Source organism: Parasphingorhabdus sp. (assembly GCF_041748495.1).
GTDB lineage: Bacteria > Pseudomonadota > Alphaproteobacteria > Sphingomonadales > Sphingomonadaceae > Parasphingorhabdus.
This window is the reverse complement of record NZ_JBGTDD010000096.1, coordinates 1-99,466: the sequence shown is the minus strand read 5'-3', so window position 1 is coordinate 99,466 and position 99,466 is coordinate 1. Positions and strand designations below refer to the sequence as shown.

Below are 99,466 nucleotides of genomic sequence, written 5' to 3'. Positions count from 1 at the left end.
ATATAGAAAGCTTCCCGGCTGATATTATCAGCGCGCGCGCCTTTGCCCCGCTGGATCGGCTCATCGCACTTTCGCACCGCTTTTCCACAGAAAAGACGGTTTGGCTCTTACCAAAGGGTAAAAATGCGGTAAGGGAGTTGAAGGGCCTGTCGCCAAAACGGCAAAAAATGTTTCACGTGGAACATAGTTTGACCGATCCGGACGCCGGTATATTGGTGGGAAAGGGCTAGAAACCAGTTTTTTAAGGCAGAACTGACAATGGTTCGTATCGCAATAGCCAATCAGAAAGGCGGTGTGGGTAAAACCACCACTGCGATCAATATGGCTACCGCGCTGGCTGCCAGCGGCTGGAAGGTGCTGCTGATCGATCTGGATCCGCAAGGCAATGCCTCCACAGGCCTGGGATTGTCGCAGGGCGATCGGGTCAATAGCAGCTATGATCTTCTGATCAACGATGTGCCGCTCGCCGAATGCATCAACCAGACGAAGGTCCCGGGGCTGGAGATTGTTCCCGCCACCGTCGATCTGTCCGGTGCCGAAGTCGAACTGGTCGAATTTGAAGAGCGGACTCACCGCCTCAAGAAAGCCCTGGATTCCGCGGACAACGGTCGATGGGACATCATGCTGATCGATTGCCCGCCATCGCTCGGCCTGCTCACCTTGAACGCAATGGTCGCGGTCGAATCGTTGCTGGTACCGCTACAATGCGAATTTTTCGCACTCGAGGGCCTCAGCCAGTTGCTGCAAACCGTCGAACGAATTCGTGCCCGCTTTAATCGCCAGCTTTCGGTGATGGGCGTGGTCCTGACCATGTATGATCGCCGCAACAAGCTGACCGAACAGGTATCCGATGATGTCCGGGCCTGTCTCGGCGAGGTGGTCTTTGATACCGTGATCCCCCGCAACGTCCGTCTCTCCGAAGCGCCGAGCCATGGGCTTCCCGCGCTGATCTATGATTATCGCTGCAGCGGATCGGTCGCCTATATTGATCTCGCCCGCGAGCTGATCGGGCGCTTGCCCGATCGAAAGGTGGCTGCGTGATGTCTGACGATCAAGCCTTGAATGACAAGAGCAAAAACGCGCCAAAACGCGCAACCGGGCTGGGCAGGGGGCTGAACAGTCTTTTCGGAGACATTCAGAGAGAAGAGCCGATCAATAGCGGTGAAGTCGCCGACGCTACAGCGTCATCGACGGCCATTGATGGTCTGCGCTCGATCGCAATATCGGATATAAGGCCCAATCCCGATCAGCCGCGGCAGACATTTGATTCCGATGCACTGGATGAACTGGCGGACAGCATGCGGCAACGCGGCGTGATCCAGCCGATCGTGGTGCGCCCGCATGGCAAGAATTTCCAGATCGTCGCTGGTGAACGTCGCTGGAGAGCCGCCCAGCGCGCGCGCCTGCACCAAATTCCGGCGGTCGTCCGCAACCTCAATGATCAAGAGACGCTGGAAATCGCAATTGTCGAAAATGTCCAGCGCAAGGACCTCAACGTCATTGAGGAGGCGGAGGCTTATGCCAGGCTGAGTCAGGATTTCGGCCACAGCCAGTCGCGGCTTGCCGAGATTATCGGAAAGTCACGCAGCCATATTGCCAATCTCATGCGCTTGCTGGAATTGCCGGACAGCGTGAAGGCGCTGGTTGTCGATGAGAAATTGACCATGGGCCACGCCCGTGCGCTGATCAACGCGCCCCATGCCGCAGAACTGGCGCAGCAAATTGCCAAGCAGGGATTGTCTGTGCGGGACGTCGAGCGGATGGTCCGCAAATCGCTGGCAGGCGACAAGCCCGCTTCGGCAAAGAAGCGGGCGACCCTGTCGGAGGCCGATGCCGATATTCAGGCACTCGAAACCCATCTGGGGGATTTGCTGGGGCTGAAGGTGATAATCCAGTCGCATGGGCAGGGTGGCAACATGACGATCGAATATGCCAATCTCGATCAGCTTGACCTGATTTGCCAGCGGCTTACCGGCGAGCATATTTAACAATATCGACATCCTATCGGGTTGTAACCACCAGATCGCGCTGCGGCTCCCTAGCCGTGATTGTCAAACTATCGCGGATTATATCGTTGTTTATTAATAGGATAAACAATTAACAGCGAATTAACCATGAGTTTCAGCAAAGGCTTATTCTTTCCCGAGGATAAGGGCCGCTGAATGTTGATGCAGGCGATAGCTGACCAGTGGGTTTGGTCTCTACACCGCATGTGTCCTTTCAATAACGTAATGAAATATAGGGACCAGTAACTATGTCAAAACTTATCAAGGCCGCTTTGGCTTCTTCCGTGCTCGTGGCTTCCGTCATGAGTGCAAATGCGGCGCATGCTGCAACCGCATCTGCCGACGCACGCGCGAATATTCTGCAGCAGGTAACCGTCGCATCCGACGGCAGTGATCTTGACTTCGGTACGATCGTAACCGGCGCCGCTGCCTCGACCGTATCGGTCAGCGCAGGCGGCCGTGCCTGCGGTGCCGGACTCGTCTGTTCGGGTGCCTATTCAGCAGCGGGGTTTGATGTATCCGGTACGGCGGGTGAAACCGTTAGTGTAGCGTCGGATCCCACTGTTACGCTGAACAGCGGATCGAACAGCATGACCGCGAATATCGTTTCGAGCGTTTCCACGATGACCTTGACCGGCGGCGTGGGCTCTTTCAACGTCGGCGGCTTGCTCAACGTCGGTGCCAATCAGGCTGATGGTGCCTATACCGGTACGTTCAACGTGACCGTCAACTACAACTAGACACCGGACTGCCGGCCCCCGGGCCGTCGATCGGGTCGGAACGAGAGCCCGCTTGCGACCGCAGTCGCGAGCGGGTTTTCCATGTCCGGACGGTTCCAGTTTGCCGAGTGCGCAATGGCATAAATCACCCATGGTTAGCGCTTTGGTAACCCTCTTTGTTCATAAGAGGGGCGGGGAACAGGCGCTCAAGACACGCCTATCCGTACGACCAGCAAAGACGGAGAATATCATGACCGACCAGGGTTACAGAATATTGAAGACATGGGGCATCGGATTGACCGCCCTTGCATCAGCGATGACATGGGCAAGCATGCCGGCAAAGGCCGCAGGCGATCTTTTGGTTGCACCGACGCGTGTCGTGCTCGACGGCGAGCGCGGCACCGAAGTGATATTGAATAATATCGGATCGGAAACCGCAACCTACCGGATTTCGCTGGAGTTGCGCCGGATGACAGCCGACGGCCGCCTCGAAGAAGTCAGCGAAGATCAGGCCAATGAAATAGAACAAGCGGCCCAGGCGATGATCCGTTATGCGCCCCGCCGCGTCGTTCTACCCCCCAATCAGCCGCAGGCCATTCGACTGGGCGTTCGCGCGCCTGAAGGTCTGGCCGACGGTGAATATCGGGTGCATCTGCTGTTCCGCGCCATTCCCCAAGCCCGTTCCGTGACCGACGAAACAGTACCGGATGGCGGTTTCACCATCGCGCTCACGCCTATCTATGGCGTCACCATACCGATCATCGTTCGCTACGGAAATTTGCAGGCGACGGCAGCCATCGCCAATGGCCGGATGGAGAAGGATGTCGATGGCCAGGCCTTTGCCTTCGACCTTAGCCGGTCGGGCGATCGGTCCACCTATGGCGAGATCCGGATCACGAAACCAGGTGTCAGCGAGCCGGTCATGATTGCCCGCGGCATCGCCGTCTATCCGGAAGTGACCAAGCGGACCGTCACCTTGCCGGTGCCACCGGAAATTGCCGCCCAACTCAGCGGCCCGATTTCGGTGGCATATTATGAATCGGCAAATGATGGCGGCGCGCTAATCGCGCAGTCCGACATGGTAATAAGATAAATACTATCTATCAATGACTTATACTGGCTTCACACCGCCAACGAGTCATGATGCTAGTCATGGGACAACGCCATAATATCATCAACCAGGGCTTCGCGGCACTGGCCAGAACCGCCGGGATCATTGCGATCCTGGCGGCTTCGCTGTTTGTGGCAGGTCCGGTGCATGCGGACAGCAACTGGTCTGCCAGTGATGATGATGCTCTGTTGTTTGATCTGCGGTCTGGCAATTATCGGCTTGGCAATGGTGTCCGAGGCTATCAGACCGACAATGGTGTCTGCGTGGATCTCGCCGATATCATTATCGCCATGGATATTCCCCTTCGTCTCGATAAAAAGTCGCGCCGCGCAACTGGCTGGATCTTTTCCGAAAGCCAGACGCTGACGATCGACCGCGACAATGATATGGTACAAAAGGTGAACGACAGAAGGAAACTGCTGTCCGGGCAGATTCATGACGTGCCGGAAGGCTGGTGTGTCAATGTGAACAGCCTGTCGGACTGGTTTGACATCAATTTCACCCCTGATCTTTCCAATGCCTTGCTGACGATCAAATCCGACAGCCAGCTGCCGTTTGAGCGTGCACTGGCGCGCAAGGAACAGGCCGCCAAAATCCGGCCCCGCAAGAGTTTCGATCTGTCCGCTCTTCCCCAATCAACCGAGCCATATAAATTCTGGCGAACGCCGTCGGTGGATGCGGTGATATCGGCCGGAGGCCTGAGAGACAAAAGATCGGGGCAACAATTTGACCTGCGCTACGAGCTTTACGCTTCCGGCGAAGTCGGCAAGGCCAGCTTTGATGCCCGGCTTTCCTCGGACAGCAGCGGTGTGCCGGAAAATCTGCGGGTTCGGGCCTATCGCACCGATCCCAAAGGTGCATTGCTCGGACCACTGAAGGCAACCCATTTCGCACTCGGCGATGTATCGACATTCTCCACCCCACTGGTGTCCCAGTCTGTGGCTGGTCGCGGCGCATTGGTGACCAATCGTCCGGTCGACCGGCCTGACAATTTCGACCGTACCAGTTTCCGGGGAGAATTGCCGAATGGCTGGGACGCCGAACTCTATCGCAACGGCCAGTTGCTGGCCTTTGCCGAGAATCGCACCGACGGTCGCTATGAATTTATCGATGTGCCGCTGCTCTACGGCCAGAATCGCTTCGAAGTTGTGCTCTATGGGCCACAGGGCCAGGTCCGTCGCGAGACAAAGGTCATTCCGGTGGGTCTGGATTCCATTCCCCCCCGAAAAACCTATTATTGGGCCGGGATTCACGAAGCCGGCGAGGATCTTATCCAGCTTGGCGAGGCTTTGCCGCTACGTCAGGCCGGTTGGCGGGGAGGCTTCGGGCTGGAGCGCGGGCTCAACGCCAAAACTTCGGTTGCAGCCTCGCTGTTCAGCCTGAAGATCGAGGGTCAGCGCTTTGACTATCTGGAAGGATCGGTCCGCCGAGCGGTCGGGCCGGCTTTGCTGGAATTGTCGGCTGCGTCGGACCTTGGCCGCGGCATGGCGTTTCGCGGGCAGTTGCTGGGCCAGCTTGGTAACAGCTATATCACCGCTGAATCGGTCTGGGCACAAGGCGGCTTTATCTCCGACCGTATCGAGAAAAATGTCAAATCCCGGCACAGTCTGGCCGTGGACCATAGTTTCCAGATCGGCAGCAAAGCTGTGCCCGTGCATATTGACGCCCAATATGAAACGCGTTCCGACGGACGTGACAATCTCGATATAACTGGCCGAATGTCCCTCAATCTGGCCCGGCTGTCGCTGACCGGGGAGTTGAACTGGGAAAAGAGCTTCAGCGATTTCGGACCCGATCCGTCCGCCCGTCTCAGCGCCCGGCTGCTCGCCAATGGCCGGATCGGGAAGGTCCGGCTGCGCGGAGAAGCGGTCTACCGTCTGGCTCCGGAAAAGCGCTTTGAACGGGTCAATTTTACCGGCGAATGGCGGGCTGGGGAGCGGTCGGACTGGCGCGCGGAGCTTGGCTATGATGCCGGGCTGGACCGGGGACGCGCCGGCATCGGTATCATTCGTCGCTTTGAACGTTTCTCGCTCAGCGCCAGCGCCGAAGCCGCTACTGATGGATCGATAGCGGCCGGACTCAATCTTGCATTCAGCCTCGGTCCCGATCCGCGCAGCGGCAAATTCCGCTTCTCGAACAGCAAGCTGGCCAATAACGGACAAGCGCTGGCCATCGTGTTTCATGATACAAACCGGGACGGGATCCGCCAGCCGGGTGAAGCACTGGCGGAGAATGTCGAGCTGACCGGCGGGCAGACGGTTGCCTTGACTGCCACCGATGTCAATGGCCGCGCGGTCATCGACAATCTGCAGCCGTTCCGACCGGTTCTGATCGGCATTGACAGCAGTAGCCTGCCCAATCCCTATGTCCAGCCCGCCTCACCCGGTGTCGTGATCACCCCGCGTCCCGGCGTTGCAATGACGGTCGAGTTACCGCTGGTCAGTGCCGGCGAAGTCGAGGGTACCCTGATCCGCAGCGGCGGCGGCACGATCGCCGGCGTCGGTCTGGAACTCCTTGATCTCGAAGGCCGTGTGATACGTGAGACCCAGACCGAGTTTGACGGGTTCTTCCTGTTCGATGGTGTGCCGTACGACCAATATACCCTGCGCATCGCCAGCTTGTCGGCGCAGGCGATCCAGGCGCCGGCGATGCTTGCGGCGCGTATAGTGGTAGATGAAGACAATCAGGTGGCCCGGCTGGGGGCAGTGGCGGTTGGCAGTCTCGGCCATATGGCGCATGTTGCGCGATCAAATGAGGAAATCAGTCCTTGAAGGGGAAGACTGCGGTTCTTGTAACGTCTGCATTTTCTGTTACTGATCCTGCTTTCGTGTCGATCAGGAACAACCCATGCAAGTCATCGCCAATGGTATCAATATCGAAGCCGAAGATCACGGTAAAGCTGAAGATCCTGCCATATTGCTGGTCATGGGCTATACTGCCCAGCTGATCTACTGGCCGATGGATTTTGTTCATGGTCTGGTCGACAGGGGGTTTCGGGTCATCACCTTTGACAATCGCGATGTCGGACTATCCTATAAATTTGATGGTGTGCGAGGGCCCAACCCGATCCGGCAGCTGATTGCCAAGCGATTTTTCCCGCGGCGCCAGATGGCTCCTTATAATCTGAGCGACATGGCAAAAGATGCGATCGGTGTGCTCGATGCCTTCAAAATTGAACGTGCGCATATTGTCGGCGCGTCGATGGGCGGCATGATCGGGCAGCTGATGGCGGCGGACCATGACGATCGGGTGCTGTCTTTTACCCCGATCATGTCCTCGACCAACGGCCCGGGCCTTCCCGGCGCCAAGGCCGAAGTGCGCAAGGTGCTGATGCAGACGGCGCGAGCGAAAGCGCGGACTCCGGACGAGGCACTGGAACTGGGGCTGGCCTTTTCGTCGCTGATCGCATCGGAGGAAGGCCGCAGCCGTTCCGAAGAACGCAGGGCGATGATGAAACTGGCGCAGGAGCGTGCCTTTTATCCGCCCGGACCGAAGCGCCAGATGGCAGCGATTATCGATACCGGCAATTTGCGGCCGGTGGCCAACCGGATTGCCGTGCCGACCATGGTCATTCACGGCGCTGATGACCCGCTTATTCCGTTCGCTTGCGGTCAGGATATTGCGGCCAATGTCAAAAATGCCCGTTTCGAACTGGTCCAGGGCATGGGCCATGATCTGCCGCCGAGCAAATTGCCGGAAATGGTTGATCTGATCGCAGGCCATTGCCGAGCGGTCTGACGGGTCATTCAGGGACTGGCAGGCAGTAAGTGATCGTGCCGCCAGACATCCGGATTTCGCTCGGTTGTGCCGCCATCATGTCGCCATCGACCTGAAAGGCAGCCAGGCGCGATGGTTCGGTTTCTGCCGTTATCACGAGACTGTGCGCGGGCAGGGACTGGACAAAATCAAGCCGCGCCGGATCGCGGCCCAGTGCGACGGCGGCCTAAAAGCGGAAGAAATCCCGACGCCGCGCCTGGCCGAGCGAGATGATATGGAACAGCTCTGATGCCATCGTAGCGGCCGGAGCCAGCGTCCAGTTACCGGCATAATGACGGGCCTTGATCACGTAGAAGGCAGCGCTGGTTAGCTGCGTACGGGTTCCGTCGGGGCCATCCACCAGCAGGGAAAAGCGCAGTTGGGGCCAGTCAGCGAGCAGCTGCACCAGCGACCAGGCATAGGCGACCCCACCGATGCGCTTCTTTAGCGCCGGACTATGGCGGGCGACTGCCTGGCCATCCGGGCCGGCGCTGATGCATGCGACAAAGGGCATATTGTCGCTGCTGACCAGCGGCGCCTGTAGCCGGGCTTTGTCCCCGGCAAGAAAACCCGCCATGATCTCGCGAGCGAATTTTTCGGGATCGGAAGAATAGCCGAGTTCTCTCGCTACCAGATTGACGGTGCCGGCAGGGAAGACGCACAGCGGTTTGGTCAGGCCTGATTTGGCCATTGATGCGACGACTAGCCGCAGGGCCCCATCTCCGCCAGACACACAGACCAGATCGCATTCCGGAAATATTTCGAAACGGCCGCTTTGCTCGGTCCGGCCCAGCCGCACCTGCGCTCCGCACGCCTGAAACGCATGGGAGAGAACATCGAGACGAAATTCGTCATGGGTGCCGGAGGCGGGATTGTGGATGAGCTCGACCAGCATCGACCTTCCATGGCCGGGTGGAGGGCGGTCCGTCAATCGTTGATCGGCAAGCAAATTATCAAGCGCCCCGAAGGGCCGCTACCCGCCCGCAGCCCTATGCTGGCACCTGCAGACGCTGCAATGCGATCTCTTTCGCGGCCTTGTAACCCGCCTTGCCATTGGCGGCGCGCGGAACCTCATCGACCAGGACAAAAGCACGGGGAGCCTTGTAATCGGCCAGTCTGGTGCGGACATGTGCGGCCAGCGCCGCTTCGTCAAACCGGGCCCCGTCGGCCATTGACAATATCGCCGTCACCTTCTGGCCAAAGCGTTCGTCGGGCAGGCCGATAACCAGACAGTCGTAGACCGACTCATGCGTCTTCAACGCTTCCTCAACTTCCTCGGGGAAGATTTTCTCGCCGCCGCTGTTGATGCAGGCAGAGCCGCGTCCCAGCAGGGTGATCGAGCCATCCGCCTCGACTGTCGCAAAGTCGCCGGGAATCGAATAGCGGACGCCGTCGAAGGTTCTGAAGGTTTCTGCGCTCTTGGCTTCGTCCTTGTAATAGCCGAGTGGCACCATCCCGCCGTTGCAGATCAGGCCCATTTCTCCCGAACCCGGTGTTACGGGTTTGCCTTCTTCGGTCAGGACTTTGGTTGTCGGGTTCATATCGAACTTGGCGGTCTGATCGGTATCGACATTTTCCGCGGTGGTGATCGAAACGCCCATGCTGCCTTCGGTCGAACCCATGCTGTCGACAATCGCCATATGCGGCAAGTGGGTGAGCAGCCCCCGCTTGACCTCGGCCGACCACATCACGCCCGAAGACCCCATCATCGCCAACGATGACAGATCAAAGGCTTGTCCTGCCGCCTTGGCATCATCAAGCGCTGCCAGCATTGGCTTGGCAAAGACGTCGCCGACAATGGTGATATCGGTAACCTTCTCGTCCTGGGCCAACTGCCACAGCGCGGCGGGGTCGAAATGACTGTTGTCGGACAGGATCACGCAGCCGCCCAGACTGTGTGGAATCATTGCGCCAATCCACATGCCGGTGCCGTGCATCAGCGGGCAGGCGGGTATCGCGCGCGAAACCGCACCGGCGGCATGCAGCTGCTGGACCAGTGGGCCGAAGTCGGAGGCATCAGATGGCGGTGTCATCATGCGCATCTCGAAACCTTTGGCGAGCAACGCGCTGGCAAAGGTCTGGTGATCATACATCACGCCCTTGGGCATGCCGGTGGTGCCGCCGGTATAGAGCATGTACAGATCGTCATTTGACCGTTCGATCACCGGCATCGGCTCTGCCTCTTGCAGTGCCTCTTCATAAGAGACCGCACCGTCGAGATGCTCGCCCGATCCGTCGTCGATTTCGAGGAACAGTTTGACCTGTTCGAGCTGGTCGCGGATCGCTGCGACGCGCGGGGCGAATTGCGCCTGGTATACCAGAGCCTCGCTGTCGCTGTTGTTGATCACATGGGTCAGCTCCGCTTCCAGATAGCGGTAGTTGACATTGACCGGGCAGATGCGCGCCTTGAACGCCCCGAACTGGGTCTCCAGATATTCTGCCGCATTATAGGAATAGATCGAGAGTTTCGCGCCGGCCTCGAGACCATGGTCGGACAGCACCTGGGCGACCCGGGCAGCGCGATTTTCATATTCGGCCCAGCTATAGCGCTTGTCACCATCGATGATCGCCGGTTTGTCCGGAATCGATTCTGCAATATTCTCCCAGATATCGGCCATTTGCCAGGTCATACGAATCTCTCCCGATTATTTTTTGGGAGAATAATCACATCGCAAGTTTACGCAACCACTGGTAGATGCCCGGACTCAATCGACGCTGTCTATGGTTGGGTGACAGCGGCCAGTTCCGCGCGGATTTCCGCGCTATGTTCACCCAGTGCCGGACTGGGGCCGCAGGGTGAAAGCTTGCTGCCACCGAATCGCGCTGGCGGCGTGACATGCTGCACCTGGCCGAGCAGCGGATGATCGCATATTTCAAATATTTCCATTGCCAGCACCTGCTGATGGGTAGGCAAATCCGCGAGTGACAGACAGGCAGCGGCCGGCACATCCTGTTCGGCGAGGCCGGCGACCATCTCGGCACTGGTCAGCCGGGGTTCTTCGCTGGCGATGATCGACGCCAATTCTGCCATATGGATGCTGCGATTGGCCATGCCCTTATATTTTTCCACGCTCTTCAGATCGGCGCGGCCGACCATATCGAATACCGTCTCCCAATGGGCGTCGGTCATCGCGGCATATGCAATGGCACCGTCGGTTGTTCGCAGCGGCAGCTGGTAATAGTCGGCGAAAGGGGCACCATGGGCGACATCCTCATCTTGAAACGTAATGTGCATGCCGCCGTCCGGCCAGAGCAAGGCGATACAGCTTTCGAGCATCGACAGGTCAATATGCTGGCCGCTGCCCGTGCGTTCGCGGGCGAACAGGGCAGCGGTAATCGCCTGCGCTGCGGTATAGGCGGTGACCTTGTCGCAGATCAGGGTTTTGACATAGGCAAAGCCTGCGGGATGACCCTGCAAGGTCATGAATCCCGCCATGGCCTGCATCACATGGTCATAGGCGGGGCGGTTCGCCAGCGGCCCTTCATGCCCAAAACCGGTGATCGCGCAATAGATCAGCTCCGGCTTTTCGTCACGCAGCGAATCGCTGCCCAGCCCCAGCCGGTCCATCACCCCCGGCCGATAATTGTGGATCACCACATCGGCCTGCAGGCAAAGCTGACGGGCTTCTGCGACATCTTCTACAGATTTGAGATCGAGCGTGATCGACCGCTTGGCGCGGTTGCAATTGTGGAACAGACCGGAAATACCCGCTTTCTGGCTACCCAGCCAGCGCATCGGATCACCGATTCCGGGCGGCTCGACCTTGATCACATCGGCGCCCTGCTGCGCGAACATCATCGTCGCCAGCGAAGCCGTGATCATGGTGGAAAATTCGACGACCTTGATCCCGGCCAGGGGCTGCGTTGTTGCTGTCATGCGATCCTCAATCCTGACTCCGTTCAAGCAGAGCCCGATCAGCATATGGCGCTAATCAACGCTGGACAAGCTCAGGATGGATAGGAGAGTGTCATTCGTCCAGATTGGCTGACAGGCGTTCAAAGGCGGTAAGGAAATCTTCCTTGAAGCCCTGCACCACCTGCCCCGCGGTCATCTGTTCGTTCATCAGCCCAACGCCTTGGCCGACCCAATAAGTGGCAAGATCCTTGGCACCCTGATTGTCACCCTGGCTGAGCTTGTCGATCATCCGCAGCGGCGGCTCCGCCACCAGCGACTGCAGCGGCATCGGCAGCGGTGTCGGCGCATTGTCGGCTTCCCATGCGTCGGTCCAGGGCGAGCGCAGCTGCCGCGACGGTTTGCCGGTGCGGGACCGGGCCCGGACCGTGTCACGCGATGTCGCTGCGAGCATCTTCTCCTTCACCACCGGATTGGTTTCCGCCTCGACCGTGGTCAGCCAGACCGACCCGCACCAGACGCCGCTAGCGCCCATGGCCATGGCTGCTGCCATTTGCGCACCGGTGGCGATGCCGCCGGCAGCAAGCACCGGGGTTTCATCGTCGATTGCGGCCAGCGCATTGCAGACTTCCGGGATCAGCACCATGGTCGATATCTCGCCTGTATGACCGCCCGCTTCACCGCCGACCGCGATGATGATATCAACCCCGGCGGCCACCTGGGTCATCGCATGTTCTTTCGTGCCAATCAGCGCCGCGACCGGAACATCGTGCTTCTTGCCAAGGTCGAGCATCACTTGCGGTGGAATGCCGAGGGCATTGGCGACCAGCCCGATCGGGTGCCGGAAGGCGACTTCCAGAATTGCCGCCGCGGTGCCGCCGCGCAGATTGTCGGTAAAGGCGACCTGCTCCCGGCGGATCGCATCAATATCTTCGGCGATACGCCCGGCATCGACGCCGTGGCGTTGCAGGATCGCATCGGTAAAACGTTTCATTTCTTCCGGGATCATCGCGAGCACGGCGTTCTGATCCAGCTGCTCTCCTTTTCCTTCAACCTTGTTCGGGACGATGATGTCCAGGCCATAAGGCTTGCCATCGACATGGGCGTCGATCCAGCTGAGCTCTTCCTCCAGCATTTCCGGCGAACAATTGACGCCGCCGAACACGCCCATGCCTCCGGCCCGCGAGACAGCCGCCACGACATCGCGGCAATGGGAGAAAGCGAGAAGCGGAAATTCGATACCGAGCAGGTCGCAGATTCTATTGTTCATTGGTTTGTTTCCGTTCGTGCTGAGCCTGTCGAAGCATGTTTGCGCATGACCTGCCCTTCATCGGATCAGGGCAAACGGCAGGGGTCATGCTTCTTCGTTTTCCTCATCCGCGACAATCTCCAGGATCAGATCATCCGCCGCAATCTGCTTGCCCGCGGTCGCCGCGACAGTCTCCACCGTTCCGTCAATCTCGGCAAGAATTTCATGCTGCATCTTCATCGCCTCGAGCACCGCCAGCTTGTCGCCCTTGGCAACCCGGGCACCGGTCTCGACCAATATCTCGAGCAGCAGGCCGTGCATCGGCGCGACCACGGTGCCGCCGCCGCCAGCCTCTTCCATCGCGCTGAGGCCGGTCAGGTCAGTGACAGTCAGCGACCGGCTGGGCAGCGCGAGATAGAGGGTGCGGTGATCGTCAAAATAAATGGCTTCGACGGTGCGTCCGTCCACTCGCAATTTCGCGCGGTCAGCGGTCAGGCCCATCAAGAAAATATCGACTTCGTCGTCACCCGACATGACTCGATACTGCCCTGGGCGATCAACGTGGACATGGATGGTCTGGCCATCCTCGCCATCGTCATATTGCACCACGGTCTCCAGCGCACCGGTGTTTGACCAGTCGAGCATTTCCGGATTGACGTTAAGCGCCAGCCTGTGCGCTGCCTGTTGTCGCAACTTGTGATGGATGACCGCAGCGATTGCGTAGGAGGAAAAATCATGGGCTCCGAGATCGACACCATCTTCACCATAATTTTCGGCGATAAACGCAGTCGTCGCTTCGCCCTGCACAAAATCGGGCCGGTCGAGCGCATCGATCAGGAAGTCGCGATTGGTTTTCGGGCCGAACAGGGCGGTTTCCGACAAGGCCTTGATCATCCGCCGCCGGGCTTCGTCGCGGGTGGCCCCATGGGTGATGATCTTTGCGACCATCGAATCGTAAAAGGGCGAAACCTCGCCGCCGCTTTCAATCCCGCTATCGACCCGCGACAGGCCGGACGGTTTCCACAAATGGACCGGGCCGGTACTGGGCAGGAAATCATCCGCCGGATCCTCGGCATAAAGCCGGACCTCCATCGCATGGCCGGTGAGGGTGATGTCTTCTTGTTCGAGGCCCAACAAGTCGCCTGACGCAACTTTCAGCTGCAGCGCGACCAGATCGAGACCGGTGACTTCCTCGGTCACGGGATGCTCGACCTGCAGCCGGGTGTTCATTTCAAGAAAATAGAAGGCACCCGACTGGTCGAGCAGAAATTCGACGGTACCCGCACCGACATAGTCAACCGCTCTGGCGGCCTCCACCGCCGCCGCGCCCATCTGCTCGCGCAGTTCTGGCGTCATGACCGGACAGGGGGCTTCCTCGATCACCTTCTGGTGCCGGCGCTGCACCGAGCAATCGCGTTCGCCGAGATGGATGGTGTTGCCATGGCTGTCGGCAAAAACCTGGATCTCGACATGGCGCGGCTTGATGATCGCCTTCTCGAGGATCAACTCGCCATTGCCAAAGGCATTTTCGGCTTCGGAGCGGGCCAGCTTGATCGCATTGGCTACTTCGGCGAGATCATGGACCAGCCGCATCCCGCGGCCACCCCCACCGGCCGCCGCCTTGACCATCAGCGGTACGCCGATTTTCTCCGCTTCGCTGATGAGCACGTTATCCGCCTGATCATCACCCTGATAACCCGGCACACAGGGCACACCGGCTGCAATCATCGCGCGTTTGGAGCGCGCCTTGTCACCCATCACGTCGATCGCCTTTTCCGGCGGGCCGACAAAGATGATGTCGGCATCGGCGCAAGCTTTGGAAAAGGCCGCATTTTCCGAAAGGAAACCATAGCCGGGATGAATCGCGTCGGCACCCGTATCCTTGGCTGCCTGAATGATCTTGTCGACCAGCAGATAGGATTCATTCACCGGCGCCGGCCCGATCGGCACCGCGTCGTCCGCCATCTGGACATGTGGGGCATTGGCATCGGCATCGGAATAGACCGCGACCGTACGCATGCCCTGCGCCTTGGCGGTGCGCATCACCCGGCAGGCAATTTCACCGCGATTGGCAACCAGGAGCGTGTTGATTCTTGTCATAAATAATCCTCGTCATGCTGAACTTGTTTCAGCATCTCGTGAGATGATGAAGGCGAAAGATCCTGAAAAAGGCTCAGGATGACGATGATGGGATAATGCTGGCTGTTCATTCCGGCTTCACCACCCAGGATGGTTTGCGCTTTTCGAAAAAGCTGGCGACTCCCTCTTTGGCTTCGTCACTGACCATCCGGTCGGCAAAATTCTCGGCGGCCAGACGGATCACCTCGTCGCGCGGCTTGCCGGTGATCTGGCCAAGCAGTTCCTTGGTCGCGGCCACCGCCCCAGGCGCCGCACCGAGCACCTGCTTGCGGATCTGCATCTCGATCGCCTCAAGGCCGGCGACATCACCGGCAAGGAAATCGGCAAAGCCCAGCGCATGTGCCTCGGTGCCGTCGAACCTCGCGGCGGTCAGCATCAACCGGCGACCGGTGGCATAGCCGAGCTTCTGGATCACGAACGGCGATATCTGCGCCGGTGTCACACCAATGGCGGTTTCCGTCATCGCGAAGCGTGCTCCGCTTTCGCAGATGACAACGTCGGCGCAGCAAGCCAGCCCAAAGCCGCCTGCCATGGCCGCGCCCTCGATCAGCACGATCACCACTTGTGGAGCGCTGTTCACCAGATCGAAAATTTCCGCCGCACCGCTCGACATCTTGATGATCGCCGCACGGTCGCCGCTCTGCTGGAAATTCTCCTTGAAATTCTTCAGGTCCGCTCCGGCGCAGAAAATGCCGCCGCGTCCGCGCAGGGTGATACCGCGCACGCTTCGGTCGTCGCGTACGCTCTTCAGGACGGCCGCCAGCTCTGCGACCAGCGCATCGCTCAGCGCGTTGCGATTGTCCGGCTGGTTGAGCCAGATGGTGAGCCAGCCCTGTTGGAGTTCCAGTTCGAGTGTTTCGGTTTTGGGAAGATCGGTCATAGCTTGTATCCCTGCGAAGGCAGGGATCCATCTCCTGCCCTAATCTCTTGACGCGCTGGTAGAGTTCCCTCCCAGTCCTCTGTGCTTGACGGATGTTTCCGAGATGGGCCCCCGCCTTCGCGGGGGAACATGTAAAAATTAAAAACTCCAATCATATCCGCGCGACCCCGAAGGCGTTGGGATGCAATGTGCGGTTTTGCGCCTCGAAAATTGTTTCCAGAGCGAATCCAAGAACCTTGCGGCTGTCACGGGGATCGATGACGCCATTGTCGAGCACCCGGCCGGAGGTGAAGAAGGCGCTTTCCTGCGCTTCGAAAATCGCCTTGATGCGCTGTTCCTGCCTTGAGATCGCTTCCTCGTCGGGTTCCTCGCCCTTGCGCTTCGCCTGCACCCGGGCGACATGGCTCATCGTGTTGGCCGCCGATGCCCCGGCCATCACGCCGGTCTTGGCGTTGGGCCAGCTGAACAGAAAATCGGGTTCGAAGGCGGTGCCGCTCATCCCGTAGTTCCCTGCGCCAAAGCTGGCACCGATGTAGAGCGATAGTTTCGGCACCCGGACATTGGAGACAGCCTGGATCATCTTGCTGCCCAGCTTGATCATGCCCTTATGCTCGGACTCGGTGCCGACGATATAGCCGGTGGTGTTGTTGAGGAATATGATCGGCAGTTGCGACTGGTCGCAAAGCTGGAAAAAATGGGTAGCCTTTGCTGCTGCTTCGGGATCAAAGGGACCGTTGTTACCGATGATACCCACCGCATGGCCCATGATACTGGCCTGCATACAGACTGTGCCGGGACCATAGCGAGACTTGAATTCCTCAAAATCAGATCCATCGACGATCCGCGCGGCAACTTCGCGAACATCATATGGCGTGGTATAGTCGACCGGAACGACGCCAGCGATTTCGTCGATATCATAAACCGGCTCTTCATAATCGTTGCGCCGGATCGGCCTGCTATTCTTGTTCCAGTCCAGACGTCCCATCGTCTCACGGGCAATGGCAATGCCATGGGCATCGTCATCGGCGAGATATTCGACACTTCCGGTGGTCGATGCGTGCATCTCGGTACCGCCGAGTTCGCGGTCGTCAGCGACCTCGCCGGTTGCCGCATGGACCAGCGCCGCTCCGCCCAGCGCGGCCATGCCATTGTTGCGCACGCCGATGACATAGTCCGACATGCCGGGCATATAGGCCCCGCCGGCGGTGGACGGCCCGTGCAGCACCACCATCGTGGGAATGCCGGCCGCGCTCAGCCAGGCAAGATTGCGGAACAGCATGCCGCCATGGGCCCAAAGCTCGACCTTATATTCCATGAGATTCGCGCCGGCGCTTTCGACCAGATGGATGAACGGCAGCTTGAATTCCTGCGCCATCTTCTGGGCACCCTTGCTGGCATCCCAGCCGCCCGCCGTCGCCGCACCGGCGCGGATGCCGCTGTCATCAACCCAGATCATGCAGCGCACGCCTTTGACGAAGCCGATGCCAAGAATCACGCTGCCGCCGGGAATGCTGGTTTCCGGATCGCTATTTTCGAGCAGATAATTGGCCATATTGTAGAGTTGTAGCCATGGCATGCCGGGGTCGAGCAGCCGCTTCAGCCGTTCATGTGGTGTCAGCTGGCCGCGCTTTTCAAAGGTTGGCCGCCGTTTTTCCGATGCCGCGACGGCGCGCTTTTCCAGATTGCGCAGATGATCGATCAGCGCCAGCATATCCTTGCGATTCTGGGCAAAGCTGTCCGATCCGGTGACGATCTTCGATTTAAACTGGGGCATGGATGCAGCGCCTCTTTCCGATTTGACCGAGTCAATCATTCGCTATTTGACACGGCGAGTCCACGAAGGCTAATTGAATAGCATTCGATATTTTCGAGTCAAGCTCGCAAAAGGACAGAATAGTGGCTTCAAAAGCGATCCAGTCGGAAACCCAGCGCGCCAAGCTGGAGCGTAAGGAACGGGCGATATTGGATGCGGCCCGGACAATCTTTGTGGATCATGGTTTTGACGGCGCTCGGATGCAGGAAATTGCCCGCAGTGCCGGGATCGGGGAGGGCACGATCTACAGCTATTATGATTCAAAGGCGGAGTTGATGCTGGCGGTGCTGCAGCAATTCTGGGACGGGCTGACGCTGGAAGCGGAAGGCGTGATGGCGTCAGTGCAAGCCACGGATTTCTTTGGCCGACTGGAAGCGCTGGCCCAATATCATCTCAACACGGTGATCGTGAATGCGGACTTCATCAACCTGACCTTCGCCCTGCGCCGCAACAACAGCGAAGTCAGCGTCTCGCGTGATCATCTGCGCCATTATGTGGCGGTGTTCGACCAGCTGTTTCTGCGCGGACAGGATCGCGGCGAATTGCGCGCTGACGCGGTCCTCTGGCAGGCCCGGGACATATTTTACGGTAGCCTCGAATATAGCGCCCGCTCCATCGAGATGACGATGGCGGCGGATCGCAGTACCCGCGCCCAGCAGCCGGTGGTAGATGGGATGGTTGCGCTGTTTCGCTCTCATTATGGCGTGGGAGGCATTGGGGCGACAACCGATAAGGCGGATCTGGCCAGTCTGGAGTCTAGGCTTGATCACTTGTCTGCGCAAATTGGCTCTCTCAGCGATCGCCTGCCCGGTTCATAGAAAGAGCCCCCGCAGGGGCTCTTTCTAATTGGAATTTTTGCTCAAGCTGCCTCGTAAAAGCTCTCGCCTGCATCCGCTTTTGCACGGAACGACATTGGCGGCTTGAACCGCTCGCCATATTTCTGCGCCAGATTGTCGGCGATCCGGACAAAATTGTCGACGCCCATCGTGTCGATATGGCTCATTGGACCGCCGGTCCAGGGCGCAAATCCCCAACCGAAGATCGCGCCGAGATCGGCAGATTGCGGATCGGACACGACACCTTCGTCATAGCATTGGGCGGTGGCGATCAGCTGGATGAACATCAGTCGCTGCTTGACCTCTTCCACATCCGGCTGTTCTTCGGCCAGCGGGAAATGATCGGCCAGGCCGGGCCAAAGCTTTTTTGATCCGTCGTCGGCATATTCGTAGAAACCGCCGCCGAAGCGCCGGCCGCGCCGGTCGATCTGGTTGACCATGATGTCCATCAGCTCTTCGGTGCCGCTCGGAACATAGGCATCGCCCATGTCTTCCTTGGTTGACGTCATGATATCATGGCCCAGCTGCAGCGTGGTTTCGTCGACCACGGCCAGCGGCCCAATCGGCATGCCCATCGCGATTGCAGCATTCTCGATCAGGGCGGGCTTAACGCCCTCGGCGACCATCAGCATCGCTTCATTGGCATAAGGCGGGAATACGCGGTTGGTGTAGAAGCCGCGCACATCCTTGACGACGATCGGGGTCTTGCGGATCTTGGCATTATAATCCAGCGCCACGGCCAGGGCCTTGTCACCGGTTTCGGCACCGGGGATGATCTCGAGCAACGGCATTTTCTCGACCGGAGAGAAGAAATGCATCCCGATAAACTGGTCAGGACGCTCGCTATTTTTGGCAAGACCGGTAATCGGCAGGGTCGAGGTGTTGGAGGCAAAGACAACATCCTTGCCGATGACCGCTTCGGTCTTTCTGATCACATCGGCTTTGACATCGGGTCGTTCAAAGACGGCCTCGATGATCAGGTCGACATCCTTCAGATCGTCATAATTATCGGTCGGGGTGATTCGCGCCATGAAGGCCTCGGCTTTCTCCTTGGTCATCTTGCCGCGCGAGACATTTTTGTCGACAATCTTCTGGCTGTAGGCGACGGCTTTTTGTGCCTCTTCCATGTTGCGATCGAGCACGATGACATTCATCCCGCCCTTGGCGGTTACATGGGTGATGCCGGAGCCCATCAGGCCGGCACCAAGCACGCCAACCGTCTTGATATCGGATTTCGGTACGCCTTCCGGACGCGCAGCGCCTTTTTCAGCCGCCTGCTTGTTGATGAACAGGGTGCGGATCATGTTCTTGGCTTGCGGGCCGGACAGCAGCTTGGTAAAATATTTGCTCTCGACGCGCAAGGCAGTGTCGATCGGCAGCATCGAGCCTTCATAGAGGCAGGACAAGATCGCCTTGACCGCTTCATAATTGCCCTTGCTCTGTTTCAGTGCAATGGCCGAAGAACCGAGATAGAGCGGCACCGCGCGGGGATCCATTGATCCGGCGCCACCGGGGAATTTATAGCCTTTCTTGTCCCACGGCGCGGACGCCTTGGGATTGGCCTTGACCCACTCCTTCGCCTTGGCAATGACATCGTCGGCCGGGACGACTTCATCGATAATCTTCTGCGCAAGCGCGGCCTGCGGATTCATCGGCTGGCCCATCATGATCGCTATGCCAGCTGCCTGCAGGCCAGCGAGACGGGGCAGTCGCTGGGTGCCGCCACCGCCGGGCAACAAGCCAACCTGCACTTCCGGCACACCAAGCTGGATCTTCGGATCATCGGCGCAGACGCGATAATGGCAGGCCAGCGCCAGTTCAAGACCGCCGCCGAGTGCGAGGCCGTTCAACGCACAGGCGACCGGTTTGGCGTGAGCGGTGCCCTTGAGCAGGTCCTTGGCGCTATGGCCGCCGGTTTCCATGCGGCGCAGCATGCCGTTCAATTCCCATGCGCTTTCAAACGCCTCGGCCGTGCTGTCCGCTTTTGATGCGCCGAGCATGTTGAGATCAGCTCCAGCAAGGAAGCCGGATGGCTTGCCCGATGTAATCACAGCGCCCTTCATGTCGTCATTGCTGATCAAATCCTCGGTGAAAGTCTTGAAATCGGCGATCAGTGCCTGGTTCCAGACGTTCATCGACTGGCCGGGAAGATCGATGGTGACCAGCGCAATGCCGTCGCTGTCCAGATCGACGGTGAATGTTTCGTAGCTCATATTCTTTCCTTTCCTGTTCTCCTGCGAAGGCAGGAGTCCATCTCCGACTTGTTGTGCATGGCACGATCGGGAGATGGGCCCCTGCCTGCGCAGGGGCGCTGCAATCCGTTTCCTAGTTCACCCGCTCGATGATCGTGGCGATACCCATGCCGCCGCCGATGCACAAAGTGGTCAAAGCCGTCGACTTGCCGGTACGCTCGAGTTCGTCGAGCACCGTGCCGAGGATCATCGCCCCGGTGGCGCCCAGCGGATGCCCCATGGCAATCGCGCCGCCATTGACGTTCATGACGCTGTGGTCGACGTTCATTGCATCCATGAAGCGCAGCACCACGGCGGCAAAGGCCTCGTTCAATTCCCACAGATCGATGTCCTGCGCGGTCATGCCGGCGCGGTCCAGTGCCTTCTGCGCGGCAAATTCGGGTCCGGTCAGCATGATCGTTGGCTCGGAACCGATGGCGGCCATCGAGATGATACGCGCCCGCGGTTTCAGGTCATATTTCGCTGCAGCTCCCGCATTGCCGACGAGCACCGCGGCCGAGCCATCGACGATGCCCGAACTGTTGCCCGCATGATGGACATGGTTGATCTTCTCGATCTCGGGATGCTTGAGGATCGCGACGTCGTTGAAGCCGGGCATCTGCTCGCCCATCATCTTGAACGCGGGGCCGAGCGCGCCGAGCGATTGCATATTGGTTTCAGGGCGCATCAGTTCGTCCCGATCCAGCACGACTTCTCCAATCACGTCGCGGATTGGCAGGATCGACTTGGCAAACCGCTTTTCGTCCCAGGCCTTGGCGGCGCGCTTCTGGCTTTCCACGGCATAGGCATCGACATCATCGCGGCTATAGCCATATTTGGTGGCGATCAGATCGGCAGAAATGCCCTGCGGCACGAAATATTCCTGAAAGACGAGGCTCGGGTCGGCCATGCCGCCAAGCCCATCGCTGCCCATCGGAATGCGGGACATGGATTCGATGCCGCCACCGACGGCGAGATCGGTTTCGCCGGAGCAGACCTTGCCCGCTGCGATGTTCACCGCTTCCAGTCCGGAACCGCAGAAACGGTTGACCTGGATCGCTGAGGTCGTGTCGGCATAGCCCGCCTTGAGCGCCGCCATGCGGCTGATCACCGCGCCTTGCTCACCTACTGGAGAGACACAGCCAAAGGCGATGTCCTCGACTTCATGACCGTCCAGGTCATTGCGATCATTGATCGATGCCAGCACCTGCGCGGCGAGGTCGAGAGCGGTGATTTCGTGCAGGGCGCCGTCACTGCGGCCCTTGCCGCGGGGCGACCTTACTGCATCATAGATAAAGGCTTCGGTCATTCGGGTTTCCTCTCATTGGAAGAGTTGGAAGGATATCACCTGATGCTAATGTTGCAGCGCAGCACAGTCAAGCAGTTTACGTAAACGTCAACCAAGCCAAGAGGCGACTCGCCCCCTTGGCTAGCTCTTTTCTGCTATAAACTAATCGAGGATCGATTGATATTTCTGGCTGAAAACATCGCGGCCGACGATATAGCGCATGATCTCGCTCGATCCGGCATAGATCCGGCTCATCCGCGCATCGGTGAAGATCCGGCTGATTTCATATTCCTTCATATAGCCGGCGCCGCCGTGCAGCTGCAGACCGAGATCGGCCATTTCCCACTCGATTTCGCTGCCCAGCATCTTGCCCTTGGCGGCGATATTGGCGTTGAGTCCACCCTGATTGTGGATATCGACACAATGATCGACATAGACCTGCAGCATGTCGATTTTTGCATCCATTTCAGCCATTTTGAACTGGGTATTCTGCATATCCGCCAGTTTCTTGCCAAAAACATCCCGATCCATGACAAATTCACGAGTGACGTCAAACGCTCGCCGTGCCGAAGCGGCATAGCCGACCATGGCGATCAGGCGTTCCTCGGCGAGGCCTTCCATCAGATGGATGAAGCCCTTGCCCGGGGTGCCCAGCGTATTTTCCTTTGGTATCTTGACGTCATTGAAGAATAGTTCCGCCGTATCCTGTGCGTGCAGGCCGATTTTCTCCAGATTCTGGCCGCGTTCAAAGCCCGCCATGCCGCGCTCGACGATCAGCAGGACCATCGCATGCTTGTCATCGACACCCTCAATCTTGGCGGCGACGATCACGACATCGGCGTTGATGCCGTTGGAGATATAGGTCTTTGACCCGTTGAGCAGCCAGTGGTCGCCCATGTCCTTTGCCATGGTTTTCATGCCGGACAGGTCACTGCCGGCGCCGGGCTCGGTCATCGCAACCGCCAGAATGGTCTCGCCGCTCACGCATTTCGGCAGGAAGCGTTCGCGCTGTTCCTCATTGCCGATATTCTTGAAATAGGGTCCGACCAGACGGCTGTGCAGAGTGTTATACCATTCGCCGCAGCCGGCCCGTGCGGTTTCCTCGATGATGATCTGCTCGTAGCGGAAATCATTGTCGCCCATGCCGCCATATTTTTCGTCCGGCCAGATCATCAGAAAGCCCTGGTCGCCCGCTTTCTTGAATATTTCCCGGTCGACAATTCCGGCATCGCGAAATTCATCCATTCGCGGGGCGACCTCGTCGGCGAGAAAGCGGCGATAGGCATCACGGAACATATGCTGTTCTTCGGTAAATTTGCGCATGGAATATCCTTTGGTCTGATAGGGGAGACAGGCGCGCAGCCCGCCCGCCGATTGCCTGAGGTCTTAATACGCCAGATTTAATCGGTCAATTAAGAAACAAGTCCGTTGCAATTGCCGGGGAACCCTCGGTATGGCTTTGTCGTGGAAAAAACAAAAAAACCGTTCATCCTTGGTCTTGGCGGCACGACCAGCCCCCTGTCCTCGACCGAAGTCGCCCTGGCGATTGCGCTGGAAGCCGCCGCCGCCGCCGGTGCGGAAACCGAATTGTTCGGATCGGACCGGCTGATGGCGCTGCCGCATTATCGTTCGGATCCGGCCGGACTCAACCAGACCGGCAAGGACCTGGTGGCGCTGGTGCGCCGCGCCGACGGCCTGCTTCTTTCCAGTCCCGGCTATCACGGCACTGTCTCTGGCCTGGTCAAGAACGCGATTGATTATATCGAGGAAACATCGACGGACGATCGCATCTATCTGGACGGCCTGCCAATCGGGCTTATCGTCACTGCCCATGGCTGGCAAGCGGTCGGCAGCACGCTGGCGGCGTTGCGCTCGATCGTCCATTCCCTGCGCGGCTGGCCGACCCCGCTGGGCGTTGGTATCAATGCGTCGGGCGGAATATTCCGCGATGGCGGCTGTGCGGACCCAGGGGTGAACGAGCAGCTGAAGCTGGTGGCACAACAAGTCATGTTGCGCGCCGAAGGCCGCTGAAGCGATTTTGCGGTAATTGCCGTCAGAATTCCAAGCCTCCCGGCTTTTTCCTTAAAGTCCCATCAGTCCGCGGGCTGCCTTGCCGATAACCCTATTGATGCGCTCGGGGTGGTTGGCACGGCGCGCATTATGAAAGACGGCGGCGCTTTTCAGCACCGCCGTCTTTCCTGGTTGTTTTCCTTCGATCAGAATTCGTAGCGAACGCCAAACTGAATGCGCCACAAAGAGGCGGACAGATTCTGGAAATTCGTATCGTCGGGCGAGAAGCCTTTCATCACATAACGACCCTGGCCATCCACACCGCCGGTGATCAGCGGCGTGGTGTAATTGCGCGACCGGAACAGATTGGCGCCGCTGTCGATCAGGTTCAGGACATTGTTGAAATCGGCAAAGACCTGGATCTTGTCTTCGACACCGAACAGGCGTCCCGGTCCAGGCAGTTCCTGCGAGAGTCGCATATCAAGATCAAAGAACCAGTCATTGCGGCAGGAATTGCGCGGGACCGACTGTCCGCGAAATTTCGAGAGGCATTTGTCGTTGCTGATATAATTGTCGAGACCTGTCGCCGCTGCTGCCGCGGTCTGGACGACATTGCCGGCGACAACATTGTCGACATAGACCACATTCGGATCGGTAAGTCCGGTGGGAACGTAGAGCAATGCATTGTCATTGCCCGACGATGAGTCGTTGAACACGGCTCCGTTGTCGAACGTGACGCTGTACGGACGACCTGACCGCGCGACGAAGACAAAGCCCAACTGGGTGGCGAGGTCCGGAATCAACTCCTCGCGAAAATTCATCGCCCAGGTAACATTGTGGCGTGATTCATATTCCGAGGTCGCTACTGCCGAATTCTGCCGGTCAAAGGCCGCAGTAATGTCATAGCCCGAAGTTGCCGTTGAGCTGGCATTGAAACGGTTGTTTTTCGCATTGGTATAAGCATAACCGAGATTGAAGCTGACGCCGCCATTGTCGGTAAAGACACCGCTGCTCCACTGCTTCGCCAGCCGGATCGAAGCAACATGGCTGTTGAAAGACGCGCCATTGGTCAGCTGGATTTCGTCATCACGGCTGGTTGCGAAACATTGGCTGGTGACATTATTAAATGTCGGCGACGTACCTCCGGTTCCGACCAGAGTCGCGTTGCAACCGGTAGCATTGGGATCGATAGCGGCATAGATGGGTCGCCCATCAACCGTGAAACCGTTGATGCCCTTTCTAAAGTCGACGACTTGCGACAGATCGACAAAATCGGCCGAGTTGCGGAAGCGGCTGAAGATATAGTCAAAGTTCAGCTTCCAGTCGTCGAAGAAACCGCCGTTGCCGGTGCCGAACGTCGTCGACACGCCAAAATTTGCCCGCAAAACCGTTGGTGTCTTGAAATTCGGATCGGTCGACTGGGCATCGCCGAGTCCTCGAGCGGCCGTACCAATACCGGCATTGACCGCACAGACTGGCGGTGTCGGAGCCGACCCATCGGTTGGTACCGCAAGCTGGGTTCCGGCAGGAATGCAATTTGCGCTTCCGGTCCGTCCCTGACCAACGCCAAAGCCGTTGTTCTGGAACGCGTTGGACAGCCATACGGTTGGATCGCCGCCGGTGAAGATACCGACGCCGGCGCGGACCTGGGTATCACTGAAGATACCGCTGTTGAGCAGATCATAAGTAGCGGCAAAACGGGGCATCAATACCGGATCCACCTTGCTGAACGCATTGGCATTGGTGAAGCCATAGCGGGCCAGGAAGACCGGGTTGGCTGCTGGCGCATCACCATCGAGCCAGTCCACCCGGACGCCGCCCACCAGGGTCAGCTGATCGGTTGCCCGCCATTCATCCTGTGCATAGATGGAGAATAATCCGCGTTCCCAATTGGCTGCCGCATCGTTGACGTCGCCGGAGAACGAGTAGTTGCCGTAAAAACCCGCTGCGGCATTGTTGGTCAGGCAGTTGCCGATATCGCCACCCTGAATCTGGGCGGCGGTCGGGAAGGTGTTGGAACCGCAAGCCAGCAGGCCGGCCTGCAGATCGGCTACATTGGCAAATGTATAGGTACCGGTGGCATTCTGGACGAACAGGTTGAACACTTTGGTGTGATTGAGTTCGGCGCCCAGGGTCAGATTGTGATCACCAGCTTCCAGATCGGCCTTGACCTTGAACTGGTTGATTTCGGTCTTCAGGTCATTGGCTGCACGGGAAAAACCGGGGCCGAAGACCAGCGAACCGCTCTCGCCATTGTCCGGATTGGTCACGCCGACGACGATCCGCGGAATCGGATTGCCGGTTTGCGCTTCACCGCCACCAACCGGGTCCTGAAGATCCTGCACTTCCGAGCGCGAAGCCCGGATCTCGGTCGAGAAACGATCGGTCCAGTTGGAGTAGAGGCGGGCCGAATAATAATTGGATTCGGTACCGGAGTTATAGAAGGTGTTGTTGCCGGAATAGGAGCGGCTCGATGTGCTGACATCGTCCGAACTGACCTTGGTTTCGTCGAGACGCTGATAGGTCGCTTCAAAGCGGTGCTGATCGTTGATGACCCAGTCGAGGCGGCCGAAGAAGCGGCGGTTGGATTCAGGAAGACTGCGGGTGATACCACCCGAATCAATACCATAATTCTGGCGGACGATATCGGAAACCGTGTTGAACTGCGCTTCTGTGATAAACGGCAGCTCGGTTCCGAAACCCGAACCGATCGGCCCGGTCACTTGTGATGATCCCAATTTGGCTTCTTCATAGCCGAAAGAGAAGAACAGGTGATTCGGGATGATCGGACCGGACAGGGTCACGCCGTAACGCTTTTCGTTGAACGGATCGATCGCAAGTTCGGTGTCGGCGAACTTGTCGCCTTGCAGGCCGCTGTCGGAATAAGTGAAAAAGGCGCTGCCATGGAACTGGTTCTGGCCAGCCTTGGTCACGACGTTGATGGCGCAGCCGGTAAAGGCGCTATATTCGACATCATAAGGCGCGAATTCCACCGACGTTTCCGCAATGACGTCGAAAGGCAGGGGAAGCGAGTTGCGCGATGCAAAGGGCGTTCCGTTCAAGCCGTAGACATCCGACTGGATGATACCGTCGACCGAGAAGGAGTTCGAGCGGTCATTGCCGCCGAGGCAGCTGACCCGATCATTGGAGCCGGAGCGGTCCAGACTGACGCGGGGATCGATACGGATGAAGTCGCGAATGTCGCGGGTGATGGTAGGGAAAGTTTCCAGCTCTGCAGCACCGAACGACTGTCCGGGGCCGATCGCCAGTTGCGAAATCGCAACCCGTGCGCCGGTCACGACAATGACATTCTCCATTTCGCCGCTGGAGAGGGTGAAGCCGAGCGTTGTATTGCCTTGCAGGTTGATGCTGACATTTTCCAATGTCTGGCCTTCATATCCTGGCGCGGTTGCCGTGACGGTATAGGGGCCGCCCGTGGTCAGGCTTTCCGCCCGGAACTGGCCGGATGCACCGGCGGTGAGGGACCGCTGGGCGCCGGTCCGCGTATCGGTCACGACAATCGTGGCGCCGGGCAGAGGATTGCCGGAATCGTCGCTGACCGTCCCGCCGATACCCGAAGTGATCTGCTGTGCAGCCGCTGGTGTAGCGATCAGGCCTGCCGTCGAGAGGCTGACAACGCTGGCAGCCAGAAGATATTTTATTTTCATGATTTGCATTCCCCGTTCATGAACCACATTGAGATAAAATTGATATGAGTTGATCGTCTGTGACTGGTTGACAGCGAGACCAAAGCAAGCCGTCTCTAGGCCGCTTAAGTGACAGTTTTGTCTCAAAAGAAACCACTGTTGCTGCAGCGCAGCATTATATTTTCCAGCAGCAAATTTTGAGCGAAATTTTTTCGGCGGGGAAGCATTTCTCAACGCGGATTCGCTTGAATCAAGCTGTTGTTTTATCACAGAACATGCGGGACCATTCGGTCCGGATCCGGTTGTCGATGGCTGGTCCGCACTGTGGCGAATTTATCACCCTGTCAGCACCAAATTAAAAGTTCTTCCTCAGGCGGCATTGAATCGGCCAGGGCGGGTTGCCGAATTGTTCGGGCAGCCATGCCAGGGCCGGCTCGCGCGCTCCGCAGTCGAGTCGCCGGGGAAAGCGCCTGTCCGAACAGGAAATCCTGTTGCAAAGCCGGGACATTGTGGCGGTACCGGGGTCAGGATGTCCGGAGCTGGTCCGCCCCGACGACGACGCTTGTCTGAGCGCCCATGATATCCATCAGCACCCAGACGCGGCGGTCGGGCGCGATCTTCACCACCTCGGCCACGAAATTGGCAAATGGCCCCTTGGTCAGGGTCACATGATCTCCCGGCTGCAATATTGGGGATGGCATGAGCTTGCCACTGGCATCACAGCCCGCCATCAACTGCGTCACAAGATCGGGCGGCACGGCCGCAGGCTCCTGGCCAAAGCTTACCAGCCGCGTGATGCCGTAGGTTGACCTGACCATCCGCCAGAGTCCGTGGGTGACATCGAAAGCCACGAAGATATAGCCGGGAAACAGTGGCCGGCGGGTGGTGATGAACTTGCCGTTCTGCTGGCGTGTTTGCTCCTCCAGCGGCAGAAAGGTTTCAAAACCCTGCCGCTTGAGATTCTTGTCGGCGATATCGGCGCAGTTCGGTTTCAACTGCGCCAGAAACCAACTGACCCCGGAATCGTGGGATGCCATTTCCAACCTCCTGACAATGCGCGATTCGTCTATCGCTCAAGCTCGACCAGATGCAAGCGGGGTTTTGCAGAGCCGATAGGATGTTGCGATGGCTATTGATCGAACTGGTTGTTGCAAAGACAGTATGTCGATCGCATATCCGCGGATTAACACCATCCCTGAATGATTGCAGATCGGATGGAGGCAGGGGCTCAGGTGAAGCGCTGACGGACCGCAGTTCCAACTTGTACCAGCGAGATCGTTCAGTTATGAATGATCTCGGGTGCACCGGCCAATTTGCAGAGTCTGGCGCGCTGTCATGAATGTTCACCTGCACCATCTACAAGGCACCCGGTGGGTCGCTTTGTGCGGTAGCCTGCAGAAAATCAGCCGGATTATATGACCAGCAAACGCAGCAAACTTCAGGAAGACACGCATTTTCGTGTTCTTCGCCTTCTCGAGGACAATCCTGAAATGTCGCAGCGGGATCTGGCTGAGGCTGTCGGGGTCAGCGTTGGCGGCATGCATTATGTGCTCAGCGCCCTGATCGAGAAAGGTCTGGTCAAGCTCGGGAATTTCACCGCCGCGGAAGACAAACGCCGCTATGCCTACAAGCTCACGCTGAAGGGGATTGCCGAGAAGGCAGCCATGACGCGGCAGTTCCTGAAAAGAAAAATGGCCGAGCACGATGCTCTCAAGGCCGAAATAGACAGCCTGACCGCTGAACTTCAGGAAACCCAGCTGGCCAAGACCCGCGACGGTCTGAAAGGCGAATAACCGGACATGATGACGGTGAGACAGATACATTTGATGACGGACCATTGCGGGCCAGCTATCGGACAGTGGCGGGACCGGAATGCCGGCGGCAATGGCGCTGTGGCTGATGGCTGCGAGCGGCAGGCCGTATATGAACAATGGACAAAAAGGACTATTGAACAATGAAGATTGCGATGATCGGCACGGGCTATGTGGGGCTTGTCTCGGGGGTGTGTTTTTCGGATTTCGGCCATGAGGTGATCTGCGTCGACAAGCTGCCGGAAAAAATCGCCCAGCTCGAACGGGGCGAGGTTCCGATCTATGAGCCCGGGCTGGATGCGGTCATGGAGCGGAATGTGGCGTCGGGCCGGCTGAGTTTCACGACCGATCTTGCCGCGGCAGTCGATGGCGCGGATGCCGTGTTCATCGCTGTCGGGACGCCGACCCGGCGCGGCGATGGCCATGCAGACCTGACCTATGTCATGGCCGCTGCCGAGGATATCGCGCAGGCGCTGACCGGCTATGCCGTGGTGGTGACCAAGTCAACGGTACCGGTGGGCACCAATCGCAAGGTCGAGGCGGTTATTCGCGCGGCCAATCCGCAGGCCGATTTTGACGTGGCTTCCAACCCCGAATTCCTGCGCGAAGGGGCGGCGATCGAGGATTTCATGAAGCCCGACCGCGTCGTCGTCGGCGTTGAAAGCGATCGCGCCCAGGCGGTCATGGGTGACATCTACCGCCCGCTATTCCTGCGGGAGTTTCCGATCGTCTATACCGATCTGGAATCGGCCGAGATGATCAAATATGCCGCCAACGCCTTCCTCGCCACGAAGATCAGCTTCATCAACGAAATTGCCGCGCTGTGCGAGCGCGTCGGTGCCGATGTCAAGTCGGTCGCCAAGGGCATCGGGCTGGATGGCCGGATCGGCAACAAGTTCCTGCACGCCGGGCCGGGCTATGGCGGCTCCTGCTTTCCCAAGGACACCAGCGCGCTGGCCCGGATCGGCCAGGAACACGGGGCTCCGCAACGGATTACCGAGACGGTGATCGCGGTCAATGACGCCATCAAGCGGCGGATGATCGACAAGATTCTCGACCTGTGCGGCGGATCAGCCAATGGCAAGACGATCGCGATATTCGGGGTCACATTCAAGCCCGAAACGGACGATATGCGCGATGCACCGTCGCTGACGATCGTGCCGGCGCTGGTCGGCGGCGGGGCGCAGGTCCGGGTCTGCGATCCCCAGGGATTGCGCGAGGGCAAGGCGCTGTTGCCGGGCGTGGCCTGGGCGGATGATGCCTATGCGGCGGCGAAGGGGGCGGATCTCGTCGTAATATTGACCGAGTGGAACGAGTTTCGCGCGCTCGATCTCGCCCGCCTGGCCGACGGCATGGCGTCCCCGGTGATGGCCGATCTGCGCAATGTCTATGACCGGGAGTCGGCTGTGGCGGCCGGCTTTACCGAATATGCAGGCGTGGGACGTTGAGAACAGCCTTCATCACCGGCACCGGCGGGTTCATCGGCTTTCACCTCGCCGAGCTGCTGTTGCAGGAGGGCTGGACGGTCGCCGGGTTCGACGGCATGACCGATTATTATGACGTCCGTCTGAAGGAACGCCGGATCGAGTTGCTGCGGCAGCACCCGAAATTCACCTTCACCCAGGCCATGCTGGAAGACAATGAGGCCGTGCAGTCGGCAGTTGCCGATGCCGCGCCCGATATCATTGTCCATCTCGCGGCGCAGGCGGGGGTTCGCTATAGTCTCGAAAACCCGCGCGCCTATATCGACGCCAATATTGTCGGCACCTTCAACGTGATGGAGGCGGCGCGCGCCGTGTCGGTCCAGCATCTGCTGATGGCCTCGACCAGCTCGGTCTATGGCGCCAACACCGAAATGCCCTTTGCCGAAACGCAGAAGGCCGACACGCCGCTGACCATCTATGCGGCAACGAAGAAGGCGAATGAGGCGATGGGCCATTCCTATGCCCATATCTATGGCCTGCCGACGACGATGTTCCGCTTCTTCACCGTCTACGGTCCGTGGGGGCGGCCCGACATGGCGCTGTTCAAATTCACCAAGGGGATCTTGGAAGGCACACCGATCGACATCTACAATAATGGCGAGATGTGGCGCGACTTCACCTATGTCACAGATCTCGTGCGCGGGATCCGGCTGCTCATCGACGCGGTGCCGGGCGGGCCGGAAACCGCGGCAGAAAATGACAATCTGTCGCCCGCGGCACCGTTCCGGGTGGTCAATATCGGCAATTCCGACAAGGTGCGCCTGATGGACTTCGTCGAGGCGATCGAGGACGAACTGGGCAAGAAGGCGATCCGCAACTACATGCCGATGCAGACCGGTGACGTGCCCGCCACCTGGGCCGATGCCGAGCTGCTGCAACAGCTGACTGGCTACCGCCCGCAAACGCCGTTTCGGGAGGGTGTGGGGCGGTTTGTGCGCTGGTATCGCGAATATTACGGAGACTGAGCATGCACATGCAGCCGCTCTATACGGGAACGCCCTATCATGGCTCAGGGGTTGACGAGACGCTGTTTGCCAACGGACTGTGCCTGCCGTCGGGAAGTGACATGAGCGACGATCAGCAGGATGAGGTTATCGAGCGGACGCTGGGCCTTTTGGAAACGGCCAACTAGGCTCAAGCTGCCAGGCTAGATCAGGCTGGTGATGGACCGGAACAGGTCGTCAAATGCCGCGTCACATCGCTGCGATTTCACCACGATATCGGCATGGACTTTGGAGGGCTCGACATGCAGATCATGCATCGGCCCGACCTGGTTGGCGAATTGAGCCTGTACCGATTCCGGGGTGCGTCCGCGTTCGCGGACATCGCGCGTTAGTCTTCTGGCAAAGCGCGTCTCCGAATCACATTCGACGAAGATGCTGAGATCGAGAAGCGCGCGCAGCGGCTGATGTTGCAGTATCAATATGCCATCGATCAGGATCAGCGGCCGCGGTTCGGTGCGCTCGGTTGCGGCTTTAGGCATATGGGTGGGGAAATCATAGAGCGGCCGCTCGATCGCCAGTCCGGCCTTGAGCTGCGCCAGTTGGGCACAGAGCTGGTCGAAATCAACCGCATCGGGATGGTCGAAATTCGGGCCGCCCTTGCCTTCCGGCGCATCGCCGAGTCCGAAAAAATAATCATCCTGCGGCAGGATCACGCATTGGCCGGGGCCAAGCCGTTGAAAAACCCTGCGGGTCAATGTGGTTTTGCCGGAACAGCTGCCGCCGCTGATGCCGACCGCCCTCGGGGTCATATGAGACCGATCTCGCGCAGGCGCTGCTGCAGATAGTCATGCGCGCTGATCGGTTCCGGATAAAGGTCCGGATGGGTGTCATCGACACAATCTGGCAATGTCTCGATCCTGTAATCAGGTCGGAAGTGCAGGAAAAACGGCATGGAATAACGCGAAAATCCCCGCCGCTCCGGTGCCGGATTGACCACCCGGTGGGTTGTCGACGGCAGGCGGTCGTTGGTCAGCCGCTGCAGCATGTCGCCGATGTTCACTGCCAGCTCCCCGGCTTTCGGGGTTACGGCGCGCCAGTGGCCTTGCCGGTCGAGCAGTTCCAGACCGGCCTCCTCGGCACCGATCAGCAGGGTGATCGTGTTGATATCCTCATGCGCGCCGGCGCGTACCGCTGGCGATTCCTCCGGCACCGGCGGATAGTGGATCAGCCGCATCACCGAATTGCCGTCGCGCACCGTGTCGACGAAGAAATCGGGTGCTAGCTCGAGATAGCGAACGATCGCTTCGAGAATCCGGGCTCCGGCCTTGTCGAAAGCGGCGAACATCTCGAGATAGGTATCGCGGAAGCCGTCCAGTTCGCGCGGCCAGACATTGGGCAGCATGAACGGCTCGAAGGGGTGACCGGCGGGCAATTCGCGGCCGATATGCCAGAATTCCTTGAGATCGTGGATATCGGAATCCTTGGCGCTTTCCGTGCCGAAGGGGGTGTAGCCGCGGGCGCCGCCACCACCGGCGATATGATAGGCCCGCTTCACCTCTTCGGGCAGCGCGAAAAAGGCGCGAGACGTGGCGTCGGCGCGCGCGATCAGTTCGTCCGGGATGCCATGATCGGCAACCACGGCAAAACCCCAGTCGGAAAAACTGCGGCCGATCCGTTCGGCAAAGGCATCGGCGTCTTCATCCGCCATGGCGAGCGATACGGCGGCAAGCGTGTCTTGGGTCTGGGTCATGGTGTCAGGATGCGTCCTCGTGCGTTTTTGTCAATCGGCTTCGGTCAGCCCAGCGACAGCAATATGCCGGCCAGCGCTGCGCTCATCAGATTGGCGAGCGACCCTGCAGCCAGAGCGCGCAGGCCCAGCCGGGCAATCACCGGGCGCTGGTTGGGCGCCAGGCCGCCGGTTACCGCAAGCTGGATGGCGATGCTGCTGAAATTGGCGAAGCCGCAGAGGGCGAAGATGACGATCGCGTTGGTCAGCGGTGAAATGCCCTCCTGCATCTGGCCCAGTTCGATGAAGGCGACAAATTCGTTGAGTACGACCTTGGTGCCGAACAGGCCGCCGGCACCGAGGGCTTCGTCCCAGGGCACGCCGAGCAAATACATGATCGGGGCAAAAATATAGCCGATTACCTGCTGAAAGCTGAGCTCGGGATAGCCGAACCAGCCACCTACCCCGCCGAGCAGGCCGTTGGCCAGCGCGACCAGCGCAACAAAGGCCAGCACCATCGCGCCGACCGCCACCGCCAGCTTGACGCCGGTTTGCGCGCCCATTGCTGCCGCCATGATGATATTGGCCGGTTTCTCGTCTTCATATTCGACCGCGACCAGCAGTTCTTCGGGGGCCGGATCTTCCGGATTGTCCGGCATGATGATCTTGGCCATCAGGATGCCGCCCGGTGCCGACATGAAAGCGGCGGCGAGCAGATAGTCGATGCGGATGCCCATCGCGGCATAGGCGGCCAAGATCGTGCCCGCCACCCCGGCCATGCCGACGCTCATCACGGTAAACAGCTGCGACTGGGTCAGGCTGGCAAGATAGGGGCGGATGACCAGCGGCGATTCGGACTGGCCGACAAAGATATTGGCGGCGGCGCACAAGGATTCCACTTTCGAAATACCGGTGATCTTCTGGATCGCTCCGCCCACCCATTTGATGATGAACTGCATGACGCCCAGATAATAGAGGATCGAGATCAACGCTGAAAAGAAGATGATCACCGGCAGCGCGGCGATGGCAAAACTGTTGCCACCGATCGTCGGATCGGCGAGCGGTCCGAAAATGAAATTGGTGCCGGCGGAAGCATAGCCGAGAAGGTTGGACACGCCGAACGCCATCGCTTCGATGATGCGTTTCCCGGCCGGAACATAGAGCACGATGACGGCAATCCCGGCCTGCAGGGCAAAGGCGGCACCGACCACCCGCAGCCGGATATTGCGCCGTCCGGTCGACAGAGCCAGCGCGATCACCAGGATCAACGCCATGCCGGCAAGGCTTGTGAAGATCGCTATCATGCAATTTTTCCGATCAAATAGGGGGGCCGCAACCGGCTCACCAGGTGAAGCTGCCGGCTTCGGTATTGCAGGCAGCCGCGAGGCGGTCGAGACAGTCGGGGATATTGTCGGATATGATCAGATGCTTGCGCCGTTCCGGAGAGACAAAGCCCTGTTCGGCCATCGTGTCGAGAAAGGCGATGAGCGAGTCCCAGTAGCCGCCGATGTTCAATATCGCGAAGGGCTTGTTATGATAGCCTAGCGCGTTCCAGCTCCAGGCTTCGAACAATTCGTCCATCGTGCCGACCCCGCCCGGCAAGGCGACAAAGGCATCGGTCAGGTCGGTCATCTTCGCTTTGCGCTCGTGCATGGTCTGGACGATGTGGAGCTCGGTCACTCCCTGGTGCGCGACTTCGAGATCTTTCAGCATTTCCGGGATGACGCCATGGACCCGGCCGCCCTCGGCGAGCACGGTGTCGGCGATAATCCCCATCAGGCCAAGGCGGCCGCCGCCATAGACGAGCTCGATCCGGCGTGCTGCCATGGCCTTGCCCAGCAATATCGTCGATGCGGCATAAGCCGGGTCGTGCCCGTTGTTCGCGCCGCAATAAACTGCCAGTCGATGCAAATTGTCCCCCGATCGTGCGACCGGGAGGGCCGCGATCCGTTGCTGTTGTAATGGTTTTCCCTATAGAAAAAATGCGCCATGTGACTATTTCTTTTTTTTCGTCGCCGACCCCGCTAGGCAACCGCGATGACAGAAACCGTAAAAACCAATCTCATACCCCGATCCCTGTTCATATTCGCCGTGCTTTACGGCGGGATGACCTGCATTGCCGGGATTCTGGGAGCAAAGCAGGTCGCGATCGGACCCCTTGCCGTGGAATCCGGTATTTTTCCCTTTTTGCTGCTGGTGGTATTATCGAGTGCGGTTGCCGAATTACACGGTCGGGATGTCGCGAACCGGTTGGTTCGATTCGGCTTTGTCCCCCTGATCACCGCGATCATCCTGATTCAGATCGTGCTGGCGCTGCCGACCGATCCCGGCATGTACGAACCGGCAAAGGAAGCTTTTCCGATCATATTGTCGCAAGGCGCGCGGCTGATGTTTGCCGGGATTATCGCTTATGGCGTATCGCAATTTCTCAACGTCTATATCTTCTCCCGCCTGGCGAGCATGAAGGGAGCGATGCTGGCGCTGCGTGCCGCCATCGCCAGTGCCCTGTCACAAATTGTCGATACGGTCATCTTCATCACCATCGCCTTCTACGGCGAGCGCCCGATTGGCCACTTGCTGCTGGGGCAAGGGTCGGCCAAGGTTGTCCTGTCCTTCCTGCTGGTGCCATTTCTGATCATTTTTTTCGTCAAGCTGGGCCAGAGGCTGGACCGGGAATGAGGCCTGCAATGGCTAGTTGATCTGATCATATAGAATATTGGCGGCGGCGAGGTCTTTCTGGCTGTCAATATCCAATAGCAGCTGATCGGAACCCGCCACCAAATGCGCTTCGGCCAGCAATCCCCGGGCACCGGAATCGCCGTTCAATGTCGTCAGCTGTTCAAGCATTGCTGAAGAGAAGATAGCTGGCGGCATGGCTTGCCCGTGCCGGGAGGAGGCCACGATGCGGCCCGATTGCTGGAAGGTGGTGATCAGCCTGCCCAGATGATCACGCGTGACGAAGGGCATGTCCGCCAGCATGATGCACAGCGCGCGGGCTCCGGCCCGGAGGGCGTGAGCGGCGGCCAGCCGGACGGACGTTGCCTGGCCCAGCGCGGCATCCTCATTTCTGATGATCTGGTAGCCCAGTCGCCTCCAATCGGCTGCGCAGCCATGCTGCGGAGACCCGATCACCAGCTTGCCGACGAAAGCCATGTCCGCGGCGGTCCCGGCTGCGTGCAGGCCGAGCATCCTGTCTCCCAGCAAAGCCGTCAGCTTGTCCTGATCACCGAATCTGCTGGATTGTCCAGCTGCCAGCAACGCCAGCATGATCCCGGCAGGTTGGCTCAATTGGCCATGCTGCTTTCAAGATAGGCGATCACGGCCGCTCGCTTTGCTGCATCCTCGATGGCACCGCTAACCATCGTCGTGCCCGGAACCTTAGCGGTTGGATTGGCGATATAGCCATCGAGTTCCGCCGTGGTCCAGATAATGCCGGATGCCTGAAGGGCGTCCGAATAGCTGAATCCGGAAACCTCTGCCGCTGGTTTTCCGAAAATGCCGAAAAGATTGGGACCGGCGCCATTGGGGGCATCCTGTTCAACAGCATGACAGGCGGAGCAATTGGCAAAGACCGCCTTTCCTTCAGCGACGAGGGCGCTGGCCGGATCGCCGATCACGGCGACCGGCTGCACCGGTGCAGCGCCCGGTTCCCGAACGATGATCTGTTCGGTCGGTCCGGGTGCGGGATCGGAGCTGCACGCGGTCAGCGCCAGAATAACCAGACAGGCAATGTTCCGGGCAAGGGCCATATTGGAGTTCCGATCAGGCAAAGCTGTGTTTGGACAAGGGCAATTCGCGTATCCGCGTGCCGGTGGCGGCAAAAATCGCGTTGGTGACCGCAGGTGCGATTGGCGGCAGCCCGGGCTCCCCGCCGCCGCCCAGACGTTGATGATCGCCATTGATCAGGGCCACTTCCACTTCGGGCATCTCGTTGATCCGCAGCATCGGATAATCGTGGAAATTGCTCTGCTGCACTCGACCATCCTTGATCGAAATCTCGCCATAAAGCGCTGCGGTCAGGCCATAGGCGATCGCGCTTTCCATCTGCGCGATAAAACCGTCGGGATTGATCACGAAGCCGGGATCCGCAGCGACATAGACTTTTTTCACTTTCGGCCTGGATCCGCTCATGTCGACTTCCGCGACCTGCGCGACGATCGAACCGAAGGACGGAACAAAGGCGATCCCCCGGCCATGTTTTTCGGGCAGCGGCGTGCCCCAGCCGGAGATTTTTGCGGCGGTATCAAGCACTTTCAAGTGACGCGGCGACCCCGCCAGCAATTCGCGGCGGAAGGCATAGCCGTCCTTGCCTGCTGCATGGGCCATTTCATCGACAAAGGATTCGATGAAAAAGCCGTGCTGACTGTGATCGACCGAACGCCAGGGACCAAAACGCAGCTGCGTCGGCACGTCGACCTTGCGAATCCGGTGATTGGGAATGTTGTAATAGGGCAGGGTTGGCGCATCTTTCGGATCGAACAGATGGGTGTGGATATTGCTCCAGCTGACCGCCTGGCCTTGCTGGTCGAGGCCGCCGCGGAAACGACTGGTCGCGGAAGGTCGGTAATGGTCCTGCGTCGTGTCCTCTTCCCGCGACCAGATCATCTTCACCGGATAGCCGGTCGCCTTGGCGATCCGGGTTGCCATGATGATATTGTCACTTTCGGAACGGCGCCCGAAACCACCACCCAGATAGGCGTTGTGATAGGTCACATCTTCAAAAGCCAGACCGGCAGCATCGGCTGCCGCCTGCCGCGCATTGACCGGTGCCTGATGACTCGACCAGACGTCGCATTTGCCGTCGCGCACCCAGGCGGTACAGTTCATCGGTTCCATCGTCGCATGGGCGAGAAACGGTACCTTATATTCGGCTTCGACCCGGGTCACCGCCTCGGCAAAGCTTTTCGCGGGATCGCCTGATTCGGTTTCCATGTCGCCGCCCTCATCCCCGGCTTCATCGAGATAAGCGGCATAGCGCGCGAACAGCGCGTCCTGATCCAGTTCGTCGCCATCGGTCTTGCTATAGCGGGTATCGATCGTGTTCAGCGCCTGCTGGGCCTGCCAATAGCCATCGGCAACCACGGCGACAAAATCGCCCATATTGAGGATCTGCAGCACCCCGGGCATGGTTTTGGCGGTGGATGCGTCGATCGATTCCACCATGGCACCGACCACCGGAGCGGCCTTGACCGCTGCATATTTCATGCCCGGTACATCGGCATCAATGCCAAAGACCGCGCTGCCATCGACCTTTTCCGGAATATCGTGACGCGCCTTTGGCTGGCCCATGATCTTGTAGTTTTCCGGCGATTTGAGCGTCGGCTTGGCGGGCAGGCGTTGCTCGGCCGCAGCCAGGGCGAATTTTGCAAAAGGTTCCGACCTGCCGCTGCTGGCGTGGACAATCATGCTGTCCGCCGTGCTGATCTCGCTGGCGGGCACCTGCCATTCGCTTGCTGCTGCTGCAACCAGCATTTCCCGGGCGGCGGCACCGGCGGTGCGCATCGCTCGCTGGCCGGTCGCGCGCACGGAATAGCTGCCGCCGGTAAACTGCAAGCCCATTGCCTGCGCCAGTTCCAATATACCGCCAGCGACCGTGGGTTCGAATATTGCGGGGACGTCGAGATTGGGAAACAGAAAATCGCGGCCGATCGAATCGGAGACATATTGCATGTCTGCCGGGGCTTCGAGAATGCGCACCTTGTTCCAGTCCGCATCCATCTCGTCGGCCAGCATCTGGGCCAGCGCGGTGTAGACACCCTGCCCCATTTCAACATGCGGGATGACGGCGGTGACGATATTGTCGGCATCGACCTTGACCCAGGCATTGAGCAGCTGTTCATTCTCGCCGCTCGCCAGCAGCGGGTTGAGCCGGTCGATCGGATTGCCCGGACGCACGGCGACGCCAACCACCAGCGCGCTGCCGGCAACCACGCCGGCGCCGATGAAGGCCCGGCGAGTCCATTTGCCCTTTTTCGCGGGGCTGGCGGTCGCTGTCTCGCTCATGCCAATGTCTCCCTGACGTCCGGTAGTCCGGCGGCGGCCTTGATCGCCTGGCGAATGCGGTTGTACATGCCGCAGCGGCAGATATTGCCGGCCATGGCGGCATCTATCTGGGCATCACTTGGCTGGGGATTTTTTTGCAGCAACGCCACCGCCGTCATGATCTGGCCCGACTGGCAATAGCCGCATTGCGGCACCTGTGCGGCGATCCAGGCCTGCTGGACCTTGTGCAAGGTGCCGTCTTCGGCGGCGATGCCTTCGATGGTCGTGATGTTCTTGCCTTCGGCGGCTGAAACCGGCGTCGAACAGCTGCGGACCGGCTTGCCATCGAGATGCACGGTGCAGGCACCGCACTGGGCAATGCCGCATCCGAATTTCGTTCCGGCCAATTTCAGATTCTCGCGCACGACCCATAATATCGGTGTGGCCGGGTCAACATCGACCTCGCTGGACTGACCGTTGACGCTGAGCTTGACCATAGCAATTTCACCCGGATGATTGGATAGCAATATGCAACTTATAGGCGATAATATTCTCTATGCCAACAAGCCTGTTCGCGGATAAGAGCCGTTTAATTTCGGATCAGGCAAATATATTTGCCAGTTCCTCCGTATTCCCGCCCTCTTTTGCAATGCGAAGATCAACATAGACCGCAGCAATACCTGTTCCCTGCAGCGCGCCAGTCAAGGTGTTGATGACCAATCCGACGACCATGAGCGCGGCCGTGCCAGCGAAGGCGAAAGGTATCATGAGAAGGCCGAGGATCGTCGCGATAATGATGTAAACCACGAACAATAGCACAATCCAGCGCTTGGATCCTTTCGTCAATTCCGCACTGCGTTTCAATGAATCGATGATCCCTTTGTCTTCGGCCATCATGACGGGAGAGGCAACAATCCACATCAGCGCCAGAATAAGGCCCGGGATGATGAGCAGCAACATGCCGAGCATGACGCCCAGGGTCATCAATATGCCGAGACCGATCAAGGGCAATAATTTGCCGATCGCCTGGCCGACACATTCGCCCAGGCTGATCTGCTGGCCATTGAGGTCCTTGACCGTAGCGATGATGAACGTGGCCTGCAGCAAAACCGACAGAATGATGGTCAGGAGCCATCCACCCACGCCGGCGGCGACCATTGATGGGGAACTGAATATCTCAAACATTGCAGTTGCGTCTTCGCCGGTCGTCGATACGCCGGTCGCCAATTGAATGAGCGCCTGTGGCAGAGCGACAATCAGGAAAGACAGACCAAGGAAAATCAGCGGATTGCGGGTAATCACGCCAATAGTGTTCTGAAGCACCCGTCCAATATCCAGATGCTGTGCTGTGTCTGCCATCTCAAGCCCCCCTTTATCGATGCGGGCCGAAGCTGTCACAATTTGCTCAGGAGGTAAAGCTAAACAAATCAACGATCTTCGCTCTTGCCCGATCCGTTTGTTTCTGCGACCACCTTGCCGTGGCAACCAACGCACAAGCACAGGGTGACAATAACACCGCTTCTTTCAGCGTTGCCTGGGACGATGTCCGCGCCGACCCGGATATCCAGTTCACACCCGCCCCTGCACCGAAGCCACCGGAATTGCCGCAATGGTGGCTCGATTTCCTCGACTGGCTGGTGAAACTGCTCTCGCCCTTGGCGGAAGCGATAGCAGCGAACTGGCCGATATTGCGGTTCCTGCTGCTGCTGTTGCTGGCAGCCGGGGTGCTGGCTTTGCTCTGGGTCATATTGGCTCCTTATGCCGAACAATGGCGCGGCCGAAGCCGTGCAGCCGAGGACAGCTGGCAACCGCAGCCGGAGGCTGCCCGAGAACTGTTGGCGGAGGCGGAAGCGCTGGCAGCCAATGGGCAATATGATCAGGCGGTCAGGCTGCTGCTCCACCGCAGCATCGCCGATATCGAAAGGCACCGCCCGAATCTGCTGCGCCCGTCGAGCACAGCGCGCGAAATCGAGCGGTTCAATGGTTTGCCCGAAGCCCCGCGCGCGATGTTTGCGGTGATCGCCGGTCAGGTCGAGCGCGGGCTTTTTGCCGCGCTGCCGATCGATGAGAGCGGCTGGCGGGCATCGCGCGATGCCTATGCCGGATTTGCGCTAAGGGACAGCTGGCGGGCGGTGACCAGCAGATGAGCAGCCAGGCCAATCCCTTTCAGCGAACGACAATCATGATCATGTTCGCAGTCAGCTTTGCGGCGTTCGTGGCGCTGCTATATGGACTGGGCATGGGCGATCCGCTGGCGTCCGGCAAAAATGGCGAGGCGCATGGCGCTTCGAACAGCATAGTTGGCTATAAGGCGCTCGCCAGTCTGCTGGAAAAAACCGGCATGCCGGTGCAATATTCCCGCACTCAGGCGGGCATGGATGATCCGGGCCTGCTGGTTCTGACACCAGGGCCCTTTACCCCGGCCGAAGAAATTAGCGCCGTGGTACAGCAGCGCGCCTATATCGGCCCGACCATGATCATTCTGCCGAAATGGCAGGTCGCCAGAAACGAAACACTGCAGAAAGGCTGGATGATACGCGGTGACCCATGGGGTGCGGAGCCGAGCGTGCAAATGCTGAAGGACCTCGCTGAAGTCAGCATCACGGTCGATGACAAGGCACGGGCCGGGCGAGCCGCGGCCTCGGCGGTTGGCGCTGCCGTGAAAGCGCCGGAAATGCCGGTAACGATCAAGGGTGAGGCGATCCGCGCGATCGTGCGCGGTCCTTCCTCCCAGGATGCACTGGTCGCCTATATCGATGACGGCGGTGTCTATGCGCAGCTCGATAGTCTGGAGGAATCGCAATTGACCGACGAAGAGGAGATTGACGAGTCCTTTTACCCGGTGGTGATCGTTGCCGATGCCGATCTGCTCAACAATGCCGGCATGGCCGACAAGGCGACCGCGCGCCATGCTCTTGCGCTGGTCGCGGCGGTAGCGACGGCGAGCGCCGGCGGGGTGACCTTCGATCTGACCTTCAACGGCTTGGGGCGCGCGGAGAACCTGCTCACTCTGGCCTTTGCCCCGCCGTTTCTTTCAGCCACGATCTGCCTGATCACCGCCGCGCTGGCGGCGGCATGGATGGCCTTCAATCGTTTCGGGCCAGCCGTCAGGGATAAACGCAGCATAGATTTTGGCAAAACCGCATTGGTCAACAATAGTGCCGCATTCATCAGCCGGATGCAGCGCGCCTATCTGGTCACCGACCCGTATGCCGAAATGATCCGCAGCCAGTCGGCCGAGGCGATTGGCATCAGCCCGCGTGCCGATCAGCAGGAGATCCACGAAAAACTGGATGCGCTGGGGGAGAGCGATGGCCGTCGCTTCTCTGCCCTATATGATCAGCTGGTCGGCGCCCGCAGACCACAAGACATCGCCGACGGGGCAGCGGCCCTCCACGCCTGGAAAAAGGAATTTATCGGATGAATATCGACGAACTGAAAACTTTGGCGGACAATATCCGCAGTCAGGTGGCCAAGGCCATTATCGGCCAGGAAGACATAGTCGATCATCTGCTGATCGCGCTTTTCGCTTCCGGCCATGTGCTGCTCGAAGGACCGCCGGGAACCGCCAAGACATTTCTCGCGCAATGCTTCTCGGCCACGCTCGGGCTGGATTTCGGACGGATCCAGTTCACGCCCGATCTGATGCCCGGTGACATTATCGGGTCCAATCTGTTCAACTTCCAGACCAGCAGTTTCACCCTGACCCGCGGTCCGATCTTCTGCGACCTGCTGCTCGCCGATGAAATCAACCGTACCCCGCCGAAAACGCAGGCGGCGATGCTGGAGGCAATGCAGGAACGATCGGTGACGATCGATGGCGAGACCCACGCCCTGGGTTCGCGCTTCATGGTGGTCGCGACCCAGAATCCGATCGAACAGCAGGGCGTCTATCCTTTGCCCGAAGCCCAGCTCGATCGGTTCCTGTTCAAGCTGCTGATCGAATATCCCGATGCAGAGGAAGAAAAGCGGATCGTCACCCAATATGGCGAGCGTGTCGGTGCACCAGTACCGGGGCATTTTGGCATTACAAGACAGGCAGACAGCACTATATTGGCCGCTGCGACCGAGGTGGTAAAGTCGGTCAGGCTGGTTGAGGATGTGGTGGACTATGTCGTTCGTCTGATCCGGGCGACCCGGGAAACGGCAGATCTGGAAAATGGTGCCAGTCCGCGCGCCGCAATCATGCTGGCCCACGCGGCGCGGGCGCGAGCGGCCATTTCCGGCCGCGATTATGTGATTCCCGATGACGTTAAAGCGCTGGCGTCATCGGTGCTGCGCCACCGGACCATATTGTCCCCGGCAGCCGAAATCGAGGGCCGGCAGGTCGACGACATCATCACCGGGCTGGTTGAACGGACGGAAGCGCCCCGTTGAATTTCTATCCTACCAGACGGGCGATCGGGCTGATCGCACTCGGCGCGCCGATTGCCGCGGTGCTGGCCGCGGTCATTCCGTCTTTGTGGGCTCTTGGTGCGGCCTGGGCACTGATGATAATGCTGCTGCTGCTGCTCGATGGGCTGGTGGCTGCCAAAGCGAATGCAGTGCGGCTGGCGGTGGCCAAAAGCGCCGAGATCGGTGAGCCGATGCACTTGGGGCTGGAAGCGGAATTTTCCGGAAAAATGGTTCCGCGACATCTGTTCGCTGCGCTCGGGCTGGACGAACGGCTGGCGGAAGAGGGCAATATCGCCTTCTCACTGGCGCCGGGGGCCGGCAAGAACAGTGTCTTTTCCGGGCAGGCCACCATCGTTCCGGTCCGGCGCGGGATCGGAGAAATCGGAAGGCTGTGGCTGCGATGGAAAGGGCCGCTGGGCCTGGCCTGGCGCCAGATACAGAAGCAGAGCTTGCAGAAAGTGGCGGTCATGCCGAATATTGCAGCGGTGCGCAGCCCGACCGTGCAAATGTTCCTGCGCGATTCAATATTCGGCTTGCTCGCCCGGAGATTTCGCGGCGAAGGCAGCGAATTTGAAGCGCTTTCCGAATATCAGGCAGGCATGGACCGGCGCAGCATCGACTGGAAGGGATCGGCGCGGCACAGCAAATTGCTGGCCAAGGAATATGATACCGAACGCAACAACCAGATTGTGTTCGCGCTCGATTGCGGCGCTGCCATGTGCGAGCCGCTTGACGGCCTGCCACGCATCGACCGTGCGGTCTCGGCGGCGCTTTTGACGGCGTATATCGCCCTGAAGGCAGGCGACCGCGCCAGCCTGTTCAGCTTTGCCGCCAAACCGGAATTGTCGACCCCCTTTCTTTCGGGCAGCCGCAATTTTTCCCGACTGCAGCAGGAAGCCGCGACCATCGATTATAGGCATCAGGAAAGCAATTATACGCTGGCGCTGTCGACCTTGCAGCACCAGCTCCAGCGACGTTCGCTGATCATCATCTTTACCGATTTCACCGACCCTACGGCGGCGGACCTGATGCTCGAAGCGGCGGGCCGGTTGATCGACAAGCATCTGGTGCTGTTCGTGGTGCTGGAGGACCGGGAGCTGACCTCTATCATTGACAAGTCTCCCGGGAGTGCTGGGGATGTCGCGCGTGCGGTCACGGCACAAAATCTGCTGGACCAGAAAAAGCTGGTGCTGACCAGACTCCGGCACATGGGCATTGATGTGATCGAGGGCGCGCACCAGGATATCGGCCCGCGCCTGATCAACGGTTATCTCAATATCAAGAGACGGGGCAGCCTGTGAGCACGGAACAGGCCCTGAGCGAAGCGGTGCTGCGCAGCGACCGCTTTCGACTGGAGCGCGAAGCGGACTGGATCCGGCTGGAGGACATTGTCGCCAAGATGGAGAAGGGCAGGGCCTGGCGCCTGTCCGATGATGACGTTCTGGCGCTACCCACGCTTTACCGGACATTGCTGTCCAGCCTGTCGATTGCCCGGGAAAATTCTCTCGACGCCGGCCTGATCGATTATCTCGAGGGGCTCGCGCTGCGCTCCTATTTTCTGGTCTACGGCACCCAGACCAGTTTCGGGCGCTGGCTCGGCGGCTTCTTCGGAGGCGGCTGGAGCCGCGCGGTCCGCGCGATCCAGCTGGACATCTGGATTGCCCTGTCGGTGATGATTGCGGGGGCCGCGATCGGCTATATATTGGTCGCCGGGGACAGCGACTGGTTCTTCGCGCTGGTCCCGGGCAGTTTTGCCGACGTCCGGGTCCCCGGCGCGAGCGAGGCGGCGTTGCGCGGCACGCTTTTTGGCGGGCAGGAAGAGGACGGGCTGGGCGTCTTTGCCGCCTTCCTGTTCAGCAACAATGCGCAGGTCGCGATCCTCGCCTTTGCCCTGGGCTTTGCCTTTGCCATTCCCAGCATATTGTTGCTGATCCACAATATGGCCTTGCTCGGCGCGATGCTCTGGGTCTTTGCCCAGCGAGGACTTACCGTGGATTTTGTCGGTTGGCTGTCGATTCACGGCACCACCGAGCTGTTTGCAATCCTGCTCGCCGGTGCCGCGGGCATTCATGTTGGTCGTTCGATCGCCTTTCCAGGCGCGCGGTCGCATCTCAAGGCCGCCAGCGATGCAGGAAAGCGCGCGGCTCTGGTCATGGCGGGTGTCATCTTCATGCTGATCTGTGCCGGGCTGCTCGAGGGTTTTGCCCGACAACTTATAGACAATACTGGCGGTCGTTTTGCCGTGGGCGGCGGCATGTTGCTGCTGTGGCTGATCTATTTTATCGGCTTTGGCCGGGAACAGCGGAGGACGCGGCGATGAACGACAGCAGCGCCGACGAACCATGGAGCCGGCGATCAGCCAATCCCAGGTTCGACCGGATCCTGGTCACGCCGGAAGGGGTTCCGCTGCAAGTGACGGTGGCGGGAGCGGGCGCACGGGCAGGCGCGCTGCTGCTGGACATAGCGATCATTCTCGGCCTGATCCTATTGGTCACCTTCGGAGGGTGGCTGATTTTATGGTTTTTCGGGGTGGCGCTGGCAGATGATCTGCAAAATGCCAGCGGTCCGTTGCAGGTTCTGGCGGTACTCTGGATCATTTCTGTCTTTCTGTTCCGCAACGCCTATTTTCTCTATTTCGAACTGGGCGATCGCGCTGCGACATGGGGAAAGCGGGCGGTGGGCATCCGGGTTGCGGCGCGAGACGGCGGGCAGCTGACCGCCGAGGCGATTATCGCGCGCAATATTGTCCGCGATATCGAGCTTTTCCTGCCGTTGGTCTTCCTCACGTCGGGCGAAGCCAGCGGGATGATGACCAATTTCACCGCATGGGCCGGATTTCTCTGGGTTGCGATGTTTCTGCTGTTTCCGTTGTTCAACAAGGATCGTCTCCGCGGCGGTGACGTGATTGCCGGAACCTGGGTGATCCAGAATGTTAAGAAGAATCTGGGAGATATTGTCGCGCCGTCTGCGACCGAGACCTTGTCCGACGGGACCGCAACAGTCGCTCGCTATCAGTTCTCCGATGCGGATTTGTCGGTCTATGGCGAATATGAACTGCAGACATTGGAAAATGTCCTGCGCAGCGATCAGGAAGATGCGTTGCAAAAGGTAACGGCGTCGATCTGCCAGAAAATTGGCTGGGAACCCGGCAGCGGCGACGAGCGGGCATTTCTCGAGGCTTATTATACCGCCCTGCGCGCGCGGCTGGAGCGCAGCATGAGATTTGGCAAGCGGCGCAAGGACAAGCATGCCGCTCCCGAAGAGCGCTGATCCGGCTTTGCCGTAGCGTCACCTTAATTGATCGGTTAATTGCTTGTTTTCAGCGGTTTTCAGCCTATAGTCCGGCCAAATTCTGACCAAGGAGCGCCACCATGAATCTGGAATTCACCGAAGAAGAAAAGGCCTTTCGCGCTGAAGTGCGTGAATTTATTGACAATAATTATCCCCAGAATATCGGGACTCGTGGCGTTCAGGACGAGATGAGCCGCGAGGACATGCTCGCCTGGCACAAGATATTGGGCAAGAAGGGCTGGTCGGTTCCGGCCTGGCCAACCGAATATGGCGGCACCGACTGGACACCGACGCAGCGCTATATCTGGTCGGAAGAAAATGCCCGGAAGAACACCGTGATGCCGCTGCCCTTTGGTGTCGCGATGGTCGGGCCGGTGATCTATACATTCGGCAATGACGAACAGAAAGCGCAGCATCTCCCCGGCATCAGGTCCGGCGATGTGTGGTGGTGTCAGGGCTATTCCGAACCGGGTGCCGGTTCCGATCTGGCTTCGTTGAAAACCACAGCAGTGCGGGATGGTGATGATTATATCATCAACGGCCAGAAAACCTGGACGACATTGGCGCAGCATGCCGACTGGGGTTTCTTCCTCTGTCGCACCGACCCGGACGCGCCCAAGCCGCAAATGGGCATCAGCTTCATTCTGATCGACATGAATACGCCCGGTATCGAAGTGCGCCCGATCAAGCTGATCGACGGCGGCTATGAGGTCAACGAAGTGTGGCTGACCGATGTCCGGGTGCCGGCGACCAATCTGATCGGCGAAGAGAATAAGGGCTGGACCTATGCCAAGTTCCTGCTCGCGCATGAACGCTCCGGCATCGCCGGGGTGGCGCGCTCCAAGCGCGGTGTCGAACAGCTCAAGGAAATCGCGGCTTCCGAATTGCTCGATGGCAAGCCGCTGATCGAGGACATGGGTTTTGCCACCAAGATCAGCCAGCTGGAGATCGATCTTTCGGCTCTGGAAATCACCGAACTCAGGACCTTGGCTGGCGAACAGGCTGGCAAGGGACCGGGGCCGGAAAGTTCGCTGCTGAAGGTCAAAGGCACCGAGATCCAGCAACGCCTGACCGAGCTGACACTGGAAGCGGTCGGCCATTATGGCACGCCCGATTTCCGCAGCTTCCCGGACGACGGCTCGAACGACTTCCCGATCGGGCCGGACTATGCCCATCATGCGGCACCGACCTATTTCAACATGCGCAAAACGTCGATCTACGGCGGATCCAACGAGATCCAGCGCAATATCATCACCAAAATGATCCTCGGCCTTTAACCGGACCGACACAGGGGAACCAAAATGGATTTCGATTTTACCGACGAGCAAAATATGGTCCGCGACGGAATCTCGCGCCTGATCCGCGAGCAATATGACTGGGACACCCGGCGCAATGTGGTCGAAAGCGAATCCGGCTGGCGGCCCGAGCTTTGGGCGCAGCTCGCTGAACTCGGCATGCTGGCCGCGCCTTTTTCGGAAGAAGATGGCGGTTTTGGCGGCGCGACCGAAGCGATGATCATCATGGAAGAATTTGGCAGGGGCCTAGCGATCGAGCCTTTCGTTCCGAGCGTGGTCTGTGCTGGCGGCTTTCTGAAACATGGCGGCAGCGCGGCGCAGCGCGAGGAATATATCGGCGGGATTATTTCCGGTGAGATGATCTTTGCCTTCGCCTATGCCGAACCGCGCGGACGTTATGATCTGTCCAATCTGGAAACCACGGCCAAGACCGATGGCGGCGATTATGTCCTGAACGGCCACAAGGCGGTGGTGATTGGCGCGCCCTGGGCGACGCATTTTGTGGTGACGGCGCGTACCTCGGGCGGACAGAATGACAAGGATGGTGTGTCCGTCTTTGTCGTTGCCAAGGATGCACAAGGGGTCAGCACGCGCGACTATGCGACCGTCGATGGCCGCCGCGCCTCGGAAGTCTATTTCGAGAATGTCAAACTCTCTGCCGACGCGCTGATCGGCGAAGCCGAAAATGGCCTGCCGCTGATCGAAAAGGTCGTCGACGAAGCCACCGCAGCGACCTGCGCCGAAGCGGTTGGAGCGATGAAGGTGACCAACGACACCACGCTCGACTATTCCCGCCAGCGCAAGCAATTCGGAGTGCCGATCGGTTCTTTCCAGGTGCTGCAGCACCGGATGGCGGACATGCTGATGGAATATGAGCAGTCGGTGTCGATGTGCTATCTCGCCACGATCAAGCTCGATGAGGATGACGCAACCCGCAAGAAGAATGTCTCTGCGGCCAAGGTCCGCATCGGCCAAGCGGCCCGGTTCATCGGCCAGTCGGCAATCCAGACCCATGGCGGCATGGGCATGACCGACGAACTGGCGGTGGGCAGCTATTTCAAGCGCCTGTCGATCATCGAGGGCGAGTTCGGCAGCGTCGATCACCATATGCGGCGGCACATCGCGCTGACCGCCGCTTAGCGGATCCGACCCGTTCGCTCTGAGCCTGTCGATGGATGAGCGTGTTACAGAGCGCTGGCAACAGTGTTTCGACAAGCTCAGCAGGAACGGCATCCGGGTCTGCATGAATTTTGACCCTATCAATTAAGGGGATGGCGTCGCTCTGGCTCTATCCCCTTTTTCAAGCTACGCCTTCTTCATCCTTTGGAGAGGGTGCAGATGAATTCCAATACCGGCCCGGCCTCTGGCGGTGTCTATCGATATTATGTGCTGATCATGCTGATGCTGACCTTCATGTTCAACATCGCCGACCGTCTGGTGATGTCGATCCTGATCGAGGACATCAAGGCGGAGTTTGTCCTGAGCGACACCCAGATTGGCCTGCTTGCCGGTACCGCCTTCACCGTTTTCTATCTGCTGCTCGGCGTTCCGGCCGGCCGACTGGCCGACCGCACCAATCGTAAGACCATGGTCGCCGTGTCCCTGTCCCTGTGGAGCCTGATGTCGGCGCTGTGTGGTGCTGCCTTGGGATTCTGGACCCTGATGCTCGCTCGCCTCGGCGTGGGGGTCGGGGAAGCCGGTGGCGGACCGCCTTCGGTCTCGATCATCACGGACTATTTCGCGCCGCACGAATTGTCGCGGGCGATGGGCATATTTGCCGTCGGGGCGGTGCTCGGCCCCGTGCTCGGCTATGCCGCGGGCGGCCTGATAGCGGAGGCATATGGCTGGCGATGGACCTTTGTCATTCTGGGCCTGCCGGGAATCTTGCTGGGTATCCTACTCTATTTCACGGTCCTCGAACCGGCGCGCGGCCGCTTTTTCGAAGGGAAGGCGCAGAAAGCCGGCGCCGAGAGGCAGCAGCCCTTCATGAGCACGATGCGGTCGCTGTGGACGAACAATGTGTTTGTCCGGGTGGTGCTCGCCAATTCCTTCACCAATATCCCCTCCTTCGCCTTCGCGATCTGGCTGGCCCCGACACTGATCCGCAATTTTGATGTCACCCAGGGGGAGGTCGGCGTCTATCTGGGGGCGGTACTGTTCGCGGGTGGCGTTCCCGGGATGATCCTGGGAGGATATCTCGCGGATTTCCTTGCCAGGAAAAATCCGAGATGGCGGCCATGGTATTGTGCCGTGGCAGTTATGCTGGTGCTGCCATTCTGGACCTTCTGCCTGCTGTCGGACAGCCTAGAAATGACCCTGGCACTGTACATTTGCGGCTATGTCCTGCTGGTGTCGACGCAGGGGGCGGCGATCTCGATGGTCCAGTCCGCCGTCATGCCCACAGAACGTGGCACGGCCTCGTCGATCAGCAGCCTGTCGATCAATCTGCTCGGCTATGGCATCGGACCGGCGCTGATCGGGTTGATGAGTGACAATTGGGCCGCCACCTACGGCAGCATGTCGCTCAACTATGCGGTTATCGCAACCGTGCTGGTCAGCCTGTCGATGGCGACGGTCATGTTCTGGTGGACCGGCAAGGCCGTGAAGGAAGAGCTGGCACCGGCCTGAGCTAGAGCAGCAATCCGCCGTCCGCGATGATCGTCTGTCCCGCGACATAGGCTGCCAGCGGAGACGCCAGAAACAGCGACAGGCCGGCCATGTCATCGGGATCGCCGATGCGTCCGAGCGGTATTGACCGGATCGTGGCTTCCCGGCGTTTGGGATTGTCGGTGGTCACTCTGGTCATCTTGGTCGCGATCAGGCCCGGCGCAATGCCGTTGACGCGGATGCCGTCGGGTGCCCACGCCTTGCCCAATGTCCGGGTCAATCCGGCGGCGCCGGCCTTGGAGGCATTATAGCCGGGATTACCCACAGTCGCATGAAAGGCTGCGGTCGAACTGATGATGATCAGCGAGCCCCTTGCCTGTTTCAGCAGATCGTAAAATTGTCCGGCGCAGGTCATCAGGCTGTTGAGATTGACCTGGACGACCCTGGCGAAATTTTCCGGTTCGAACTCGGCGCGTTTGTAGAGGACCATGCCCTGCGAACAGATCAGCACATCCATCCGGTCGAACTTCTGCCGCAGCGCTATGATTGCCGAATCATCGGCGGCGTCCAGCTGATGATAGGTCAGGCCCGCCAGATCTGATCCGTCTGCTTCATCATAATCATTTTCGTTCGCTCTCGTCCCGGTAACATGGACCTCAGCCCCGCAGCCGCGAAAGGCCTGCGCGGTGGCATTGCCGATTCCGCTGGAGCCGCCGATGATGCAGACGGTTTTGCCGGTATAGTCGAGGGACGTGTCGATCATGATTTTCTCCTATGCAATTGACTATTGGCTGAGCAATTGCTGATCGTCTAGACCCGCCGCAATATTGGACATTCTACGGAGCAGAAATATGGACATCCCCTTTTCCCTGGCCGGACGGACCGCGTTGATCGCTGGGGCCTCGTCCGGTTTCGGCGCCCGTTTTGCCGAACTTTTTGCGGCTGCGGGTGCGCGTGTCGTGCTGGGCGCCAGGCGTACCGATCGCACGGCGGAGCTGGCGGAAAAGATCAATGGCGCTGGCGGCCAGGCCATGGCCGTTCCGCTCGATGTGACCGAGGAAGCTTCGATCGTCGCCTGCTATGATGCGGCGGAGGCACAGTTCGGCACGGTCGACACGATCGTCGCCAATGCCGGTGTTGCGGCGGCGGGCCGATCGACAGATGTTCCGGTGGACCGCTTGCAAGCCCTGCTCGACACCAATTTCAAGGGCGTCTATCTGGTCGCACGGGAAGGCGCGAAACGGCTGATCGCCAGCGGCAGCCGGGAAAAGGAAAACGGGCGAATCGTGATCATCGGATCGATCACCTCGCGTCTGACCGGCGAAGGCGACAGCGCCTATGCCGCCAGCAAGGCAGGGGTCACGCATCTTGGCCGCAATCTCGCACGCGAATGGGTCCGGCAAGGGGTCAATGTAAACACCATCCATCCCGGCTATATACCGACCGAAATTCAGGGCGACTGGTATCAGACCGCCGGCGGCGAAGCGCAAATCGCCAGCTTCCACCGCCGCCGTTTGCAGGACATCGAATCGCTCGATCCGATGATGCTCTATTTGGCTTCCGACGCATCGCGCATGGTGACCGGATCGGACATCATTGTCGATGATGGTCAATCGCTCTGACAACGCCCCCAGCCCCTATTCAAACAAAGGGTGCCGGGATTAAAATAAACCTGTCATATCACGAAGATGGCAGAGGATATCGCGACAAAAACCGGCCCAGAAAATCTGTCAGAACCTAAGGATTCTGCCGATTCTGCGATCACCCGGCGGCAGGCCAATTATGCCCTGGCCGTGCTGTTCATTGTCACCATGCTCAATTTTCTCGACCGGCAGGTGATCTCGATTGTCGCCGAACCGATCAAGCGTGATCTTGGCCTGTCCGACACCCAGCTCGGCCTGATGACAGGGCTGTCCTTCGCGGTTTTCTACACGACGCTTGCGGTTCCGCTGGCGGCATTGGCGGATCGATGGAACCGCAGCAGGATCATTTCCATTTCCATTGCCGTCTGGTCACTGATGACGGTGCTGTGCGGCATGGCCGGCAATTTTGTCCAGCTGTTCCTGGCGCGCGTCGGGGTCGGGGTCGGCGAAGCGGGTTCTGGACCGGCATCGCACAGCCTGATTGCCGATTTGTTTCCGCCCGAACGGCGAGCCGGGGCGCTCGGAATCATGGGTGCCGCGGTGCCGGTTGGCGCTTTTCTGGCTTATGCCGGCGGCGGTTATATCACCGAAATGTTCAGCTGGCGGGCGGCGTTCCTGCTGGCCGGTTTGCCGGGCCTGGTCATTGCCGTGGTGATGTGGTTTACCGTCGCCGATCCGCGCGGCAAGGTCAGTCTGGCGAAGGCCTTTCAACCGGTGGCTGGTGAAATGACGTTGCGCCAGGCCTTGGCCGAATTGTCGCGCAAGCCGGCCTATTGGCATCTGGTTGCCGCCGGGGTGCTGGTGCAATTTGTATCTTATGGTCTGGCGAGTTTTTACGGCGGCCTGTTTGTCCGGGTGCACGGCATGAACTATGGCGAGCTCGGCTGGAAACTGGGTGTGCTGGTCGGAGTAACCGGCGGCTTCGGTGCCTGGTTCGGCGGCAAGGTCGGCGATATCATCGGCAAGCGCGATCCGGTATTGCCGCTTTTGGTCTGCGGGATCGTGCTGGTCATCGCTGCCCCCGGGATGATCGCTGCCATCTATGCGGGCAATGCCAATCTCGCCATCATCCTGCTTGGTTTCCCGACCTTTGCCGCGACCTTCTATTATGGCCCCAGCTTCGCGGCGATCCAGCTATTGGCCAGCAACCGCACCCGCGCCATGGCCGTGGCGATATATTTCATGATCGCCGGTCTGCTTGGACTGGGCATCGGCCCGGTTTTCGTCGGCGGCCTGTCGGATTATTTTGCCGGCGGCGACCGCGCCCTGGAAGCCAGCGCGCTGCAGCAGGCTTTGATGATTCTGGCCCTGTTCAATATCTGGGCGGGATTCCACTACTGGCGGGTCTGGGTCTGGATGAAGCAGAAACGGGCCGAACCGGATCACTTGCCTCCGGTGACATAGAGACATTGTCCGGTCACCCAGCTTGAAGCGGGTGAAGCCATATAGACCACTGCTGCTGCAATATCCTCTTCCCGGCCAAAACGGGCAAGCGGAATCTGGAACTGCTTGAGCAAGGCTTCGCGCTTCTCTTCGGAATCGATGCCCATCGATTCATCAAAATTTTCGGTCGGTATCGGGCCTGGCGCCACCGCATTGACCCGGATCTTTGGCGCGAGTTCCAGCGACAGGCTAGCGGTCAGGCTGTTCACCGCGGCCTTGGAAGCGCCATAGGGCCCGTTCTTGACCTGTCCGCCGATTGCGGCGCGCGAGGAAATATTGATGATCGCACCGCCATCTTCGCCCATATGCTGCGCTGCGGCCACTGCCCCCATCCACACGCTTTTCAGATTCAGTTCAATCTGGGCATCCCAGGCTTCCTCCGGGGTCCGCGTCAGATAGCGGGGTGTGCCGTCGGGCAGGCCGCCGGCATTGCTGACCCAGATGCTGAGGCGGCCCAGTTCCTCGACCGCCTGATTGGCCAGATTTTCCAGCGCGGCGCGGCTGGTGACATCGGTCGGAACCGCGATCGCGCGGCGCCCCAGCGCGCGAATTTCCCCCACGACCTTCTCCAGGTCCCCGGCAGAGCGCGCGGCAACCGCGACATCCGCTCCTGCCTCGGCCAGGCCAAGTGCTATCGCCCGTCCGATTCCCTTGCCGGCGCCAGTAACGACCGCGACTTCGCCGTCCAGTTTGAATTGATCCAATATTGTCATAATCTTATCCCCCTAATTCGATTGGTTCACTGGTTGAGCCGTTTGGTCGCCATTCGGCCAGCGATATAGCCAAATGTCAGTGCCGGCCCCAGGGTGCCACCGGCGCCCGCATAGACGCTGCCGGTCGGCGCGCTGATCACATTGCCAGCCCCGAACAATCCGGTGATCGGCTTGCCTTCGACATCGAGAATCTGGGCCTGCGCGTTGGTTTTCGGGCCGCCATTGGTGCCGAGCGCACCCATCCGGATCTCCACGGCATAATAAGGCGGCTTCGTCAGCGACCCCAGCGACGCGCCTGCGCCCTGCCGCGACCGGTCGCCATAGAATCGATCGTAATCGGTCTTGCCTCGGGCAAAATCCTGATCATCAAGCTGGTCGGCGAAATCATTGAACCGGCTTATCGTAACCGGCAGATTTTCCGCATTGATCCCGACCTCTTCGGCCAGCGCTTCGATCGTGTCGGCCTTTGCTACCCAGGACGGCAAGGCGGTGCCGGGCATGAACGAGGCCAGCGGATAGCGTTCCCGATATTGGGAATCGAAGACCAGATAGGCCGGCAGGTTGGGATAATCATAGCTTGCCGGGTCGAACAGGTGAAAGGCCCCGGCCAGCGCGGAATAATTGGCGGCTTCGTTACAGAATCGCTTTCCGTTGCGGTTGACCATGATGCCGTGCGGCAGGGTTCGCTCGATCAATACCGGCATGTTGCGGGTTTCGCCGCTCTGCCACCGGGCTTCCGGGACAGCGAGGGTTGGCACCCACCAGGCGCTGGTCATATTGCCCAGGCTCGCGCCCGCTGCCATCGCCATTTTCAGGCCATCGCCGCGATTGGTTGGCGGCGAGGCAGGCGCGTCGAGCGGCCCGCGCAAAAAGGCATGTTTCAGCGCCTCGTCCCATTCAAACCCGCCGGTGGCCAATATCACCCCCTGTCGTGCGGCAATGACTTCCTGCTGTCCATCGCGCTCGACAATCGCCCCGGTGATCCGGCCATTTTCAACATTGAGCCGATAACCACCGCAAGACAGGACCGGTTCGATACCGCGCGCCAGACAGGCCTTGAGCAGCCGCCCGACCAGCGCCTGCCCCCAGCCGCGCAAATCCTGTTCGGTGCGTCGCTGCAATTCTGCCGGATCGACCTGCCCGCTGCCGCCGCCCAGGGCCGTCTCGCGCAGCATCATCCGCGGGGAGGGGCCATTGTGGAAGACCCGGTCGCTCCATTGGCCCAGCGAGGTAAAATCGAACAGTTCATTGTCAAGCGACCGTCCGCCATCCGCCTTGGCCCCTGGCCGGTCCTGATAATAATCCGGATAGTCCGGCATCATCGTCAGCTTGATCGCGTCGATCCCGGTCAGGAAAGAGAGCATTTGCCGGGCTTCGCTGACAAAGGCCGCGAGTACCTCCTCATCCATCTCGCCATGGTCGAGCGACCGGAAATAGGCCAGAGCCGCGTCAGTGCTGTCGGATTTGCCCTGCTCAGCCATCTGGTCGTGATCGGGCAGCCAGACCACACCGCCGGAAATAGCCGCGGTACCGCCGAGCCGGTCCTGCTTTTCGATCAGCCGGACCGAAGCGCCGGCTTCGTGCGCCGCCAGCGCCGCGGTCAGGCCCGCTGCGCCTGCGCCGATGATCAGAACATCTGTTTCGCTGTCGACTATGAGCCCTCTCCCGTTTTCGGATCTGGCAATAGTCTAGGGCCTTGCGGAAGCAGCCACAAACCGCACTTTGAATAGCGGGGTGAGGGCTAGGCGGCGATGCTCCCGGGTTGCACCGGCGCCGGCAGTCCGGTTTCTGCCAGACAATTGGCCCGCAGCGTTTCGATATCGGGACCAAAGTTGAACGGTCCGTCCGTCTCGACGATATTTTTCGCCATTTCCGCGCGCAGGCTGTCCGTCGCCGGACCATCGACGCTGCCGTCGGCGGCAATGACCACGCCATAATCGCGCGCGCCTTGCACCGTGACCAGCCCCTGGCGAATTTCCAGAGCGACCAGTTCGGGATCGCGCTCGAGCGGATTGCCCCAGCCGCCTCCGCCCCAGGTGATGAAGTGGAGCAAGTCGCCTTCACGAACCTCGATACCATCCTGCTTGTTGCCAACCACCTCCTTGGAGCCATCGGCGCGTTCCAGGATCTTGGTCGCCCGCTCGCCCGGCTGGCCGCCGTTGACGCCCCAGGGATAGGTGAACCAGCGGTCGTCATGGATCGCCACCGTACCCGGCTCGAGGAAGCAATAGGTCATGTGGATGCCGTTGCCGCCGCGGAACAAGCCGGCCCCGCCGCTGTCGGGCTTCGCTTCATAGCGCTCGATTCTGAGCGGAAAATATTTCTCGAGAAACTCGTTCGGGACATTGGTGAAGCCCGGCCACAGCGAGTGGCCGTCGGGGCCATCGCCAAAGGGCCGCCCGGGGATGCCGCCAAAGCCGATCTGGAACAGCTGGAACCATTCGCCGGATTTGTCGAAACCGGAATACATCAGATGCGGGCTGGACGAGAAGCCGGCGCCGTTCAGGAATTCCGGCTGGCGTTGGCCGAGCAGGCCGCCCAATATATCGAAAATCCGGCCCAGTGCATGGGTGCGTCCAGCCAGCGCTGCCGGATATTTCGGCTTGAGCAGAGAGCCTTCCGGAATCCGCACATCGACCAGATCGTAGAAACCGTCGTTGAACAGGATCTGCGGATCGAACACCATGATCATGTAGATGCCGAAGAACATCTTGAACATATTCTCGTTCAGATAGAAATTGATCGAGCTCGGCGCCTGCGGATCGGTGCCCTCGAAATCAAGTATGACCTTGCCGCCTTCGCGCCACATCTTGCAGCTGATCTTGTAGGGCCCGAAGCCAACGCCATCGTCGCAGATATAATCGGTGAAACTGACAGGTTCCTCGCCGATGCTGGTTTCGATCAGATGCTTCATCGCCCGGTGGTTGCGGGCCAGCAGCAGATCGGTGGCGCTGGCAAATTCATCCTCGCCAAAGCGCGCGCACATTTCGTCGACCCGGCGGGCGGCGACCCGGCAGGATGCGATCAGCGCGTTCAGGTCGGCGGCGCACCAGTCGGGCTTTCGGCTCTGGTGCAGGACGACCTTGACCATCTCCTCGTTATAGACGCCTTTCTGGTAGATTTTGACCGGCGGAATCCGGACGCCTTCCTCGAACACGCTTTTGCTGTCGATCGGAATCGATCCGGCGACCTTGCCGCCGATGTCGGACTGATGGCCGAACATCGCGGTCCAGGCGACCAGCCGGCCGCCGCGATAGACCGGTAACAGCACCAGCCAGTCATTATTATGGCTGACCGCGCCCTCGCAGCTATAGGGATCGCTGAGGAAGATCATGTCGCCCTCCTCGATCGTGCCCGGATAGGCGCGCAGGAAGCCGTCGATGAAGCTGCCGAACTGGCCGACGACCATCTTGCCCTGCCGGTCGGCGATCAGCGGAAAGGCGTCGCCCTGTTCCCTGATACCGGGCGACATGGCGGTGCGCACCAGCGTGGCATCCATCTCGATCCGGGCGTTGCGCAGGGCATTTTCCATGATGTCGAGCGTGACCGGATCGACCGCGACCGTGTTGAACGGGGCGCTGTTGGTTTCGATAATCTGTGCGGGCATGTTACGCTCCTTCCAACAGGTTGATGATGAGATTGCCATGCCCGTCGACCAGGGCTTCGCAGCCACTGTGCACCAGGGTCGTGCTATCCATTTCCGTGACGATCGCCGGGCCCGCTATCCGGTTGCCGGCCTTTAGCAGAGAACGGTCGTAAATCGCCGCATCCTGCATCTTGCCATCCATATAAAGCTGGTGATCGCGGGTTTTTGCACCCGATGGATCCGCATCGCCTTGTTCGATGGTCGGTGGCGCGACATCGGCGGACTTGCCCAGCGCAACTGCGCGGACATTGACGATCTCGTGCGGCGTCTCGTCGAGATTGAAGGTGAACAGTCGCTCGTGCTCGGTATCAAAGCGCGTGATCAGGCTCTCGATCGACAGGCCTTCGGGTTCCACCGACAGCGGAATTTCGAACGCCTGACCGGCGTAGCGGATATCGATCTCGTAGAGCAGCTCGACATCGCCGGGGGCGACATCTTCGGCTTCCAATTCCTGTTTTACCTGTGCGCCGAGACTGTCGAGATAGACGGTCAGCTCGTCATCGGTGGTGTTCTGGGCCATCTCGTTGAAGCTGCGCTGGGTTTCGACCCGCTGCCGTGTTGTCGCATCGCCATAAGCGCAGAGCACGCCGGGGGACGGCGGGATGATCACCGGCCAGCTGTTCATCAGCTTGCCCATCGCATTGGCGTGCAGCGGCCCGGCGCCGCCAAAGCCCATCAGGGCAAATTCGCGCGGGTCATAGCCCTGCTGCACAGAGACCAGTCGCAGCGCCCCGAACATGTTCTCGTTGACGATATCGATGATACCGGCGGCGGCGTCCATCAGCTCGATGCCCAGCGCATCCGCGATATTCTGCACCGCTTTCTTGGCACCCTCGCGATCCAGCTTGAAGCTGCCACCCAGCAGGGATTCGGGCAAATAGCCGAGCACGACATTGGCATCGGTCACCGTTGGCAGTTCGCCGCCCTTGCCATAAGCCACGGGCCCCGGCACGGCGCCGGCGCTTTCCGGTCCGACCCGCAGCGCCTTGGTCAGTTCGGGAACAAACGCGATCGAGCCGCCGCCGGCCCCGACGGTCTTGACGTCAATCGACGAGGCGCGGACATTGAGGTCGCCGACCGACGTTTCGCGCTGCAGCCGCGCCGAACCATTTTCGATCAGCGCCACGTCGGTCGAGGTGCCGCCCATGTCGAGAGTCAGGACATTCTTGACATTGGCACTTTTGGCCACCCATACCGCACCGGCAACGCCGCCGGCGGGTCCCGACATCAGCAGGTTGACCGGCGCCTCTGCGCTTTTCTCGGCCGACATCAGCCCGCCATCGGAACGCAGCAGGTTGAGCTTCGCCTTGGTTCCCCAGGCCTGCAATTCTTTTTCGAGATTACCGACATAGCGCGCAACGGCTGGCCGGACGGCGCTATTGGCAACGGTGGTGAGCGCGCGCTCATATTCCTGCATCTCGGGCAAAATGTCGGACGAGATGGAAATGGGAATATCGGGAAATATCTCTGCGCAGATCGCAGCGACGGCCTTTTCATGCCGGCCATCGACATAGCTGTTCATCAGGCAGATGGTGAGCGCCTCTACCTCTTCCGCCGCTTTCAACCGCTCCAGCCGAGCCTGCATCTCCGCTTCATCCAGCTTGCGAACGGTCTTGCCCTTGGCATCCATCCGCTCGGGTGCTTCGATGGTCCGTTGCAGCGCGGCCATCGGCTCGGGTTTGGGCCAGATGATCCAGGCGGCGAGGCCACCGGGCACAAGACTGCGGGCAATCTGCATCAGATGACGATGGCCTTCGGTGACAATCAGGCCAACCTTGGCAATTTTCTTTTCCAGCATGGCATTGGTCGCGACCGTCGTGCCGTGCAGGAACAGGTCGATGTCACCCGGAGCGATATTCTGGCGCTCGCACAATCCTCTGGCGCCGTTTATCACCGCCTGCGACGGATCGCTCGGAGTCGACGGCACCTTGTCCCGGAAGGTCTGGCCGGTCGCTTCGTCAATCAGCAACAGATCGGTAAAAGTTCCGCCGACGTCGACACCCAATCGATACCCCATATTTCACTCTTTCTCTTGTATGACTGTCATTCAGGCTTCGGCCCTTGCAACCAGCGACGGCAGCGGACGGCCCATGATGCCTTCGAACCAATGGTTGGTGGCGATGGCCTTGCGCAAATCGAGATCATGCTCGACGCCGGAGCGATCGAGCAGGTTGATCAGGTCTTCGGTGGCGATATTACCCGTGGCATTGGGCGCAAACGGGCAGCCACCGAGGCCACCGAGGCTGGAGTCCAGTGTCTCCACCCCGGCCTGGATCGCGGCCCAGGCGTTGGCAATGCCGGTGTTGCGGGTGTCATGAAAATGGGCGCGCAGAGCAATATGGCTGGGCAGCACTTCTTTCAGCCGACCGAAAAGATCGGTGACTTGCGCAGGAACACCGACGCCGATGGTGTCGGCCAGGGCAATTTCCATCGGATCTTCCGCTGCCATTTCCTCGGCGATTCGGAGGACCGTTTCGGGATCAACCGCGCCTTCGAACGGACAGCCAAAGGCGGCCGAGATCGTGACCTGCGCTTTCAGCCCCTCGGCCTTGGCAAAGCGGATCATCTCGCGATTTTCCCTGATGCCTTCTTTTATGGTCTGGCCCTGGTTCTTCTGGCCGAACGTATCGCTCGCCACGACCACGCAGCCAGCCTCGTCGATGCCGCGCTTGTTGCCTTCCCGGGTCGCCAGTCCGCGCAGCACGCCGCGTTTGTTCAGGCATAGTCCGATATAGGAGATATCCTCGCGATCGGGCAGTCCGGCGATCACCGCTTCGGCATCGGCCATCTGCGGCACCCGCCCCGGATGCACAAAGCTGGCCACCTCGATCCGCTTCACCCCGGCGTCCAGCATGCGATGGATCAGGCCCAGCTTGTCCGCCGTCGAAATGATCTCGGCTTCGTTCTGCAGCCCGTCCCTTGGGCCGACTTCCAGAATATTTACCGCTGTGCGGCTGTTTCTGCTCATATAAATTGTATACAATCCTGTTTGTGCTTTGTATAGAAGAAAGCATGATGCGGGAGTATTTTTCATGACGCAAGGGGCGTTGACAGGATTGCGGCTGATCGAAATGGGTCAGCTGATTGCCGGGCCATTCTGCGGCCAGCTGATGGGCGACCATGGCGCGGAAGTGATCAAGATCGAACCGCCAAAGGTCGGCGACGCGATGCGCAGCTGGGGGCAGGGCATTCCGCTCTGGTTCTCGGTCGTCGGGCGCAACAAAAAGTCCATCACCCTCAATTTGCGGGAAAAAGAGGGACAGGCGATCGTCAAGAAGCTGGTCGAAAAATCCGATTTTCTGCTCGAGAATTTTCGCGCGGGAACAATGGAAAAATGGGACCTGGGCTATGAGACTCTCAGCGCGATCAACAAGGGGCTGATCATGATCCGCGTGTCCGGCTATGGCCAGACCGGGCCCTATGCGCACCGCGCCGGCTATGGCGGGATCGGCGAGGCGATGGGCGGCATGCGCTATATCATGGGCGAACCCGATCGCCCGCCCAGCCGGGCCGGGCTTTCGATCGGTGATTCGCTGGCGGCGACCTACGCCTGTCTCGGCGCGCTGATGGCGCTCCAGCACCGTCACAAGACCGGCGAGGGCCAGGTCGTCGATTCGGCCATCTATGAAGCGGTGCTTGCCAATATGGAATCGACCGTGGCGGAATATACGGTCGCTGGCCATATCCGCGAGCGGACCGGCTCGATCCTGCCAAAGATCGCGCCCTCCAACGTCTATCCGACCAGCGACGGCAGCGTGTTGATCGGCGGCAATCAGGATAGCGTCTGGAAGCGGATGTCGGCAATGATGGGGCGGCCGGAACTGGGCGAGGATCCGCGCTATGCCACCCATATCGCGCGCGGCGAACATCAGGCCGAGCTGGATGAATTGATCATGGACTGGACCAGGACGATCGCCAGCCAAGACCTGCTCGACATGTGCGAGGCGCATGGCGTTCCCGCCGGCAATGTCTATCGCGCGCCGGAAATGCTGGCTGACCCGCATTTCAAGGCGCGGGAAGCGCTGGTAAAGGTCGATCATCCGCAACACGAGAATTTCGTGATGCAGAATGTCACCCCGAAGCTCTCCAAAACCCCCGGCCATATCGATAGCGTCGGTCCGGAACTCGGCGCGCATAATGAAGCGATTTACGGCGAACTGCTGGGCATGGACAGCGCGGCGATGGCCGATTTGCAGGACCGCGGCATCATCTGAAGATCAAGCCGGGTCGCTGCCTCTCGTGGCAAGGTGGAAGCTATGGAATGCCCGCCGGATATGGCTGGTCATCACCGCGCCGGCCCAGTCCTGGTCGCGCGCGGCAAAGGCGGCGATCAGTTCGTCATGATCCTTGCCCGATTGCATCAGGTCATCTTTGGAATATTGCTGGGCGGTGCGGCGCACCACCGGTTGCTCGACCAGTGCCGGCAGCAATTTGCTCAACCGCGGCGACTGGGCATATTCAAGGATCAGATCATGAAACTGCCGGTTGGCTTGCAGAAAGGTGGCGATATCCGGCGTCGCACGCTGGACCGCCCGGGTCAGTCCGCCATTCACGTCGCGCAGCCGGCGCAGGCCATCCGCGTCCATGCGCTGCGCCGCCCGTTCGGCGGCATGGCATTCCAGCATTGCCCGCAGCGCGAACATTTCGTCAATCTCGTCATCCGACCAGTCTGCGACCGACAGCCGCTTGGAAGCGCTGCGCACCAGTAGCATCTCATTTTCCAGGCGCTGGACCGCATCCCGCACCGGTGTGCGCGACACGCCGGAAATGTCGCAGAGCCGTTCCTCGGTCAGCTGCATGCCCGGATGGCCGCCACCGTATAGAATGAAACGACGGATTTTTTCATAGGCGGTGTCGGAAGCGCGGCTCATGGACAAGCTATTGGCGGAATAATCACTGCCCGGCAAGCTGTAGATCACCAAACAGTTTCCGCTTGACGGACGGTAATTGTATACAATATACAGAGGTCAGGGAGTTTTACATCATTATGGCTGAACCAGCAGTGCTATGAAGCGGATCAAGGTCATCGTCCCCATTCCCATGGATGACGCCGGCGTTGCTGCCCGCGCCGAACAATTGCCCGTGAACTTCGTCCGATCCGGTTTCCAGCCGGAATTTGTAGCAGTTCCCTGGGGCGCTGCTCTCGGCGACAGCTATCATGACACATTGCTGATGGACTGGACCGTGTTCCAGGCCGGCATTACGGCCGAGGAAGAAGGCTATGACGGGGTCCTGATCGACACGGTCAGCGACAGCGGCTTGCGCGCGCTTCGGTCGCGGCTCGACATTCCCGTGGTCGGACCCGGAGAAGCGGCCTTTGCCGCGGCGATGATGCTGGGCAAGAAATTCACCGTGCTGACCATGTGGCCCGAATGGTTTCCGCTTTATGAGAAGACTTTGACCGAATATGGCTGGTGGGAACGCGTCGCCTCGTTGCGCTCGATCGAGACAAGGCCCGATGTCACCGAATTGCTCGCGGGCAAGGAAGAAGTGATTTTCGACAAGCTCAAGGCAGAAGCGATGCTGGCGATCGAGGAAGATGGCGCGGATGTTATCGTGCTTGGTTCGACAACCATGCACCAGTCGGCCAAATATCTGGCAGATAACCTGCCGATCCCGGTGCTGAATCCCGGTCAGGTCGCCTATAAATTTCTCGAAACCCTGATCGAACTGGGGCTGACCCACAGCAAGAAGGCGTTTCCGGCGCCCGAAGTGCCGAAAGACGCGGATATCAGAAAGGGATGGTATTGATGGCTGACTGGACCCCCGGCATGGCAGGACAATTAACGCTGCCCTATCCCTTCTATATCGACATTGTAACCAAGCGCTATTTCGATGGCGTCGACAACAAGAATATGACGCAGGTGCTCAACTGCTTCGCGCCGGACGCGATCCTGCACGAGGCCACCTCCGATACCGTTCACAAGGGCCGCGATGCGATCGAGGCAATGTTTGCCAAGCTGTTCTCTGACTTCGAGCAGATCTGGCACGGCAATTTCGTCCATACCGGCGACCCCCAGTCCAACGCGATCTGTTCGCAATTCACCGTGCTGATCACCCCCAATGGCGGCGAGCAGCTGCGCTACGAGAATTGCAACCGTTTCTATTGCAAGGACCGGCTCTTCCAGCATGTCTTCGTCTACATGAGCGGCGACAATCTGCTGAAAGAAGGAGACGCCTGATGCAATATGAACCTGGCCTCTCCCGCGCCGAACTGATCGAACTGGCGACCAAGACCTATTTCGGCAATGTCGATGCCAAGAATATGGAGGCGGCGCTCGACTGTTTCCATGACGGTGCCCTATTCTGTGTCCAGACCGCTTTCACCCGCCATAGCGGCAAGGCAGAAATCCGGCGCATGTTCGAAGATTTCTTCGGCGCCTACGAGACTATCGTCCACCGCGACTTCACCTGCACCGTCGATGAAGCGAATGGCCGGATCGCCGCCAGCTTCGTCGCCGAACTGACCGACGCCGATGGCTCTGTCACCTTGCTCAACAACACCAATTTCTGGCGGGTTCGCAACGGAAAATTCCAGGAGGTCTACGTCTATATGAGCGGAGCCAATGTGCTCGTATAAATCGGATTGACGGGTCAAAAAGGCCCGCGATCATTCCATTCAGGGAAGGAAGAAAAATGCGCCGCATCAAAACAGTGCTTTCACTATCAGCGGGCATTGCCGCGCTCATCGGATTCAACCCGGCGCTGGCCCAGGTCGAGGGTGAGCAGCAAGCTAGTGAAAGCTCGGATTCCAATGTCATCATCGTCACCGCTCGGCGGCAGAACGAAGCGCTCGCCGACGTGCCCGCCTCGGTCACCGTGTTCACCGAACAGATGCTTGACCGTACCGGGGTCCAGCAGGCCGACGAATTTGTCCAGCTGACCGCTGGCGTGACGATCGTCAGTGGCACTGCGGAAGCCGGTGACACCCAGATCAACATCCGCGGTATCAACGGCGCGCGGGATGCGGAAAGTTCGGTCGCGCTGGTTGTCGATGGCATTCTCAAGACCAACACCGCCCAGCTCAACCAGGACCAGGGCACGCTACGCCAGATCGAAATATTGAAAGGACCCCAGGGCGCGCTGTACGGACGCAACGCAGCGGCTGGCGCGATCGTGATCCAGACGCTGAAGCCCGGCGATACTCTGGAGGGCGGAATCAAGGTCAGCGCCGCGGAGGATAATACGTACAAGGCATCGGCCTATGTCTCGATGCCGATCGGCGACAGCGCGGGCCTGGTTGTTTCCGGCTCCTTCAACACCACCGACGGCTTTTATCGCAACAGTTTTCTGAACAATGCGAAAGTGGTTGATGATCAGGAAACCTGGTCTGTCGACGGGCGGTTTGTCGCTCAGATAAGCGATGCGACCGAAATCGATGTGAAGGCGCGCTATGCCGACCTCACCGGTGCGTCGATCAACTTCAACGCCGCCTTTCACCTGCCCAATTTTGCTGCCGTCGATCCGGCCTTCTTTGAGGATGTGAACGATCATCGGTTCAACTATTATTCCAATATCCGCCCGACCAATGACCAGACCACGTTCGAAACATCGGTCAAGCTGACCCATGAATTTGAAGCCATGACGCTGACAGCCTGGGCGCTGTACAGCGATGTCGACCAGTCGCTGACCGCGGACGGCACCTCGGCGGATTTTGCTCGCTACACCTTCCCCGGCGCAACGCCCGCCTCGGTGGCGGCATCCAACGCCTGTTTCGCGTCCACCGCGGCGTTGACCGGCTTTCCGCTGAATCCGCCGACCTTCATCGGCAACAACCCGATTCCGTTCATTTTCGATCCGGTCAACGGGTCCACTTTCGGTCCTTACAGCCCGGTGACCTGCGACGGTACCCAATATCAGATTCGCGAACAGACCGATATCAGCGCCGAAATCCGGCTGGCGTCCAATGGCGACGGACCTCTGGCATGGCAGATTGGCGCCTATTATCTGAATATCGACCGTGATGTCGGGGTCAGTCTGGGTGCCGATCTCGGGCAGGGGATCATCAGGGAATTGTACAATGACCCGAGCAGCAGCAATCCGACCTCGCAGCTTTTTGCCGACAATTTCAACACCAATGTATATGCCGCCTTCGGCTCGATCGACTATGAAGTTGCCGACAATTTCGACGTCAGTCTGGCGCTCCGCTACGATATCGAGAAACGGGAAGTGTCGAATCAGGTGCCGTTGGTGCTTGATCCGATCACCGGCGCACCGATCAATCCGGGGCAGACCGCCGGCGCCATTCCGGACCAGCAGCAGACCTTCAAGGAATTGCAGCCGAAGCTGTCGCTCCGCTATGGCCTGACCGACACGCTGAACTTTTATGCCAACTGGGGTATCGGTTTCAAATCGGGCGGTTTCAACAATCAGGGGTCGGCTGCCATCGTCGATCAAAACTTCAACCAGTTCATTGGTACCGATATCCTGATCAATGATATTTTCCGCAAGGAAACGTCCAGCGCCTTCGAAGCCGGCTTCAAGGGCTCGGCTGCGGATGGCGCGATCACCTTCGATCTCGCCGGCTATTATACCAAAGTCGACGACATGCAATTCTTCGAATTTTTTGTCGGTCCGTTTGGACTGCTCCGGGTCGTTTCGAATATCGACAAGGTGGATATTTACGGATTTGAAGTCAACGCAAACGCCGAGATCGTCGAAGGCTGGAATATCTTTGGCTCGCTCAATGTGACCGAAAGCGAGATCAAGGCCAATGCCTCCCGGCCCTATACGGTGGGCAACAAGTCACCGCACACCGCGGACTATACGATCAACGTCGGTACGCAGGTGGTGGCTCCGATAGCCACCAGCTTCGACATGGTGATGCGCGCCGACTATCGCGTCACCGGTCCGACCTGGTTCCACACGGTTCAGGAAGACGTCGGTCCGACGCTGTTCAGCGGCCTGTTACCAGTTTCGGCCCTCGCGCTGCCCGCCTTTGTCGGGGATGGCGACATGTCGATCACCCGGCGCAAGGCCTTTGGCGTGCTCGATCTCCGTTTCGGCCTGGAAGGGGAGAATTGGAATATCACCGCTTTTGCCGACAATCTGCTGGATGAACGCTATCTCAATGATGTGATCACCGCGGTTGAATTTGGCGGTTCCTTCATTTCACCCGGCGGTCAGCGCCGCTTCGGTGTGGAAGTCGGGTATAAATTCTGACGGTCGAGCGATCGGTGCCTGTTGCGCCTAGGGCGCTCTTGAATCCAGGCACCGTCGCGTGATGGGCCCGTTCGGACAAATTTCCGCCAGACCCATAGCTGGCAAGAAGCTGTCGAGATATTTTGCTGCAAGCCGACGATTGGGCTATGGCAATGGCCGACAGGCGGAGATTTTATGGAACAACGCGCAATGACCGGCACGGTCGAGATCCAGCCGCTGGCAGGCCAGGCCGACCGGCTGAGGCCCCCGCCGGCGGTGATCCGCAAATTTCTGGCGCTCGATCCCAGGCGCGTCGAATTTCGCGTTCGCGGATTTGATCTCGCGGACAAGAGCCACGAGGAAAGGCTGGAATCGATCGGCAAGGCGTTTCTGCGCGGCTATAATCTGACGCTCACGGCACAATCGTTCGGCCAGTTCCGACAAGCCATGGCTCAGGAAACGGACCTGTTGCGCGGCTTCTTTATCGAAGGCGGCGCGATGGGCAGCGCCCTTGTCGACAGCCTGCCATTCCGCAAGCCGATGCTGCCGCGCTATCTCCAGCTGTTTGGCGAGCAATATCCGATTCTCATTCATGCCGGCGTCGGTCTGACGATCTCGAAATTGTCCTGGCGCGAAAAGGGCATATTGGCCGAACTGGACCCATTCTATCGCTGGCTCGCCTATGACGGCCTGGGTTATCACAACATGTATTTCGAACCGGAGAAAACCCTGACCGGGCCGAAGCGGGCCCTTGAGGGCTATGCATCGCGGGCTTATGATCAGGGGGCCGGGCGCGGCATCTGGTTCACCAGCGGCGCCGATGTCGGCAAGGCCGCTGCGACCATCGCCACCATGGCCACCGACCGCCAGCCGGATCTGTGGGCAGGCGTGGGTCTGGCTCTATGCTATGCAGGGCCTGCAGGCGCGCAGGCCTTTCTGGACGCTAAGCGGCTGGCCGGTCCCTGTGCCGCCGATCTGGCAACGGGCGTCGCGATCGCCTGCACCGCCCGCGTGAAGGACCAGTCCCTGCTTCCGGAAACCCGGGAGGCAATCCTGTCATTATGGGAAAAGACGCCGGAAGCGCTGGCGGAACGCGTCGAAGCGCTCCGCCAGTCGATTCCAGCTTCAGCAGTTGCCGATGGCACTGCCTACGCGGCTTGGCGAGCAGACATTGCCCGGGATTTTTCCGGGCAATGACCGGAGCGGCAGAGCTTTGCCGCTCACTGTCGCAGCGAAACAGGCCGCAGCGAGCGGTCTGCCGAGCGTCTATCGAACGCCGGTAGCTTCGGGAACCGTGGGCTGAACGGGGGTATTGCCGGTCGGCGGTCCGCCAGCAGCGGCATTTTGCGAGTTGGGCGCATTGTCGTTCTGGTTCTGATCCGAACTATTCTGAAAATATCTGTATCCAGCATAAGCGATCGCCCCAAGGGCAGCGAATTTAAGCATGATTTTTTCCTTTTCTTGACATCAGCTTCAACGTGCAATCCGCAGGAAGGTTCCGGGCTCTCGTCGGGCCAGCGCCTTTTGTTCTGAGAAATTTACGACCAGACGCCATTTGGACTGGGGCCCAACAGTGACGCTGGGCCTGCATAGGATATCGCGGTAAAGGTTCCGAAATGGCGGGAGATATTCCCGTCCGGGAATAACGCTCTGTCGCAACAAGCCGGCAAAATTGGTGCGGTCGAGAAGACTCGAACTTCCACGGGATATTATCCCACAGCGACCTCAACGCTGCGCGTCTACCAATTCCGCCACGACCGCACTGTCTCTAGCTTGGGACAGCGATGTCCCGGGTAGGCGCGTGCCCTTAGCAAAGGGGTATCGTAGCCGCAACAGATATTCGTTGCCAGGTGGCTGGACGGTTAACCGGTGGGCGGATTCTGTCCCGTTACCGCACAGGATCCGCCATCGACCGCACGGCACGCATGGAAAGGCCGGCAACTCAGTCTGTTAACCCTCTATTTACCTTGTCTGCACCGATCGAAGCCGGTTCTATCCTCGGCTATGGACAGCCTGCTTCTTTTCCTGCTGCTGGCCGGCACAACGGTGGACCGGCCTGCGAGCGATGCGCCAGCCAGCCCGCCTCGGGTTCAGGCGATGGCGAGCGCCCGGATATTGCGGGGGGAAGCCGTTGATTTCGGATCGTCGGCCAACCGACCGGTCGCACCCATCGCCACGCAGGGCAGCAGCATATTCCGGATCGCGCTTATTCGTTCGTTCGCCGTGATCGAAAGCGCTGACGGCCAGACCATCCAGCTGCAGGAATTTCAATGATCAGCCGGGCGGCCGACCCCGTCAGTCCCGGCTCTGGTCCGCCCATCCGACTTCCAGCTGGCTGGCCCCGCGCGGCACATCGAGCTTGGCCTCGTTGAAATTGATTTTCGCGCCGGGCGCGAGCGAGGGCGTCGGCGCGTTCATTTTCCAGCTATAGACAATCCGGCCGCCGGCATCGCGCAGGATGACCAGCATCGGCGGCACCGACTGGTCGCTGGTGGTGGGATTGATGATCGTGCCGCTGGCGGCGAAATATTCGGTGCCGTCGGGCAGGGTCCGGCGGTCCTGTTTCTGGCTCAGTTCGATCAGCAATGGCGTTTCCTCGACCGAGGCAAAATCATAGTTGGCAATCCATTGCGGCGGTCCGAAATAATAGAGCGCGGCACCGGCCGATGCCACCAATAGGGCAAAGGCAATCGCCGCCATGGTCCACAATTTCGCCGGATTGCGCCGCGGCTTGAACGGCGGTTCGTGGGCGAAACTGCTGGTCTCGGCGGCATAGGCCGGGGCAGCGGAAATTGGTGGGGGTGGGGCCGAACGGGTGACCGGAGAAGCGGGAACGGTGGCTTCCCAATCGGGATCAGGTTCACTGACTGGTGGTTCTGGCGGGGCAGCGCTGACGGCCACCGGTTCCTGCTCCGCAAGCGCGGCTTCCTGAAACCAGCTATGACGACAGGAGGCGCAGCGCACCGAACGGCCATTGGGCCCAATGGCGCTGTCGGGGACGAGATAACGGGTTCTGCAAGCCGGACAATTCAAAATCATGACATCCCTCTAAACACGCCATGGCGGCAAACTGCAAGTGGCTGCATGACCGATTTGAGACCGGAGCCGGTTTTTGCGCGCTTTCCTGCCAATTCAATCCGCACGGCCTGACAGTATAGTTGATTTGCAGGGTCTTCCAGGCCTATTGGGAGCAGGACCGGGCAATATTTCGCCGCGATATTGGAATGTAGAGCAAAATGGACGAAATTGTTCGATTTGAAAATGTCGGTCTGCGCTATGGTGCGGGCATCGAAACGCTGGCTGATCTCAATTTCACCCTGTTTCCCGGCAGTTTCTATTTCCTCACCGGTGCCTCGGGTGCCGGGAAGACGTCGCTGCTCAAGCTGCTCTACCTTTCGCAGCGGCCCAGTCGCGGGGTTATCCGCCTGTTCGGCGAAGATGCGGTCACCATGCCGCGTGAGCGCCTGCCCGGATTCCGCCGCCGGATCGGCGTGGTTTTCCAGGATTTCCGGCTGGTCCCGCATCTGTCGGCGTTTGACAATATCGCCTTGCCGCTGCGGGTTGCCGGGGTTCGGGAAAAGGATCTCGAGACCCCGGTCACCGAGATGCTCGATTGGGTCGGCCTCGGCGACCGCTCTTCCGCACGACCAGCGACGCTGTCGGGTGGCGAGCAGCAGCGCGTGGCGATCGCCCGGGCGGTGATCGGCCGACCGGAAATATTGGTCGCCGATGAACCCACCGGCAATGTCGATCCCGAAATGGCGATCCGCCTGCTGCAATTGTTCGAGGCGCTCAATACGCTCGGCACCACCATCGTCGTCGCCACGCATGACATTCATTTGTTGAGCAAGGTCCCCGGTGCCCAGATGATGCGGCTGGAAAAGGGCATGCTTGCCGATCCGACCGGGTCGCTGCGCCATCCGCCACGGCCCAAAGACCAGCGGCAGTAGGTCGCAGCGTCCATGTTCAAACTGTTCGCGATCCCCGCTCATGACCGGCGCCTGATCCCCGAGGGCCGCCTGTCCGGCCCGATGCCCTGGGTCATAGCGATCATGATCTTTCTCACCGTTCTGGCTGCGGCAGCCGGGCTCGCGATGACGCGGGCGATCGGCGATGTGTCGGATGAACTGTCCAGCCGGGCAACGGTACAGATCATCGAGGCCAATCCCGAAATCCGCAACCGGCAGGCCGCCGCCGCCGCCGAACGCCTGCGCGCCCTGCCGCTGATCGAAGAGGTCCGTGTGCTGCCGCCGGACGAGATCGAGGCGCTGATCGAGCCGTGGCTGGGGAGCCAGGATCTGGCGGGTGATATTCCGCTGCCGGCGCTGATCGACCTGAGACTCGTGCGCGTCCCGACCGAAGCCGAATATCAATCGCTGCGCCGCGCGTTGCAGCCGGTCGCGGCAGGGGCCCGGGTCGAGCCCAGCAGCGGCTATATCGTGCCTGTTATCGCGCTGGTCCAGTCGCTGCAGTGGATCGCCTTTGGCCTGGTCGGGCTGCTTGCTCTTGCCACCGCAGCAGCGGTCATCATTTCGGCGCGTTCGGCGCTCAATACCCACAATGAAACCATCGCAGTGGTCCATCTGCTCGGTGGGACCGACCAGCAGATCAGCCGCCTGTTCCAGCGGCGGATCGCTCTCGACGCGCTGCTCGGCGGCTTGATCGGGCTGGTAGGGGGAACCGCTATCATCTGGCTGATCAGCATCCAGTTGACCGCTCTCGGTTCTGGTCTGGTGCAGTCGGTCGGGCTCGACTGGTGGAGTTGGTTGATAATTGCCGCGATTCCGATATTGGGGATGTTCCTAGCCATGGTGACCGCCAGATTGACGGTTATCGGCGCCCTGAAAAAGATATTGTAATTCCGCTCGATGATTTTGCGCTTTCTCTCTTTCCTGTTGTTGCTGTGGATCATCGGCTTTGCCTGGTTCGCCATCGATTTGCCGCGCCCGGCCGCCGATGATGCCGAGACCGGATCGGTCGTCGTGCTGACCGGAGGCGCCGGCCGGATCGACCGCGCGCTTGATATTCTCGCGGCAGAAACCGCAGGCCGGCTACTGATCTCGGGGGTCGACCGGGAAGTGAAACCGGCGGAACTCGCTGCCGAATATGACCGGCCGGGTGACCTGTTCGCCTGCTGTATCGATCTTGGTTTCCAGGCGGTGGATACGCGCTCCAACGCTCTGGAAATAGCCCGCTGGGCAACCCGGCGCGGCGACAATTCGGTGCGTCTGGTGACCTCCGACTGGCACATGCGGCGGGCCCGGCTGGAACTGGAACGGGCCATGCCGGCCGATGTCCGCATCCTGTCCGATGCGGTCCAGACGCAGCCCTCGCTGACCACCCTGTTCCTCGAATATAACAAATATCTGATGCGCCGCCTCGCATCCCTGGCAGGCGTCTGAGATGGTGGCGGCCATCCGTTCGCTGCTTTTCCTGGCGGTCTTCTATATTGGCTCGGTGCCGATCATCATCGCCACCTTCCTCGGCGCCTTTTTCCTGCCCAAGACCATCTATTATATGGCGCAATATTGGAGCCGCTATCATTATGTCTGCGCTCGCCTGATTCTCGGCATCCGGGTCGAAGTGAAGGGCGAGATCCGGAACGAGCCTCTGCTCTATGTCTTCAAGCATGAAAGCATGTTCGAAACGATCGATCTGCTCAGACTGTTCGACAAGCCGGTGGTCATCGCCAAGAAAGAGCTGCTGGTGATCCCTCTGTGGGGCTGGATCGCGACCAAACATGGGCTGCTCGGCATCGACCGTGACGGCGGCGGCGCGGCGATGCGGCAGATCATCAAGCAGGCGAGAAAGGCTGTTGCCGAAGGCCGGCCGATCGTGATCTTCGCCGAGGGCAGCCGCGCCCGCCATGGCGAGCGGCCCGAGCTGCAGACCGGCTTTGCCGGCATCTACAAGCTGATGGGCATTCCGCTGGTGCCGGTGGCGCTGAACAGCGGCATCATCTCCCCGCGTGATACTTTCGTGCAGAAAAGCGGGGTGATCACCTATGCAGTGCAGCCCGAGATCGAACCGGGCCTCGAGCGCGATGACATCCGCGACCGGGTGCACGCGGCGATCAACATGCTCAACGATTGAGGCGCCGCTTACCGTTCATCCAAGCGCCGCTTGGTGATGCTGTTCAAATTCGATGGAAAAGACGCCGAGACAGGAATATCTCTGCCGGACCAGCCGGGGCCATGCGCAAACGCTGCTTGCCGGTTATAGCACCGCCAATTGCCGGTTGCTAAGCGATCCGCCATATTGTTTTTGCAGCCTGACCTTGCGCTCCAGATCATCCAATATGGCACCGGAAAAATTGACTTCGCTGAGATCCTCAAGATAGTTCAGCCCGCCGGGCGTATCGACATTGATTTCCATCATCTTGTCGCCGGCAATATCCAGCCCGGTGAGATACATGCCATCGTCGATCAGTTTCGGACCGACAATTTCGGCCACTCTCATCGCGGCCTTGTCGGGCTTTGCCAGCTCGACGCCGCCACCTGCGGAAATATTGGACCGGTGATCTTCGGTCTTGCTGAAGCGGTGGAGGCAGGCATATTGACCATCCACCTCCAGTGGCCGCCCGTTGAGCGTGATCATGCGCAAATCCCCTTCGCTGGCGGCGGGAAGATATTCCTGCACAATCGCATAGCCATCGCGGATCACCGCTTCCATGATCTGGTTCAGATTCTGCCGATTTTCCTTGTTGATGATGAAAACGCCCTGACCGCCGGAACCCTGCAGGGGTTTGATCACCCCCTTGTCGCCATGGGCTTTCAGAAAAGCGATAATCTCATCGGGCTCGCGCGTAATCGTCGTTGCCGGCCGGATTTCTTCCGGAAAGCCCTGAAAATAGGTCTTGTTGACCGCATCGGTGAGATGCTTCGGGTCGTTGAGCACGATCACGCCATGCTCCGCCGCGATCTGCGAGAAGAGCAGGCTGGAGGACGGCGCCCAGCTGCGTGTGTTCAGTTCCTCGGCCGGGTCGCTGCGCAACATCAATATGTCATATTCTTCCAGCTCAATTCTTTCCCGCTTTCTTTCGTCATCGTGCAGATGAGCGAGGAAATTCTTGTCATTCTTGAACTTGGTCTTCTCGGCAATGGTCGCCATGGCGCAAATCGATCCCCGCCAGTCATAGATAAAATCGCCAATCCCGATCAGGGCGACATCATGGCCGCGGGCTGCCGCCTTTCGGGCGAGACGGATCGTGGTATAATCGTCCTTTTCGGTCGCAACATCATTGACGACAAAGGCAATTCTGATTTTCTGATCGGTCATATCTCGGGGCTTTCCTGATAAAGGGCATGGAGGGGGAGGGAGCGAACGCGCTGCAGGCGCTTTCGCGCGTCGGCATCGGTCAGAAAGGAGGGGATGATGTCGGGCGGGTGGATGATGCCCTGCTCGAGAAGCTTTTCCAGGCTGTGCAATTGCTTCAGCGCGAATTTCCCGAGGAACAATATTTCCATGTCGCCATCATGCTGCAGATAGGCGAGCAGTTCCGACAGGCCCTTCAGGTAAAGCGCATCCTTGGTCAGACCGCCGCCTCGTTTGGCCCGCAGCGCCGTATCAAAGGCCATGTCGGCTCCGATGTGGAATTCCTCGGTGAGGCAGGCATAAATGTCGGCGCCGCTGGATTCCTCGACCGCCATATGGGCGGCGATCACCCGTGCCGCCAGAATGCGCAGCCGGTCGGCGGGCAGATATCCGGCAAGATATTCGGCCATCACTGCCAGACCTTCCTGCAGTTCGTCATAGTCAGAAAGGCCGCCCGCCAAAGTATGGAGGGGCTGGCAGCGGCCATTGTGGCGGGTGACAACATGGGTTCCGATTTCGTGCTGGATCAGCGGATTGATGCGGGATGCGGGGACGCAATAGTCGGTGGCGATGTGAAGATTGCCGAAGCAGGTATAGAGCGCCGTGCCCGGGTTGGGGTCGATGATCACATCGCAGGCAAAATCGGAATTTTGCGTGGCGTAAAAAGCCGTTGCCTTGCGCGCCACATGCGCCACCGCATTGGCATCGCGGTCAGCTTCGTCGGCCCCTTTTGCCGGCACCTGCGCCATGATGTCATGCGCCTGGTCGAGCAGATGCTCGTCGACGCTGCCGAACAGGTCGACGCTGGCCAGGATGAACCCGTCCCGGTCGCGCATCCGGACCAGTTCGATCTGGCGGTCGAGTTCGCGCTGTTTTTCGATCAGCAAGGCCTCGATCAGCGGATTTTCGATCTGATCGATCGGCAGCGCGAACAGCTGGCGTCGCATCACCGGCGCGTCATTGCTCAATCCTTCGCCATATTCGCTGTCGGGCATGTCGCGGTAGCCGGAGGCGACAAATGCGGACTTGATCGCGTTGATATTGACCGGCGTCAAACGGGTCAGCCAGTCGATCTGGCTGTCCATTTTGGCCAGCTCTTCATCAACCTGTGCTTCCACCGGTGACAACCGGTTTTGCCATCCGGCATCCGATTTTGGCGTTGCGGCAATCTGCTGGCGGTTCATCGTCCGCTCTCCGACAGGGCGGACAGGGACAGGCGCGCGCGTTCGACGGCCCGTGCCAGCCCCTCGCGCAGCGCCTGCAGGGCCAGAATATTGGCCTCGCCGGTCCACTCGTCCATGAAGGATTTCTTGTACTCCAGCGTGATCACGCAGGCATCATCGCCGTAAATGCTGTGCAGCCATTCGGGGAAATTGCCGCCATCCTCCCAGCGGATATTGACTCCGACCCGTGGCGGTTGCCCGCGCACCGGCACCGCGCGCAATTCCTCGGCAAAACCGGCCAGCAAATCGCCATAGACATCCTGGTTCATGGTCGTCGCGCCCAGGTCAATATCGGGGTTTTCCGCGAGCGGAGCGGCTGCGGCATGCGCGCCGTCACGGCGGTGGTTATAGCTGTGGATATCGAACAGCAATATCCGTCCGAAACGCGCGATCATCGCGTCGCAATGGCTGCGGATCATCGCATAAAATTCATCATGCATGCGCCTGGATTTCTCGATCTGCTCGTCGGGCAGGTCGCGGTTCCATATTTTTAGACCCCATGTATCTTTCGGGTCGGTCGACACCGCCTTTTCCCGGGACCGGTTGAGATCGCATTCAAAGCGCGACCGGTTGACGCGCAACATGCTGTCGCCCAGCCCGAGAAAATAGTCGGTCAGCGGATCTTCTTCGCGCAGCCGCTCCGCTTCGCCAATGGCGAGCCAGGGCAGCATCTCCGGTCTGATGCCATGGCCGGCATGAATGGCGGTGATGATCACTGGGCCCGCAGCAGCATGAAAATCCCATGGGCGCGTGACAATGTCTGGAGACCGTGGCCTTGCCTCTGCGCTGGCGGCGGCTGATGGATGGAGCATTTGCTGTTGAGTCATATAGGAAAGAAACGTGCTCAGGCGCTGCGGGTTCCATGACGACTGCAATCAAGGCGGCCGACCGGCTGTTCTCCTTGCAGCCATATCCCCGGCGGTTGCTTCCGATCAGGGATCCCCGGCAACCCTATTCCTGAAACACCGCTTCCACTCCGGGCTTGACCATCTGCGCCAGCCGCGCGGCGTCCCAGTTGGTCAGGCGTACACAGCCGTGGCTTTCGGCGCGGCCAATGGTGTGCGGTGCGCTGGTGCCGTGGATGCCATAATGCGGCTTGGACAGGTCGATCCAGACCACGCCGACCGGACCGTTCGGCCCGGGTGGCAACAGCTGCGCTTCCTTGCTGTCGCTGACGTCCCAGAACAGTTTTGGATTATAATGGAAATCCGGATTGTGGCCGACCCCCTGGATCGTCCAGGTCCCGATCGGCAGCGGGTCGCGGCTGCTGCCCATCGTCGCGGGGAACTGGGCGATCAGATTGCCCTTGTCATCATAGACCTGCAATATGCCCTCGGACTTGTCGACCACGACCTTGGCGGCGCTCGGCTGCTCCGCCGCCACGCCCAGCTTCTGCAATGTCGCCGACCAGCCGCGATCGTCCTGTCCTGTCAGCGGCGCCACATCGGCGATATTGGGGACCCGAATGACCTTGCCCGCACCGATTTTCGTGTCGGGCGAGTTCAGCGCGACCAGCGCCTCCGGCGTGGTGTGAAAACGCTCGGCCAGCGCTTCCATAAGATTCTTGTAGCCCAGCGCGGGCAGCTCAGCCTGTTCTGCTGCCGCGTCCGGCAGGTCGGGAAAGAACGGCCCCATGGCAAAGGCCGCCGGAATGGTCACCAGCCGCGTCGCCGGAACATCGCGCCAGGCCTGCATCGCTTCCCGTGTCGCTTCATCTAGCTTGCCGGTCTCGTCCAGTGCCTTGGCATTCTGGAACCCGCGCAGCGCCGCGACATAGGACTGACCCTCCTTGCCATCGATCACCCCGGGCGAAAAGCCCTGCCGGTCCAGAATGACCTGCGCCCGCAGCACCGGCGTCTCGGTGAAGGCAGCGGCGCTCGCCTTCGCGTCGGCAAAATGCAGGGGATCGCTATCAGCGGGAATGGCGGCATCAGCGGATCGGCGATCCGGCTCGTCGCTATCGGCACCAATGGTAAAATTGCAGGCCGACAGCAGCATCAGACCGGATAAGCAGGGTAGAATTTTCAAATGAGATTCCTTTTTGGGGTTCGTAGCCATCAACCAATAACTGCCGCAGAGGTTGCTCAACTTTCAGCAAAATATCAGAATAGCGGAAGGGCCGGCTGGGGGTGGGATCATGGTGGAGAGCTACGGTGATTCACTTTCCATGAACGCTCTGCCGGGTGACTCCGCGACAGCAGGAGACTCTGCCAGACCAGCCTGCACCAGAGCCTTTTTCATCAACACCGCGGCCGTAATATCGCCCGTCACATTGACGACCGTCCTCGACATGTCGAGAATCCGGTCCACGCCGAGAATGATTGCGAGTCCCGCAGCCGGAATTCCAAATCCTGCGGCTACGCTCGCCAATATGGCGATGCTCACGCCCGGCGTGCCCGGAGCGCCGATCGACGATGCCACCAGTGTACCCACCAGCAGCAGCGTCTCCGCAAGGGTCAGTTCCACTCCCGATATTTGAGCGAGAAACAGGATCGCCACGCTTTGATAAAGCGCCGTGCCCGCCATGTTCATGGTGGCACCAAGCGGGATCACCAGATTCGCTATATCTTCCGGCACCTGCAGCTTGCGCGCCGTCTGGATCGTGCTGGGCATGACCGCGGACGAACTGGAGGTCGAAAAGGCCAGCAGCAGATTGGGGCCGGCGATCTTGATGAACGACCCGAAACCCAGCCCGCCGAACAGTCTCAGGAATATCGCATAGATCAGGAACAGCAGCACCAGGCCGAGCAGGACGGTGCCGACATAGGTGAGTAGGCCGAAGAGCGAATCCGGCCCGATCTGGATCATCAGCTGCGCCATCAGTCCGAACACGGCAAGCGGCGATAACAGCATCGCCCATTTGACGATGGTCATGGAAATCGACATCAGCGAGTCCAGCAGAGCGAGGATGGGAGCGGCCCTTTCCCTTTGTATCTGGGTGGCGGCAATGCCGGTCAGCACGGCGAGGATCACGATCGCCAGCAAGTCGCCCTGCAGCACGGACGCCGCCGGGTTGGTCGGAAGGACGCCGCTGACCAGATCCGGCAGCCTGGCCATGTCAAAGGATTGAACGCCGCTCGGCGCCGCTGCCACCTGTGCAACAGGCAGTTCCAGTCCGCTGCCCGGTTCGAACAGCTGGGCCAGCCAGATACCGATCCAGGCCGCGACAAAGGTGGTCGCGACAATGAACAGGCCCAGCCGCAGCCCCAGTTGCCGCAACGCCTGGTTCGACGGCGATCCGGCCAGCCCGCCGACGATGGAAGAGAAAACCAGCGGCACCAGAACGATCGCGATAAGCCCGAGGAAAAGCTGCCCGGGCAGCGCCAGCCAGTTGCCGATCATGACAGCCACAGCCGGCTCGACCAGTCCGGCGGTTGGCCCGAGCAGCATCCCGGTGCCAATGCCGATCACCATCGCCGCGAGCACCTGCGCCCACAAACGCGACCGCGCCCAGATCCGAAGTTTCGTGCTCTGCTGCACAAGACGGGAAAATTCGAATTTGTGATCGTCTGTCATGCGGAGAGCCCTAGCCGATAATCCCCGTCACGTCACTCTGAGCGGGAATGGGCGTACCCAGACTGCCGCTCCCGAAATGAACGAACATCAGGCCGAGGGTGGAGGTCAGAATCTCTCGGGCTATCCGCAGGGGCCCAGAGGGGGGACGCATTCCGCTCACGTCGCTGACCTGCAAGTCTGCAATCCGAGGGTCCGGACAATGATCCGGAGCGCTGATTCCCGCGCCTACCGCCCCATATCCCGCTGGATCGTCCGGCTTGCCATATAGAAGTGAAAAACCGCCCAGAGATACAGGCATTTGAACAGCACCATCGACCAGCGCAGGCCGTCGGCATTGGCCGAATCGCAGGCGCTTTGCGCCGCCGCCGCCAGATTGCTCGCCTTGCACGCCGCCAGCGTCAGCGTGGGGTCCAGACCCGACAGGAAGGTCGCGTTCAATATCGTCGACAGACCGCCGATCAGCGGCGGCCCCAGGCCATAGCCGAGCAGGTTGACGATGAACAAGGTCACCGCCACCGCGGTGGCCCGCATCCGGCTGTCGACCACGCCGCTGGGGACGGCATAAAGCGGGCAGAGATAGGTGTAGAGCAGCATCTGGCCCACCATCATCAGCGGCACCGCCACCCACAGGGATTCCGCCAGATAGCCGGTGACATGCATCGGAATCACGCCGATCAGCGCGAACATCGGGATCAGCGCCAGCGCCTTGGGAAAGCGCTTGGCATAGCGGTCTGCCAGATAGCCCGACATATAGGTCCCGATCGCCGCCATCAGCGCCAGCGCCATGGCGATCTTGACCGACGCGTCGAATATCGACAGTTCGTGGGTGCGGATCAGGAAGGATACGAAAAACTGACCGACGCCATAGTTGACGAACGATGCGACGGTGACGCCCATGGTCACGTGCCAGTAAGCGGGCTTCTGCGACAGGATCCGGAGCACTTCGCGAAACCCGACCTGTTCGCGGTTCTGCATCTCGAGCGGATCGGTATAGCCGCGCGGCGGCTCCGCGATCGTCAGCTTGACGATCGCCGCGACGATGATGCCGGGGACGCCGACGACGACGAAGGCGATGCGCCAGCCTTCGATATTCTGCCAGTCCAGCGCCTGGGCGGCCCAGGTCCAGTTCCAGCTCTCGAGCATCGCACCGACGATCGGCCCGTCAAGATTGCCGACGATATAGCCACCGAACACATAGGCGACCATGCCGCCGAGCGGGATACCGAGCGCGTAGACCGACACCGCGGTCGACCGCTCGGCCGGGATGAAATAGTCGGCGATCAGGGAATTGGCCGGCGGGGAGCAACCGGCCTCGCCGATGCTGACGCCAATCCGGAAAATGAAAAGGGCAAGGAAGCTGAGGGCAAAGCCGCACAGGACGGTCATCAGGCTCCACAGGAAGACCGATCCGGCGATGATCCAGACCCGGTGATGCTTCTCGGAAAAGCGCGCAATCGGGATGCCGACAAAAGTGTAGAGGATGGCAAAGGCGGGACCGCCGAGCAGCCCCATTTGCCAGTCTTCCACGCCGAAGCTTTCCTTGATCGGTTCGGTCAATATGTTGATGATCGTGCGGTCGATGAAATTGAAAATATAGACAATCAGCAGGGTACCGAGAATATAATTACGGTAGTTCTTGCTGCCATAGCCACTTTCCGGGGCTCCGCGGTCGGCGGAACGAGGAGTGCTGATCGTGGTCGCTTCGGTCAAATGCAAACTCTCCTGATGTTTCCCAACTGATTGTCACACGTGGGATTTTCTTGCACGATACCGAATTTTTTCGCTTTGTATATTCCGTTAACCCGCTGGAATGCGGAAATCCGGGTCGGGTCAAAACAGGGCTTTCCTACAGCGGCCTTGATCGGTTAGTCTTCGCGCATGACCCGGTCGCTTTCTTCTCTCATCCATCGGCGGTTTTCAACCGTTTCCGGGGTGAAATATTTTTCCGCCAAAGGGGGTATGACCCGTGTGACCCGCGAGGACATTATCATCGCTCCGGAGCGCACCCGTTTCTGATCTTATAACCCTGTCAAGATTGTAAAGTTCATCAGCAAAAAGGAGATTATGCTGAACAGGAAATTTTCCACTCCCGCCGCCGTCAGTCGTGCGCTCGCCCGAAATCGGGCGCGGCATCGTCCTGGCCTTCCTCGATGATCCGGCGACGAATCGCGCGGGTCTTGGTGAACAGCTCGAACAGTTCGTCGCCATTGTCCCAGCGAATCGCCCGCTGCAGCGCGGTCAGATCCTCGGAGAAACGCTGCAGCATTTCCAGCACCGCTTCCTTGTTCGACAGGAACACGTCGCGCCACATCGTCGGGTCGGACGCGGCGATGCGGGTGAAGTCGCGAAAGCCGCCGGCGGAATATTTGATCACCTCGCCGCGGGTCACGTCTTCCAGATCGGACGCGGTGCCGACGATGGTGTAAGCGATCAGATGCGGCAGATGGCTGGTCACTGCCAGCACCAGGTCATGATGCTTGGCGTCCATGATCTCGACATTGGCGCCAAGCCTTTCCCAGAAGGCCTGGACCCGCTCGACATCGCCGGTCGCGGCGCCCTCCGGCGGAGTCAGGATGCACCAGCGATCGTGGAACAGGGTCGCGAACCCGGCATCGGGTCCGCTATGCTCGGTGCCGGCAACCGGGTGGGCGGGAATGATCCGGGCGGCAGGCAGGGCTTCGGCCAGCGCCGCCAGTACGCTTTCCTTGGACGATCCGACATCGCTGATGATGGCATCGTCCGGCAGGTCGGCGGCGATCTCGGCGGCAACCTCTGCCATCACCCCGACCGGCACGCACAGGATTACCAGATCGGCGTCTATCACCGCGGCACCGGCACTGTCGCTGACATCATCGCAAAAGCCCAGTTCGATGACCCGTGCGCGCACCGCCGGATCGCTGTCAAAGCCGGTGATCCGTGCCGTGGGCATCGCCGCACGGGCGGCATGGGCGATCGACGATCCGATCAGCCCGAGGCCGATGATGGCAATATGGCTGAACGGCAGCATCAGCCGGCGCTCTCCAATATCTCTCGCAACGCCTGGGCAACACCGAGGGTCTCCGCCTCGGTGCCGATGGTGATCCTGAGCCCGTTGACCAGCCCCTGTCCGGGCAGCCAGCGCACGGCAAAGCCCTTGTCCATCAGCGCCGCATTGGCTTGCTCGGCGCTGACTGCGCCTTCGAACAGGACCAGCAGGAAATTGGTGTGGCTCGGTACCACTTTCAGACCATGATTGCCGAGCGCGCTCATCTCCTCGCTCAACCAGTGCCGCCATCGGGCATTATGCTCGCGGCTCATGGTGACGAAATCGTCGGATGCCAGCGCGGCAACCGCGGCTTCCTGTCCGGCGGTGGTGACATTGAACGGCAGCCGGATCCGGTTCATCGCGCCGATGATCGCGGCATCGGCATAGCCCCAGCCAATCCGTTCCGCCGCCAGCCCGTGGATCTTGGAAAAGGTGCGGGTGATCAGCACATTGGGCTGGCTCTCGGCCAGTTCCAGCGCCCCGTCATCCTGCCCTGCTTCCATATATTCCGCATAAGCCGCGTCGAGCACCAGCAGCACATGGACCGGCAGGGCGGCGTGCAGCCTCGCGATCTCGGCGCGTGGCGTGAAGGTACCGGTCGGATTGTTCGGATTGGCGATGAAAATGACCCTGGTCCGGTCGGTCACCTTCGCCAGGATCGCATCGACATCGGTACCATAATCCCGGTCATCGGCAATCACCGGCGTACCGCCATAGCGCCGTGCGGCGATATCATAGACGGCAAAGCCATATTTGACATAGATGATCTCGTCGCCCGGACCGCTGAACGCATTGGCGGCCAGATGCAGCACATCGTCGGAACCGGTGCCGCAAATGATCCGCGCCGGATCGAGGCCGTGCTTGGCGGCAATCGCCTCGCGCAGCTTGGTCGAGCCGGGATCGGGATAGCGGTCGACCGAACCGGAGGCCGCATTCAGCGCCGCCCCCGCTGCCGAGCTGCAGCCGAGCGGATTTTCGTTGGCCGACAGCTTGACCAGTTTCCGGCCGTCATCGCCGCTCGATTTGCCGGGGACATAAGGGGCAATCCCCATGATCCAGTCTTTCGGTCTTGGTCCGTTCATTGGCTCTGCCTGCTTGTCCTGCGATGATCTCTGACGCCGGACTAGCCATTGCGGGCCGCCAGTCAACCGCATTATCATTTGACGCTCGGGATTTCGCCGCTTAGCTCGCATGGTGATGATCGAAGATGCGCGATTTGGATTGGACCGGGCGGTGCGCCTGCTGGGACCGCTGCCGCTGGACAGCGGCGCCAGTCTGGCGCCCGTCGAATTCGCCTATGAAACCTATGGCGAGCTCAACGCAGACGGGAATAACGCGATCCTCGTCTGCCACGCGCTGACTGGGGATCAATATCTCGCTTCCACCCATCCGATCACCGGCAAACCGGGCTGGTGGGAGCGGCTGGTCGGACCCGGCAAGCCGATCGACACCGACCGCCATTTCATCATCTGCGCCAATGTGCTGGGCAGCTGTCTCGGCAGCTCCGGTCCGGCGACGGTCAATCCCGCCACCGATCAGCCGTGGGGAATGGATTTTCCGGTCATCACCATCGCCGACATGGTCCGGGCGCAGGCGATGCTGCTCGACCATCTCGGCATCGAGCGGTTGCACGCGGTCATCGGCGGCTCGATGGGCGGAATGCAGGCGGTCAGCTGGGCGGCGCTCTATCCCGAGCGGGTCGGCTCGGCCGTGATCATCGCCTCGGCCGCGCGGCACAGCGCCCAGAATATCGCCTTTCACGAAGTCGGACGGCAGGCGATCATGGCCGATCCGCGCTGGCGCAGCGGTGCCTATTATGCCGACGACGACCCGCCGAGCAGCGGCCTCGCGGTCGCCCGGATGGCGGCGCATATCACCTATCTGTCGGAAGCCGGCCTGACCGAGAAATTCGGTCGCCGGCTGCAGGACCGGGATGCCAAGACCTTCGGCTTCGACGCTGATTTCCAGGTGGAATCCTATCTCCGGCATCAGGGGATCAGCTTCGTCGACCGGTTCGATGCCAACAGCTATCTCTACATCACAAGGGCGATGGACTATTTCGATCTTGCCGAAGCCCATGGCGGGATACTCGCCCATGCCTTCACCGGGTCGAAAACCCGCTTCTGCCTGATCAGCTTCGACACCGACTGGCTCTATCCGACCGCGGAAAGCCGGACGATCGTCCACGCGCTCAACGCCGCGGGGGCAGAGGTCAGCTTCATGGAATTGTCGAGCCCGTTCGGCCATGACAGCTTCCTGCTCGAAAACCCGGAGATGAACCGGATCGTTGACGGCTTCCTGAAGGCGGGAGAAGGACGATGATCGGGTCCTTCCCGTTAGTCCTGAGCCTGTCGAAGGACGCCTCTCAGCCAGAACCGGGCTTCGACAAGCTCAGCCTTGACGGCCTGGAGCGCGCAGCATGACCAAACTCCGCCCCGACCTACAGATCATCGCCGACAATATCGCGCCGGGCAGCCGGGTGCTCGATATCGGCTGCGGTGACGGCGCGCTGATGGCGGCGTTGCGCGACCAGAAAGGCTGTGACGCGCGAGGGCTGGAGATCGATCCGGCCAATGTTGCCCGCGCCGTCGCCAGGGGCCTGTCGGTGGTGCAGGGCGATGCCGACACCGATCTCGGCACCTATCCGGAAGGCAGCTTCGACTATGCCGTGCTCAGCCAGACCCTGCAGACCACCCACCGGCCCGACATGATCCTCGCCGAACTGTTGCGGATCGGCAAGCAGGCTTTCGTCAGCTTCCCCAATTTCGCCCACTGGCGGGTGCGCATGTCGCTGCTGCTGCGCGGCCGCATGCCGGTCACCCGCCTGATCCCGCAAAGCTGGTATGACACGCCCAATATCCACCATGTCACGGTCGATGACTTCCGTGCGCTGGTGGAGGATGGCAGGTTCTCGCAGGAGGGGCAGTGGTTTCTCAGCGGTGATAAACAGATGACCCGCGGCATGGCCAATCTGCTCGCGGAGCATGCGGTGTTTCTGCTCAGGGACTAGTTATCCGTCGTTGCGAGGAGCGCAGCGACGCGGCAATCCAGTGCGTCGCTTAACCGCTCTGGATTGCTTCGCTCCGCTCCCAATTGCAATCTTGACATGGTACAAGTACAAGTACATATCTCCGCCATGTTGATGGAAAATTTCTCGAAGGCTCGCGCCAATCTGAAGGCACTGATGGATCGCGTGGTAGCCGACAAGGTACCGGTAAAGATCACACGGCAAAACGGCGAAGCGGTCGTGATGATATCTGAAAGTGAATGGGCGGGGATGGAGGAGACCATTCATTTGCTCTCATCGCCGGAGAATGCGCGCCGTTTGATGGAGTCGATAAAACAGCTGGACGCCGGTGAAGGCACGGAACAGGAATTGATCTATCCGTGAGGATCGTCTTCTCCGATGAAGGCTGGGAGCACTATCGCCACTGGCAGGACAATGATCGCAAGCTGCTTGATCGCGTAAACACTTTAATCGAAGAATGCCGACGCCATCCTTTCAAAGGAACAGGTAAGCCGGAGCCACTGCGTGGCCAACTCAAAGGCTGGTGGTCTCGCCGCATTACGCAGGAACATCGATTGGTCTACAGAGTACGCGGCGAAGGTGATGCGCAAGCATTGGAAGTAGCGCAGTGCCGGTATCACTATTGAGCGGTGTTTTTGTTCAGGGTCTAGTTACGGCGTCATTGCGAGGAGCGCAGCGACGCAGCAATCCAGTGCATCGCTTAACCACTCTGGACTGCTTCGCTCCGCTCGCAATGACAAATAGCAATTGATGCGGATCTTTGGCTTCGACAGCGCCATGCTTGGGATTTATCCGGTTACCGCTCCCGCGTATTACTAAACTTGATCCCCGGATTGCGCTCTTCCTGATAGCCGACATCCCAGGCCGACTTCGCCAGAAACACCAGATTGTCATCGCGGTCTCTGGCTAGCGCACTCTGGTTGATATTGGCAAAGCCATCGACCGTCGCCTCGTCGCCGCTGATCCAGCGGGCGGTTTCGAACGGTGCCGGTTCCAGATAGGCATCGACCTTATATTCCGCCTCCAGCCGCGACACCAGCACCTCGAGCTGCAGCTGCCCGACCACGCCAATGATCCAGTTGGCACCGATTTCGGGATAGAAAACCTGCACCACGCCTTCTTCGGAAAGGTCATCCAATGCCTTGCGCAATTGCTTGGTCTTGGTCGGATCGCGCAGGATCACGCGGCGCAGGATTTCCGGAGCGAAATTGGGCAGGCCGGTGATCCGCACCTGATTCTTCTCGGACAAGGTATCGCCGACCCGCAACGTGCCATGATTGGGAATACCGATGATATCACCCGGTTCCGCCGTATCGGCGATTTCGCGGTCCTGCGCGAAAAACAGGATTGGCGAGTGGATCGCGATCGGCTTGCCCAGACCGGAAGGTGTCAGCTTCATGCCGCGCCTGAACTCGCCCGAGCATAGCCGCATGAAGGCGATCCGGTCGCGGTGCTGGGGGTCCATATTGGCCTGAATCTTGAAAATGAAGCCGGTGACATCGTCGCTCGCCGGATCAATCGGCGCCGGCTCGGCGGGCTGCGGGCGGGGCGAGGGCGCATAGTCGGCAATCGCCTCGATCAGTTCCTCGACGCCAAATTGCTTGAGCGCGGAGCCGAAATAGACCGGCGTCAGATCGCCATTCTGATAGGCTTCCAGATCAAATGCGCTATAGCCGCCCTGTGCCAGCTCCCCTTCGCTGGTCAGCCGCTCGAGCGCCCCTGCGCTTAAAACCTCGGCCAGTTTTGGATCATCGAGACCGGTAAATTGCTGAGTCACCCCGTCATATTGCTTGCTGCTGCCGGTCGGCTGGTGCAGCTGGTTGCGCTGCAGGTCGTACACACCTTCGAATTGCCCGCCCATGCCGGTTGGCCAGCTCATCGGGCAGACGTCGAGCGCGAGTTTGTCCGCCACTTCGTCGAGCAGGTCGAAGGGATCGCGGCCTTCGCGGTCGACCTTGTTGATGAATGTGATGATCGGCACCGACCGCATCCGGCAGACCTCGAACAGCTTCAGCGTCTGCGCCTCGATCCCGCTGGCGGCATCGATTACCATGATCGCGCTGTCAACCGCGGTCAGCGTGCGATAGGTATCCTCGGAAAAATCTTCATGGCCCGGCGTGTCGAGCAGGTTGAACACAACGCCGCTGCGCTCGAAGGTCATCACGCTGGAGGTCACCGAAATCCCGCGCTGCTGTTCGATCTTCATCCAGTCCGATCGCGCCCGCCTATTGTCGCCCCGCGCCTTAACCTCGCCCGCCAGATGAATAGCGCCGCCCTTCAGCAACAGCTTCTCGGTCAGCGTCGTCTTACCCGCATCGGGATGGGAGATAATCGCGAAAGTACGGCGGGGTTTCGATAGGGTCATATTTCCGGTTTCTTATCAATCGTCATCCTGAACTTGTTTCAGGATCTATCCATCGGCGCAACGGAGGCTCTATGAGGAGGAAAGGAAGCTGAAACAAGTTCAGCATGATGACAAGCCTAGGCCCGCAATTCGGCTCCCAGCTTACTCGCACTCGCTACAACCTTGTCCGACAAGGCCTTCAAATCCTCTTCGGTCAGGCTCGCATCCATCGGCTGCAGCGTAATTTCCACCGCCAGCGACTTCTTGCCTTCGCCCAGACCCGGCCCTTGGAACAGGTCGAAAATCCGTGCGTCGGTGATCAGCTTCTTGTCCGCGCCCTTGACCGCGCGCACCAGATCACCCGCAGGCAAATCGGCATCAACAATGAAGGCAAAATCGCGGGTAACGCTTTGCAGCGCCGGGGGCGCAAAGGCTTCGCGCATATGGCCCGACTTCTTCTTCAGCGGAATTGCGTCAAGGAAGATCTCTCCGCCCACCGCCGCGCCCTTGAGGCCCAGCGCCTTGGTGGCGGAAGGATGTAGCGCGCCATAAGCGGCGAGGATTTTCTTCGGTCCCAGCCGCAATGTGCCGGACTGGCCGGGGTGATAGGCATCGCCGAGCCCGGAATCCTCAATGCCGAAATCCATCAGCTTGTCGACCGGCGCGCCGGCGGCCTCGAGGATCGCCAGCACTTCCGCCTTGGCGTCATAGGCATCAAATTTGCTGGCCGCGCCATTCTGCCAGCCCCGCGCTGTCTTTTCGCCGGTCAGCACCAGACCGATGGTCGGATGTTCGCTGCTTTCCAGATAGCGCCGACCAACCTCGAACAGGCCGATCGATGCCGCGCCCCGCGCGCTATTGCGCTTGGCGGCGGCGATCAGGCCAGGCAGCATCGACGGCCGCATTACCTTCAGGTCCTCGCTGATCGGATTGGCCAGCGACCAGTGGCCTCCGCCAAAGGGCGCGGCTTCCTTCTCCGATATAAAGCTCCAGTTGACCACTTCGTTCAGCCCGCGCGCGGCCGCAGCGCGGCGCGCCTTGCGTTCGGCCAGCTGCTCGGGTGAAGCGGTTGGTTTTGCTACACCTGCCTTCCGCGGCAGCGGCGTCGAGGGGATCGTATCCAGCCCTTCGACGCGGACAATTTCCTCGACGATATCCTGCCAGCCGGCGACGTCACGGCGCCATGTCGGCACGGTGATCGTCCAGTCATCGGCAATCGAAAAACCCAGCGCTCCCAATATCGCCTTCTGCTGATCAGGAGCAACAGCAATGCCGCCCAGCGCCAGACATTGGGCCGGGTCATAGGCGATGCGGTGCTGCTCCGTAGGTGCTTCTCCGGCACGCGTGATCTCGCTGGCCTTGCCGCCACACAGCCCCCGTACCAGCGCCGTTGCAATGTCGATGCCATCGTCGAGAAATGCTGGATCCACACCGCGCTCGAACCGCTGGCGCGCGTCGCTGGCGAGCATCAGCTTCTGTCCGGTTTTTGCGATATTCTCAGGTGTGAAATAGGCACATTCGATCAGCACCTCGGTGGTCCCTTCATCAGAACCGGTGTCCGCCCCGCCCATGATGCCGCCGATATCATGCGCGCCATTGTTATCGGCGATCACGGTCATGGTTTCGTCGAGCACATATTCATTGTCGTTGAGTGCCAGAACAGTCTCCCCCGGCTTCGCTTTGCGGGCAACCAGGCCGCCATTGAGCTTGCTGACGTCATAAACATGCAAGGGACGCCCGAGGTCGAGCATCACAAAATTGGTGATGTCGACCAATGCGTTGATCGGCTTCTGTCCGACGGACTTCAGCCGCGCCTGCATCCAGGCGGGCGATGCACCATTGGTCACGCCGCTGACGGTGCAAGCATGGAAGGCAGGACAGCCTTCCCGGTCTTCGATCGCAATATCCGGTCCGGCACCGCTGCGGACAACGGTTGCAATGTCCAGCGGCTTCAGCGTGCCGATTCCGGCTGCCGCCAGATCGCGTGCTATTCCGCGCACGCCCATGCAGTCCTGGCGGTTGGGGGTGATGGCGACATCGAATACAGGATCGTCGAGCTTGGCATAATCGGCGTAGCTGGCCCCCACTTCGCTGGCAGCGCTATCCGGCAATTCGATGATTCCGTCATGATCATCGCCCAGTTCCAGCTCGCGATAGCTGCACATCATGCCGAAACTCTCGACATCCCGGATTTTGACCGGTTTCAGCGTGAAATCGCTGCCCGGAATATAGGTGCCCGGCGGTCCGAAAACGCCGATCATCCCCGCTTTTGCATTGGGTGCCCCGCACACCACCTGCCAAGGTTCGTTGCTGCCGTCGTCGACCTTCAGCAATTGCAGCTTGTCGGCATTGGGATGCGGTCCCGCCTCCAGCACTTTGGCGACACGGAAGGGTTTCAATGCATCGGCAGGATTGTCGATGCCCTCGATTTCCAGCCCGATGCTGGTCAGTTTTTCCGCAATGTCCGCCGCACTGGCGTCGGTATCGAGATGGGATTTCAGCCAGGAGAGGGAAAATTTCATGCGCCGACTCCTCCGCTCAACGTGGGTACATCGAGCGCATCAAAACCATAATGATCCGCCCAGCGCAGATCGCCATCAAAGAAAGCGCGCAGGTCGTCCATGCCATATTTCAGCATCGCCAGCCGGTCGATGCCGCAGCCAAAGGCAAAGCCCTGCCAGATATCGGGGTCGAGCCCGCAATTGCGGATGACATTGGGATGGACCATGCCGGATCCCAGCAGCTCCATCCAGCCGCCATTGGGCCCATGCGGATCACCGCCGATGATCCGGCGTCCGTTTTCAACCGAAAAGCCCAGGTCAACTTCGGCCGATGGTTCGGTAAACGGGAAATAGCTTGGGCGCAGACGCAACTCGATGTCGTCGCGTTCGAAATAGGCGCCCAGAAAAGTTTCCAGCGTCCATTTGAGATGCCCCATATGAATGCCCTTGTCGATCACCAGACCCTCGACCTGATGGAACATCGGCGTATGGGTGGCATCGCTGTCGCTGCGATAGGTGCGGCCGGGCGCGATGATATAAATCGGTTCGCCGCTGCCGCCGGTCCGCTTGGCAACGTCCATCATCGTACGGATTTGCACCGGTGACGTATGGGTGCGCAGCAATTTCGGCATACCGCCATCGTCGGTTTGCGGAAAATAGAAAGTGTCGTGCATCGCCCTTGCCGGGTGGGTGTCGGGAATGTTGAGCGCGGTAAAATTGTGCCAGTCATCCTCGATTTCCGGGCCGGTGGCGACCGAGAAACCGAGATCGGCGAAGATTTCGGCCAGCTCGTCCATGACTTGCGAGACCGGGTGGATGCTGCCTTTCGGCTCGGCGGGCGCAGGCAGGGTCAGATCCAGCTTTTCCGTGGCCAGCTTGGCATCCAGAGCCGCTGTTTCCATGGCTTCCTTGCGGGTAGCGAGAGCATCGGCAACGGCTTGCCGCGCACCGTTGATCCTTGGCCCCTGTTGCTGACGCTCTTCGGCTGTCATCTGGCCCAGCGTTTTCAGCAGCAGCGAAATCTCGCCCTTCTTGCCAAGCGCAGCCAGGCGGATGGCCTCCAGCGTATCGCCATCGGCTGCAGTGTCAATCTGCTCCAAATATCTGTCCCTGATCGCGTCGATGCTGCTCATCATATTGTCCCGTTTATTCTTGCTGCCCGTCTAGCAAGCCCTGCGAAAAACCCAATGCGAAAAACCCAATAAAAAAGCGCCGCGAGATTGCTCTCCGGCGCTTCTTTGAATTTCCGAGAATGATCAAGCTTTCGCTATAGCATCCTGCGCCTGTTTGATGATGCCGCCAAATACTGCCGGTTCATTCATCGCCAGATCGGCCATGACTTTGCGGTCGAGTTCAATGCCGGCAAGCTTGGTACCATGGATGAATACACCATAGGTCATGCCTTCGGCGCGAACCGCAGCATTGATCCGCTGGATCCAGAGCGCGCGGAACGCCCGCTTTTTTACTTTACGATCGCGATAGGCATATTGGCCGGCTTTTTCGACCGCCTGCCGCGCGATGCGGATGGTGTTCTTGCGACGGCCATAATAGCCCTTCGCCTGAACCAATAATCTCTTATGTTTTGTACGAGTGGTCGTACCCCGTTTTACACGTGCCATATTCTATATCCTGTAAGTTTGAATGTCGCTGCGGCGGGATTAACCCAGGCCGTATGGCGCCCATTTCTTGACTGTCCGAGCATCCGCATCACACAATTTCTTGGTGCCGCGGTTCTGGCGGATATATTTGCTGTTATGGCTCATCAAACGGTGGCGTTTGCCGGCTACGCCGTGCTTGACCTTACCGGTTGCGGTGATCTTGAAGCGTTTCTTCACACCACTTTTGGTCTTCAACTTGGGCATTTTGGTCTCCTCTAGATGGTACCGTTACGGACACTTGTGGCAGCCCAACACTGGCCAGAGCGTCACATCGGAAGGGCGGCAATAGCGAGATTCGCCCGGAATGCAAGCCTTATCGCGATGAAAGCATCGCTAATGATGGCAAGCAATCGCCTCCAGAACATCATCGACTCGCGCCTGATCGCCAAGTGCCAGCACATGGCCATCTGATTCCGCGTGCAGCGGTTCGCCGTTCCAGTCACACATCATCCCGCCAGCACCGTCGACAATCGGGGCGAGCGCAGCGAAATCGTGGAGTTTCAGGCCCGCTTCGCAAACCACGTCGACATGGCCGCTGGCGACCAGGCCATAATTATAGCAATCGCCCCCATAGATGATCTTGCGCGGTGCTACCTTGCTCGCCAGACCCATGAAATGCTCGGCATCATGTTCGTCAAACAGATGCGGCGAGGTGGTCGCCAGTACCGCGTCCTTCAACTCCCGGCAGCGCGACGACTTGGCTGGCTGTCCATTGAAGATTGTCGGGCGACCAACCACGCCGATCCAGCGTTCTCTGGCAATCGGCTGGTCGATGATCCCGATCAGCGGAAAACCCTCTTGCATGAGCGCGATCAGGGTACCGAATATCGGCCGGCCGGCGATGAAGCTGGTGGTGCCGTCGATCGGATCGAGCACCCATTGGCGCGATGCGCCTTCGTTGCGGGGGCCATATTCCTCGCCGATAATGCCATCATCGGGCCGCTCCGCTTCGATAATCGCCCGCATCGCCGCTTCCGCTGCGCGGTCGGCTTCGGTCACCGGCGATGAATCCTCTTTGCTTTCCTGTTCGAAGCTGGCGCGGAAAAATGGCCGGATCGCTTCGCCTGCGGCGTCGGCGAGTTTCTGGGCAAGATCGATATCTTTGGGGGTCATGAATCGTCCTCAGCCGCCAAGGCTGGCCGCCAGGCCCATAGATAGAGGATCAGGCCGCTAATGATGAAAAGGGCCCCCCCGGAAAGCATCCAGGGATGGGCATACCAATATTCGCCCCAGGAAAATTGCCCCGACATGATCTTTTTCCAGCCGTTGAAATGCTGTATTCCGGCAACGACCAGTCCCAGCACTGCCAGAGTTGATGCAATCCATCGGTTCAGCCAGTGCAGGGGGTTCGCGAGCAGCAGCAAGCCGAGCAGGCCGATGACCGTTCTTTGCGCCCGGCAATAAGGACAGACATAGACAAAGTCTGCCCATTCGGTGAACCATGCGAACAAAGAGATGAAGATCGCCAATAGCGCGATATGCAGGCGATATTTCAGTAGAAGTTCGAAACTGGGCATTGCCATCCCCCGATATCAGAAATTGCGGTCGCGGCTAGTCAAACAGGCTGCTTACCGAGCTTTCATCGGCGATCCGGCTAATTGCTTCGCCCAGCAGCGGCGCGATTGGCAGAATACGGATCTTGTCCGAATCAAGCGCCGACTGCGGAGTCCTTATGGTGTCGGTGATGATCAGCTTGCGCAGCGAAGAGCCATTGACCCGCTCCACCGCCTTGCCGGACAGGACGCCATGGGTGATATAGGCGGCGACATCGGTGGCCCCTGCCGCGATCAGGGCATCGGCGGCATTGCACAGCGTACCGGCGCTGTCGGCAATATCGTCAATCATGACACAGAAACGTCCTTCGACATCGCCGATGATATTCATGACTTCCGACACACCTGCCCGTTCGCGGCGCTTGTCGACAATCGCCAGGGGGGCATTGTCCAGCCGCTTGGCCAGCGCCCGGGCGCGCACCACGCCGCCCACATCGGGAGAGACGATCATGATATCCTTGTCGCCATGGCGCGACTTGATGTCTTCGCTGATTACCGGTGCGCAATAGAGATTGTCGGTCGGGATATCGAAAAAGCCCTGGATCTGTCCGGCGTGAAGATCGACGGTCAGCACCCGATCAGCACCCGCTTCGGTTATCAGATTGGCGACCAGCTTGGCCGAAATCGGCGTGCGAGGCCCCGGTTTCCGATCTTGCCGGGCATAGCCGAAATAGGGAATGACCGCGGTGATCCGCTTGGCCGAGGCCCGGCGCAGCGCGTCGATGCTGATCAGCAGTTCCATCAGATTGTCATTGGCCGGGTGGCTGGTCGACTGCACGACGAACACATCTTCGCCGCGAACATTTTCGTGGATCTCGATGAAAATCTCGTCATCGGCGAAGCGCTTCACGCTGGCGTCGGTCAATGAAATGCCGAGATATTCGGCAATCGCGTTGGCAAGCGGCAAATTGCTGTTGCCCGACATGAGTTTCATAATTGCAATTCCCCGATGACGGCAGACCGCAAGAATCGTCCACGGCGCGCTATGACAATTTTGTGACCCTGTTAGACAGAAGGCCGTGAAAGCAAAAGTCCGTATTTGCGTTTATTTCGATTGCTCCGCACTGTAGCGCTTTCTATCAGGGCGCGATGACGGAAAAGCTCACCATCACAATGGCACAATTGACCCAAAGCGTTGGCGATTTGCGCGGCAATGCCGATGCGATGATAGCAACGCACGGAGCGCGCACCGACAGCGATCTCATAGTATTTCCAGAACTGCAACTGATCGGTTATCCGCCGGAAGACCTGGTTTTGAAACCGGCTCTATGGGAGCGCGCGGCGGCGGAAATGGACCGGCTGGCGGCTGCCACCGCTGGGCCGGGTCCGGCGATGCTGGTCGGGTCGATTTTCCGCGAAGACGGCAAGCTTTATAACGGTATCGCATTGTTGGCGGACGGTCATATCCGGAATGTCCGCTACAAGGTTGAATTGCCCAACTACGGCACTTTTGACGAAAAGCGGCTGTTTGCGCCGGGTCCATTGCCCGAACCGATCGATTTCAAGGGCTGCAAAATTGGCCTGCCGATCTGCGAGGATGTCTGGTTTCCCACTGTCTGCGAGCATCTGAAAGCGCAAGGGGCGGATATGTTCATCTCGGTGCATGGCAGTCCCTATGAGGTTGAAAAGGACGATATGCGCCTCGGGCAGGTGGCGACTCGCCGGGTCCGCGAAACGGGTATCCCGATGCTGTTTCTGAACCGGGTCGGCGGTCAGGACGAGATTGTCTTCGATGGCGCCAGTTTCGTGATCAACGGTGACGCCAGTCTGATGCACCAGCTACCCGATTGGGATGAGGCGATCGTTGATACGCACTGGTCGTCCGAAGCTGGCCAGTGGACCTGCGCAGCAGGGGAAATCCATCAACTGGATGACCATCCCGCCGATATTTACAATGCGATGATCGTCGGCCTGCGCGACTATGTGAACCGCAACCGCTTTCCCGGTGTGATCCTGGGTTTGTCGGGCGGTATCGACAGTGCGTTGTCCGCAGCCGTGGCCGTGGATGCATTGGGAGCAGACCGGGTGTGGAACGTGATGATGCCGTCGCGCTTCACCTCGCAGGAAAGCCTGGACGATGCCGAGGGATGTGCCCGCTTGCTCGGCACCAGACTGGATACAATTCCGATCAATCCGGCGATCGAAGGCTTTGATGCCATGCTGGAGGACAGTTTCGCCGACCGCAATGTCGACATTACCGAGGAAAATATCCAGTCGCGAATCCGCGGCGTCACGTTGATGGCGCTCTCGAACAAATTCGGCCACATGCTCCTGACCACCGGCAACAAAAGCGAGATGAGCGTTGGCTATGCGACCATCTATGGCGACATGGCGGGTGGCTATTCGGTTCTAAAAGACGCGTATAAGCTGACCGTGTTCAAGCTTTCGAAGTGGCGCAATGAAAACAAGCCGAGCCTGGGGATGGGACCGGATGGCCCGGTGATGCCGGAACGGGTGATCAGCAAGCCGCCGAGCGCGGAATTGCGCGAGGACCAGAAAGACAGCGACAGCCTGCCCGAATATGAGATCCTTGATCCGTTGCTGCACGGCCTGATCGAGGAAGAGCTATCGGTCAATGATCTGGTGTCGCGGGGATTTGAACGGGAAACGGTGGTGCGGATCGAGCGGCTGCTCTATATCGCCGAATATAAGCGGCGGCAGGCACCGCCCGGTGTCAAGCTCGGCACCCGAAATTTTGGCCGCGACCGGCGCTATCCCATCACCAATGCATTCAGGACCGTATGACCATAAAAACCCGCTTCGCCCCGTCACCCACGGGTCATCTTCATGTCGGCAATATCCGGACCGCACTCCACAACTGGATGTTCGCGAAGAAGCAGGGCGGTGTCTTTCTGCTTCGACTCGATGATACCGATGCAGAACGGTCGAAGGAGGAATATGTAACGGCAATCCGCGAGGATCTGGCTTGGCTGGGCATGGCCCCGGACGAGGAGCAACGACAGTCGGCGCGTTTCGACCGTTACGAAGCGCAGCTGGAGAAACTGAAGGCTTCGGGCCGGGTTTATCCGGCCTATGAGACGGCGCAGGAGCTCGACCTGAAACGCAAGATCCAGCTGGGTCGGGGCAAGCCTCCGATCTATGACCGCGCAGCGCTCGCCCTTGCCGATGCCGAGATGGCCGCTTTCGAAGCTCAGGGCCGCAAGCCGCACTGGCGGTTCAAGCTGGATCACGAGGTGCCGATCACATGGACCGACCTGATCCGCGGGGATCAGCATTTTAATCCGGCGCTGCTGTCCGATCCCGTTATTCGCCGCGAAGATGGCAGCTGGCTCTATATCCTGCCGTCGGCCATTGATGATATCGATATGGAGATCACCCATGTTGTGCGCGGCGAGGATCATGTCGCCAATACCGCGGTGCAAATTCAGATGTTCCGGGCACTTGGTGCCGAGCCGCCCGAATTTGCGCATGAAGCCTTGCTGGTCGGTACCGAAGGCAAGCTCTCCAAGCGGCTCGGTTCGCTTGGTGTCAGCAGTTTTCGCGAAAGGCAGATCGAACCGCAGGCGATCATCGCCTTGCTGGCGCGCATCGGAACCAGCGATCCGGTGGAGCCCATTGTCGCTGTCGAGCCGCTGATCGCCACTTTCGATTTCTCCCGTTTCGGCCGCGCGCCCGCGCGGTTTGACAAGGAAGAACTGGCACAGCTCAACCAGAAGATCGTGCATCTGCTTGACTATGATGAAGTGCAACGCCGACTGCCTGAAGACATGGACGCGGCGGCGTGGGAGGTTATCCGGCCGAATCTGCACGATATGGGCAATGTCGATCAATGGTGGCAGGTGGTGACGGGACCGGTGCCGGTCGCCGAATTGTCGCCGGAGGACCGGGAATTTCTGTCCATTGCTCATGCCAGGCTGGAAGAATTGGAAGCATCCGATTACCTCTGGAAAAGCCTCACTGACGCTCTCAAGGATGCGACCGGCCGCAAAGGAAAGCCGTTGTTCATGCCATTGCGTCAGGCGCTGACAGGTCTGGATCATGGTCCGGACATGAACGCCTTGCTGCCCCTGATCGGCAAGGCGGCCGCGCTCGCAAGACTGGCCAAAGCCGCCGCCTGACTGACGTCGGGAGCGCGATAGTCGGCTCCAGCATCAGCACATTTGCACTATCACATGTAATAGTATAACATAACAACTGGCGAAGGGGCCAGATAGCCAAACAGGCACGGGCCGCTCCGCCATTTTCTGAGGATGGTTGAGAGGATTGAATCATGAGCTATGTTTCTGTTTACGAGAACAAGATACCGCGTTCGAAGGGTTTGATACTGACCGGTGCCGTGCATGCGGTGATTATCGCGGCGGTGATCGCGATGCCCGGGATCGAGTTTCCGGAAAAATTTCCCGGGACCGTCATCGCCATTCCGGTGCCGGCTGAGACGCCTCCAGAGCCAGTGCGGGACAATGATCAACCCGAAGTCAAATCAATGCCGCAAACGCCAGAAAAAGCAAAAAAACCGCCGGTTATCGATCTGTCCCGGTCTCCTGTCGAGCCTGTTGGCCGCTACTCGGAGGTCGCTCTCGAGTCGGGATCCGGCGCAGTCGGCGAAGGCATTCCGATTGCACCCATCAAGATCACCCCGGATCCGGTGATTGTCAACGCGCGGCTCAACGCGCGCTATGCCGGGCAATTTCAGCCCGTCTATCCGGCAGGCCAGTTGCGGCTCGAGCGGGAAGGCGAGGTCAGTGTCCGGGTGCTGATCGGCAGCGATGGCCGGGTGAAGCAGATTGAACTGATCGATTCGCCGCATGCGGATTTCTGGACCGCCACGCGCAAACAGGCTTTGCAGAAATGGCGCTTCACACCCGCCACCAAAGATGGCAAGCCGATGGAAAGCTGGCTCACACTGAAAGTCCGCTTTGAAATCAACGCCTGATCATCAGACCGGATGGCCGACCATATGATTCCCGCAGCAATTTTACGGGAAGGGCTGGTCATCCGGGCGTGCTCGCACTATTTGGATCGGATGGGCCTGATGAAAGATGCATCCGTGCGCGGCGGCTTTGGCGATTTATTCGCCTTTGTTCGCCAGGGTGAACCCGGAGAGCGCCTGCTCCCGGCAGCGCTGGCGATTGCCTGCACGGCGTTCATGCTGCTCCTTTTCTACATTGATCCCAAGGTCAACACATATACTTATGTGCCGGCAGAAGTCATTTATGTCGAAAACTGGACGGCGGACCGGACCGACGAGGAAATTCTGCGGGACCGTTGGCAAGTCCAATGCCTGAAGGATCAATTCGCGCTGGAGCGGCGGGAAGCGATGAAGGAACTGGGCCGGATGTCCGGCATGGATGTCGAGCAAATTGAACGCGAAGCGGAGGCGGCCCGTCTGGCGCGCGGTGAGGTAGAGGTCGAACGCCCCGCCGGGCTCGAATGCTGAATATCTTCGGCGATGCCCAATATATGGCGGCAGCGCTGGCTCTGTCGGAGCGAGGCCGTGGCCGGACCGGCGCCAATCCCAATGTCGGTTGCGTGATTGTCAAGAATGGGATCATCTTGGGCCGTGGCTGGACCCAGCCCGGCGGTCGCCCGCATGCCGAGGAAATGGCGCTGGCCGAGGCCGGCGCTTCGGCCAGGGGTGCCGACATTTATGTGACGATGGAGCCCTGTGCCCATGAAAGCAGCCG

Annotated in this window: 90 protein-coding genes, 1 tRNA gene and 2 pseudogenes; 45 read left to right on the top strand and 48 right to left on the bottom strand. The window is 59.7% G+C overall.

Annotation, left to right across the window (positions count from 1 at the left end):
- The 7 genes and pseudogenes from ACEW8J_RS08630 to ACEW8J_RS08600 form a co-directional block, all read left to right on the top strand.
- Positions 1–230, top strand: a pseudogene (locus ACEW8J_RS08630) (16S rRNA (guanine(527)-N(7))-methyltransferase RsmG); the annotation flags it as partial.
- 28 nt (positions 231–258) lie between these two features.
- Positions 259–1,041, top strand: a complete 783-nt coding sequence (locus ACEW8J_RS08625) for a ParA family protein (RefSeq protein ID WP_373491229.1) — start codon at positions 259–261, stop codon at positions 1,039–1,041.
- Complete coding sequence (locus ACEW8J_RS08620) at positions 1,041–1,988, top strand: ParB/RepB/Spo0J family partition protein (protein ID WP_373491228.1); 948 nt, start codon at positions 1,041–1,043, stop codon at positions 1,986–1,988. The genes ACEW8J_RS08625 and ACEW8J_RS08620 overlap by 1 nt, the downstream gene beginning before the upstream one ends.
- 266 nt (positions 1,989–2,254) lie before the next feature.
- Positions 2,255–2,746 (top strand): DUF4402 domain-containing protein, encoded by a 492-nt coding sequence (locus tag ACEW8J_RS08615; protein ID WP_373491227.1) that lies wholly within the window; start codon positions 2,255–2,257, stop codon positions 2,744–2,746.
- Positions 2,747–2,975: 229 nt separating this feature from the next.
- Entirely contained in the window at positions 2,976–3,818 is an 843-nt protein-coding gene (locus tag ACEW8J_RS08610; protein ID WP_373491226.1) for a molecular chaperone, read from the top strand.
- A 59-nt stretch (positions 3,819–3,877) separates the two neighbouring features.
- On the top strand, positions 3,878–6,607 hold the full coding sequence (locus ACEW8J_RS08605; protein ID WP_373491225.1) for a collagen binding domain-containing protein: 2,730 nt from the start codon (positions 3,878–3,880) through the stop codon (positions 6,605–6,607).
- A 76-nt stretch (positions 6,608–6,683) separates the two neighbouring features.
- Positions 6,684–7,574 carry an alpha/beta fold hydrolase gene (locus tag ACEW8J_RS08600; RefSeq protein WP_373491224.1) on the top strand — a complete coding sequence of 297 codons (891 nt, stop codon included), beginning with the start codon at positions 6,684–6,686 and terminating at the stop codon, positions 7,572–7,574.
- Positions 7,575–7,578: 4 nt separating this feature from the next.
- On the opposite strand, the gene ACEW8J_RS08595 is transcribed toward ACEW8J_RS08600, so the two are convergent.
- From ACEW8J_RS08595 to ACEW8J_RS08560, 8 genes are all read right to left on the bottom strand, one after another.
- The gene (locus tag ACEW8J_RS08595; RefSeq protein WP_373491223.1) at positions 7,579–7,710 is read right to left on the bottom strand and encodes a hypothetical protein; all 132 of its coding nucleotides are present in this window, start codon (positions 7,708–7,710) and stop codon (positions 7,579–7,581) included.
- Between the two features lie 69 nt (positions 7,711–7,779).
- Entirely contained in the window at positions 7,780–8,487 is a 708-nt protein-coding gene (locus ACEW8J_RS08590; RefSeq protein ID WP_373491222.1) for a diacylglycerol kinase family protein, read from the bottom strand.
- Positions 8,488–8,581: 94 nt separating this feature from the next.
- On the bottom strand, positions 8,582–10,222 hold the full coding sequence (locus tag ACEW8J_RS08585; protein ID WP_373491221.1) for an acyl-CoA synthetase: 1,641 nt from the start codon (positions 10,220–10,222) through the stop codon (positions 8,582–8,584).
- A gap of 89 nt (positions 10,223–10,311) precedes the next feature.
- The gene (locus ACEW8J_RS08580) at positions 10,312–11,469 is read right to left on the bottom strand and encodes a CaiB/BaiF CoA transferase family protein (RefSeq protein ID WP_373491220.1); all 1,158 of its coding nucleotides are present in this window, start codon (positions 11,467–11,469) and stop codon (positions 10,312–10,314) included.
- A gap of 91 nt (positions 11,470–11,560) precedes the next feature.
- Positions 11,561–12,715 (bottom strand): NAD(P)H-dependent flavin oxidoreductase, encoded by a 1,155-nt coding sequence (locus ACEW8J_RS08575; protein ID WP_373491219.1) that lies wholly within the window; start codon positions 12,713–12,715, stop codon positions 11,561–11,563.
- An 84-nt stretch (positions 12,716–12,799) separates the two neighbouring features.
- Entirely contained in the window at positions 12,800–14,794 is a 1,995-nt protein-coding gene (locus ACEW8J_RS08570) for an acetyl-CoA carboxylase biotin carboxylase subunit (protein WP_373491218.1), read from the bottom strand.
- Between the two features lie 106 nt (positions 14,795–14,900).
- Entirely contained in the window at positions 14,901–15,713 is an 813-nt protein-coding gene (locus tag ACEW8J_RS08565) for an enoyl-CoA hydratase-related protein (protein WP_373491217.1), read from the bottom strand.
- A gap of 151 nt (positions 15,714–15,864) precedes the next feature.
- Entirely contained in the window at positions 15,865–17,487 is a 1,623-nt protein-coding gene (locus ACEW8J_RS08560; protein WP_373491216.1) for an acyl-CoA carboxylase subunit beta, read from the bottom strand.
- 122 nt (positions 17,488–17,609) lie between these two features.
- Here ACEW8J_RS08560 and ACEW8J_RS08555 point away from each other — a divergent pair, with 122 nt between their 5' ends.
- Entirely contained in the window at positions 17,610–18,344 is a 735-nt protein-coding gene (locus ACEW8J_RS08555; protein ID WP_373491215.1) for a TetR/AcrR family transcriptional regulator, read from the top strand.
- A gap of 41 nt (positions 18,345–18,385) precedes the next feature.
- Here ACEW8J_RS08555 and ACEW8J_RS08550 read toward each other — a convergent pair whose 3' ends face one another.
- From ACEW8J_RS08550 to ACEW8J_RS08540, 3 genes are all read right to left on the bottom strand, one after another.
- Positions 18,386–20,575 (bottom strand): 3-hydroxyacyl-CoA dehydrogenase NAD-binding domain-containing protein, encoded by a 2,190-nt coding sequence (locus ACEW8J_RS08550; RefSeq protein WP_373491214.1) that lies wholly within the window; start codon positions 20,573–20,575, stop codon positions 18,386–18,388.
- A 112-nt stretch (positions 20,576–20,687) separates the two neighbouring features.
- On the bottom strand, positions 20,688–21,902 hold the full coding sequence (locus ACEW8J_RS08545; RefSeq protein ID WP_373491213.1) for an acetyl-CoA C-acetyltransferase: 1,215 nt from the start codon (positions 21,900–21,902) through the stop codon (positions 20,688–20,690).
- Positions 21,903–22,043: 141 nt separating this feature from the next.
- Positions 22,044–23,204 carry an acyl-CoA dehydrogenase family protein gene (locus ACEW8J_RS08540; RefSeq protein WP_373491212.1) on the bottom strand — a complete coding sequence of 387 codons (1,161 nt, stop codon included), beginning with the start codon at positions 23,202–23,204 and terminating at the stop codon, positions 22,044–22,046.
- 141 nt (positions 23,205–23,345) lie between these two features.
- Between ACEW8J_RS08540 and ACEW8J_RS08535 the strand changes: the two genes are divergently transcribed.
- The gene (locus tag ACEW8J_RS08535; RefSeq protein ID WP_373491211.1) at positions 23,346–23,912 is read left to right on the top strand and encodes an NADPH-dependent FMN reductase; all 567 of its coding nucleotides are present in this window, start codon (positions 23,346–23,348) and stop codon (positions 23,910–23,912) included.
- A 185-nt stretch (positions 23,913–24,097) separates the two neighbouring features.
- Here ACEW8J_RS08535 and ACEW8J_RS08530 read toward each other — a convergent pair whose 3' ends face one another.
- Both ACEW8J_RS08530 and ACEW8J_RS08525 read right to left on the bottom strand, forming a co-directional pair.
- On the bottom strand, positions 24,098–27,559 hold the full coding sequence (locus tag ACEW8J_RS08530; protein ID WP_373491210.1) for a TonB-dependent receptor domain-containing protein: 3,462 nt from the start codon (positions 27,557–27,559) through the stop codon (positions 24,098–24,100).
- 503 nt (positions 27,560–28,062) lie between these two features.
- Positions 28,063–28,575 (bottom strand): transcription termination/antitermination protein NusG, encoded by a 513-nt coding sequence (locus ACEW8J_RS08525; RefSeq protein ID WP_373491209.1) that lies wholly within the window; start codon positions 28,573–28,575, stop codon positions 28,063–28,065.
- Positions 28,576–28,953: 378 nt separating this feature from the next.
- On the opposite strand from ACEW8J_RS08525, the gene ACEW8J_RS08520 reads away from it, so the two are divergent.
- The 4 genes from ACEW8J_RS08520 to ACEW8J_RS08505 all read left to right on the top strand — a co-directional run bounded on the left by ACEW8J_RS08520 (position 28,954) and on the right by ACEW8J_RS08505 (position 31,965).
- Positions 28,954–29,331, top strand: a complete 378-nt coding sequence (locus tag ACEW8J_RS08520) for a MarR family EPS-associated transcriptional regulator (RefSeq protein WP_373491208.1) — start codon at positions 28,954–28,956, stop codon at positions 29,329–29,331.
- A 161-nt stretch (positions 29,332–29,492) separates the two neighbouring features.
- Positions 29,493–30,797: a UDP-glucose/GDP-mannose dehydrogenase family protein gene (locus ACEW8J_RS08515; RefSeq protein WP_373491207.1), complete on the top strand. Its 1,305-nt coding sequence runs from the start codon at positions 29,493–29,495 to the stop codon at positions 30,795–30,797.
- Positions 30,794–31,798 (top strand): SDR family NAD(P)-dependent oxidoreductase, encoded by a 1,005-nt coding sequence (locus tag ACEW8J_RS08510; protein ID WP_373491206.1) that lies wholly within the window; start codon positions 30,794–30,796, stop codon positions 31,796–31,798. Before ACEW8J_RS08515 ends, ACEW8J_RS08510 begins: the two co-directional genes overlap by 4 nt.
- A gap of 2 nt (positions 31,799–31,800) precedes the next feature.
- Positions 31,801–31,965: a hypothetical protein gene (locus ACEW8J_RS08505; protein ID WP_373491205.1), complete on the top strand. Its 165-nt coding sequence runs from the start codon at positions 31,801–31,803 to the stop codon at positions 31,963–31,965.
- A gap of 15 nt (positions 31,966–31,980) precedes the next feature.
- Here ACEW8J_RS08505 and udk read toward each other — a convergent pair whose 3' ends face one another.
- The 4 genes from udk to ACEW8J_RS08485 are packed head-to-tail and all read right to left on the bottom strand — an operon-like array spanning position 31,981 to position 35,414.
- On the bottom strand, positions 31,981–32,586 hold the full coding sequence (gene udk / locus ACEW8J_RS08500) for a uridine kinase (protein ID WP_373491204.1): 606 nt from the start codon (positions 32,584–32,586) through the stop codon (positions 31,981–31,983).
- Positions 32,583–33,527 (bottom strand): isopenicillin N synthase family dioxygenase, encoded by a 945-nt coding sequence (locus ACEW8J_RS08495; RefSeq protein WP_373491203.1) that lies wholly within the window; start codon positions 33,525–33,527, stop codon positions 32,583–32,585. Before ACEW8J_RS08495 ends, udk begins: the two co-directional genes overlap by 4 nt.
- A 44-nt stretch (positions 33,528–33,571) precedes the next feature.
- On the bottom strand, positions 33,572–34,807 hold the full coding sequence (locus ACEW8J_RS08490) for a NupC/NupG family nucleoside CNT transporter (protein ID WP_373491202.1): 1,236 nt from the start codon (positions 34,805–34,807) through the stop codon (positions 33,572–33,574).
- 37 nt (positions 34,808–34,844) lie between these two features.
- Positions 34,845–35,414: a TIGR00730 family Rossman fold protein gene (locus ACEW8J_RS08485; RefSeq protein ID WP_373491201.1), complete on the bottom strand. Its 570-nt coding sequence runs from the start codon at positions 35,412–35,414 to the stop codon at positions 34,845–34,847.
- Between the two features lie 126 nt (positions 35,415–35,540).
- Here ACEW8J_RS08485 and ACEW8J_RS08480 point away from each other — a divergent pair, with 126 nt between their 5' ends.
- On the top strand, positions 35,541–36,182 hold the full coding sequence (locus ACEW8J_RS08480) for a queuosine precursor transporter (protein ID WP_373491200.1): 642 nt from the start codon (positions 35,541–35,543) through the stop codon (positions 36,180–36,182).
- Between the two features lie 12 nt (positions 36,183–36,194).
- On the opposite strand, the gene ACEW8J_RS08475 is transcribed toward ACEW8J_RS08480, so the two are convergent.
- From ACEW8J_RS08475 to ACEW8J_RS08455, 5 genes are all read right to left on the bottom strand, one after another.
- Positions 36,195–36,791, bottom strand: a complete 597-nt coding sequence (locus ACEW8J_RS08475; protein ID WP_373491199.1) for an NTP transferase domain-containing protein — start codon at positions 36,789–36,791, stop codon at positions 36,195–36,197.
- Positions 36,788–37,252: a cytochrome c family protein gene (locus ACEW8J_RS08470; protein ID WP_373491198.1), complete on the bottom strand. Its 465-nt coding sequence runs from the start codon at positions 37,250–37,252 to the stop codon at positions 36,788–36,790. The genes ACEW8J_RS08475 and ACEW8J_RS08470 overlap by 4 nt, the downstream gene beginning before the upstream one ends.
- Before the next feature lie 13 nt (positions 37,253–37,265).
- Entirely contained in the window at positions 37,266–39,506 is a 2,241-nt protein-coding gene (locus tag ACEW8J_RS08465) for a molybdopterin cofactor-binding domain-containing protein (RefSeq protein ID WP_373491197.1), read from the bottom strand.
- On the bottom strand, positions 39,503–39,982 hold the full coding sequence (locus ACEW8J_RS08460) for a (2Fe-2S)-binding protein (protein WP_373491196.1): 480 nt from the start codon (positions 39,980–39,982) through the stop codon (positions 39,503–39,505). Before ACEW8J_RS08460 ends, ACEW8J_RS08465 begins: the two co-directional genes overlap by 4 nt.
- Before the next feature lie 103 nt (positions 39,983–40,085).
- Positions 40,086–40,883, bottom strand: a complete 798-nt coding sequence (locus ACEW8J_RS08455; protein ID WP_373491195.1) for a hypothetical protein — start codon at positions 40,881–40,883, stop codon at positions 40,086–40,088.
- Between the two features lie 80 nt (positions 40,884–40,963).
- Between ACEW8J_RS08455 and ACEW8J_RS08450 the strand changes: the two genes are divergently transcribed.
- The 9 genes from ACEW8J_RS08450 (at position 40,964) to ACEW8J_RS08410 (ending at position 51,094) form a co-directional block, all read left to right on the top strand.
- The gene (locus ACEW8J_RS08450) at positions 40,964–41,632 is read left to right on the top strand and encodes a hypothetical protein (RefSeq protein ID WP_373491194.1); all 669 of its coding nucleotides are present in this window, start codon (positions 40,964–40,966) and stop codon (positions 41,630–41,632) included.
- A 35-nt stretch (positions 41,633–41,667) separates the two neighbouring features.
- The gene (locus ACEW8J_RS08445; protein ID WP_373491193.1) at positions 41,668–42,909 is read left to right on the top strand and encodes a DUF4350 domain-containing protein; all 1,242 of its coding nucleotides are present in this window, start codon (positions 41,668–41,670) and stop codon (positions 42,907–42,909) included.
- Positions 42,906–43,862, top strand: coding sequence for an AAA family ATPase (locus ACEW8J_RS08440; RefSeq protein WP_373491192.1), 957 nt, complete (start codon positions 42,906–42,908; stop codon positions 43,860–43,862). Before ACEW8J_RS08445 ends, ACEW8J_RS08440 begins: the two co-directional genes overlap by 4 nt.
- Positions 43,859–45,181, top strand: coding sequence for a DUF58 domain-containing protein (locus ACEW8J_RS08435; RefSeq protein ID WP_373491191.1), 1,323 nt, complete (start codon positions 43,859–43,861; stop codon positions 45,179–45,181). The genes ACEW8J_RS08440 and ACEW8J_RS08435 overlap by 4 nt, the downstream gene beginning before the upstream one ends.
- Positions 45,178–46,200: a stage II sporulation protein M gene (locus tag ACEW8J_RS08430; RefSeq protein WP_373491190.1), complete on the top strand. Its 1,023-nt coding sequence runs from the start codon at positions 45,178–45,180 to the stop codon at positions 46,198–46,200. The genes ACEW8J_RS08435 and ACEW8J_RS08430 overlap by 4 nt, the downstream gene beginning before the upstream one ends.
- The gene (locus ACEW8J_RS08425) at positions 46,197–47,150 is read left to right on the top strand and encodes an RDD family protein (RefSeq protein WP_373491189.1); all 954 of its coding nucleotides are present in this window, start codon (positions 46,197–46,199) and stop codon (positions 47,148–47,150) included. Before ACEW8J_RS08430 ends, ACEW8J_RS08425 begins: the two co-directional genes overlap by 4 nt.
- A 101-nt stretch (positions 47,151–47,251) precedes the next feature.
- Positions 47,252–48,448, top strand: a complete 1,197-nt coding sequence (locus ACEW8J_RS08420; protein ID WP_373491188.1) for an acyl-CoA dehydrogenase family protein — start codon at positions 47,252–47,254, stop codon at positions 48,446–48,448.
- A gap of 24 nt (positions 48,449–48,472) precedes the next feature.
- Positions 48,473–49,606 carry an acyl-CoA dehydrogenase family protein gene (locus ACEW8J_RS08415; RefSeq protein WP_373491187.1) on the top strand — a complete coding sequence of 378 codons (1,134 nt, stop codon included), beginning with the start codon at positions 48,473–48,475 and terminating at the stop codon, positions 49,604–49,606.
- Positions 49,607–49,804: 198 nt separating this feature from the next.
- Positions 49,805–51,094 (top strand): spinster family MFS transporter, encoded by a 1,290-nt coding sequence (locus ACEW8J_RS08410; protein WP_373491186.1) that lies wholly within the window; start codon positions 49,805–49,807, stop codon positions 51,092–51,094.
- A 1-nt stretch (position 51,095) separates the two neighbouring features.
- On the opposite strand, the gene ACEW8J_RS08405 is transcribed toward ACEW8J_RS08410, so the two are convergent.
- Positions 51,096–51,833, bottom strand: coding sequence for an SDR family NAD(P)-dependent oxidoreductase (locus ACEW8J_RS08405; RefSeq protein ID WP_373491232.1), 738 nt, complete (start codon positions 51,831–51,833; stop codon positions 51,096–51,098).
- 91 nt (positions 51,834–51,924) lie between these two features.
- Here ACEW8J_RS08405 and ACEW8J_RS08400 point away from each other — a divergent pair, with 91 nt between their 5' ends.
- Together ACEW8J_RS08400 and ACEW8J_RS08395 are read left to right on the top strand one after the other, a co-directional pair.
- Positions 51,925–52,695 carry an SDR family NAD(P)-dependent oxidoreductase gene (locus ACEW8J_RS08400; protein WP_373491185.1) on the top strand — a complete coding sequence of 257 codons (771 nt, stop codon included), beginning with the start codon at positions 51,925–51,927 and terminating at the stop codon, positions 52,693–52,695.
- 66 nt (positions 52,696–52,761) lie between these two features.
- The gene (locus ACEW8J_RS08395) at positions 52,762–54,120 is read left to right on the top strand and encodes a spinster family MFS transporter (RefSeq protein ID WP_373491184.1); all 1,359 of its coding nucleotides are present in this window, start codon (positions 52,762–52,764) and stop codon (positions 54,118–54,120) included.
- Here the strand turns inward: ACEW8J_RS08395 and ACEW8J_RS08390 are convergent.
- From ACEW8J_RS08390 to ACEW8J_RS08370, 5 genes are all read right to left on the bottom strand, one after another.
- Entirely contained in the window at positions 54,099–54,872 is a 774-nt protein-coding gene (locus ACEW8J_RS08390) for an SDR family NAD(P)-dependent oxidoreductase (protein WP_373491183.1), read from the bottom strand. The two genes, ACEW8J_RS08395 and ACEW8J_RS08390, sit on opposite strands and share 22 nt — an antisense overlap.
- A gap of 26 nt (positions 54,873–54,898) precedes the next feature.
- Entirely contained in the window at positions 54,899–56,503 is a 1,605-nt protein-coding gene (locus ACEW8J_RS08385; RefSeq protein WP_373491231.1) for an FAD-dependent oxidoreductase, read from the bottom strand.
- A gap of 110 nt (positions 56,504–56,613) precedes the next feature.
- Complete coding sequence (locus ACEW8J_RS08380) at positions 56,614–58,479, bottom strand: hydantoinase B/oxoprolinase family protein (protein WP_373491182.1); 1,866 nt, start codon at positions 58,477–58,479, stop codon at positions 56,614–56,616.
- Position 58,480: 1 nt separating this feature from the next.
- Entirely contained in the window at positions 58,481–60,535 is a 2,055-nt protein-coding gene (locus ACEW8J_RS08375) for a hydantoinase/oxoprolinase family protein (RefSeq protein WP_373491181.1), read from the bottom strand.
- A gap of 30 nt (positions 60,536–60,565) precedes the next feature.
- Positions 60,566–61,486 carry a hydroxymethylglutaryl-CoA lyase gene (locus ACEW8J_RS08370; protein ID WP_373491180.1) on the bottom strand — a complete coding sequence of 307 codons (921 nt, stop codon included), beginning with the start codon at positions 61,484–61,486 and terminating at the stop codon, positions 60,566–60,568.
- 64 nt (positions 61,487–61,550) lie between these two features.
- Between ACEW8J_RS08370 and ACEW8J_RS08365 the strand changes: the two genes are divergently transcribed.
- Positions 61,551–62,732 (top strand): CaiB/BaiF CoA transferase family protein, encoded by a 1,182-nt coding sequence (locus ACEW8J_RS08365; protein ID WP_373491179.1) that lies wholly within the window; start codon positions 61,551–61,553, stop codon positions 62,730–62,732.
- Between the two features lie 3 nt (positions 62,733–62,735).
- On the opposite strand, the gene ACEW8J_RS08360 is transcribed toward ACEW8J_RS08365, so the two are convergent.
- A complete protein-coding gene (locus ACEW8J_RS08360; RefSeq protein WP_373491178.1) occupies positions 62,736–63,437 on the bottom strand; it encodes a GntR family transcriptional regulator in 702 nt (233 codons plus the stop codon).
- An 88-nt stretch (positions 63,438–63,525) separates the two neighbouring features.
- On the opposite strand from ACEW8J_RS08360, the gene ACEW8J_RS08355 reads away from it, so the two are divergent.
- The 5 genes from ACEW8J_RS08355 to ACEW8J_RS08335 all read left to right on the top strand — a co-directional run bounded on the left by ACEW8J_RS08355 (position 63,526) and on the right by ACEW8J_RS08335 (position 68,856).
- On the top strand, positions 63,526–64,269 hold the full coding sequence (locus tag ACEW8J_RS08355; RefSeq protein WP_373491177.1) for an aspartate/glutamate racemase family protein: 744 nt from the start codon (positions 63,526–63,528) through the stop codon (positions 64,267–64,269).
- A complete protein-coding gene (locus tag ACEW8J_RS08350; RefSeq protein ID WP_373491176.1) occupies positions 64,269–64,700 on the top strand; it encodes a nuclear transport factor 2 family protein in 432 nt (143 codons plus the stop codon). Before ACEW8J_RS08355 ends, ACEW8J_RS08350 begins: the two co-directional genes overlap by 1 nt.
- Positions 64,700–65,098, top strand: a complete 399-nt coding sequence (locus tag ACEW8J_RS08345) for a nuclear transport factor 2 family protein (protein ID WP_373491175.1) — start codon at positions 64,700–64,702, stop codon at positions 65,096–65,098. The genes ACEW8J_RS08350 and ACEW8J_RS08345 overlap by 1 nt, the downstream gene beginning before the upstream one ends.
- 56 nt (positions 65,099–65,154) lie before the next feature.
- Complete coding sequence (locus ACEW8J_RS08340) at positions 65,155–67,680, top strand: TonB-dependent receptor (protein ID WP_373491174.1); 2,526 nt, start codon at positions 65,155–65,157, stop codon at positions 67,678–67,680.
- A 174-nt stretch (positions 67,681–67,854) separates the two neighbouring features.
- A complete protein-coding gene (locus ACEW8J_RS08335; protein WP_373491173.1) occupies positions 67,855–68,856 on the top strand; it encodes a DUF1702 family protein in 1,002 nt (333 codons plus the stop codon).
- 69 nt (positions 68,857–68,925) lie between these two features.
- Here ACEW8J_RS08335 and ACEW8J_RS08330 read toward each other — a convergent pair whose 3' ends face one another.
- Both ACEW8J_RS08330 and ACEW8J_RS08325 read right to left on the bottom strand, forming a co-directional pair.
- On the bottom strand, positions 68,926–69,105 hold the full coding sequence (locus tag ACEW8J_RS08330; protein ID WP_373491172.1) for a hypothetical protein: 180 nt from the start codon (positions 69,103–69,105) through the stop codon (positions 68,926–68,928).
- A 227-nt stretch (positions 69,106–69,332) separates the two neighbouring features.
- Positions 69,333–69,420 (bottom strand) — tRNA-Leu (locus ACEW8J_RS08325).
- 243 nt (positions 69,421–69,663) lie between these two features.
- Here ACEW8J_RS08325 and ACEW8J_RS08320 point away from each other — a divergent pair.
- Positions 69,664–69,933, top strand: coding sequence for a hypothetical protein (locus tag ACEW8J_RS08320; protein ID WP_373491171.1), 270 nt, complete (start codon positions 69,664–69,666; stop codon positions 69,931–69,933).
- Between the two features lie 21 nt (positions 69,934–69,954).
- Here the strand turns inward: ACEW8J_RS08320 and ACEW8J_RS08315 are convergent, their stop codons facing one another.
- Positions 69,955–70,698 (bottom strand): MJ0042-type zinc finger domain-containing protein, encoded by a 744-nt coding sequence (locus ACEW8J_RS08315; protein ID WP_373491170.1) that lies wholly within the window; start codon positions 70,696–70,698, stop codon positions 69,955–69,957.
- 197 nt (positions 70,699–70,895) lie between these two features.
- Here ACEW8J_RS08315 and ftsE point away from each other — a divergent pair, with 197 nt between their 5' ends.
- From ftsE to ACEW8J_RS08295, 4 genes are read left to right on the top strand one after another with little or no spacing between them, the layout of a single operon-like run.
- Positions 70,896–71,609: a cell division ATP-binding protein FtsE gene (ftsE, locus tag ACEW8J_RS08310; RefSeq protein ID WP_373491169.1), complete on the top strand. Its 714-nt coding sequence runs from the start codon at positions 70,896–70,898 to the stop codon at positions 71,607–71,609.
- A 12-nt stretch (positions 71,610–71,621) separates the two neighbouring features.
- Positions 71,622–72,518 (top strand): cell division protein FtsX, encoded by an 897-nt coding sequence (locus ACEW8J_RS08305; RefSeq protein ID WP_373491168.1) that lies wholly within the window; start codon positions 71,622–71,624, stop codon positions 72,516–72,518.
- A 9-nt stretch (positions 72,519–72,527) separates the two neighbouring features.
- Positions 72,528–73,061: a YdcF family protein gene (locus tag ACEW8J_RS08300; RefSeq protein ID WP_373491167.1), complete on the top strand. Its 534-nt coding sequence runs from the start codon at positions 72,528–72,530 to the stop codon at positions 73,059–73,061.
- Position 73,062: 1 nt separating this feature from the next.
- Positions 73,063–73,752 carry a lysophospholipid acyltransferase family protein gene (locus ACEW8J_RS08295; protein ID WP_373491166.1) on the top strand — a complete coding sequence of 230 codons (690 nt, stop codon included), beginning with the start codon at positions 73,063–73,065 and terminating at the stop codon, positions 73,750–73,752.
- Positions 73,753–73,875: 123 nt separating this feature from the next.
- On the opposite strand, the gene ACEW8J_RS08290 is transcribed toward ACEW8J_RS08295, so the two are convergent.
- From ACEW8J_RS08290 to hisC, 8 genes are all read right to left on the bottom strand, one after another.
- Entirely contained in the window at positions 73,876–74,937 is a 1,062-nt protein-coding gene (locus ACEW8J_RS08290) for a glutathione synthase (RefSeq protein ID WP_373491165.1), read from the bottom strand.
- Positions 74,934–76,157 (bottom strand): tyrosine/phenylalanine carboxypeptidase domain-containing protein, encoded by a 1,224-nt coding sequence (locus ACEW8J_RS08285; RefSeq protein ID WP_373491164.1) that lies wholly within the window; start codon positions 76,155–76,157, stop codon positions 74,934–74,936. Before ACEW8J_RS08285 ends, ACEW8J_RS08290 begins: the two co-directional genes overlap by 4 nt.
- Positions 76,154–76,912, bottom strand: coding sequence for an N-formylglutamate amidohydrolase (locus ACEW8J_RS08280; protein ID WP_373491163.1), 759 nt, complete (start codon positions 76,910–76,912; stop codon positions 76,154–76,156). Before ACEW8J_RS08280 ends, ACEW8J_RS08285 begins: the two co-directional genes overlap by 4 nt.
- Before the next feature lie 235 nt (positions 76,913–77,147).
- Entirely contained in the window at positions 77,148–78,194 is a 1,047-nt protein-coding gene (locus tag ACEW8J_RS08275) for a L,D-transpeptidase (RefSeq protein WP_373491230.1), read from the bottom strand.
- 150 nt (positions 78,195–78,344) lie between these two features.
- Positions 78,345–79,712: a dicarboxylate/amino acid:cation symporter gene (locus ACEW8J_RS08270; protein ID WP_373491162.1), complete on the bottom strand. Its 1,368-nt coding sequence runs from the start codon at positions 79,710–79,712 to the stop codon at positions 78,345–78,347.
- A gap of 225 nt (positions 79,713–79,937) precedes the next feature.
- Complete coding sequence (locus ACEW8J_RS08265) at positions 79,938–81,422, bottom strand: spinster family MFS transporter (protein ID WP_373491161.1); 1,485 nt, start codon at positions 81,420–81,422, stop codon at positions 79,938–79,940.
- A 388-nt stretch (positions 81,423–81,810) separates the two neighbouring features.
- Entirely contained in the window at positions 81,811–82,719 is a 909-nt protein-coding gene (locus tag ACEW8J_RS08260; protein ID WP_373491160.1) for a prephenate/arogenate dehydrogenase family protein, read from the bottom strand.
- Complete coding sequence (gene hisC / locus ACEW8J_RS08255) at positions 82,719–83,819, bottom strand: histidinol-phosphate transaminase (RefSeq protein ID WP_373491159.1); 1,101 nt, start codon at positions 83,817–83,819, stop codon at positions 82,719–82,721. Before hisC ends, ACEW8J_RS08260 begins: the two co-directional genes overlap by 1 nt.
- Before the next feature lie 115 nt (positions 83,820–83,934).
- On the opposite strand from hisC, the gene ACEW8J_RS08250 reads away from it, so the two are divergent.
- From ACEW8J_RS08250 to ACEW8J_RS08235, 4 genes are all read left to right on the top strand, one after another.
- The gene (locus ACEW8J_RS08250) at positions 83,935–85,059 is read left to right on the top strand and encodes a homoserine O-acetyltransferase (RefSeq protein WP_373491158.1); all 1,125 of its coding nucleotides are present in this window, start codon (positions 83,935–83,937) and stop codon (positions 85,057–85,059) included.
- A gap of 97 nt (positions 85,060–85,156) precedes the next feature.
- Positions 85,157–85,747, top strand: coding sequence for a methionine biosynthesis protein MetW (gene metW / locus ACEW8J_RS08245; protein WP_373491157.1), 591 nt, complete (start codon positions 85,157–85,159; stop codon positions 85,745–85,747).
- Positions 85,748–85,843: 96 nt separating this feature from the next.
- Positions 85,844–86,128 carry a type II toxin-antitoxin system Phd/YefM family antitoxin gene (locus tag ACEW8J_RS08240; RefSeq protein WP_373491156.1) on the top strand — a complete coding sequence of 95 codons (285 nt, stop codon included), beginning with the start codon at positions 85,844–85,846 and terminating at the stop codon, positions 86,126–86,128.
- Positions 86,125–86,391 (top strand): Txe/YoeB family addiction module toxin, encoded by a 267-nt coding sequence (locus ACEW8J_RS08235; RefSeq protein WP_373491155.1) that lies wholly within the window; start codon positions 86,125–86,127, stop codon positions 86,389–86,391. Before ACEW8J_RS08240 ends, ACEW8J_RS08235 begins: the two co-directional genes overlap by 4 nt.
- A gap of 170 nt (positions 86,392–86,561) precedes the next feature.
- Here the strand turns inward: ACEW8J_RS08235 and ACEW8J_RS08230 are convergent, their stop codons facing one another.
- The 8 genes from ACEW8J_RS08230 to ACEW8J_RS08195 all read right to left on the bottom strand — a co-directional run bounded on the left by ACEW8J_RS08230 (position 86,562) and on the right by ACEW8J_RS08195 (position 94,755).
- Positions 86,562–88,130, bottom strand: a complete 1,569-nt coding sequence (locus ACEW8J_RS08230; protein ID WP_373491154.1) for a peptide chain release factor 3 — start codon at positions 88,128–88,130, stop codon at positions 86,562–86,564.
- 116 nt (positions 88,131–88,246) lie between these two features.
- Positions 88,247–90,631 carry a phenylalanine--tRNA ligase subunit beta gene (gene pheT, locus ACEW8J_RS08225; RefSeq protein WP_373491153.1) on the bottom strand — a complete coding sequence of 795 codons (2,385 nt, stop codon included), beginning with the start codon at positions 90,629–90,631 and terminating at the stop codon, positions 88,247–88,249.
- The gene (gene pheS, locus ACEW8J_RS08220; protein ID WP_373491152.1) at positions 90,628–91,746 is read right to left on the bottom strand and encodes a phenylalanine--tRNA ligase subunit alpha; all 1,119 of its coding nucleotides are present in this window, start codon (positions 91,744–91,746) and stop codon (positions 90,628–90,630) included. The genes pheT and pheS overlap by 4 nt, the downstream gene beginning before the upstream one ends.
- A 120-nt stretch (positions 91,747–91,866) precedes the next feature.
- Entirely contained in the window at positions 91,867–92,229 is a 363-nt protein-coding gene (rplT, locus tag ACEW8J_RS08215; RefSeq protein WP_373491151.1) for a 50S ribosomal protein L20, read from the bottom strand.
- Positions 92,230–92,268: 39 nt separating this feature from the next.
- Complete coding sequence (gene rpmI, locus ACEW8J_RS08210) at positions 92,269–92,472, bottom strand: 50S ribosomal protein L35 (RefSeq protein WP_066741203.1); 204 nt, start codon at positions 92,470–92,472, stop codon at positions 92,269–92,271.
- A 129-nt stretch (positions 92,473–92,601) separates the two neighbouring features.
- The gene (gene hisN, locus ACEW8J_RS08205; RefSeq protein ID WP_373491150.1) at positions 92,602–93,381 is read right to left on the bottom strand and encodes a histidinol-phosphatase; all 780 of its coding nucleotides are present in this window, start codon (positions 93,379–93,381) and stop codon (positions 92,602–92,604) included.
- Positions 93,378–93,785: a hypothetical protein gene (locus ACEW8J_RS08200; protein WP_373491149.1), complete on the bottom strand. Its 408-nt coding sequence runs from the start codon at positions 93,783–93,785 to the stop codon at positions 93,378–93,380. Before ACEW8J_RS08200 ends, hisN begins: the two co-directional genes overlap by 4 nt.
- A 34-nt stretch (positions 93,786–93,819) precedes the next feature.
- On the bottom strand, positions 93,820–94,755 hold the full coding sequence (locus ACEW8J_RS08195) for a ribose-phosphate pyrophosphokinase (protein WP_373491148.1): 936 nt from the start codon (positions 94,753–94,755) through the stop codon (positions 93,820–93,822).
- A gap of 155 nt (positions 94,756–94,910) precedes the next feature.
- Here ACEW8J_RS08195 and ACEW8J_RS08190 point away from each other — a divergent pair, with 155 nt between their 5' ends.
- From ACEW8J_RS08190 to ACEW8J_RS08170, 5 genes and pseudogenes are all read left to right on the top strand, one after another.
- Positions 94,911–96,566: an NAD+ synthase gene (locus tag ACEW8J_RS08190; protein WP_373491147.1), complete on the top strand. Its 1,656-nt coding sequence runs from the start codon at positions 94,911–94,913 to the stop codon at positions 96,564–96,566.
- Complete coding sequence (gltX, locus tag ACEW8J_RS08185) at positions 96,563–97,900, top strand: glutamate--tRNA ligase (RefSeq protein WP_373491146.1); 1,338 nt, start codon at positions 96,563–96,565, stop codon at positions 97,898–97,900. Before ACEW8J_RS08190 ends, gltX begins: the two co-directional genes overlap by 4 nt.
- A gap of 152 nt (positions 97,901–98,052) precedes the next feature.
- Positions 98,053–98,715: a TonB family protein gene (locus ACEW8J_RS08180; RefSeq protein WP_373491145.1), complete on the top strand. Its 663-nt coding sequence runs from the start codon at positions 98,053–98,055 to the stop codon at positions 98,713–98,715.
- Positions 98,716–98,814: 99 nt separating this feature from the next.
- Positions 98,815–99,219, top strand: coding sequence for a hypothetical protein (locus ACEW8J_RS08175; protein ID WP_373491144.1), 405 nt, complete (start codon positions 98,815–98,817; stop codon positions 99,217–99,219).
- A pseudogene (locus ACEW8J_RS08170) lies at positions 99,213–99,466 on the top strand (riboflavin biosynthesis protein RibD); the annotation flags it as partial. The gene ACEW8J_RS08175 and the pseudogene ACEW8J_RS08170, both read left to right, overlap by 7 nt.

Excerpts from the sequence above, each read along its gene's own strand:
- ACEW8J_RS08625 (WP_373491229.1), top strand. The coding sequence starts at position 259 with ATGGTTCGTATCGCAATAGCCAATCAGAAAGGCGGTGTGGGTAAAACC.
- ACEW8J_RS08620 (WP_373491228.1), top strand. The coding sequence starts at position 1,041 with ATGTCTGACGATCAAGCCTTGAATGACAAGAGCAAAAACGCGCCAAAA.
- ACEW8J_RS08615 (WP_373491227.1), top strand. The coding sequence starts at position 2,255 with ATGTCAAAACTTATCAAGGCCGCTTTGGCTTCTTCCGTGCTCGTGGCT.
- ACEW8J_RS08610 (WP_373491226.1), top strand. The coding sequence starts at position 2,976 with ATGACCGACCAGGGTTACAGAATATTGAAGACATGGGGCATCGGATTG.
- ACEW8J_RS08605 (WP_373491225.1), top strand. The coding sequence starts at position 3,878 with ATGGGACAACGCCATAATATCATCAACCAGGGCTTCGCGGCACTGGCC.
- ACEW8J_RS08600 (WP_373491224.1), top strand. The coding sequence starts at position 6,684 with ATGCAAGTCATCGCCAATGGTATCAATATCGAAGCCGAAGATCACGGT.
- ACEW8J_RS08590 (WP_373491222.1), bottom strand. The coding sequence starts at position 8,487 with ATGCTGGTCGAGCTCATCCACAATCCCGCCTCCGGCACCCATGACGAA.
- ACEW8J_RS08585 (WP_373491221.1), bottom strand. The coding sequence starts at position 10,222 with ATGACCTGGCAAATGGCCGATATCTGGGAGAATATTGCAGAATCGATT.
- ACEW8J_RS08580 (WP_373491220.1), bottom strand. The coding sequence starts at position 11,469 with ATGACAGCAACAACGCAGCCCCTGGCCGGGATCAAGGTCGTCGAATTT.
- ACEW8J_RS08575 (WP_373491219.1), bottom strand. The coding sequence starts at position 12,715 with ATGAACAATAGAATCTGCGACCTGCTCGGTATCGAATTTCCGCTTCTC.
- ACEW8J_RS08570 (WP_373491218.1), bottom strand. The coding sequence starts at position 14,794 with ATGACAAGAATCAACACGCTCCTGGTTGCCAATCGCGGTGAAATTGCC.
- ACEW8J_RS08565 (WP_373491217.1), bottom strand. The coding sequence starts at position 15,713 with ATGACCGATCTTCCCAAAACCGAAACACTCGAACTGGAACTCCAACAG.
- ACEW8J_RS08560 (WP_373491216.1), bottom strand. The coding sequence starts at position 17,487 with ATGCCCCAGTTTAAATCGAAGATCGTCACCGGATCGGACAGCTTTGCC.
- ACEW8J_RS08550 (WP_373491214.1), bottom strand. The coding sequence starts at position 20,575 with ATGAGCTACGAAACATTCACCGTCGATCTGGACAGCGACGGCATTGCG.
- ACEW8J_RS08545 (WP_373491213.1), bottom strand. The coding sequence starts at position 21,902 with ATGACCGAAGCCTTTATCTATGATGCAGTAAGGTCGCCCCGCGGCAAG.
- ACEW8J_RS08540 (WP_373491212.1), bottom strand. The coding sequence starts at position 23,204 with ATGCGCAAATTTACCGAAGAACAGCATATGTTCCGTGATGCCTATCGC.
- ACEW8J_RS08530 (WP_373491210.1), bottom strand. The coding sequence starts at position 27,559 with ATGAAAATAAAATATCTTCTGGCTGCCAGCGTTGTCAGCCTCTCGACG.
- ACEW8J_RS08525 (WP_373491209.1), bottom strand. The coding sequence starts at position 28,575 with ATGGCATCCCACGATTCCGGGGTCAGTTGGTTTCTGGCGCAGTTGAAA.
- ACEW8J_RS08520 (WP_373491208.1), top strand. The coding sequence starts at position 28,954 with ATGACCAGCAAACGCAGCAAACTTCAGGAAGACACGCATTTTCGTGTT.
- ACEW8J_RS08515 (WP_373491207.1), top strand. The coding sequence starts at position 29,493 with ATGAAGATTGCGATGATCGGCACGGGCTATGTGGGGCTTGTCTCGGGG.
- ACEW8J_RS08505 (WP_373491205.1), top strand. The coding sequence starts at position 31,801 with ATGCACATGCAGCCGCTCTATACGGGAACGCCCTATCATGGCTCAGGG.
- udk (WP_373491204.1), bottom strand. The coding sequence starts at position 32,586 with ATGACCCCGAGGGCGGTCGGCATCAGCGGCGGCAGCTGTTCCGGCAAA.
- ACEW8J_RS08495 (WP_373491203.1), bottom strand. The coding sequence starts at position 33,527 with ATGACCCAGACCCAAGACACGCTTGCCGCCGTATCGCTCGCCATGGCG.
- ACEW8J_RS08490 (WP_373491202.1), bottom strand. The coding sequence starts at position 34,807 with ATGATAGCGATCTTCACAAGCCTTGCCGGCATGGCGTTGATCCTGGTG.
- ACEW8J_RS08480 (WP_373491200.1), top strand. The coding sequence starts at position 35,541 with ATGACAGAAACCGTAAAAACCAATCTCATACCCCGATCCCTGTTCATA.
- ACEW8J_RS08470 (WP_373491198.1), bottom strand. The coding sequence starts at position 37,252 with ATGGCCCTTGCCCGGAACATTGCCTGTCTGGTTATTCTGGCGCTGACC.
- ACEW8J_RS08465 (WP_373491197.1), bottom strand. The coding sequence starts at position 39,506 with ATGAGCGAGACAGCGACCGCCAGCCCCGCGAAAAAGGGCAAATGGACT.
- ACEW8J_RS08460 (WP_373491196.1), bottom strand. The coding sequence starts at position 39,982 with ATGGTCAAGCTCAGCGTCAACGGTCAGTCCAGCGAGGTCGATGTTGAC.
- ACEW8J_RS08445 (WP_373491193.1), top strand. The coding sequence starts at position 41,668 with ATGATCATGTTCGCAGTCAGCTTTGCGGCGTTCGTGGCGCTGCTATAT.
- ACEW8J_RS08440 (WP_373491192.1), top strand. The coding sequence starts at position 42,906 with ATGAATATCGACGAACTGAAAACTTTGGCGGACAATATCCGCAGTCAG.
- ACEW8J_RS08425 (WP_373491189.1), top strand. The coding sequence starts at position 46,197 with ATGAACGACAGCAGCGCCGACGAACCATGGAGCCGGCGATCAGCCAAT.
- ACEW8J_RS08420 (WP_373491188.1), top strand. The coding sequence starts at position 47,252 with ATGAATCTGGAATTCACCGAAGAAGAAAAGGCCTTTCGCGCTGAAGTG.
- ACEW8J_RS08415 (WP_373491187.1), top strand. The coding sequence starts at position 48,473 with ATGGATTTCGATTTTACCGACGAGCAAAATATGGTCCGCGACGGAATC.
- ACEW8J_RS08410 (WP_373491186.1), top strand. The coding sequence starts at position 49,805 with ATGAATTCCAATACCGGCCCGGCCTCTGGCGGTGTCTATCGATATTAT.
- ACEW8J_RS08400 (WP_373491185.1), top strand. The coding sequence starts at position 51,925 with ATGGACATCCCCTTTTCCCTGGCCGGACGGACCGCGTTGATCGCTGGG.
- ACEW8J_RS08395 (WP_373491184.1), top strand. The coding sequence starts at position 52,762 with ATGGCAGAGGATATCGCGACAAAAACCGGCCCAGAAAATCTGTCAGAA.
- ACEW8J_RS08390 (WP_373491183.1), bottom strand. The coding sequence starts at position 54,872 with ATGACAATATTGGATCAATTCAAACTGGACGGCGAAGTCGCGGTCGTT.
- ACEW8J_RS08380 (WP_373491182.1), bottom strand. The coding sequence starts at position 58,479 with ATGCCCGCACAGATTATCGAAACCAACAGCGCCCCGTTCAACACGGTC.
- ACEW8J_RS08375 (WP_373491181.1), bottom strand. The coding sequence starts at position 60,535 with ATGGGGTATCGATTGGGTGTCGACGTCGGCGGAACTTTTACCGATCTG.
- ACEW8J_RS08370 (WP_373491180.1), bottom strand. The coding sequence starts at position 61,486 with ATGAGCAGAAACAGCCGCACAGCGGTAAATATTCTGGAAGTCGGCCCA.
- ACEW8J_RS08365 (WP_373491179.1), top strand. The coding sequence starts at position 61,551 with ATGACGCAAGGGGCGTTGACAGGATTGCGGCTGATCGAAATGGGTCAG.
- ACEW8J_RS08355 (WP_373491177.1), top strand. The coding sequence starts at position 63,526 with ATGAAGCGGATCAAGGTCATCGTCCCCATTCCCATGGATGACGCCGGC.
- ACEW8J_RS08350 (WP_373491176.1), top strand. The coding sequence starts at position 64,269 with ATGGCTGACTGGACCCCCGGCATGGCAGGACAATTAACGCTGCCCTAT.
- ACEW8J_RS08345 (WP_373491175.1), top strand. The coding sequence starts at position 64,700 with ATGCAATATGAACCTGGCCTCTCCCGCGCCGAACTGATCGAACTGGCG.
- ACEW8J_RS08340 (WP_373491174.1), top strand. The coding sequence starts at position 65,155 with ATGCGCCGCATCAAAACAGTGCTTTCACTATCAGCGGGCATTGCCGCG.
- ACEW8J_RS08335 (WP_373491173.1), top strand. The coding sequence starts at position 67,855 with ATGGAACAACGCGCAATGACCGGCACGGTCGAGATCCAGCCGCTGGCA.
- ACEW8J_RS08330 (WP_373491172.1), bottom strand. The coding sequence starts at position 69,105 with ATGCTTAAATTCGCTGCCCTTGGGGCGATCGCTTATGCTGGATACAGA.
- ACEW8J_RS08320 (WP_373491171.1), top strand. The coding sequence starts at position 69,664 with ATGGACAGCCTGCTTCTTTTCCTGCTGCTGGCCGGCACAACGGTGGAC.
- ACEW8J_RS08315 (WP_373491170.1), bottom strand. The coding sequence starts at position 70,698 with ATGATTTTGAATTGTCCGGCTTGCAGAACCCGTTATCTCGTCCCCGAC.
- ftsE (WP_373491169.1), top strand. The coding sequence starts at position 70,896 with ATGGACGAAATTGTTCGATTTGAAAATGTCGGTCTGCGCTATGGTGCG.
- ACEW8J_RS08305 (WP_373491168.1), top strand. The coding sequence starts at position 71,622 with ATGTTCAAACTGTTCGCGATCCCCGCTCATGACCGGCGCCTGATCCCC.
- ACEW8J_RS08300 (WP_373491167.1), top strand. The coding sequence starts at position 72,528 with ATGATTTTGCGCTTTCTCTCTTTCCTGTTGTTGCTGTGGATCATCGGC.
- ACEW8J_RS08295 (WP_373491166.1), top strand. The coding sequence starts at position 73,063 with ATGGTGGCGGCCATCCGTTCGCTGCTTTTCCTGGCGGTCTTCTATATT.
- ACEW8J_RS08290 (WP_373491165.1), bottom strand. The coding sequence starts at position 74,937 with ATGACCGATCAGAAAATCAGAATTGCCTTTGTCGTCAATGATGTTGCG.
- ACEW8J_RS08285 (WP_373491164.1), bottom strand. The coding sequence starts at position 76,157 with ATGAACCGCCAGCAGATTGCCGCAACGCCAAAATCGGATGCCGGATGG.
- ACEW8J_RS08275 (WP_373491230.1), bottom strand. The coding sequence starts at position 78,194 with ATGCTGCTGTCGGCCTGCAATTTTACCATTGGTGCCGATAGCGACGAG.
- ACEW8J_RS08270 (WP_373491162.1), bottom strand. The coding sequence starts at position 79,712 with ATGACAGACGATCACAAATTCGAATTTTCCCGTCTTGTGCAGCAGAGC.
- ACEW8J_RS08260 (WP_373491160.1), bottom strand. The coding sequence starts at position 82,719 with ATGCTGCCGTTCAGCCATATTGCCATCATCGGCCTCGGGCTGATCGGA.
- hisC (WP_373491159.1), bottom strand. The coding sequence starts at position 83,819 with ATGAACGGACCAAGACCGAAAGACTGGATCATGGGGATTGCCCCTTAT.
- ACEW8J_RS08250 (WP_373491158.1), top strand. The coding sequence starts at position 83,935 with ATGATCGAAGATGCGCGATTTGGATTGGACCGGGCGGTGCGCCTGCTG.
- metW (WP_373491157.1), top strand. The coding sequence starts at position 85,157 with ATGACCAAACTCCGCCCCGACCTACAGATCATCGCCGACAATATCGCG.
- ACEW8J_RS08240 (WP_373491156.1), top strand. The coding sequence starts at position 85,844 with ATGGTACAAGTACAAGTACATATCTCCGCCATGTTGATGGAAAATTTC.
- ACEW8J_RS08230 (WP_373491154.1), bottom strand. The coding sequence starts at position 88,130 with ATGACCCTATCGAAACCCCGCCGTACTTTCGCGATTATCTCCCATCCC.
- pheT (WP_373491153.1), bottom strand. The coding sequence starts at position 90,631 with ATGAAATTTTCCCTCTCCTGGCTGAAATCCCATCTCGATACCGACGCC.
- pheS (WP_373491152.1), bottom strand. The coding sequence starts at position 91,746 with ATGATGAGCAGCATCGACGCGATCAGGGACAGATATTTGGAGCAGATT.
- rplT (WP_373491151.1), bottom strand. The coding sequence starts at position 92,229 with ATGGCACGTGTAAAACGGGGTACGACCACTCGTACAAAACATAAGAGA.
- rpmI (WP_066741203.1), bottom strand. The coding sequence starts at position 92,472 with ATGCCCAAGTTGAAGACCAAAAGTGGTGTGAAGAAACGCTTCAAGATC.
- hisN (WP_373491150.1), bottom strand. The coding sequence starts at position 93,381 with ATGACCCCCAAAGATATCGATCTTGCCCAGAAACTCGCCGACGCCGCA.
- ACEW8J_RS08200 (WP_373491149.1), bottom strand. The coding sequence starts at position 93,785 with ATGCCCAGTTTCGAACTTCTACTGAAATATCGCCTGCATATCGCGCTA.
- ACEW8J_RS08195 (WP_373491148.1), bottom strand. The coding sequence starts at position 94,755 with ATGAAACTCATGTCGGGCAACAGCAATTTGCCGCTTGCCAACGCGATT.
- ACEW8J_RS08190 (WP_373491147.1), top strand. The coding sequence starts at position 94,911 with ATGACGGAAAAGCTCACCATCACAATGGCACAATTGACCCAAAGCGTT.
- gltX (WP_373491146.1), top strand. The coding sequence starts at position 96,563 with ATGACCATAAAAACCCGCTTCGCCCCGTCACCCACGGGTCATCTTCAT.
- ACEW8J_RS08180 (WP_373491145.1), top strand. The coding sequence starts at position 98,053 with ATGAGCTATGTTTCTGTTTACGAGAACAAGATACCGCGTTCGAAGGGT.
- ACEW8J_RS08175 (WP_373491144.1), top strand. The coding sequence starts at position 98,815 with ATGAAAGATGCATCCGTGCGCGGCGGCTTTGGCGATTTATTCGCCTTT.